General features: G+C 34.2%; 96 protein-coding genes, 2 tRNA genes and 1 riboswitch (1 of these 99 running past the window's edge). Of the genes, 63 read left to right on the top strand and 35 right to left on the bottom strand.

All coding sequences use genetic code 11. The features are described 5' to 3' along the window. Window positions 1-229 precede the first annotated feature (229 nt). Complete coding sequence (ahcY, locus tag LPB248_RS08215) at window positions 230-1,546, bottom strand: adenosylhomocysteinase (RefSeq protein ID WP_177211003.1); 1,317 nt, start codon at window positions 1,544-1,546, stop codon at window positions 230-232. A gap of 302 nt (window positions 1,547-1,848) precedes the next feature. On the opposite strand from ahcY, the gene LPB248_RS08210 reads away from it, so the two are divergent. Next, the gene (locus tag LPB248_RS08210; protein ID WP_177211002.1) at window positions 1,849-2,499 is read left to right on the top strand and encodes a 4'-phosphopantetheinyl transferase family protein; all 651 of its coding nucleotides are present in this window, start codon (window positions 1,849-1,851) and stop codon (window positions 2,497-2,499) included. A 33-nt stretch (window positions 2,500-2,532) separates the two neighbouring features. Here LPB248_RS08210 and LPB248_RS08205 read toward each other — a convergent pair whose 3' ends face one another. The 3 genes from LPB248_RS08205 to LPB248_RS08195 all read right to left on the bottom strand — a co-directional run bounded on the left by LPB248_RS08205 (window position 2,533) and on the right by LPB248_RS08195 (window position 3,894). Next, complete coding sequence (locus LPB248_RS08205) at window positions 2,533-2,931, bottom strand: group III truncated hemoglobin (RefSeq protein ID WP_177211001.1); 399 nt, start codon at window positions 2,929-2,931, stop codon at window positions 2,533-2,535. Then, window positions 2,928-3,215: a hypothetical protein gene (locus tag LPB248_RS08200; protein ID WP_177211000.1), complete on the bottom strand. Its 288-nt coding sequence runs from the start codon at window positions 3,213-3,215 to the stop codon at window positions 2,928-2,930. The genes LPB248_RS08205 and LPB248_RS08200 overlap by 4 nt, the downstream gene beginning before the upstream one ends. An 82-nt stretch (window positions 3,216-3,297) precedes the next feature. Next, complete coding sequence (locus LPB248_RS08195; protein ID WP_177210999.1) at window positions 3,298-3,894, bottom strand: Crp/Fnr family transcriptional regulator; 597 nt, start codon at window positions 3,892-3,894, stop codon at window positions 3,298-3,300. Between the two features lie 94 nt (window positions 3,895-3,988). Here LPB248_RS08195 and LPB248_RS08190 point away from each other — a divergent pair, with 94 nt between their 5' ends. From LPB248_RS08190 to LPB248_RS08170, 5 genes are all read left to right on the top strand, one after another. After that, entirely contained in the window at window positions 3,989-4,717 is a 729-nt protein-coding gene (locus tag LPB248_RS08190) for a geranylgeranylglyceryl/heptaprenylglyceryl phosphate synthase (RefSeq protein WP_177210998.1), read from the top strand. A gap of 20 nt (window positions 4,718-4,737) precedes the next feature. Next, window positions 4,738-5,361, top strand: a complete 624-nt coding sequence (gene pnuC, locus LPB248_RS08185) for a nicotinamide riboside transporter PnuC (protein WP_177210997.1) — start codon at window positions 4,738-4,740, stop codon at window positions 5,359-5,361. Beyond that, the gene (locus tag LPB248_RS08180; RefSeq protein ID WP_177210996.1) at window positions 5,322-7,436 is read left to right on the top strand and encodes a DUF4301 family protein; all 2,115 of its coding nucleotides are present in this window, start codon (window positions 5,322-5,324) and stop codon (window positions 7,434-7,436) included. The genes pnuC and LPB248_RS08180 overlap by 40 nt, the downstream gene beginning before the upstream one ends. Before the next feature lie 2 nt (window positions 7,437-7,438). Beyond that, window positions 7,439-7,843, top strand: a complete 405-nt coding sequence (gene arfB, locus LPB248_RS08175; protein ID WP_177210995.1) for an alternative ribosome rescue aminoacyl-tRNA hydrolase ArfB — start codon at window positions 7,439-7,441, stop codon at window positions 7,841-7,843. A gap of 297 nt (window positions 7,844-8,140) precedes the next feature. Then, a complete protein-coding gene (locus tag LPB248_RS08170; protein WP_177210994.1) occupies window positions 8,141-10,330 on the top strand; it encodes a TonB-dependent receptor in 2,190 nt (729 codons plus the stop codon). A 51-nt stretch (window positions 10,331-10,381) separates the two neighbouring features. On the opposite strand, the gene LPB248_RS08165 is transcribed toward LPB248_RS08170, so the two are convergent. Next, window positions 10,382-10,798: a hypothetical protein gene (locus tag LPB248_RS08165; protein ID WP_177210993.1), complete on the bottom strand. Its 417-nt coding sequence runs from the start codon at window positions 10,796-10,798 to the stop codon at window positions 10,382-10,384. Window positions 10,799-10,955: 157 nt separating this feature from the next. On the opposite strand from LPB248_RS08165, the gene greA reads away from it, so the two are divergent. Further along, on the top strand, window positions 10,956-11,432 hold the full coding sequence (greA, locus tag LPB248_RS08160) for a transcription elongation factor GreA (protein WP_111288069.1): 477 nt from the start codon (window positions 10,956-10,958) through the stop codon (window positions 11,430-11,432). 55 nt (window positions 11,433-11,487) lie between these two features. Next, complete coding sequence (locus tag LPB248_RS08155; protein WP_177210992.1) at window positions 11,488-11,877, top strand: HIT family protein; 390 nt, start codon at window positions 11,488-11,490, stop codon at window positions 11,875-11,877. Between the two features lie 56 nt (window positions 11,878-11,933). Here LPB248_RS08155 and LPB248_RS08150 read toward each other — a convergent pair whose 3' ends face one another. After that, complete coding sequence (locus tag LPB248_RS08150; protein WP_177210991.1) at window positions 11,934-13,085, bottom strand: sensor histidine kinase; 1,152 nt, start codon at window positions 13,083-13,085, stop codon at window positions 11,934-11,936. Between the two features lie 161 nt (window positions 13,086-13,246). Here LPB248_RS08150 and LPB248_RS08145 point away from each other — a divergent pair, with 161 nt between their 5' ends. From LPB248_RS08145 to LPB248_RS08130, 4 genes are all read left to right on the top strand, one after another. Next, the gene (locus LPB248_RS08145; RefSeq protein ID WP_177210990.1) at window positions 13,247-14,122 is read left to right on the top strand and encodes a flavin reductase family protein; all 876 of its coding nucleotides are present in this window, start codon (window positions 13,247-13,249) and stop codon (window positions 14,120-14,122) included. Between the two features lie 32 nt (window positions 14,123-14,154). Then, window positions 14,155-14,526, top strand: coding sequence for a DUF3127 domain-containing protein (locus tag LPB248_RS08140; RefSeq protein WP_111367968.1), 372 nt, complete (start codon window positions 14,155-14,157; stop codon window positions 14,524-14,526). A 241-nt stretch (window positions 14,527-14,767) separates the two neighbouring features. Beyond that, window positions 14,768-15,406 carry a leucyl/phenylalanyl-tRNA--protein transferase gene (gene aat, locus LPB248_RS08135; RefSeq protein WP_177210989.1) on the top strand — a complete coding sequence of 213 codons (639 nt, stop codon included), beginning with the start codon at window positions 14,768-14,770 and terminating at the stop codon, window positions 15,404-15,406. A gap of 3 nt (window positions 15,407-15,409) precedes the next feature. Beyond that, window positions 15,410-16,204, top strand: coding sequence for an MOSC domain-containing protein (locus LPB248_RS08130; RefSeq protein WP_177210988.1), 795 nt, complete (start codon window positions 15,410-15,412; stop codon window positions 16,202-16,204). On the opposite strand, the gene LPB248_RS08125 is transcribed toward LPB248_RS08130, so the two are convergent. The 13 genes from LPB248_RS08125 to LPB248_RS08065 form a co-directional block, all read right to left on the bottom strand. Further along, window positions 16,201-16,911 (bottom strand): HesA/MoeB/ThiF family protein, encoded by a 711-nt coding sequence (locus LPB248_RS08125; RefSeq protein WP_177210987.1) that lies wholly within the window; start codon window positions 16,909-16,911, stop codon window positions 16,201-16,203. The genes LPB248_RS08130 and LPB248_RS08125 overlap by 4 nt on opposite strands. Before the next feature lie 67 nt (window positions 16,912-16,978). Further along, window positions 16,979-18,106: a 2-iminoacetate synthase ThiH gene (gene thiH / locus LPB248_RS08120; RefSeq protein WP_177210986.1), complete on the bottom strand. Its 1,128-nt coding sequence runs from the start codon at window positions 18,104-18,106 to the stop codon at window positions 16,979-16,981. A 39-nt stretch (window positions 18,107-18,145) separates the two neighbouring features. Beyond that, on the bottom strand, window positions 18,146-18,523 hold the full coding sequence (locus LPB248_RS08115; RefSeq protein ID WP_177210985.1) for a GxxExxY protein: 378 nt from the start codon (window positions 18,521-18,523) through the stop codon (window positions 18,146-18,148). A 150-nt stretch (window positions 18,524-18,673) separates the two neighbouring features. After that, complete coding sequence (locus tag LPB248_RS08110; RefSeq protein ID WP_317168860.1) at window positions 18,674-19,450, bottom strand: thiazole synthase; 777 nt, start codon at window positions 19,448-19,450, stop codon at window positions 18,674-18,676. Beyond that, window positions 19,431-20,069, bottom strand: coding sequence for a thiamine phosphate synthase (locus LPB248_RS08105; RefSeq protein WP_177210984.1), 639 nt, complete (start codon window positions 20,067-20,069; stop codon window positions 19,431-19,433). Before LPB248_RS08105 ends, LPB248_RS08110 begins: the two co-directional genes overlap by 20 nt. Further along, window positions 20,062-20,814 carry a hydroxymethylpyrimidine/phosphomethylpyrimidine kinase gene (locus LPB248_RS08100; protein WP_177210983.1) on the bottom strand — a complete coding sequence of 251 codons (753 nt, stop codon included), beginning with the start codon at window positions 20,812-20,814 and terminating at the stop codon, window positions 20,062-20,064. The genes LPB248_RS08105 and LPB248_RS08100 overlap by 8 nt, the downstream gene beginning before the upstream one ends. After that, window positions 20,772-21,386: a thiamine phosphate synthase gene (locus tag LPB248_RS08095; protein WP_177210982.1), complete on the bottom strand. Its 615-nt coding sequence runs from the start codon at window positions 21,384-21,386 to the stop codon at window positions 20,772-20,774. The genes LPB248_RS08100 and LPB248_RS08095 overlap by 43 nt, the downstream gene beginning before the upstream one ends. 73 nt (window positions 21,387-21,459) lie before the next feature. Further along, entirely contained in the window at window positions 21,460-23,283 is a 1,824-nt protein-coding gene (gene thiC, locus LPB248_RS08090) for a phosphomethylpyrimidine synthase ThiC (RefSeq protein WP_177210981.1), read from the bottom strand. A gap of 92 nt (window positions 23,284-23,375) precedes the next feature. Further along, window positions 23,376-23,582: a sulfur carrier protein ThiS gene (thiS, locus tag LPB248_RS08085; RefSeq protein ID WP_111379268.1), complete on the bottom strand. Its 207-nt coding sequence runs from the start codon at window positions 23,580-23,582 to the stop codon at window positions 23,376-23,378. Between the two features lie 66 nt (window positions 23,583-23,648). After that, a riboswitch (TPP riboswitch) is annotated at window positions 23,649-23,745 on the bottom strand. Between the two features lie 98 nt (window positions 23,746-23,843). Next, entirely contained in the window at window positions 23,844-24,404 is a 561-nt protein-coding gene (locus tag LPB248_RS08080; RefSeq protein ID WP_177210980.1) for a DNA-3-methyladenine glycosylase I, read from the bottom strand. Window positions 24,405-24,474: 70 nt separating this feature from the next. Continuing rightward, window positions 24,475-24,906 carry a lipocalin family protein gene (locus tag LPB248_RS08075; RefSeq protein ID WP_177210979.1) on the bottom strand — a complete coding sequence of 144 codons (432 nt, stop codon included), beginning with the start codon at window positions 24,904-24,906 and terminating at the stop codon, window positions 24,475-24,477. Between the two features lie 163 nt (window positions 24,907-25,069). Beyond that, on the bottom strand, window positions 25,070-25,744 hold the full coding sequence (locus tag LPB248_RS08070; RefSeq protein WP_177210978.1) for a hypothetical protein: 675 nt from the start codon (window positions 25,742-25,744) through the stop codon (window positions 25,070-25,072). A gap of 23 nt (window positions 25,745-25,767) precedes the next feature. Further along, window positions 25,768-26,430 carry a queuosine precursor transporter gene (locus tag LPB248_RS08065; RefSeq protein ID WP_177210977.1) on the bottom strand — a complete coding sequence of 221 codons (663 nt, stop codon included), beginning with the start codon at window positions 26,428-26,430 and terminating at the stop codon, window positions 25,768-25,770. Window positions 26,431-26,602: 172 nt separating this feature from the next. Between LPB248_RS08065 and LPB248_RS08060 the strand changes: the two genes are divergently transcribed. Further along, on the top strand, window positions 26,603-28,666 hold the full coding sequence (locus tag LPB248_RS08060) for a M3 family metallopeptidase (RefSeq protein WP_177210976.1): 2,064 nt from the start codon (window positions 26,603-26,605) through the stop codon (window positions 28,664-28,666). A 57-nt stretch (window positions 28,667-28,723) separates the two neighbouring features. On the opposite strand, the gene tsf is transcribed toward LPB248_RS08060, so the two are convergent. The 6 genes from tsf to LPB248_RS08030 form a co-directional block, all read right to left on the bottom strand. Continuing rightward, entirely contained in the window at window positions 28,724-29,686 is a 963-nt protein-coding gene (gene tsf / locus LPB248_RS08055; protein ID WP_111426206.1) for a translation elongation factor Ts, read from the bottom strand. 142 nt (window positions 29,687-29,828) lie between these two features. Then, the gene (rpsB, locus tag LPB248_RS08050) at window positions 29,829-30,596 is read right to left on the bottom strand and encodes a 30S ribosomal protein S2 (RefSeq protein ID WP_177210975.1); all 768 of its coding nucleotides are present in this window, start codon (window positions 30,594-30,596) and stop codon (window positions 29,829-29,831) included. Window positions 30,597-30,772: 176 nt separating this feature from the next. Further along, a complete protein-coding gene (gene rpsI / locus LPB248_RS08045; RefSeq protein WP_035645327.1) occupies window positions 30,773-31,159 on the bottom strand; it encodes a 30S ribosomal protein S9 in 387 nt (128 codons plus the stop codon). After that, window positions 31,159-31,614 (bottom strand): 50S ribosomal protein L13, encoded by a 456-nt coding sequence (rplM, locus tag LPB248_RS08040; protein ID WP_111379262.1) that lies wholly within the window; start codon window positions 31,612-31,614, stop codon window positions 31,159-31,161. Before rplM ends, rpsI begins: the two co-directional genes overlap by 1 nt. A gap of 195 nt (window positions 31,615-31,809) precedes the next feature. Then, the gene (locus LPB248_RS08035; RefSeq protein ID WP_177210974.1) at window positions 31,810-32,622 is read right to left on the bottom strand and encodes a ferritin-like domain-containing protein; all 813 of its coding nucleotides are present in this window, start codon (window positions 32,620-32,622) and stop codon (window positions 31,810-31,812) included. A 25-nt stretch (window positions 32,623-32,647) separates the two neighbouring features. Then, entirely contained in the window at window positions 32,648-33,394 is a 747-nt protein-coding gene (locus LPB248_RS08030) for a ferritin-like domain-containing protein (protein ID WP_177210973.1), read from the bottom strand. Window positions 33,395-33,603: 209 nt separating this feature from the next. Between LPB248_RS08030 and LPB248_RS08025 the strand changes: the two genes are divergently transcribed. Further along, window positions 33,604-34,629, top strand: a complete 1,026-nt coding sequence (locus LPB248_RS08025) for a LacI family DNA-binding transcriptional regulator (RefSeq protein WP_177210972.1) — start codon at window positions 33,604-33,606, stop codon at window positions 34,627-34,629. A 36-nt stretch (window positions 34,630-34,665) separates the two neighbouring features. Here LPB248_RS08025 and LPB248_RS08020 read toward each other — a convergent pair whose 3' ends face one another. Then, window positions 34,666-35,781, bottom strand: coding sequence for a hypothetical protein (locus LPB248_RS08020; RefSeq protein WP_177210971.1), 1,116 nt, complete (start codon window positions 35,779-35,781; stop codon window positions 34,666-34,668). 136 nt (window positions 35,782-35,917) lie between these two features. Then, window positions 35,918-38,758 (bottom strand): DNA polymerase I, encoded by a 2,841-nt coding sequence (polA, locus tag LPB248_RS08015; protein ID WP_177210970.1) that lies wholly within the window; start codon window positions 38,756-38,758, stop codon window positions 35,918-35,920. 325 nt (window positions 38,759-39,083) lie between these two features. Here polA and LPB248_RS08010 point away from each other — a divergent pair, with 325 nt between their 5' ends. The 7 genes from LPB248_RS08010 (at window position 39,084) to LPB248_RS07980 (ending at window position 43,777) form a co-directional block, all read left to right on the top strand. Next, window positions 39,084-39,299: a hypothetical protein gene (locus tag LPB248_RS08010; RefSeq protein WP_177210969.1), complete on the top strand. Its 216-nt coding sequence runs from the start codon at window positions 39,084-39,086 to the stop codon at window positions 39,297-39,299. Between the two features lie 25 nt (window positions 39,300-39,324). Beyond that, on the top strand, window positions 39,325-39,507 hold the full coding sequence (locus tag LPB248_RS08005) for a hypothetical protein (RefSeq protein WP_177210968.1): 183 nt from the start codon (window positions 39,325-39,327) through the stop codon (window positions 39,505-39,507). Between the two features lie 189 nt (window positions 39,508-39,696). Further along, window positions 39,697-40,371: a response regulator transcription factor gene (locus LPB248_RS08000; RefSeq protein ID WP_177210967.1), complete on the top strand. Its 675-nt coding sequence runs from the start codon at window positions 39,697-39,699 to the stop codon at window positions 40,369-40,371. A 10-nt stretch (window positions 40,372-40,381) separates the two neighbouring features. Continuing rightward, entirely contained in the window at window positions 40,382-41,710 is a 1,329-nt protein-coding gene (locus tag LPB248_RS07995; protein WP_255463049.1) for a sensor histidine kinase, read from the top strand. Window positions 41,711-41,813: 103 nt separating this feature from the next. Continuing rightward, complete coding sequence (locus tag LPB248_RS07990) at window positions 41,814-42,002, top strand: hypothetical protein (protein WP_177210966.1); 189 nt, start codon at window positions 41,814-41,816, stop codon at window positions 42,000-42,002. Window positions 42,003-42,165: 163 nt separating this feature from the next. Next, entirely contained in the window at window positions 42,166-43,401 is a 1,236-nt protein-coding gene (locus LPB248_RS07985; RefSeq protein WP_177210965.1) for a metallophosphoesterase, read from the top strand. Window positions 43,402-43,474: 73 nt separating this feature from the next. Continuing rightward, window positions 43,475-43,777: a thioredoxin family protein gene (locus LPB248_RS07980; protein ID WP_008466807.1), complete on the top strand. Its 303-nt coding sequence runs from the start codon at window positions 43,475-43,477 to the stop codon at window positions 43,775-43,777. Between the two features lie 26 nt (window positions 43,778-43,803). Here the strand turns inward: LPB248_RS07980 and LPB248_RS07975 are convergent, their stop codons facing one another. Both LPB248_RS07975 and LPB248_RS07970 read right to left on the bottom strand, forming a co-directional pair. After that, complete coding sequence (locus tag LPB248_RS07975; RefSeq protein ID WP_111379249.1) at window positions 43,804-44,445, bottom strand: polysaccharide deacetylase family protein; 642 nt, start codon at window positions 44,443-44,445, stop codon at window positions 43,804-43,806. 101 nt (window positions 44,446-44,546) lie between these two features. Then, window positions 44,547-47,825, bottom strand: coding sequence for a DUF2723 domain-containing protein (locus LPB248_RS07970; RefSeq protein ID WP_177210964.1), 3,279 nt, complete (start codon window positions 47,823-47,825; stop codon window positions 44,547-44,549). 246 nt (window positions 47,826-48,071) lie between these two features. Here LPB248_RS07970 and LPB248_RS07965 point away from each other — a divergent pair. Further along, window positions 48,072-48,142, top strand: a tRNA-Gln gene (locus LPB248_RS07965). Between the two features lie 108 nt (window positions 48,143-48,250). After that, window positions 48,251-48,321 (top strand) — tRNA-Gln (locus LPB248_RS07960). A 99-nt stretch (window positions 48,322-48,420) separates the two neighbouring features. Here the strand turns inward: LPB248_RS07960 and LPB248_RS07955 are convergent. Further along, window positions 48,421-49,227: an AraC family transcriptional regulator gene (locus tag LPB248_RS07955; RefSeq protein ID WP_177210963.1), complete on the bottom strand. Its 807-nt coding sequence runs from the start codon at window positions 49,225-49,227 to the stop codon at window positions 48,421-48,423. A 60-nt stretch (window positions 49,228-49,287) separates the two neighbouring features. Next, on the bottom strand, window positions 49,288-50,709 hold the full coding sequence (locus LPB248_RS07950; RefSeq protein WP_177210962.1) for an aldehyde dehydrogenase family protein: 1,422 nt from the start codon (window positions 50,707-50,709) through the stop codon (window positions 49,288-49,290). A 314-nt stretch (window positions 50,710-51,023) separates the two neighbouring features. Here LPB248_RS07950 and LPB248_RS07945 point away from each other — a divergent pair, with 314 nt between their 5' ends. Further along, window positions 51,024-51,191, top strand: a complete 168-nt coding sequence (locus LPB248_RS07945; RefSeq protein WP_177210961.1) for a class IIb bacteriocin, lactobin A/cerein 7B family — start codon at window positions 51,024-51,026, stop codon at window positions 51,189-51,191. Between the two features lie 97 nt (window positions 51,192-51,288). Here the strand turns inward: LPB248_RS07945 and LPB248_RS07940 are convergent, their stop codons facing one another. Beyond that, on the bottom strand, window positions 51,289-52,113 hold the full coding sequence (locus LPB248_RS07940) for a universal stress protein (protein WP_177210960.1): 825 nt from the start codon (window positions 52,111-52,113) through the stop codon (window positions 51,289-51,291). 174 nt (window positions 52,114-52,287) lie between these two features. Here LPB248_RS07940 and rimP point away from each other — a divergent pair, with 174 nt between their 5' ends. From rimP to LPB248_RS07920, 4 genes are all read left to right on the top strand, one after another. Then, complete coding sequence (rimP, locus tag LPB248_RS07935) at window positions 52,288-52,752, top strand: ribosome assembly cofactor RimP (protein WP_162536295.1); 465 nt, start codon at window positions 52,288-52,290, stop codon at window positions 52,750-52,752. A 19-nt stretch (window positions 52,753-52,771) separates the two neighbouring features. Continuing rightward, complete coding sequence (gene nusA / locus LPB248_RS07930) at window positions 52,772-54,025, top strand: transcription termination factor NusA (protein ID WP_095927936.1); 1,254 nt, start codon at window positions 52,772-52,774, stop codon at window positions 54,023-54,025. A gap of 58 nt (window positions 54,026-54,083) precedes the next feature. Beyond that, window positions 54,084-56,957 (top strand): translation initiation factor IF-2, encoded by a 2,874-nt coding sequence (infB, locus tag LPB248_RS07925; protein ID WP_177210959.1) that lies wholly within the window; start codon window positions 54,084-54,086, stop codon window positions 56,955-56,957. A 362-nt stretch (window positions 56,958-57,319) separates the two neighbouring features. Further along, window positions 57,320-57,991 (top strand): acid phosphatase, encoded by a 672-nt coding sequence (locus LPB248_RS07920; protein WP_255463048.1) that lies wholly within the window; start codon window positions 57,320-57,322, stop codon window positions 57,989-57,991. A gap of 285 nt (window positions 57,992-58,276) precedes the next feature. Here the strand turns inward: LPB248_RS07920 and LPB248_RS07915 are convergent, their stop codons facing one another. Then, on the bottom strand, window positions 58,277-58,666 hold the full coding sequence (locus LPB248_RS07915) for an SPOR domain-containing protein (protein ID WP_111379241.1): 390 nt from the start codon (window positions 58,664-58,666) through the stop codon (window positions 58,277-58,279). A 220-nt stretch (window positions 58,667-58,886) separates the two neighbouring features. On the opposite strand from LPB248_RS07915, the gene LPB248_RS07910 reads away from it, so the two are divergent. The 14 genes from LPB248_RS07910 (at window position 58,887) to LPB248_RS07845 (ending at window position 87,603) form a co-directional block, all read left to right on the top strand. Beyond that, entirely contained in the window at window positions 58,887-60,221 is a 1,335-nt protein-coding gene (locus LPB248_RS07910) for a c-type cytochrome (RefSeq protein WP_177210957.1), read from the top strand. A gap of 32 nt (window positions 60,222-60,253) precedes the next feature. Beyond that, complete coding sequence (locus LPB248_RS07905; protein WP_177210956.1) at window positions 60,254-63,304, top strand: TAT-variant-translocated molybdopterin oxidoreductase; 3,051 nt, start codon at window positions 60,254-60,256, stop codon at window positions 63,302-63,304. A 34-nt stretch (window positions 63,305-63,338) separates the two neighbouring features. Then, a complete protein-coding gene (gene nrfD / locus LPB248_RS07900) occupies window positions 63,339-64,742 on the top strand; it encodes an NrfD/PsrC family molybdoenzyme membrane anchor subunit (protein ID WP_008466839.1) in 1,404 nt (467 codons plus the stop codon). Beyond that, complete coding sequence (locus tag LPB248_RS07895; RefSeq protein ID WP_073407899.1) at window positions 64,735-65,259, top strand: DUF3341 domain-containing protein; 525 nt, start codon at window positions 64,735-64,737, stop codon at window positions 65,257-65,259. Before nrfD ends, LPB248_RS07895 begins: the two co-directional genes overlap by 8 nt. Before the next feature lie 8 nt (window positions 65,260-65,267). After that, window positions 65,268-65,813 (top strand): c-type cytochrome, encoded by a 546-nt coding sequence (locus tag LPB248_RS07890; protein WP_177210955.1) that lies wholly within the window; start codon window positions 65,268-65,270, stop codon window positions 65,811-65,813. A gap of 27 nt (window positions 65,814-65,840) precedes the next feature. Continuing rightward, the gene (locus LPB248_RS07885) at window positions 65,841-67,235 is read left to right on the top strand and encodes a quinol:cytochrome C oxidoreductase (RefSeq protein WP_177210954.1); all 1,395 of its coding nucleotides are present in this window, start codon (window positions 65,841-65,843) and stop codon (window positions 67,233-67,235) included. Between the two features lie 19 nt (window positions 67,236-67,254). Further along, entirely contained in the window at window positions 67,255-68,445 is a 1,191-nt protein-coding gene (locus LPB248_RS07880; protein ID WP_177210953.1) for a cytochrome c oxidase subunit II, read from the top strand. 30 nt (window positions 68,446-68,475) lie between these two features. Then, complete coding sequence (locus tag LPB248_RS07875; RefSeq protein ID WP_177210952.1) at window positions 68,476-70,278, top strand: cbb3-type cytochrome c oxidase subunit I; 1,803 nt, start codon at window positions 68,476-68,478, stop codon at window positions 70,276-70,278. 107 nt (window positions 70,279-70,385) lie between these two features. Then, window positions 70,386-71,408, top strand: a complete 1,023-nt coding sequence (gene ruvB, locus LPB248_RS07870; RefSeq protein WP_177210951.1) for a Holliday junction branch migration DNA helicase RuvB — start codon at window positions 70,386-70,388, stop codon at window positions 71,406-71,408. 11 nt (window positions 71,409-71,419) lie between these two features. Next, window positions 71,420-72,769 (top strand): cytochrome P450, encoded by a 1,350-nt coding sequence (locus tag LPB248_RS07865; protein WP_177210950.1) that lies wholly within the window; start codon window positions 71,420-71,422, stop codon window positions 72,767-72,769. Further along, a complete protein-coding gene (gene queG, locus LPB248_RS07860; RefSeq protein ID WP_177210949.1) occupies window positions 72,766-73,689 on the top strand; it encodes a tRNA epoxyqueuosine(34) reductase QueG in 924 nt (307 codons plus the stop codon). The genes LPB248_RS07865 and queG overlap by 4 nt, the downstream gene beginning before the upstream one ends. A 518-nt stretch (window positions 73,690-74,207) precedes the next feature. Further along, entirely contained in the window at window positions 74,208-84,623 is a 10,416-nt protein-coding gene (locus LPB248_RS07855; protein ID WP_177210948.1) for a gliding motility-associated C-terminal domain-containing protein, read from the top strand. Between the two features lie 47 nt (window positions 84,624-84,670). Then, complete coding sequence (locus LPB248_RS07850; protein ID WP_177210947.1) at window positions 84,671-85,582, top strand: type IX secretion system membrane protein PorP/SprF; 912 nt, start codon at window positions 84,671-84,673, stop codon at window positions 85,580-85,582. Between the two features lie 8 nt (window positions 85,583-85,590). Beyond that, window positions 85,591-87,603, top strand: a complete 2,013-nt coding sequence (locus LPB248_RS07845) for an OmpA family protein (RefSeq protein WP_177210946.1) — start codon at window positions 85,591-85,593, stop codon at window positions 87,601-87,603. 321 nt (window positions 87,604-87,924) lie between these two features. Here LPB248_RS07845 and LPB248_RS07840 read toward each other — a convergent pair whose 3' ends face one another. Then, window positions 87,925-88,257: a hypothetical protein gene (locus tag LPB248_RS07840; protein WP_177210945.1), complete on the bottom strand. Its 333-nt coding sequence runs from the start codon at window positions 88,255-88,257 to the stop codon at window positions 87,925-87,927. Between the two features lie 734 nt (window positions 88,258-88,991). Between LPB248_RS07840 and LPB248_RS07835 the strand changes: the two genes are divergently transcribed. The 16 genes from LPB248_RS07835 (at window position 88,992) to LPB248_RS07760 (ending at window position 108,898) form a co-directional block, all read left to right on the top strand. Beyond that, the gene (locus LPB248_RS07835; RefSeq protein ID WP_177210944.1) at window positions 88,992-89,417 is read left to right on the top strand and encodes a CBS domain-containing protein; all 426 of its coding nucleotides are present in this window, start codon (window positions 88,992-88,994) and stop codon (window positions 89,415-89,417) included. A 154-nt stretch (window positions 89,418-89,571) separates the two neighbouring features. Beyond that, window positions 89,572-91,863, top strand: a complete 2,292-nt coding sequence (locus LPB248_RS07830) for an NADP-dependent malic enzyme (protein ID WP_177210943.1) — start codon at window positions 89,572-89,574, stop codon at window positions 91,861-91,863. A 78-nt stretch (window positions 91,864-91,941) separates the two neighbouring features. Further along, a complete protein-coding gene (gene ruvA, locus LPB248_RS07825) occupies window positions 91,942-92,523 on the top strand; it encodes a Holliday junction branch migration protein RuvA (protein ID WP_177210942.1) in 582 nt (193 codons plus the stop codon). Between the two features lie 25 nt (window positions 92,524-92,548). After that, a complete protein-coding gene (sprA, locus tag LPB248_RS07820; protein WP_177210941.1) occupies window positions 92,549-99,793 on the top strand; it encodes a cell surface protein SprA in 7,245 nt (2,414 codons plus the stop codon). Window positions 99,794-99,879: 86 nt separating this feature from the next. Further along, the gene (gcvH, locus tag LPB248_RS07815) at window positions 99,880-100,260 is read left to right on the top strand and encodes a glycine cleavage system protein GcvH (protein ID WP_177210940.1); all 381 of its coding nucleotides are present in this window, start codon (window positions 99,880-99,882) and stop codon (window positions 100,258-100,260) included. Then, the gene (locus LPB248_RS07810) at window positions 100,253-100,636 is read left to right on the top strand and encodes a VanZ family protein (RefSeq protein ID WP_177210939.1); all 384 of its coding nucleotides are present in this window, start codon (window positions 100,253-100,255) and stop codon (window positions 100,634-100,636) included. The genes gcvH and LPB248_RS07810 overlap by 8 nt, the downstream gene beginning before the upstream one ends. Before the next feature lie 114 nt (window positions 100,637-100,750). Then, window positions 100,751-101,494: a deoxyribose-phosphate aldolase gene (deoC, locus tag LPB248_RS07805; protein WP_177210938.1), complete on the top strand. Its 744-nt coding sequence runs from the start codon at window positions 100,751-100,753 to the stop codon at window positions 101,492-101,494. Between the two features lie 19 nt (window positions 101,495-101,513). After that, window positions 101,514-103,637, top strand: coding sequence for a gliding motility protein RemB (locus tag LPB248_RS07800; protein ID WP_177210937.1), 2,124 nt, complete (start codon window positions 101,514-101,516; stop codon window positions 103,635-103,637). Window positions 103,638-103,795: 158 nt separating this feature from the next. Then, window positions 103,796-104,698: a heme o synthase gene (gene cyoE, locus LPB248_RS07795; protein ID WP_177210936.1), complete on the top strand. Its 903-nt coding sequence runs from the start codon at window positions 103,796-103,798 to the stop codon at window positions 104,696-104,698. 2 nt (window positions 104,699-104,700) lie between these two features. Continuing rightward, window positions 104,701-105,288, top strand: coding sequence for a heme-copper oxidase subunit III (locus LPB248_RS07790; RefSeq protein WP_177210935.1), 588 nt, complete (start codon window positions 104,701-104,703; stop codon window positions 105,286-105,288). 42 nt (window positions 105,289-105,330) lie between these two features. Continuing rightward, complete coding sequence (locus tag LPB248_RS07785; RefSeq protein WP_177210934.1) at window positions 105,331-106,314, top strand: cytochrome c oxidase subunit 3; 984 nt, start codon at window positions 105,331-105,333, stop codon at window positions 106,312-106,314. A gap of 19 nt (window positions 106,315-106,333) precedes the next feature. Then, window positions 106,334-106,684, top strand: coding sequence for a cytochrome C oxidase subunit IV family protein (locus tag LPB248_RS07780; RefSeq protein ID WP_177210933.1), 351 nt, complete (start codon window positions 106,334-106,336; stop codon window positions 106,682-106,684). A gap of 79 nt (window positions 106,685-106,763) precedes the next feature. Beyond that, on the top strand, window positions 106,764-107,405 hold the full coding sequence (locus LPB248_RS07775) for a hypothetical protein (RefSeq protein WP_177210932.1): 642 nt from the start codon (window positions 106,764-106,766) through the stop codon (window positions 107,403-107,405). Window positions 107,406-107,416: 11 nt separating this feature from the next. Continuing rightward, window positions 107,417-108,103: an SCO family protein gene (locus LPB248_RS07770; RefSeq protein ID WP_177210931.1), complete on the top strand. Its 687-nt coding sequence runs from the start codon at window positions 107,417-107,419 to the stop codon at window positions 108,101-108,103. 2 nt (window positions 108,104-108,105) lie between these two features. After that, window positions 108,106-108,648, top strand: coding sequence for a DUF420 domain-containing protein (locus tag LPB248_RS07765; protein WP_177210930.1), 543 nt, complete (start codon window positions 108,106-108,108; stop codon window positions 108,646-108,648). A gap of 40 nt (window positions 108,649-108,688) precedes the next feature. Further along, a complete protein-coding gene (locus tag LPB248_RS07760; protein WP_255463047.1) occupies window positions 108,689-108,898 on the top strand; it encodes a hypothetical protein in 210 nt (69 codons plus the stop codon). Between the two features lie 23 nt (window positions 108,899-108,921). Here LPB248_RS07760 and LPB248_RS07755 read toward each other — a convergent pair whose 3' ends face one another. Further along, window positions 108,922-110,328 (bottom strand): DUF4403 family protein, encoded by a 1,407-nt coding sequence (locus LPB248_RS07755; protein ID WP_177210928.1) that lies wholly within the window; start codon window positions 110,326-110,328, stop codon window positions 108,922-108,924. A gap of 177 nt (window positions 110,329-110,505) precedes the next feature. Between LPB248_RS07755 and LPB248_RS07750 the strand changes: the two genes are divergently transcribed. The 5 genes from LPB248_RS07750 to LPB248_RS07730 form a co-directional block, all read left to right on the top strand. After that, the gene (locus LPB248_RS07750) at window positions 110,506-111,207 is read left to right on the top strand and encodes an ABC transporter ATP-binding protein (RefSeq protein WP_177210927.1); all 702 of its coding nucleotides are present in this window, start codon (window positions 110,506-110,508) and stop codon (window positions 111,205-111,207) included. Next, complete coding sequence (locus tag LPB248_RS07745; RefSeq protein WP_177210926.1) at window positions 111,200-112,444, top strand: ABC transporter permease; 1,245 nt, start codon at window positions 111,200-111,202, stop codon at window positions 112,442-112,444. The genes LPB248_RS07750 and LPB248_RS07745 overlap by 8 nt, the downstream gene beginning before the upstream one ends. Window positions 112,445-112,446: 2 nt before the next feature. Beyond that, the gene (locus LPB248_RS07740; protein WP_177210925.1) at window positions 112,447-113,712 is read left to right on the top strand and encodes an ABC transporter permease; all 1,266 of its coding nucleotides are present in this window, start codon (window positions 112,447-112,449) and stop codon (window positions 113,710-113,712) included. A gap of 37 nt (window positions 113,713-113,749) precedes the next feature. After that, window positions 113,750-114,871, top strand: a complete 1,122-nt coding sequence (locus LPB248_RS07735) for an efflux RND transporter periplasmic adaptor subunit (RefSeq protein WP_066032780.1) — start codon at window positions 113,750-113,752, stop codon at window positions 114,869-114,871. A gap of 84 nt (window positions 114,872-114,955) precedes the next feature. Further along, window positions 114,956-115,343, top strand: the beginning of a protein-coding gene (locus tag LPB248_RS07730; RefSeq protein ID WP_177210924.1) for a TolC family protein. The gene runs 995 nt beyond the window's last position; the window shows 388 of its 1,383 coding nt (coding positions 1-388); its start codon is at window positions 114,956-114,958; its stop codon lies off the right edge, out of view.

Below are 115,343 nucleotides of genomic sequence, written 5' to 3'. Positions count from 1 at the left end.
TAAGATGTTTTTTTCAATTTTTTTACTATTTAAGTATTTGATAAATAGATTCTTATTCTGGTTATTAAAAGTAAGCAGATATTTATAAAAGTACAATTTTTTGATAGAAATGTTTTACCTGAAACATAAAAACAGAAAACCCGACAGATTTTTAAAATCTGTCGGGTTTGAATATGTAATAAATCTAAGATCTACTCCCGATAACTATCGGGATTAAATCTAAAATAGATTAATATCTGTAGTACTCTGGTTTGAATGGACCTTGAACTTCAACACCAATGTAAGCAGCTTGATCTTCTCTTAGAACTTCAAGTTCAACGCCTAATTTAGCTAAGTGTAAAGCAGCAACTTTTTCATCTAAATGTTTTGGTAACATATAAACTTCATTTTTGTAAGCCGCGCTGTTGTTCCATAATTCGATTTGAGCTAAAGTTTGGTTTGTAAATGAGTTACTCATTACAAAACTTGGGTGACCTGTAGCACAACCAAGGTTTACTAAACGACCTTCAGCCAAGATAATGATATCTTTACCGTTGATGTTGTATTTGTCAACCTGAGGTTTGATTTCGATTTTAGATGCACCGTGGTTTTTGTTTAACCAAGCCATATCAATTTCGTTATCAAAGTGACCAATGTTACAAACAACAGTTTTGTCTTTCATTTGCTCAAAGTGCTCTCCAAGAACGATATCTTTATTTCCTGTAGTTGTAATGATGATGTCAGCATTAGCAATTACAGTGTTTAATTTTTTAACTTCATAACCGTCCATTGCAGCTTGTAAAGCACAAATTGGATCGATTTCAGTAACAGTTACAATAGAACCAGCACCTCTGAAAGAAGCTGCAGTTCCTTTTCCAACGTCACCGTATCCACAAACGATTACTCTTTTTCCAGCTAACATTAAGTCAGTTGCACGACGTACAGCATCTACAGCAGATTCTTTACATCCGTATTTGTTATCAAATTTAGATTTAGTAACAGAGTCGTTAATATTGATTGCAGGCATTGGAAGAGTTCCAGCTTTTACTCTTTCGTAAAGTCTGTGAACACCTGTTGTAGTTTCTTCAGAAAGACCTTTAATTCCAGGAACTAATTCTGGGTAACGATCGATAACCATGTTAGTTAAATCTCCACCGTCATCTAAGATCATGTTCAATGGTTTTCTGTCTTCACCAAAGAAAAGAGTTTGCTCAATACACCAGTCAAATGATTCTTCGTCAAGACCTTTCCAAGCGTAAACTGAAATTCCAGCAGCAGCAATAGCAGCAGCAGCCTGATCTTGAGTAGAGAAAATGTTACAAGAAGACCAAGTAACTTCTGCACCAAGAGCAATTAAAGTTTCGATTAAAACAGCAGTTTGAATCGTCATGTGTAAACATCCAGCAATACGAGCACCTTTTAATGGTTGTTCGTCTTTATATTCAGCGCGAAGTGCCATTAAACCTGGCATTTCAGCTTCAGCTAGTTCAATTTCTTTTCTTCCCCAAGCCGCTAGAGAAATGTCTTTTACTTTGAAAGCCACATAAGGCGTAGTCGATGTACTCATTTATAGTATATTTGTATAATTGTAAAATTTTTGCAAATTTAAGGAATAGCTTTTGAATTTTACCAATTTCTGCCAGATTTGTGAAATCTTTAATTTCTTAATCTTTAGAACATTAGTTTATAAAACGATTTAAACCATATAAGCGATATAAGTTCATTTAAAAAAGGATTCTTTGTAATACGCTTTGTTTTGAATTGCTTAAATTTACTTAATACATTTTTTTGAACCAGAAGTTATTTTTCTTACGTGCTTATATGGTTTAAAAACTCATAATTCACAATTCATAATTTATAATTAAAAAAATGCCTTTATTTCAGACCATACAATTCAATGAAACTACTAAAATTTTAATTTGGGAAATAACCGAATCTTTTGATGAATTGTATAGCAAGGTTACCTTGAAAGAAAAGACGCAAAAGAGACTTGACGGAATGAAATCACAAATGCATCAGCGTGCTTTTTTAAGTGTTCGAATGCTGATTCAGGAAATGGGTTTTACAGATAAAGATCTGCATTATGATGAATTTGGAAAACCATATTTTGATTGTCATAATCATATTTCAATAACACATTCGTACCATTTTGCGGCAATCATTATAAGCCATGAAACTGTAGGAATCGATATGGAATTGCAGCGTGAGAAAATTCAAAGAATAGCAGATAAATTTACCGATTATGAATGCAGGTATTTAGAACCAAATTCTACAGAAGAATACATAAAAAAACTTACCGTTATTTGGGGAGCCAAAGAGGCGATCTTTAAAATAAGAAATGAAAAAGGTATAAGTTTTAAAGATCATATTAATGTAAACAACTTCTCTTTAGGAGAAACCCAAACGCAGGCAAGTCTTCATTTTGATGATCTCATAAAAGATTTTGATGTGCACTACGAAGAAATCAAATCAGATAATTTTGAAGGAACTTTTACTTTGGTTTATGCTTTTGAGAAATAAAATTTCAATTTAAAAATTCCAAGATTAAGAGATTCAAACTTCGCTTTCTTTTTGTCTATGCTGAAATATGCTCATGTATAAAAAAGTGCTCATTTTTCGGGCGCGTCTTTTTAATGTTTCGGCGTTTTCGCCTTCAAAATGTTCGTCAATGGTTTGAGACCAATGATTGAGCCAGATTCCGAATTCGTTTATAGTGATTTTTTCATCAAAATGGGCATCAACTTCATTGTGTACAGCGTGAGGATTTCCTTTGTATTTGCGAACGCCAAATAGGTTTGTTTCCCAAAAATCAGTCAGCTTTTCAAGATGTGTATCCCAATCAGAAATCATTTCATTAAAATAAAAGCCGATTTCTTGATCGGCTCTTATTTTATCATAAAAATGATGTACTAAAAAAGATACATCAGCTCTATTTTCTATTTGTTTTTTCATAGAATAAAACTATTCAAGAATATAAAAAATACACTTAAAAGTGTGCTTAACATAATAAGGTTGAAAACTACTTTGTGTTTCATTTGTGCTAAGATAGAGGTATTTGCGAAAACACAGGCTAAAACAATAATTCCTAGCTGAATCATCTGAAGAATAGAAGTTCCGTTAGATAAAACGTACATAGCTGCAGCGCCTCCTAAACAGCTTTGTCCAATTACTGCCATTGCAGCAGAACCCATATAGTTTCTATTGAAAATGTCGAATGTTGTTTGATATAGTGTCATGATATTCAGTTTTTTATATCAACAAAATTACAGCGACAATAGTAATGCATTTTATGACTTTAATCATAAAACAGAAGTTTTTTTATCTGTATACTTTTCGGTTAATAATCTTCAGTTCGCCTTTTTTTTCCAATGCTTTTATGGTTCTAATAACGGTTTCAACCCGTAAACCAGTTAAATCTCCAATCTGCTGTCTGGTAAAATTAATGAGATAACCATTCTTATCTTTTTGAAAATTGAAGTAAGCAATTCCGTGATCAATCAGTTTTAAGACACGATGTTCAGGTTCGTGTGTCGATATTTCGGCAGCCATAACCGATTTGTAATACAATCTCTGCGCTAGATTTTCTATTATTTGAATACTCACTCTTGGATTTTCTTCTAAAAGCCTCATGAAGTTCTCTTTAGAAAGAATAAAAAGCGCTGTATTTTCTACAGCAATAGCATTTGCTGGATATTTTTGGTTTAAAAATAGTGGTGGTTCACCAAAAGATTGTCCGTTATAAAAAATACCCTGAATAAATTCTCGACCGTCATCATTATAATTGCTCATTTTTACTTCACCAGAAATAATCTGATAATAGTTTGACGGTAGGTTTCCTTCTTCGAAAATAACATCATTTTTATTAAATGATTTTTTTGCAACATCATACTTTTCTAGTAATTCGACTGTAATCATAATGTATTGTTTACGTTACCAAAAGACATTGAACAAATATAATTTATTCAAAATAGTTCTTCTACATTAAAAATCTTTTACTTTTACACCCCGTATGCAAGAACAAATACTAACTATTAGACAACAGATTTTAGAAGCTAAAAGCAATGGCCAAAAATTACTGGCAGTGCTTTTGGATCCTGATAAAATTGTATTGGAAAATGTCAATCATTTAATTGAAAAAATTAATGGTTCGCCTGCAACTCACATTTTTGTAGGAGGAAGTATTGTTCAGAATAACATTTTAGAAGAATTGATTTCGGAGTTAAAGCAAAAAACGAATTTACCTGTTATTTTGTTTCCTGGCGATCCTTCGCAGATTTCGCCAAAGGCAGATGGTATTTTGTTTCTGTCTTTATTGTCTGGTCGAAATCCAGATTATTTGATCGAGTATCAGGTTCAGGCTGCTCCAATTCTTAAGAAAACAAATTTAGAAGTTATTTCTACAGGATATATTTTAATTGAAAGTGGCAATGAAACAGCTGTTGCCCGTGTGAGTAAAACAAAACCTTTAAGTCGCGAAAATCTTGATTTGGTTTTGGCTACAGCGCAAGCGGGAGAAATGTTAGGAAACCAACTTATTTACTTAGAAGCAGGAAGTGGTGCAAAACAGCCTGTTCCTACAGAAATGATTGAACTGATTTCTCAAAATGTTGAAATTCCTGTAATTGTTGGCGGAGGAATTGTAGATTTGCACGGAATTCAAAAAGCATATAAAGCGGGCGCAGATTTGGTTGTTATTGGAACTGCCTTTGAAAATAACAGTCGTTTTTTTGAATTATAAATGTCAAATACCACATTTTCATGATAGATTTTTTTTTAGAAAGTTATAAAAATGCACCGCTTTGGCACATTGCTTTGGAATTTCTGGTATTTGTTTGCGGAATTTTAAGTGTGTGGTTTGCCAAAAAAGAAAACATCTGGGTATATCCAACAGGATTAATCGCTACTGCAATATCGGTTTATCTGCTTTATATTGCTGGTTATATGGGAGATATGATCATAAATGCTTATTTTTCAGTTATGAGTATTTATGGATGGTATGTCTGGGCAAAAGGAGGAACTGCAGAAGATAATCTGCCAATTACCCGTACAAGTTTTAATGAAAAAATAATCGGAATCTTACTGTTTATTGTGACTGTTTTTGTAGTTTTCGGCATTTATAAATATTTTGATTATGAAATTCATAAAGACAATTATGTTGATATGATTTCATCCGGAATATTTTTCGCAGGAATGTGGTATATGGCCAGAAAAAAAATAGAAAACTGGACACTTTGGATTATTGGTGATATTATTGTTGTGCCTCTCTATGCTTATCGTGGCTTAGGAATGTTGTCGCTTCAATACATAATTTTTACAATTTTGGCTATTTCAGCTTATTTAGAATGGAGAAAGATCTTAAACAGCAAAAAACAAATATCATAAAAATTGCTTTGTTTGGTCCTGAAAGTACAGGAAAAACAACCTTAGCAAAACAGCTTGCAGATTACTACGAAACCGAATGGGTTCCCGAATTTGCACGCGACTATTTGCAAGAAAAATGGGAAGAGAATAAGCATATTTGTGTAGCTGATGATATGATGCCAATTGCGTATGGCCAGACTGCATTGGAAAATGAAAAATTGGCTAGTGCAAATAAATACTTGTTTTGTGATACCAATTTGATGGTAACCAAAGTGTTTTCTGAAATGTATTACGGTTTTTGTGACCCGCTTTTAAACGAAGCGGCGCTAAAACATGAATACGATTTATTTTTCCTTACAGATATTGATGTTCCTTGGGAAAAAGACGATATTCGTGATACTCCCGAAGGAAGAGAAACGGTGTTTTCTGTTTTTAAACAGACATTAATAGATACAAAAAAGCCTTTTATAACATTATCAGGAGACAAAGAAACACGTTTGGCAAAAGCAATTGCTATTATCGATGATTTGACTTTGGCTAAAGAAAAAGGATTTACGTCATCAGATTTTGTTCAAATTTACGATAGAGGAATTCCTTTTGAAAAAATTCTAAAACAACTCGAAATTCTTGATAACGGAATTGCTAAAAGTAATTTAGTAAGTCCTGCAACAACTGATAATGGAATTTTAAGTTTATCTGAAAAAGATTTTGAAGATAAAGCGGTGTTTTTTGATAAACAAAAAGAAAATTTAAAAATTAAAAAGTTTGTTCCCGCTTCTGGTGCTGCGACCAGAATGTTTAAATTTCTAACTGCTTTTCTTAATGATTTTGATATTCAGAAAGAAACTATTAATGCTTATATAAATAGAAAAAAAGACAAAGAACTTGCCATTTTTATTATCGGAATGGATAAGTTTCCTTTCTTCAAATCTATAGATCAAAAGTTAAGAGAAATTTATTCTGATTTTGAAACTCTTGAAAGAGATTACAAGAATTATTATTTTATAAAATTATTGTTGTCTCCCGATTATTTTAATTTTGCGAATAAGCCAAAAGCAGTATTGCCATTTCATTTATACGAAACACATATTGCAACTCCAATTGAAGAGCATTTAAATGAATGTATACATTATGCTACTTCAAACAAGGTTTCCAATCTGCATTTTACTGTATCAGAAATTCATCAAAACTTATTTTACGATGGAGTTGATGAGGTTATAGGCAAAATTGAAGAGCCATCAGGAGTTAAAATTAATATTGGTTATTCGTATCAAAATAAAAGTACAGACTCCATCACTATTGATGGAGAAAACAAATTGGTAAAAGATAAGAATGATAATTTAGTTTTTAGACCTGGGGGACATGGCGCTTTGATTGAAAATTTAAATGATCTTGATGCAGATGTAATCTTTATTAAAAATATAGACAATGTGATTCAGAATCATATTGATAAAATTACATTATACAAAAAAGCATTAGCAGGTGTTTTAATTGAAATACAGCAAAAAGTTTTTTCTTATTTGAAGGCAATTGATCAAGATGACATCAAAGAAAATCATTTAGCAGATATTGTTTTGTTTTTAAAAGAAGAGCTAAATGTCGAGATGAGTAATGACTTCAGTAAATTTACTTTTGATAATAAAATTAGTAAAATCAAAGAACTATTAGATAGACCAATTCGTGTTTGCGGAATGGTTAAGAATGAAGGAGAACCGGGAGGGGGACCTTTTTGGGTTATGAATGATAAAGGAGCGAATTCTCTTCAAATTGTTGAAACTTCTCAGGTAGATTTGGCTAGCAAAAAACAACAAGCAATTTTAGCGGAAGCAACACATTTTAATCCGGTAGATTTGGTTTGTGGTATTAAAAATTATAAAAAGGAGAAATTTGATTTATTGCAGTTTGTAGATCAAAAAGCTGGTTTTATCGTGGAGAAAAGTGTTGAAGGGAAAACAGTGAGAAGTTACGAATTGCCAGGTTTATGGAACGGGTCAATGGCTAATTGGTTAACTGTTTTTGTTGCTGTGCCTTTGATTACTTTTAATCCTGTAAAAACGGTAAATGATTTGTTGAAAGCTGCACATCAGCCACAATAATTATGGATGCGGACAAAATCATATCAGAATTAAATTTTAAAGCTGTTCGAAGCAGTGGAGCAGGTGGGCAAAATGTGAATAAAGTTTCGTCTAAAGTAGTTTTGAGTTTTGATCTGAATGCCTCTCAAGCTTTATCTGAAGACGAGAAATTACTGTTGCAAGAAAATATAGTAGCAAGATTAACTTCTGAAAATATCTTGATTTTAAATTGCGATGAAGACCGCAGTCAGCTTAAAAACAAAGAAATTGTAACCAAACGATTTTTAGAAATTATTAAAAAAGGACTTTATGTCCCGAAAGTTAGAAAAGCTACAAAAGTTCCAAAAGCGGTAATTAAGAAAAGAATCAAGGATAAAAAGAATATTTCTGATCTTAAACAATCTAGAAGAAAACCGAATATAGAGTAAAATTCCAAATTCCAACAACTAAGGTTAATGTTGGAATGTGGAATTTTAGTTTCAATCTAGTTGAATTTTTGGAATTTGGAATTTTCAATATTGGAATTTAACTTTTTAACATTACATTTGCACTGTCTCAAAGGGGTGCTCTAAATAACGAGCTGAGATCATACCCAAAGAACCTGAGCGAGTAATGTTGCTAAGGGAAAACGACACTATCGAGCGTGCACACTTTATTTTGTCGTGAAACACATTTATTAATTTAACAAAAGAATAATTCCCCCTTTTATTCGTAATTCTTTACGAATGAAAACTATTTTTTTAGGTGCTTCTAAAGGTACAAAGGTACAAAGGCACAAAGGTTCAAAGTTGAACCTAAAATCTATTTTCTTTTCTCTTTTATCCATCTTCTTTACTGTTTTGTCTTTTGCACAACAGCAGGATTCTACCAAAGTGAATAAGCTTGATGATGTATTGGTTTCTGCGGTTCGCGTTACTACAAAAACTCCAGTAAGTTTCAGCAATATGGATAAAAAGGAAATTAAGTACAGAAATCTAGGTCAGGATATTCCTGTTCTGATGAATTACATGCCTTCAGTAGTAACAACTTCAGATGCAGGAAATGGTGTTGGTTACACAGGAATTCGAGTTCGTGGAAGCGACGCAACACGTGTTAACGTAACCATAAACGGGATTCCATACAATGATGCAGAAAGTCAAGGAACGTTTTGGGTAAATATGCCCGATTTTGCTTCTTCTGTAGAAAGTCTTCAATTGCAGCGTGGAGTTGGAACTTCTACAAATGGAGCAGGTGCCTTTGGTGCCAGTTTAAATTTATTGACCGATAGTTATGCTAGAAAAGCAACAGGTGAAATCTCAAGCTCTGCAGGATCATTCAATACAATTAAAAATACGGTAAAGTTTAGTACTGGTTTATTAAATGATCATTTTGAAATTGCTGGACGTTTGTCTACAATAAAAACACACGGATATATTGATCGCGGAAGTGCCGATTTAAAATCATATTTCTTGCAAGGGACTTATGTTGGTAAAACAACTTTGATTAAAGCATTGGTTTTTGGAGGAACTGAAAAAACGTATCAATCTTGGAACGGAATCGATGCAGAAACTCTTAATACAAATCGTACTTTTAATTCTGCAGGAATGTATACAGACGATGCTGGAAATGTGCATTTTTATGATAACGAAACCGATAACTATAATCAAGATCATTATCAATTGCACTGGAGTGAATCGATTTCTGATAAATGGAGTACAAACCTAGCATTTCATTATACAAAAGGAAAAGGCTATTATGAAAATTATAAAGAAGATGAACCTGTTGAAGGTTATGGGCCAATTAAGCCAACAAAAACAGTTGAAGATGACAAAGGGAATTTAATTCCAGTAACCGATTTGATTCGTCAAAAATGGTTGGATAATGATTTCTACGGAACGACTTTTTCTGCTAAATATGTAACAGAAAAACTAAATGTTATTTTAGGAGGAGGTTGGAATAAATATGAAGGAGACCATTTCGGAAAAGTAATCTGGTCCCAATATTCAGATCAATCAACATTAGGAGCCCATTATTACGATGATTATTCGTCAAAAACGGATGGTAATGTTTTCGCGAAAGCAAATTATCAATTCACAGAAAAGTTAAGTTTCTACGGAGATTTGCAATACAGAAATGTGAAATATAAAGCAAATAGTAAAGAAACTGGTTTGGTAGATGATAATTTTAATTTCTTTAATCCGAAAGCTGGTTTGAATTATGCTTTCAATGAAAAAAACACTTTGTATTTCTCTTACGCACGAGCGAATCGTGAACCAAACAGAACAGATTACGAAGGTGGAAATGTAAAACCGGAAAAACTAAATGATTTTGAGTTAGGATGGAGATTCAATTCAGAGAAATTTCAATTGAATTCGAATCTATATTATATGGGATATAGAGATCAATTGATTTTAACGGGAAGATTAGACGATGTTGGAAACCCGATTCGCGCTAATACAGAGAAAAGCTACCGTTTAGGATTTGAGTTTGATGCGACGATTGCACTTTCTGAGAAATTCACTCTAAGACCAAATTTTACTTTAAGCAGTAACAAAAACGTAGATTTAGCTGTTGATGGAGAATTTTACGGAACTACAAAAATTGCCTATTCTCCAGAAGTAATTGCAGGAAACGTTATTGTGTATAAACCTATGGAGAGATTGTATCTTTCATTATTGCAAAAATATGTTGGAGAACAATACATGAACAATATTGAACTTCCAGCAGCTAAATTGGCAGATTACTTTGTAAACGATTTTAATGCATCTTACGAAATAAAACCAAAAACGATTTTCCAATCGATAACAATTACTGCATTGGTAAATAATATTTTCGACAAGAAATATGTTTCAAACGGAGCAATGTGGGATGTTTACCCATACTATTATCCACAAGCCGGAACAAACTTCTTAATTGGTTTGAGTTTGAAATTCTAATGAAGTTAAGATACAAAAAAAGCCTGAAATTATTTTCAGGCTTTTTTGTTTTTAATTGTATACGTGAATTACAGTTCCAGAAGATTCAACACGATATTGTTTCATCGGATATTCTTTTCCGCCAAGTCCTGTAAATAAATTATATTGAGTTTTGTCGCAAGAACATACAGCATAAATTCCATCGATTGTCATTGGAGTACAAGAAGTCAAGGCTTGGTTTGGACAAGCTGCATCAAAAGCAGTATAAGTTCCTTCGCCGGTTTTCATTACAATAATCCCTTTTGCCCCATAATTGGCAACAAAAACCGGATTACTTGGATATAATAATTTGTTATAAGTTGGAAGATTAGTGTCAAGATAAGCGTTTATCGAATAGTTAGGAATGTACGGATTGTTATTACTTCTATTATTGTCACTGCAAGAAAATAAAACAGCTGTAAATGCGATAAAAAACCAGATTTTTTTCATTATTTGAATAAGAATTAGTTAAAACAAAAATAATTTATTTAGATTTGAAATCTATATGATTAACATATAATTATGTACTATTAAAAATTATAGTATATTTGTGGTAAGAAAATCCCGTCGCGATGGGATTTTTTGTATTTATATAAACGATGAAGTTATGAGTAAAGTATCTTATTATACAGCAGAAGGATTAAAAAAATTAAAAGATGAATTGGAGCATTTAAAAAGTGTAATGCGTCCAAAAGCATCTCAAGATATTGCAGATGCAAGAGATAAAGGTGACTTATCTGAAAATGCAGAATATGATGCAGCAAAAGAAGCGCAAGGTTTATTAGAAATGAGAATTTCTAAACTAGAAGAAGTATATGCAAATGCAAGATTAATAGACGAATCTCAATTAGATGTTTCTAAAGTTTTGGTTTTATCGAATGTGAAAATCAAAAACCAAAGTAACGGAATGGAGATGAAATATACTCTTGTTGCAGAAAGTGAAGCAGATTTAAAAACAGGAAAAATCTCTGTAACTTCTCCTATCGGAAAAGGATTGTTAGGGAAATCTGTTGGAGAAGTAGCTGAAATTACAGTTCCTAATGGAGTTTTGAAATTTGAAATTCTTGAAATCTCAAGAGACTAAATCTTAGTTTAACTGGTTAATCGTTTATTCGTTTAACCGATTACACAAATAAACAATGGCATCAATATTCACTAAAATAGTAAACGGAGAAATTCCAGCTTACAAAATTGCAGAAGACGAGAACTATTTAGCATTTTTAGATGTAAATCCGAATGCTAAAGGCCATACGCTTTGTATTCCGAAACAAGAAATCGATAAGATTTTTGATATGGATGAAGAACTGTATTTAGGTTTAATGAAATTTTCAAAAAAAGTCGCTGCAGCTTTAGAAAAAACAGTTCCATGCAAAAGAATCGGAATAGCAGTTGTTGGACTTGAAGTGCCACATACGCACGTACATTTGATTCCGTTAAACCATATGGACGAAATGCGTTTTATTGATAAAGTTTCACTTTCAAAAGAAGAATTTGAAGCTTTAGCAAAAGATATTCAATCAAATTTGTAAAAGACTTCGACTTTGATCAGTCTGGCAAAACAAATAACTAAAGTGCAGTAAAATTATTACTGCACTTTTTTATTTAAAGCAATCTGAAAAGTAGTTCCTTTTCCAATTTCAGAATTAAGCACTTTGATTTTTCCGTTGTGATACTCCTCGACAATTCTTTTTGTTAAAGAAAGTCCAAGTCCCCAACCACGTTTTTTAGTCGTAAAACCAGTTTCAAAAATGGTTTTAAATTGTTTTTTCGGAATTCCGGTTCCAGAATCTTTAATGTTAATCTTAACATGATTTGCATCCTGTTCGATATAAAGATCTAAGGTTCCTTTTCCTTTCATGGCATCAATGGCATTTTTAACTAAATTTTCGATAGTCCAACTGTGCAACGTTGGATTTATCATGGTCAAAATTGGTTCGTTTGGAGCTTGAAACGAAAACGCGACCTGTTTAGAAAAACGAGATTGCAAATACTCATAAGCCGTTTTGGTTTCTTCTACAATATCGTGAAGTTCTAAAACGGGTACCGAACCAATTTTAGAAAAACGATCAGTAATGGTTTGCAGACGTTCAATATCTTTTTCGATTTCAGTACTAATTGACGGATCAATATCTTCAGTTTTTAATATTTCGACCCAGCCAATTAATGAAGATAGCGGTGTCCCAATCTGATGTGCTGTTTCTTTTGCCATTCCTGCCCAAAGCTTGTTTTGGGTTGCCATTTTGGTACTTTTATAGAAGTTGTAAATTAAAGCAATGCATAAAAATATAATCAGAAGCAGCGCGATCGGATAGTATTTAAGTTTGTTTAGCAATGAAGAGTTACCGTAATATAAAGTCTGATATTTCCCTGGAGCATATTCAAAAGTAATAGGCTCGTTTTCATTTTTTAACTTATTCAAGAAAGCAGTTAGTTTTTTCTTATTATTAAGAATTTCATCAGGAACATTTACTGCACTTACTACTTTATCATACAACATTATTATACCCGGAATCGAAGTATTATTGTTGAAAATCTGAAGAGGAAGTTCGACATCAGTATTTTCATCTGCATTAACTATTGAAATTTGAGCCTTGACAAAAAGGTTCATTTTCAAGCGTTCTTCATTTTTAAAAATTTGGAAGAAAGTATAAGTGTTCCAAAGAATTAGAGAAATGATTATAAAACATACCGAAATAATAATCCAGCGGGTTGTATTTGTTCTTTCAGAAAAAGACATATCAGTTTTTTTGAGGTATAAATATAACGAAATATACACATTTTATATTTTGCCGATATAGAAAGATTTTTTCGTTTTTATCTGCAAAACTATTTCTTCGAATTAAACCATTTCAATACTTTTGTAGCTGCTAAAATGAGATTCTGTCTAAATTTTAAAGTATGATCAGCGTTAACCCAAAAGAGATTCCAACAGCCAAATTGCAAGGCTATCTGCAGAGTTCAATCGGACCTAGACCTATTGCTTTTGCAAGCACAATTAGCGAAACTGGAGTTCCAAATTTATCTCCATTTAGTTTCTTTAATGTGTTTAGTGCCAATCCGCCAATTTTGGTTTTTTCGCCATCAAGACGTGTTCGCGATAATACAATTAAACACACCTTGATTAATGCCGAAGCGACTCGTGAAGTGGTAATAAATGTTGTAAATTACGATATTGTACAGCAAACGTCTTTGGCAAGTACAGAATATGGAGACGGAGTAAACGAATTTATTAAAGCTGGATTAACCCAAATTCCTTCTGATTTAGTAAAACCATATCGCGTAAAAGAATCTCCAGTTCAGTTTGAATGCAAGATTACGCAGATTATTCCGTTAGGAACAGAAGGTGGAGCAGGAAATTTGATTTTATGTGAAGTAGTAAAAATTCATATTGACGAATCGATTTTAGATGAAAACGGAGCAATCGATCAGCATAAAATTGACTTGGTTTCAAGACTTGGAAATAATTGGTATTCAAGATCTAATCAAGGACTTTTTGAAGTAGCAAAACCCCTGACAACATTGGGAGTAGGCGTCGATGCGATACCCGATTTTGTAAAAGAAAGCCCTGTTTTTGATGGGAATGATTTAGGAAAATTAGGAAATGTTGAAACCTTGCCTACAAAAGAAGAAGTTAGTATATTTGTGAAAGCAAATTTTGCAGTCAAAGGAGTTTTAAGCTCAGACGACCAGAAAAAAGTACATTTAGAGGCCAAAAAATACTTGGATAATGGCGATGTAGAATCGGCTTGGAAAGTGCTTTTAGCTAAAAAATAAAAAAATAGAAACAATAATTAATATAGACGAAGATGGAAGTTACAGGAAAAGTAAAAGTGGTTAACCCAGAGCAGCAAGTTAGTGCCTCATTCAAAAAAAGAGAGTTAGTTGTTACTACTGAGGAGCAGTATCCACAACATATTTTAATCGAATTTACACAAGATAAATGCGATTTGTTGAGTAGCTATAAACAAGGAGATGCAGTAAAAGTTTCTATCAATTTAAGAGGAAGAGAATGGGTTAATCCACAAGGAGAAACTAGATATTTCAATAGTATTCAAGGTTGGAGAATCGAAAGATTAGCAGCAGAAGGACCTGCACAAGGAGCTCCAATGCCAGCAGCAGAAACTTTTGCTCCAGCAACAAACTTAAACGAAGACGAACCAGACGATTTACCGTTCTAAGAGTTTAAAATTCAATTTACTAAATTCCAAATTCCAATTCATTCTCGTGAATTTGGAATTTGGAATTTTATTTTTGATTAAAGAAGAAAAAAACTTACTCATAGTTTTGTCATTTCGACGAAGGAGAAATCTTAGCAAGTAACTCCACAAAGATTTGTTTTTCATACGGAAATAATAAGATTATGAAACATTGGTATTTGGAATTTTATTATTGGAATTCAAAAATTGACTATTTTTAAAAATGTACTATTTATTCAACGATTTATTTTTTCCGCCAGTTACAGAAGCAGATGAAGAAGGTGTTCTGGCAATTGGAGGCGATTTAAGTTCAGAACGTTTACTATTAGCTTACAAAAGCGGTATTTTTCCTTGGTTTAATGAGGGAGAACCGATTCTTTGGTGGGCACCAGATCCTAGAATGGTATTGTTTTTTGATGAATTGGTGATATCCAAAAGCATGAAAAAGATTCTCAACAAGAAAATGTTTAAGGTCACTTATAACAAAAATTTCAGAGAAGTAATTTCAAATTGCCAGCAGATAAAACGTGAAGGCCAAAACGGAACTTGGATTTCTGATGAAATGATAAACGCATACTGCAAATTGAATGAGGAAGGAGTTGCTAAATCTGTTGAGGTTTGGCAAGATGATGTTTTGGTTGGCGGTTTGTATGGAATTGATTTAGGAGATGTTTTTTGCGGAGAAAGTATGTTTTCTAAAGTTTCAAATGCTTCAAAAACAGCGTTCATTGCCTTAGCTTTATATTTGAAGAAAGAAAATTATAAATTATTGGATTGCCAGGTTTATAATCCGCATTTGGAGAGCTTAGGCTGCAGAGAAATTGATCGAGAAGAGTTTATGTCTATTTTAAAAAGTAAATAGAAAATGAGTGCAATTTACAGTGTAAAAGAAATTTATATTTATCCGATAAAAAGTTTGGCAGGAATTAGTCTTGAATCTGCAAAAGCCGAAGAAATGGGATTTGAAAACGATCGCCGTTGGATGCTCATTGATACAGAAAATCAAATGCTTACACAAAGAGAACATCGCATTATGAGTCAGTTTTATCCGCAAATTTCAAATGGAAAAATCAGCATTACTTTTCAAGATCAAAAGCATGAATTTTCTATTAACGAACATTTAGAAAATGTAATAGAAGTTAATGTTTGGGATGATAAAAGTGAAGTAGTTGAGGTAAATCTTGAAACTTCAAAATGGTTTAGTCAGCATTTAGGTTTTGATTGTAAATTGGTTAAAATACTTAAAAATGGAGCTCGTAAACATGAAAGTTCCAAATTAAAAGAAACATTTAATGTGAGCTTGGCAGATGGTTATCCGTACTTATTAATTGGATCTAAAAGCTTAGATTTTTTGAATGACAAATTGGATGAAAAAATTACCATAAAAAGATTTCGTCCAAACATTGTAGTAAGCACCGAAAATCCTCATGAAGAAGATGATTTCAAGTCTTTTACGATAGGAGAGGTTCAATTTAAAAATATAAAACCCTGCGGAAGATGTGTTATGGTAAACAATGATCCGGAGAATGGGCGTTTGAAAAAAGAACCTTTAAAAACTTTAAGCAAATATAGAAATGTAGATAATTCTGTTTTATTCGGAACCAATATTGTGAGTCTGAATTCTGGAATTATCAGAGTAGGCGACGAGGTTATTTTCTAGAAATTCAGTTTTATAAAATTCCAATTTAAAGTATTAAAAATTACCAATTCATTTTTTAAAGTTGGTAATTCTAAGATCAGTTTTAAGGTTTCGTGCGCCATCATGTTGCCTATAATTCCTGGCAGAGTTCCCAAAACACCATTTAAATTGCAATTCGGAACGTCTTTTGGATCGGGCATTTCAGGAAATAAATCCCTAAGATTTTTACTTCCGTTATGGTTAAAAACTGCAATCTGACCTTCAAATTTTAAAATGCTTCCGTAAACTAAAGGTTTATTAAGCTGAACACAAGTATCATTGACTAAATAACGAGTAGAAAAATTATCGGAACCATCGACAACAATATCATATTGCTGAATGATTTCCGATGCATTTTCAGCAGTTAATTTTTCATTAATCGCAACAGCTTCAATAAGCGGATTTAGTTTTGAAACCACATCTTTTGCGACAATTGATTTGTGCTGACCAATTTCATTTTCGGTATACAAAATCTGTCTGTGAAGATTGTGAATTTCAATAGTATCAAAATCCATGATTCCGATAAAACCAACTCCTGCAGTTGCAATATATTGTAAAATTGGACAGCCCAAACCACCCGCTCCAATTACTAAAACTCTAGCTTTTTTTAATTTTTCCTGTCCTTCATCGCCAATTTCAGGCAGAATAGTTTGTCTGTTGTAACGTAAAAATTCTTGTATAACACTCATTTTTTTAATTTTAGATTGTTGATTTTAGATTTTAGATTGATGAATAGTAGTGCGAAAAATCTGAAATCTAAACTTTAAAATCTGAAATAAAACTTTTGTCCCAGTCTTTCCAAACAGGTTCATAACCTGCATTTTTTATAATTTTTGAAATTTCTTCTGCAGAACGTTCATCACTTATTTCAAATTGCTCCAAAGATTGCGGATCAACAACATAACCACCTGGATTGGTTTTAGAACCAGCACTCATGCTCGTAACTCCAATAGGAATAATATGGTTTCTGAATTTTTCGTTTTCACGAGTAGAAATCGAAATTTCTAAATCTTCATTCCATAAACGATAAGCGCAGATTAATTGTGTCAAATCCTTATCATCCATAATAAAATTGGGTTCGATAATACCTTCGGCAGGGCGAAGACGCGGAAAGGAAACCGAATATTTGGTCTGCCAATATTTCTTTTGAAGATAGTCTAAATGCAATGCATTAAAAAAACTATCGGTTCGCCAGTCTTCCAAACCTAACAAAACACCTAACCCAATTTTATGAATTCCAGCAGTTCCAATTCTATCAGGAGTTTCTAATCGATAATCGAAGTTTGATTTTTTACCTTTGGTATGATACTTTTTGTAAACTTCCTGATGATATGTTTCCTGATAAACTAAAACCGAATAGACTCCCGCATCATGCAAACGCTGATAATCTTCTGTAGAAAGTGGCTGTACTTCGACAGAAATAATAGAAAAATCTTTTCTAATTAAATCAATTGCATTTAGAAAATAATTAATGTTTACCGTATAATTTGCTTCCCCTGTAACCAATAAAACATGATCAAAACCAGTTTTTTTTAAGGCTTCAACTTCTAGTTTTATTTCAGCATCAGAAAGGGTTTTTCTTTTGATTTTATTGTCTAAGCTAAATCCACAATAGGTGCAAATATTTTGGCATTCGTTGCTTAGATATAATGGAGCGTACATTTGGATGGTTTTCCCGAAACGTTTCTTGGTAATTTCATGGCATTTTTGCGCCATTTGCTCTAAATAATTTTGAGCAATAGGAGAAATCAGAATCAAAAAATCATCGAGGTTGTATTTGGTTTTAGTCAAAGTGCGCTCGACATCTTTTGATGTGGTCTTATATATTCTAGATTGGATTTCATCCCAATTGTATTGCTCAAAAATAGATTTGAATGTGTTCATTTTTTATTTGTTTCCCGCAGATTTTGCAGATCATGCAGATTAAATTTTATGTGCAACACGATGAATATTTTCAAGAATATTGGAGCAGTTGAAATTGACTAATAATCCAAGTTTTTTACTAGTCAATTTTAAATATGTATTTAATTGTTTAAAATGAATAGGTTTTATTTCGTCTACTGATTTTAATTCTATAATTACTTTATCTTCTACTAAAATATCTAATCTAAAAGTTATATCTAGATAAACATCATCATATTTTACAGGTAAATCAATTTGCTTAATTACTTGTAATCCGTCTTTCTTCAATTGATAATAAAGAGCACTTTCATATACAGATTCTAATAGCCCAGGACCAAGAGTGTTATATACTTTAAAAATTGCTCCTCTAATTTTATATGAAATTTCATTTTCTGACATATTTTTTTATTTGATTTTTCAATCAAAAATAATGAAATTTCTTACTTTTTGATAAAATTGTTCTCCAGCAAGTTCTATGGATTTATTTGACTTAATATTTGTGAAGCAATAATCTGCTAAATCTGCAGAATCTGCGGGAGAAAAATCAATTTATTCATAAAGAAAAGAAGTCAATGGGCTAGAAGCCGAAGCATAATTCTGCTGATTGGCAACTTTAGCTTCAAAAGCTTTTCTTCCTGCAATGACAGCTTCTCTAAAAGCCTCCGCCATTAATTTCGGATTTCCAGCAACAGCAATAGCAGTATTCACCAAAACAGCATCGGCACCAATTTCCATTGCTTTTGCGGCATCAGAAGGCGCTCCAATTCCTGCATCTACAATAACGGGAACAGTACTTTGTTCGATTATAATCTCTAAGAAATCGATCGTTTTAAGACCTTTATTGCTTCCAATTGGCGATCCTAAAGGCATAACCGCCGAAGTCCCTACGCTTTCTAAATGTTTGCACAAAACAGGATCGGCGTGAATGTAAGGAAGTACAATAAAACCGAGTTTAGCTAATTCTTCTGTTGCTTTTAAAGTCTCAATCGGATCTGGCATTAAATATTTCGGATCAGGATGAATTTCTAGTTTTACCCAATTGGTTTCTAGAGCTTCACGTGCCAATTGAGCCGCGAAAACAGCTTCTTTGGCATTTCTTGCTCCTGAAGTATTGGGTAATAAATTGATATTTGAATGATCTAAATGCGATAAAATAGCATCAGTATCAGTTTCAAGATCAATACGTTTTAATGCGACAGTAACCAATTCGCTTTCTGAAGCTAAAACGGCATCTTCCATTTCTTCATTAGAACCAAATTTCCCAGTTCCGAGGAACAAGCGGGATTTAAAGGTTTTATCTCCTATATTAAACAATGATGTCTGCATATAATTTTTCGTTTAATTGTTGAATTAATTTTTCCTTTTCATCACTTTCCGTAATGATTCCAGACACGGCAATTCCGAAAATTCCAGTCTCCATTAACGGACTTACATCGCGTAGTGTAATGCCTCCAATGGCATAAACAGGAATATCGATTTTATTTTTTTTTAGTTTTTGAAGAATCTCATAGTAACCCGATAAACCCAAAATCGGACTCAGTTTTTCTTTTGTTGCTGTAAATCTAAAAGGCCCCAAGCCAATATAATCACAACCGTTTTTTACATGATTTTCAATATCTTCAAAAGTATTGGCAGTTCCTCCAATTATTTTTGAAGTGCCTAAAAAAGCCCTTGCTTCGTCGATTTTTGTATCGGTTAATCCTAAGTGAACTCCGTTAGCTGCAATTTGTTTTGCGAGATGCAAATCGTCGTTTACAATAAAATTCGCAAGATATTCTTCGCACAAAGGTTTCACCGCTTCCGCTAAAGTGAAAACGTCTTTTTGGGTTTGGTTTTTAAATCGCATTTGTACCCATTTGCAACCAGTATCAAGTGCTTGCTTAATGTTGTACAATTGTTTTTCGACTGTTTCGCCTTGAGAGATATATTGTAATTTGTTATACATAATGATATCCAATTAAAGTTGTAGTTGAGCTTAGATAGTTTTCAATATAGATTTTAGCGTTTTTGCAGGCTTCAAATAAGGGTTGATTTAGAGCTAAATTTGATGTAATTGCAGATGAGAGAACACAGCCTGAACCATGTTTCTCGGAGCAATTTTTATTTGACGGAGTTAATTCTAAGATTTCATTTTCTAGAAATAAAAGATCAGTTCCCAAAGCTGTTTTGTTATGACCGCCTTTTAATAGAATACGAGTAGGCATTTGGTTTTCTTTCCAAAAGCTTTTCAAATCAGAATCTTGGAATAATATTGCCATTTCATCATAATTTGGGGTGATCAAATCGATTTTTGAAAGTATGGTGTGTAAATTCAAATGACTTTCGATATTGATAAATTCAAATTTAGTAGTCGATTTTAAAACTGGATCCCAAACGATTTTTGTTGAAGGAGAAAGCTTTTTTATAGTCGAAAGAATCTGATTTAAATCAAACAAAGAAGCAACAATTCCTATTTTTACCGCACTGATTTTATAGTTTGCAAATAGTGTTTCAATGGAACGAATTACAAAACTCAGATCAGTCCATTGAATTTCGTAAAACTGATTTTCGGTCTGAATTGTATTGGCTGTCGAAATAGCGAAACCAGTCACTTTATGCTGTTCAAATGTCTTGATATCAGCCAAAATTCCAGCACCTCCAGATGGATCTAAACCTGCGATTGTGAGTACGAAAGGGCGATCTGCTGACATAATTTAAATTGTTTTAACGGATTTTTGTTATTCCAAATGCTTCCCAAAAGCGCCACATTATCAAAACCATTTTCTAAGGTTTTTTGAATGTTTTCGGCATCAATTCCGCCTAAGGCGATGACTTTTGTATGTTGATTTGTTCTTGACTTTAATGCTTCAAAAAGATCCACTTCTGGATGATAATTTTCCTTCGATATACTTTTAAAAACAGGACTTAAGAAGGCATAATCAAATTCATTTTCTAACGAATTGAAATCTTCGATAGAATGTGTTGATGTTGAAATTGATTTTGATTTAAACCTACAAGGTTTTGGAAACCTTGCAGGAAATTTTTTTCTTTCTTTCTCAGAAAAATGAAATCGGTCAATACCAAGATCTTCGGCTAACTGGTGATGGCTGTGCAAAACCAGATTAGTGCGAAATTCTAATTTGATCTGATCAATAAATTGCGCCATTTCTACTTCTGAAAAATCAGGTTTCCGAATATGAAGCAAAGACAATCCTTCTTCCAATAAAGAATTCAGCATTTGAATTTCATCTTCAATAAAAAAAGGATTTGTAATCACAATCATATTTGTAAAAAGCTTTTTGTAAGATGTAAAATGTGAAAATCAAAACATTTCACATTTTACAAATCTCATCTCACTATATATAAATTTCTTTCCCCTGTTCAATAAACTCCTCCGATTTCTCCTGCATTCCTTTTTCCGCTGCAGCGACATCCCTAATTTCCTGAGATATTTTCATAGAACAGAATTTTGGCCCGCACATCGAACAAAAATGTGCAACTTTTGCTCCATCAGCAGGAAGCGTTTCATCATGGAATTCTCGCGCTGTATCTGGATCAAGAGCCAAATTAAACTGATCTTCCCAACGGAATTCAAAACGAGCTTTACTCAAAGCATTGTCTCTATATTGTGCTCCTGGATGGCCTTTTGCCAAATCGGCAGCATGAGCGGAAATTTTATAGGTGATCACACCATCTTTTACGTCTTTTTTATTCGGTAAGCCTAAATGCTCTTTTGGTGTTACATAACACAACATCGCACAGCCATACCAGCCAATCATAGCAGCTCCAATTGCCGATGTAATGTGGTCGTAACCTGGCGCAATATCAGTTGTTAAAGGGCCTAAAGTGTAAAATGGCGCTTCATGACAGTGCTCCAATTGTTTGTCCATGTTTTCTTTAATCATGTGCATTGGCACGTGTCCTGGCCCCTCAATAAAGACTTGAACATCATGTTTCCATGCAATTTTTGTCAATTCGCCTAAAGTTTCTAATTCGGCAAATTGAGCTGCGTCATTGGCATCTGCAATCGAGCCAGGACGTAAACCATCTCCGAGAGAAAAAGCAACATCATATTGTTTCATGATTTCGCAGATTTCTTCAAAATGGGTATATAAGAAGTTTTCTTTATGATGGAATAAACACCATTTTGCCATTATTGATCCACCTCGAGATACAATTCCTGTAACACGATTTGCTGTTAAATGGATGTAACGAAGCAAAACTCCAGCATGAATTGTAAAATATGAAACTCCTTGTTCTGCTTGCTCAATTAATGTATCGCGGAAAATTTCCCAAGTTAGATCTTCTGCAATTCCTTTTACTTTTTCTAATGCCTGATAAATCGGAACGGTACCAATTGGAACTGGCGAATTACGTATAATCCATTCTCTGGTTTCGTGAATGTTTTTTCCTGTGGACAAATCCATAATCGTATCAGCCCCCCAACGACAAGCCCAAACGGCTTTTTCAACTTCTTCTTCAATGCTCGAAGTCACAGCACTGTTTCCAATATTAGCATTGATTTTTACCAAGAAATTACGACCTACAATCATAGGTTCGCTTTCTGGATGATTGATATTGTTTGGAATAATAGCTCTACCGCAAGCAACTTCAGAACGGACAAATTCGGGTGTGATTTTGCTTTTTGGAGTATTAGCACCAAAACTATGACCACTGTGTTGGCATTGCATGGCTTTGGTTTGTTCGTTTAAAAGTTCTATACGCTGATTTTCACGAATAGCGATATATTCCATTTCTGGAGTAATAATGCCTTGTTTAGCATAATATAGCTGTGTTACATTTGCGCCTTTTTTAGCACGTTTTGGCTGATGTAAATATTCAAAACGAAGATGATTAAGGCTTTCATCTTTTAATCGGCTTAAGCCATAATCTGAAGTTATTTCATCTAAAACTTCGACATCATTTCGGTCAAGGATCCAACTTTCGCGTAAGCGTGGTAATCCTTTTCTAATATCAATTTCGATATTTGGATCTGTATAAGCTCCAGAAGTGTCATAAACCGTTACAGGAGGATTTTTTTCTATTCCGCCATTCGAAAGTTTAGTGTCGCTTAAAGTTATCTCGCGCATTGCTACTTTTATCGGATGAATTTCTCCATCGATATAAACTTTTTTAGAATTCGGAAATGGGGTTCTTGATATTTGTTCTTCGTTTGTCATAGCTTTTATATTGTAAAATGTAAGATGTAAGATGTGAATTGTAGAGCCCCACTGTAGTGCGTCTACGCCCGCTATATAATTGGAATTTTATTCTATCCTCCCTGCGTAGCAGAAATAATCAGAATTTCGTCAGTTTCTTGTACGAAGAATTCGTTCCATTTGAGTTTTGGAACAACGGTATTGTTAACAGCAACAGCAATTCCGTTTTGTTTGTGCGGAATTTCGAGATCGAGCAATGATTGAACGCTTAGCGATTCAGCATTGAATTGTTTGGTTTGTTGATTGATTTTTAGTTCCATTCCTTTTGAGTTTAGTGTATAGATACACCTTAGGAATGGCTACAATGACGCATAGAAATGCGTTCAAGAAGTCATCTTACTTTTCCCTACGCTAGTATGAACTAGATCAGGTTCAGAGGGTAAAATCTCAGCCTGCGTGATGCAGACACCCCTAAAGTGTGAAGCAAATATATGTAATTTTTTTAAGTTTTCGGTCTCAGTCTCAGTTTTCAGTTTTTATAACTGAGAAAAGTCACTGAAAACTGAGACTGTGACTGAAAGCTATTTAGTTCTAGTAAAGCAATCTTCTACGTGATCATTGACCATTCCGGTCGCCTGCATGTGAGCGTAAATGACGGTTGAACCGACAAATTTGAATCCGCGTTTTTTTAAATCTTTGCTGATTGCATCAGAAATTGGAGTGGTTGCCGGTACATCTTTCAACGTTTTTGGATTGTTATCAATTGGTTTGCCGTCAGTAAATTTCCAGATATAGTCAGAAAATGTTCCAAATTCTTCCTGGATTTTCATAAAAGCCTGAGCGTTTGTAACGGCAGATTTAATTTTGAGTTGATTACGAATGATTCCTGTATTCTGCATTAATTCTTCGATTTTATCTTCAGAATAATTAGCAATTTTTTTATAATCAAAATTGTCAAAAGCAGTTTTGAAGTTTTCCCTTTTATTTAAAATAGTAATCCAACTTAGTCCAGCCTGAAACGTTTCTAGAATTAAAAACTCAAAAATAGTTGGGTCGTCGTAAACAGGGGTTCCCCATTCTTCGTCATGATATTTTTTATATAAATCGCTGGCAGAACACCAGCCGCATCTTATTAGTTCCATTTTTTATTTTAAATGTATAAAAAAAGCTTCAAACTATGAAGTTTGAAGCCTTTGGAAAATTTATTTATTATTATTTCCTCTTGTATACAGAAACAGCACTTACTGATAAACCTCCCTCAGAATATGTCATTTTTACTTTTAGTGTGCTACTGCTTAATTCAGAGATTTCCCATTTAATCTCTTCATCACTATATTTTAGAGTTAATGTATTTCCATCTTTTTTCCAAGTACCATCTTCAGTATAGGTACTACATTTTGAGTCCCAATATTCAGACGTAGTATCGATAAATTTTCCATCATTAGAAAAAGTCATTGATGGAATTTCACAGCCTTCACTATTATAAGGCTGAATTACTTCTTGATTAGCAACAATTGCTCCTTGGTGAGTTATTTCCCATTTTCCTTCAATTGATCCGCTGTCCTTGTCATCATCACTACTACACGATACTGCTGTTAAACCTAATGTCAAGATTGACACGAAAAGAATGCTTAGTTTTTTCATTTTTGGTAGATTTTATTTGTTAAATGTTTGGCAAAAATAAAATCTTTTAAAAGAAAACCAAGAACAAATATTAAGTTTTTTCGTATTTTTTTATTGTTAATTTGTAATTGATTGATTGCTAAGTAGGTTAGGTTGCTTTTTGTTTAGTAAAATTTTTCTTTCACTATCTTCCTATCTGCCAGCTATATCCTTTTACACTCGGAATATAGGCCGAACGTCCAATTATAACTAGATTGTTGTAAACTTTTCTGTTGTATTTAATACCAATTGCATTTCCAGAAGTGTACATTTTATTGGCTTTAAAAACTACTTTCATTTTGCCATCTTCTAGTTCTGCGTCAGATACTTTTTCGACAAACCAAGTAGATTGCCATTTTACGGCCAGTTCATTTTCTGCCGTTCTGGTAACACTTTTTACCAGTTTAACAGCTTCTTTTGGTATTTCAAAATTTTCGGTTAATTGTTTTTGACTTAAAGTCTGTCCCATTTTACATTTGTCGAATATCTTGCGAAGGTTTACAAAATTGACCAGTTTATCATTTGCTTCTTTTTTTATGTCAACAGGCTTTTCTGTTTTGTTTAATGATTCTGGCGGCGCAGTTTTAAGTTCAATTTTGTTTTTGACAGCAAAAGTATTTTGTGAAGTATTTTTTTGAGATTCAATCTTTCTTGAGGCAGTAATGCTTTTAGATGAAATTTTTGGATTCTTTTTTATAGGTGCAGGTGTTAATTTATTAACAGATTGAATGGCTTTTTTAGGCTGTTTTTTTTCGTCATTGCCACAGCTTAAAAAGAAATAGGTAACAGAGAATAAAATAAGCAAGTAATTTTTTTTCATGACCTAAATATGTTTTTTGTTTTTTATCCTTTATGTGCAGGATCTTCGTCCAAATATTTCTTAATCAGATGATGCCCCAGATAAATTGCTGGAGTTAATAAAATAGCAATTGCTAACTTAAAAGTATATCCTATTATCCCTGAAGATATAAAAGTGTCAAAATCAATTTTTCCTGGAAGCCAAAAAGCAATTCCTAAAACAATAAACGAATCAAACAATTGCGAAATAACAGTAGAACCAGTAGTTCTTAACCATATTTTTTTCTCACCAGTTCTGTTCTTGAAGAACCAAAATATCCATACGTCAATAAGCTGTGATGCCATGAAAGCGATTAAGCTTCCAATAATGATCCACATACTCTGCCCAAAAACTGCTTGAAACTGACTGTCATTTACTGGACTAATTCCTTTTGCGGCGGGAATAACAATTGCCATAAAAAGTATCAGAAAAGCATAAGCAATCAAACAAGCTGTAATGAAAGAAAGTTTTTTTACACCTTTTTCGCCAAAATATTCGTTAATCAAATCGGTAGTTAGAAATACAACTGGCCAAGGCAAAATTCCGATACTCATTACAAAAGGACCAATTTGAATTAGCTTTCCTCCAATTAACTCAGCCACAACGGCATTAGTAATAAATATTCCTGCTAAAATTACAAAAACAATTTCTTTTCTGGTTTTAAACATGTTATTTTTAAATTGGTATTTCAAAAATAAACTATTTCTTTTTAAATCTTAGAAGCAGATTAATTTTTATAATCTATTGGCGTATGAAGTTTGCTTTCGATTGGTTAATTTTGAGATTCTGTTGCTCTTTTTCTGATTGAAATTTTGCACAGAATTAATTAATGTATTTGTTATGAAAACACCAATAGAGTTAGATAATTCATTGTTAAAAGATTGGTCTGGTCCTTATGGAGGCATTCCAGATTTTACGGCATATAAAATTTCAGATTTTAAGCCTACAATAGAATTTGCGATCAAAGAAAAATTAGAAGAGATTGATGCAATTGCGAATAATCCACAAAAGCCTACATTTGAAAATACCATTGAAGCTTTAGAGCTTTCGGGTACAAAATTAGATCGAATTCATGCGGTTTATGGCATTTATAGATCTAATCTAAGTACTCTAGAATTTAATGTAGTTGACACGGAAATGTCGCCAAAATTGGCAGAGATCAATGATAAATTGTATCAAAATAACAAACTGTTTTCTAGAATTGAAGTCTTGTATAAATCGAATGAAAAGAAGGATTTAACTAAGGAACAGCAACGTATTCTTTGGCTTTATTACACTGATTTTGTTAGAGAAGGAGCGGAGCTAGAAGAAAAGGATAAAGATAAAGTGGCTAAGATCAATCAGGAATTGGCAACGCTTTTTACTTCTTTTAGCCAAAAGTTATTGGCAGAAGAAAACGATCAGTATATAGAGTTAGAGACAGAAGCTGATTTTGACGGTTTGCCTGAGGAATTTAAGAATGCAGCAATTGCAGAAGCGAAAGAAAGAAATCTAAAAGCTTTAGGATGCATTGGAAACACAAGATCTTCAATTGAGCCGTTTTTAACTTTCTCAAACAGAAGAAATTTAAGGGAAAAAGCTTTTGATATTTTCGTAAAACGTGGCGATAATAAGAATGAAAATGACACAAATGAAACCCTTGTATCTATTTTGAGATTAAGGGCGGAAAAAGCGAATATTTTAGGTTTTGCAAATTTTGCCGAATGGAGTTTGTCAAACAAGATGGCTAAAGATCCTCAGAAAACATTAGATCTGATGAATTCGGTATGGAAACCTGCTATAGAAAAGGTGAAAAATGATGTTTCTGCTATGCAAGAAATGGTCGATAGAGAAGGTGGCAATTTTAATATTCAGCCTTGGGATTACCGCTATTATGCAGAAAAAGTACGCAAAGCAAAATACGATTTGGACCAAAATGAAATCAAGCAATATTTACAGCTGGAAAATTTACGCGAAGGAATGTTCTGGACAGCTGGTGAATTGTTCAATTTAGGCTTTAAACAGTTATTTGATGTTCCGGTTTATCATTCAGATGTTCGTGTTTGGGAAGTGAATAATAAAAATACAGGAGAGCCAATTGGCTTATGGTATTTTGATCCTTATGCTCGTACTGGAAAACGTTCAGGGGCATGGATGAATTCGCATAGAGACCAGCAGAAAATAAAAGGTAACGTGCTTCCTATTGTGTCAAACAATTGCAATTTTATTAAAGGAAACAGCGATGAACCTGTTTTAATCTCGTGGGATGACGCTACAACTTTATTTCATGAATTTGGACATGCTTTACACGGATTATGTTCGAATGTAACTTATCCGAGCCTTTCTGGGACTTCAGTTGCGAGAGATTATGTAGAATTTCCTTCGCAATTATTAGAACATTGGTTAGCGACCCCAGAAGTGTTGAATAAATTTGCGCTTCATTATAAAACTAAAGAACCTTTATCGCAATCATTGGTAGAAAGAATAGGAAAAGCAGCCAATTTTAACGAAGGTTTTGCAACAGTAGAAACGATTTCTAGTTCGTTTGTAGACATGGAACTGCATTTAACTACTGAAACAGTTGATCCGCATGCATTTGAGAAGAAAATCTTAAGTGAAATTAATATGCCGTCTGAAATCGTAATGCGACACAGGATTCCGCAGTTTGCACATATATTTTCAAGCGATGGATATGCGGCAGGATATTACAGTTACTTATGGGCAGATGTGATTAATGCAGATGCATATGAGGCATTTTTGGAAGGAAACGGTCCTTTTGATAAAGTGATTTCTAAACGTCTTTACGAAACCGTTTTAAGTGTTGGAAATACGATTGATAATGAAGAAATGTATGAGAATTTTAGAGGTCATGCGCCACAATCTGATGCCTTGATGAGAGCAAGAAATTTTCCAATTGAAAGCTAAAAATAAAAAAGCCCGAATAAATAAATATTCGGGCTTTTTAATATTGAAAATAATATATTAACCTAAAGTAACTCTTTTGAAACCTGTAATTTCAACATTGAATCCTTTTACGTAATCACCAACTTTTTTACTGTCATCTTTGATGAAGTTTTGATCTAAAAGAGCTTTCTCTTGATCTAAAGTAGTGTTGTCAGAGATAAAACGTTGAACTTTACCTGGAAGAATTTTATCCCAGATTTGCTCTGGTTTACCTTCAGCTTTTAATTCAGCTTTAGCATCTTCTTCAGCTTGTTTGATAACCTCAGGAGTTAATTGAGAGAAAGAGATGTATTTAGGAACATTTTTTAAAGTTTTTCCTAAACGTGCAGCTTCTTCATTGTCCTTTTCGATTACAGCAATACGAGCAGCAAGTTCAGATTCAACGAAAGCAGGATCAAAATCTTTGTAAGATAATGTATCAGCTCCCATAGAAGCAACTTGCATAGAAACGTCTTTTGTTAAAGCTTCAGCGTTAGCAACTGGAGCAGAAATTGCAGTTAAAGCAGCAATTTTATTAACGTGAACATAAGATCCAACGTAAGCACCTTCTAAAATTTCAAAACCACCGATTTCGATTTTCTCACCGATAACACCAGTTTGCTCGATTAATTTTTCAGCAACAGTGATTCCGTTGAAATCAGAAGCTAAAAATTCTTCTTTATTAGAGAAGTTGATAGCTCTTTCAACTAAATCTTTAGCTAAAGTTACGAAAGCTTCATTTTTACCTACGAAGTCAGTTTCGCAGTTTAAAGTGATGATAGCTCCTTTAGTGTGGTCAGCATTGATAAAAGAAACAGCAGCTCCTTCAGAAGACTCACGGTCAGAACGGTTAGCAGCAACTTTTTGTCCTTTTTCTCTAAGGATTTGGATAGCTTTATCGAAATCACCTTCAGCTTCAACTAAAGCCTTTTTACAGTCCATCATTCCGGCACCTGTAGATTGTCTTAATTTATTTACGTCTGCAGCAGTAATTGTTGCCATAATATTTTAAGTTTTAATATGTTTTTAAAAGTAAAAAATTCCAGCTTTTAAATCCCAAACTCCAATTTTAATAAATTATCAACATAACGTTTTTAATTCTGGTTGGATTTTGGAATTTAAAATTTGGAATTTAAATTTTGATTTATTCTTCAGTTGCAGGAGCAGCAGCTTCAGCCTCAACAGCAGGAGCTTCTTCAGCAGCTTCAACTTCTTTTTCAGCACCTCTGTCAGAAAGACCTTCGATTACTGCAGTAGTCACTAAAGATAAAATTTTGTCAATTGATTTAGAAGCATCATCATTTGCAGGAATCACGTAATCAACCTCTCTTGGGTCAGAATTCGTATCAACCATTGCGAAAACTGGAATGTTTAATTTTTGAGCTTCTTTTATTGCGATGTGTTCAGCTTTGATATCTACTACGAACAATGCTGCAGGTAATCTAGACATATCAGCAATTGAACCTAAGTTTTTCTCTAATTTAGCACGTAGACGATCAACTTGTAAACGCTCTTTTTTAGATAAAGTGTTGAAAGTACCATCTTTCTTCATTTTATCAATAGAAGACATTTTTTTAACTGCCTTTCTGATAGTTACGAAGTTAGTCAACATTCCACCTGGCCATCTTTCAGTGATGTAAGGCATGTTTGCAGCTTTTGCTTTATCAGCAACGATGTCTTTTGCTTGTTTTTTGGTAGCTACGAATAAAATTTTTCTACCTGATGCAGCGATTTTTTTCAAAGCTTCGTTAGCCTCTTCAATTTTAGCTGCAGTTTTATATAGATTGATAATGTGAATACCATTACGCTCCATATAAATGTAAGGAGCCATATTTGGATCCCATTTTCTAGTCATGTGTCCGAAGTGAACACCTGCTTCTAGTAATTCTTTTACTTCTATTTTGTTTGCCATTTTTGTACTAGTTTACGTTCTGTTGATTAGCAATGTATAAATGGCGATTTCTCTGGCTTTATACATTTAGATGCTAAACTATATCCTACCTCGATAGGAGAGCAACAATAACTGTGTTTTTTAATTTCAATAAATAATTGATAATGTCTTGTCCCATTTGAACAAGACAGGTAATATTAACGTTTAGAGAACTGGAATCTCTTACGAGCTTTCTTCTGACCGAATTTCTTACGTTCAACCATTCTTGGGTCTCTTGTTAATAAACCTTCTGGTTTAAGGATTCCTCTGTTTTCAGCGTTAACTTCGCACATTACGCGTGCTAATGCCATTCTTACAGCTTCTGCTTGACCAGTTGTACCACCTCCGTAAACGTTTACTTTTACATCAAAGTTACCAGCGTTTTCTGTCATAGAAAGCGGTTGTAAAACTTTGTATTGTAAAGTTGCAGTTGGAAAGTAAGTTGCGAATTCTTTTTTGTTTACAGTGATGTTTCCAGTTCCTTCAGAAACGTATACACGTGCAACAGCGGTTTTTCTTCTACCGATTTTGTGAATAACTCCCATTACTTAAGATCATTTAGGTTAACAGTTCTAGGTTTTTGAGCTCCATGTTTGTGCTCAGCTCCTACAACAACATTTAGATTTCTAAAAAGTTCTGCTCCTAATTTGTTTTTAGGTAACATACCTTTTACAGCTTTTTCTACTAATGCAGCTGGATTTTTAGCTTGCAATACTTTAGCAGTTAAAGTTCTTTGTCCTCCTGGGTAACCTGTATGACGCATGTAAATTTTGTCATTCATTTTTGTACCTGTAAGGTTAATTTTTTCTGAGTTGATAACAATTACGTTATCTCCACAGTCAACGTGCGGTGTGTAACTTGGCTTGTACTTACCTCTTAAAATCATTGCAACTTTAGAAGCAAGACGTCCTAAGTTATGACCTTCAGCGTCAACAACAATCCACTCTTTAGTTACAGTGGCTTTACTTGCTGAAACTGTTTTGTAGCTTAATGCGTCCATAATATTATTTTAATTAAACATTCCATCCCCAATAAAGGGGATGCAAAAGTACAATTAATTATTTTAAAACCAAATACCTGAAAAGAATATTTTATATCCTGAAAATCAGGGGTTCAGTTTTTTAATTAATTAATGAATAAAAAAACCGTCTCTACAATAATGTCAAGACGGTTAAATATTTAGAGAAAAAAGTAATTATACGATAAATATATTAGCGATGTCTACAACCTGCTGAGTTGTAAGTGGCTCATCATAAGCTTCTGAGCCTGCTGCAGGTCCAAAAGCAGTTGCTGTATTAAATCCTGCCTGCATGGTTACGCCTTCGCCATCATAAACTGCTTGTGTCGCTGCTGGCATGCCCGCACCTCGTTCGGCATTAGAGATCCATCCTTTTAAACCTCTTAATCGTCTGACTTCAGAAGCATGACGTGCTTCAACAGAATGAATCTGCAATGCAGCAGTCAATAAATCGGGTGTAGTAATTAAGTTAGCAGCTTGTCCTTTGTAGGCTCGAACTCCAGTATCTTCAAAAGCTTGGGCTAAAGCTAAAAATGTTGGGTAATCATGAAAAGGATCAAAAGCACCGCCAACCGTAAAGTCAAAAGTAGGTTTAGGAACGAAATTGGCACTTGCTGTACCGCCTAAACCAGCAATTAAAAATTTAACATGATCAGATTCGTGCGCCGCTATTTGCTGAAATACTTTTAAATCACGCCCGCCATTTTCAGAAGCCGGAATTACTCCAGAATCTAAAGCCATGGCGTAAAATTCGTTTTCAAGATATTCTAAGGTCAGAGCAAATTGTAAAGCTCCAATAGGTGTTGCCGGTGTTGCTGTAATGTCTTTTGCAAAAGCTTTATTGGTAAGAGCTGACAATCCGAATGGAATTGATGCTAAAGCTAAATTTTTTCCAATATTCCCAAACTGTGTAAAACTGTCTCTTCGAGAACCAGTGCTATTCATCAAATTATCATCAGTAAAGGATTCTATAAATTTTAAAATGTTCATAATTTCTAAGTTTTAGCGGTTAAGATTAAGGCAAGTATTTAGCTGTAAATTTTGTGGTAATAAAACCAGCAGCAATCGGTAGGATTTTAGATGGATCTTTTGCGTCATCTAAACCTGTTGACATATTTACAATATCGTCTCCGGCAAAATCTTTTGAATTCGGATTGATTAAGCTTCTTATTGCGGCAGCATGTCTGGCTTCAACCGAAACAATTTTTCCGGCCAATAATAAGTAGTCTGCTGTTTTAATTAATCTTCCTGCTCCGTTATAAGCAGCAACGCCAGTATCTTCTAGTGCTTTTGCAGTAGCTAGAACTTCGGTGCGGCTGTTGAAATTTAAAGAACCATAATTAAAGGCTAAAGAAGGAAGTAATTGTGAACTTGGATCGGGAAGTGCTCCATTTAATGCAGCTTTGAAGAAATCTCTGTGAACCACTTCGTGATGGTATAAATCAGTCAAAACTTCGCGTTCAAGACTACTGAAGACAGTGTTGAAACTGCTCGAATTTACTACTTTAGTATAAAAGTCGGCTTCTAATTGTTCTAGAGCATAAGCATAGGTTAATACTCCAAAATCTCCGGAGCCTAAATCAAAAACACCATTTCTTACTCCTGGCAAAGAAGTGTCTGGCATATCATTGTTGTTGTCATTATCGCTACAGCCAGCCAAAACTAGACCTGTGGTCATTAATGTTAATCCGCTGAGCTTAAGAAAGCTCCTTCTGCTATCCAGTGAAGGGTTAACTTCATGAATTTTAACTTCGTTTTTCATAATCAAGTTTTTTATTAGGTTAACAACATTGGTTTTTTAGTTAACTGGTATTTAGTTATTAACGAAATTTTAGTAAGAGCGGTTTTAAAATCTCTGTTTAATTAAATATTATTTCGAAATGACTTATATTTTTAAATACTAATAGCTTGTTTTTGTTTTATTTTAGGTAATTCTACTATATTTGTATTAATTACATAAAATTCAATTGGATGAAAGCTAAAGCAACTCTAAAACAAATTGCGAAAGAACTTGGTGTTTCTGTTTCGACTGTATCTAAAGCGTTGAATGACAGTCCAGAAATTAGTGAACAAACGAAGGTGAAGATTAAGGAGTATGCCAAACTCAAAAACTATAAGCCGAATGTCATTGGTTTGAATCTAAAGAATCGTAAAACAAAAACGATTGGAGTAATTATTCCGAATATTTTAAATTCTTTCTTTGCGAAAGTTTTTAGCGGTATTGAGAAAGTTGCCGATAAAAAAGGATATAATGTAATTACCTGTATCTCTAACGAATCTTTAGAAAAAGAAATTCACACGCTTGAAATGTTAAGCAACGGAACTATTGACGGATTTATTCTTTCAGTTTCTGAGGAAGCTCAAAAGCTTCAGGATTACAATCACTTTTCGGAAATTATTAATGATGGAACGCCAATTGTGATGTTTGACCGTATTGCTGATGAAGTAGACTGTGATAAGGTTGTTGTAGATGATTTTGATTCAGCATTAAATTCGACACAGCATTTAATTAATCTTGGATGTAAAAATATCGCTTTAATATCTTCTGTAGATAATTTGAGTGTTGGGAAATTAAGAGCCGATGGATATTTGAAAGCGTTAAAAGACAACAATATTCCGGTTAATGAAAAAATCATTCTTCGTACCGATTCTGAAGATGACATGAAAAGTAAAATTGATGCAATTTTTGACAATAAAATTGACGGAATTTTTGCCTTGGATGAAAATGATTCAGTTGCAGCTTTGCGAGTAAGTTTGAAAAAAGGATATAGAGTTCCAGAAGATATTTCGATTATTGGTTTTGCAGATGGTATTTTGGCTTCAAGACGTTTATCGCCAAGTTTGACTACGGTAAGTCAGCATGGTGTTGAAATTGGAGAAGTTGCTGCAAAAAGATTAATTGAAAGATTGGAAGAGCCGGAAGGAACAGTTTCTGAATATGAAACGATTGTCATCAAGACAAAATTGAAAGAAAGAGAATCTACAAGAAAAGTATAAAATAATAAAAGCCATCCGCAACGGATGGCTTTTTTATTATAATGAATAAGGAAATTTTGGGTTCTTATACTTTTTTAATTTCTCAAAGGGAACTAAAAAAGATTCTTCACAAGATCTTGCTGCTCTATAAAAAATAGGAGTAAATTCAATTCCTTTTTCTGTGTAATTCCAAGAAGGAAAATCCCAATATTCTTCGTTGGTATAATCGCAAGGATCGTCATCGTTTTTTGGTTTTTCAAAATGTTCCTGAGAGTTAAGTACAGCCAGTAATTTTGGTGCAAAATAAGTGCTTCTGTATTTTGAAAAAGCATCAAAATTATTCTCTTTGTCGCCAGTTACGCTTTTGTCAAAAGCTAGAATATCATCAATTCCATATTGTTTTCCGTTGTTTAAATCAATAAGATAACCGCTACTTCCAAAATCGGGATGAGCGCCTCCGCAGTCCCAAAACATCGAAACTTGAAAACCTAATAAATCATTATTCAGAAAGTTAATTGTTGTATTTCCTTCAATGCCTTTTCCTTGGCTGTATTCAAAACTAGAAGCGCAATTAAGCTGAGATAATGTATTTTCAATATGTATACTTTCTAAGATCGGATTAATCAAAGCCTTGTTTTTTGCTGTAAAATTGTTTCCTAATCTAAAAAAATCAGAATCGCAATGTTTCTCAGAATACCAAACAAATTCTTTATTGTTGTAAAGTGTGGTTTTCTGTTTTTTGAATTCAAGGAATTTGTATTTCACTAGATTAAGACGTTCTTCGTCAAACCTAATTTTGAGATTTGATTTGTAATTATCAAAATTTACTGGTTCAAGATGAACAGCCAATTGTTTTTCTTTAGCATCATACCAAAATCCATCAAAATTATTGCCCGATTTTTTCAGGTAGAATTTCTCAGTAATATTATCGCCAGGTTTAAAATAGAAAGTAAAATTATTGCCATCCTTTAATTTTCCTTCCAGCTTAATATCTTTTAATGAACTTTTATAGAAATATACGGCATTGAGATTATTCTCATTATCTGAGTTGTAGACTTGAACAGTCATGAAAATAGTGCTTTTGCCTAAAGTTCCTTCTAGATAATAAATTTTGCTCTGACAAATTGCAATTGTTGAATAAAGCAGAAATAGGTATAAGAAATATTTCTTCATTTTACTTTCTTTTAAATCTTTAAAGGTTGTTATAAAACTGTAAAAGTAGCAAAAGTAAGATTCTTACAATGTTGTTTTTAATGAATAAAAAAACCGTTCAAATTTGAACGGTCTTTAAGTGTGAAGAATAATTTTTTTAGTGAGCTTCTAGCCAATCTTTACCCATTCCAAGTTCAACTTCTAAAGGGACTGACAATTTGAAAGCATTTTCCATTTCGTGTTTAATCATAGGTTGGATTTTTTCGAGTTCGTCGTTGTGAACATCGAACACAAGCTCATCATGTACTTGTAGTAACATTTTTGATTTCCAGTTTTCGTCACGAAGTTTTTTATGAATATTGATCATTGCGATTTTAATGACATCGGCAGCGCTTCCTTGAATTGGTGCATTTACAGCATTTCGTTCTGCAGCGCTTCTTACAACGGCGTTGGCAGAATTAATATCTTTTAAATATCTGCGACGACCTAAAATAGTTTGTACGTAGCCTTTTTCTCGTGCAAATTCGACTTGTTCTGAAATATAAGATTTAAGACGAGGATATGTTTTATAATAAGCATCAATTAATGCAGCGCTTTCACTTCTAGAAAGTGAAGTTTGATTACTCAATCCAAAAGCAGAAACACCATAAATAATTCCGAAGTTTACTGTTTTAGCATTGCTTCTTTGTTCACGAGAAACTTCTTCTAAGGCAACATCAAAAACTTTTGCAGCGGTAGCTCTGTGAATGTCTTCTCCATTTTGGAAAGCTGCAATCATATTTTCTTCACCACTCAAAGCGGCAATAATTCTCAATTCGATTTGAGAGTAATCGGCAGAGATTAAAGTATGGTTTTCATCGCGAGCAACAAAAGCTTTACGAATCTGGCGTCCTCTTTCGGTACGAATCGGAATGTTCTGCAAGTTCGGATTGTTAGAACTTAAACGCCCAGTTGCGGCAACCGTCTGCATATAATCGGTATGAACGCGTAAAGTTTTTTTGTCTACCTGTTCTGGTAAAGCTAGAATGTACGTACTCTGTAATTTTACCATTTGACGCCAATCCAAAATTTGTTTTACAATTGGGTTGTCATTGGCCAAATAAGTCAAAACTTCTTCGCCAGTTGCATATTGTCCAGTTTTGGTTTTCTTTTGCTTAGCGCCGCCAATTTTTAGTTTTTCAAACAAAATATCTCCTAATTGTTTTGGAGAGGCCAAGTTGAATTTCTCGCCAGCGGTTTCATATATTTTTTCTTCTAAAGCTTTGATTTCAACTTCCATTTCAGAAGACATTGCTTTTAAGAAATCTACATCCAAACGAATTCCTTCCGTTTCCATATCGGCCAATACGCTTACTAATGGAATTTCGATTTCGTCAAATAACTTTTTAGTTTCTGTTTTATCTAATTCTGTTGTAAAGATTTCTTTTAATTGTAATGTAATATCGGCATCTTCTGCCGCATATTCTTTAATATCTTCCAAAGGAACATCGCGCATATTAAGCTGATTTTTCCCTTTTTTACCAATTAAAGATTCAATAGATTTTGGAGAATATTTCAAATACGTTTCTGCTAAAATATCCATATTATGACGCATATCTGGATTAATCAAATAATGCGCAATCATGGTATCAAAAAGTTTTCCTTTTACAGAAACACCATAATTAGATAGGATTTTTAAATCGTATTTTAAATTCTGTCCGATTTTCTCAATGTTTTCATTTTCAAAAAACGGGACAAATTTATCTACCAAAGCTTTTGCTTCTTCCTGACTTTCTGGAAATGGCACATAAAATGCTTTTCCTTTTTCGTAAGAGAAAGACATTCCAACCAATTCTGCATGTAAAGCATCGATTCCTGTAGTTTCAGTATCAAAACAAACTGAAGTCTGTTTTTGTAAATTCTGCAAAAGCATTTTAATGCCTAAATCGCCTTGAATGGTTTGGTAAAAATGCTCTGTGTTTTCTAAAGTATTATAAAACGAAGTTCTTTCGATTTCAGCATTTTCCCCATTAGTATTTCCACTTCCAAAAAGATCAAATTGGTCTTCGTTTTTAGGTTGTGCTTTTTTGTACAATTTGGCATCAGGAGCTGGAGCAGCAGTTTGAGCGCCATCAGTTTTAAACAAATTGTCAAATTGCTCTGCCATTCTTCTAAATTCCAATTCCTGAAAAATAGCATCTGTTTTTTCAATATCTGGACGAGAAAGTTCGTAATCTTCTTCATTAAAAGCCACATCACAATCCGTGATAATTGCGGCCAGTTTTTTAGAAAGAATGCCTTTGTCTTTATTCGCTTCAATATTTTCTTTCATTTTACCTTTTAGTAAATGTGTATTTTCTAAAAGGTTTTCCATAGTTCCAAATTCTTTAAGAAACTTTTTAGCAGTCACTTCTCCAACACCTGGTAATCCTGGAATATTATCAATTGCATCACCCATCATTCCAAGAAAATCGATTACCTGTTCAGGCCTTTCAATTTCAAATTTTGCCAAAACTTCAGGAACTCCCCAAATTTCGATTCCGTTACCCATACGGGCAGGTTTATACATAAAAATGTTTTCAGAAACTAACTGGGCAAAATCCTTATCTGGAGTCACCATGTAGACTTTGTAGTTTTGTTTTTCTGCCTGTTTCGCAATTGTTCCAATTAAATCATCGGCTTCACAACCTTCAAGTTCAATAATTGGAATGTGCATGGCTTTTAATAATTCCTGAATATATGGAACAGCAATTTTAATTGCTTCAGGTGTTGCATCTCTATTGGCTTTGTAATCAACAAACATTTCAGTTCTTACATGACTTCCGCCTTTATCAAAAGCAACAGCCAAGTGATCTGGTTTTTCTCTTTTAATAACATCCAAAAGTGAGTTCATAAAACCCATAATTGCAGATGTATCCATTCCTTTTGAGTTGATTCTCGGGTTTTTAATAAAAGCGTAATAACCACGAAAAATTAATGCATAAGCATCTAGAAGAAAAAGGCGTTTTTGAGTCGACATATTAAAAATATTAGTCTGTAAAAATAAACAATTGAGTTCTCAAAAATTGTCAAAAATGAAAATTTTTACCATATAAGTTATATAAATTCATTTTAGCAACATGCACACTGTAGAGATAAGCCACAGCGAATCTAATGATTATGATAAATAGTATTGCTGCAGAATTTTTAAATGAACTTATATAACTTATATGGTAGAAAAAAATGCAAAAGTTAATATCAAGTTAAAAAAAATTATTCAGTGATTTCTTCATTTTCTCTTCATGTTACGAAAGTAATTTTGATCTGTAAAATAAAAGGTTATTAATTCTTAAATCTTAGAAATCATGAGAAATTTATTAATGTTACTAGTAGCAGTTTTAGGAACAAGTGCAATGGTTCACGCATTTCCTGCAAAAGATGGAAAAGAAGCTCCGGCGAAAGAAGTAAAAGCAACAAAACATCCTAAAAAAAGCAAATCAGATCAAAAAACAAAATCAGTGAAAAGTGAAGTGCCAAAAACAGAGGCAGCTAAACCAGAAACTGCAAAAATGAAAAAATAACAAATAATCAAAAAAAATAGAAATCATGAAAAATTTATTTATTGTATTGGCAGCAGTTTTAGGAACAACTGTAATGGTAAGCGCTCAAACAACTCCAGCTCAAACAACACCGACAAAAGAAGTAAAAGCTACAAAACATCATCATAAAGGAGATAAAAAAGCAAAAGCTGATACTTCAAAAGAAGAAGTAGCACCTGTAAAAAAATAAGAATTGCTCTCGTTTTGTTTTCGAACCATTGTAATGAACGAAGGCAAAACAGGAATAATGATTATGAGAATGCGATTGAAGAAGCTGATGAAGAAATTTATCAGCTTTTTTCATTAGTTAATTTTTTAATAATGTGTAGCTGAACTTTTGAGAATTGATTAATTTTAGTAATGCTTAAATGCCATGTGTATGAATATTTTAATTGTTGAAGATAATAAAGAACTTGCTATAGAAGTTTACGATTTTTTGTGCAATGCAGGTTATATCTGTAAAATTGCAAATAACTGTGCTGAAGCTTTGGAAGAATTTGGAAGCAATGATTACGATGCCATGCTATTGGATTTGGGTTTGCCTGATGGAGACGGTTTTGAGGTTTTACAGACGATTCGAAAAACAAAATCAAAGATTGCTGTAATTGTACTTACAGCGCGCGGAGAATTGGATGACAGGATTAACGGACTTCATCTTGGAGCCGACGATTATTTGACAAAACCTTTTGCTTTGACAGAATTGGCAGCAAGGCTGTTTGCTGTAATTCGTAGGATTCATGGTTTTACTTTAAACAATTTAAGCATTCATGGTTTTCTGTTGCAGCTTCAGGATTATAAAGTGAGCTTTAATGAAACTCCGTTAAGTCTTACCAAAAAAGAATTTGATATTTTTCAGTATCTAGTTCTCAATAAAAATCGAGTGATTACAAGGTTACAATTGACCGAACATATTTGGGGCGATATTCTGGAAGTGAATTCAGATTCTAATTTTATAGATGTTCATGTTCGAAATCTCAGAAAGAAATTAGATAAACATACGACTATAGATTGGTTTGAAACTGTTCGTAATGTGGGTTATCGTATAAACGAATAAAATTATTCTTGTGAAAATAAAACATCAATTAGCCATTTTTAATGCCATGACCAGACTGCTGGTCATTTTGATTTTATGGCTAATGCTTCCTATTTTGGTAGAAAATGTGGTGTACCATCATATTAATAATAGTCTGCTGGAGAAAAAGAAAAAGTTTATTGAGCATCTTAATCAAGAAGAAATCAATGATTTTATAGAAAATCCAGATGATACTACAGAGACCTTTTCTGAATTTTCGACACTTCATAGCGAATTTCTAGTGCTTTCCAGAATGCCGATAAAACCGCATCAGAAAAAAACAACTTTTACAAACGAATATCGCAAGATTGAAAATGAAGAAAGCGAATACAGAATATTGCAGCATCATTTTACATACGAAGGGCAAGATTATCAGCTTGAAATTGGAAGTAGTTTAAGCGAGGTAAACGATTTGACTTTTGTAATAAAGCTTTTTATTATCATTGTTTTTGTTATCATTCTATTTATTACTTTTTTGGCTGATACTTTTTACATTGAATATCTTTTAAAACCATTTTATAAAATTATTGATACAAAGATCAGGCGGGTAAACGAACCTGAAATGTTTGATCATACTCCGATAAAAGCGGCTTCAAGAGATTTTAGGGAATTGGATTTTGTTTTGAATCAAATGATGGATCGTATTGCCGAAGTCTTTAAAAAAGAAAAGCAGTTTATTTCGAATGTTTCGCACGAGCTTTTAACTCCGATCGCATTGCTTAAAAATAAACTTGAAAACTTGCTACAGAACGAATCTTTAGATGATAATGCGTTTGATAAAATTGCAGGATCTCTAAAGACGCTGGATATGCTGAAAAAAATTATCAATAATTTATTACTGATTTCTAGAATAGATAATAATCAATATGAGTTGAATGAAGAGATTAATCTTCGCGAAATTGTTTCTGATTTACAGGAAGACCTTCAAGATCGTATAGATGATAAAGAAATTCAGTTTCAAAATAGAATGCAAAATGCCTTTGTTTTTATTGGAAACAAAACTTTAATTCATATTCTGATTTATAATTTAGTAACCAATGCCATAAAGTATAATAAACCACAAGGAAAGATTGTCATTGAAGACGGTTATGATGATAACCATTATTATATTTTGGTAAAAGATTCTGGCATTGGAATGGATGAATCGCAACTGGAAAAAATATTCAGCCGTTTTACCAGAATTAGTTATGATCAGGAAGGGCAGGGCTTAGGTCTTGCAATTGCTAAGAGTATTGCCTCTTTTCACCATATAGAAGTTACTGTAGAATCTCAATTAGGGCAAGGCACTTCTTTTAAATTATGGTTTCAAAATCACAATTAAAAGTTAAAATTCTCTGTAAGACTTTTTCTTCATTTTGTCTTCATTTTGTGATTATACCTTTGACTTATAAATAATGAAAATAACAATCAAAAAATTTAAAGTCATGAAAAAATTAGCAATTTTAGCAGTAGCAGTTTTAGGAACAGTTGCAATGGCAAGTGCACAAACAACTCCAGCACCAGCAAAAACAAAAGAGGTGAAAACTGAAAAACAAGATAAAAAAGCAAACAAAAAAGCTAAAGGAGAGAAAAAAGCAGAAGCTGCAAAAACAGAAACTCCAAAAGCAAAATAATATAAGATTCTTAAGTCTTAAGATTAAATAGTTTTAAAGGTTGGTAGGTTAAAGCTGGAAGAGACATCTTTCAGCTTTTTTATGTTTTACAGCGTTAAATTTTTTATAATAAAAAGAAATAGAATTTTCATTCTTTGTTACTTTGTTTAAAACTATATATTAAATGATCTTTCGTTTTATAATTCTATGCGCTCTTTTATTATTTATTGAGTTCTATTCATATCAGGCTTTTCGAACTTTAATCAAAACACGTTGGGTTTTGATTGGCTATCAAGTTATAAGTTTACTGGTCTTAGTCTTTATTATCTATTCTTTTTCACAAGTTGATCGCTCTGTTGGTCAGACTAGGCAATTTATGTTTACCACAGGTTTGATGCTGACGGTATATGTGCCTAAAATTGTGCTTACATTAATAATGTTTGGTGAGGATATTTTTAGGATAGGAGCAAGTATCTTAAACTATTTTGTTTATAATACTCCTCGGAAAGAAATGATGCCCGACAGGCGAAAGTTTGTTAGCCAGATCGCTTTAGGGTTGGCTGCAATTCCGTTCCTTTCTATTATTTACGGAATTTTTGAAGGGAAGTATAATTTCAAAGTAATCAAACAAACTGTATTTTTTCCTAATCTTCCAGATGCTTTTGACGGTTTTAAAATCACACAGATTTCTGATGTTCACAGCGGAAGTTTTGATAATCCAGAGAAAATAAATTATGCCATTGATTTGATCAATGCACAAGAAGCAGACTTGATTTTGTTTACTGGGGATATCGTCAATACGCATGCTAAAGAAATGCATCCTTGGCTGGAAGCTTTTAGCCGTATTAAAGATTATAAATATGGGAAGTTTGCAGTTTTAGGAAATCACGATTATGGTGAATATGTGACTTGGCCTTCTGAAAAAGAAAAAGACGAAAACTTTAAGGCAATTAAAAATTTGTATGGTCAAATTGGTTTTAAATTAATGCTGAACGAACATACTTATATTCAAAAAGGCGATGATAAAATCGCTTTGATTGGAGTAGAGAATTGGGGAGTGAATTTTAAGAAAGCAGGTGATTTAAATAAAGCTTCAAAAGATGTGCATCAGGACGATTTTAAAGTTTTAATGAGCCATGATCCAAGCCATTGGGATGCCGAAATTAAAGATCACCCAAAGAACTTTCATCTGACTTTCGCTGGCCACACGCACGGTATGCAATTTGGAATTGAGATTCCAGGCTATTTTAAATGGAGCCTAGCACAGTACATTTATAAACAATGGGCGGGATTGTACGAAAACGTCGGAAGATACGTTTATGTTAACCGTGGATTTGGTTTTCACGCCTATCCAGGACGAGTTGGAATTATGCCTGAAATAACAGTAATTGAACTAAAAAAAGGCCGTAATGTCGGTTAGTTCGTTAAAAATGCTACATTTGTATAATATTTATTTCTTTTAATAGATTTAAAAAACTTAATTTTTTGGTTTTATGTCAAAATTTGGAGAACTAATAAATGCTCAAGTTCCAGTGTTAATTGATTTTTACACAGATTGGAATGAATCTTCAGTTTCTATGCATCCTGTTATTAAGGATGTAGCTGCTGCGCTTGGCGATAAAGCCAAAGTAATCAAAATTGATGTAGATAAAAATCAGGAACTAGCAGAAGCGCTTCGTATTAAAGGGCTTCCAACTTTAATGATTTACAAAGAAGGGCAAATGATCTGGAGGCAATCTGGAGAACTTGATGCCAATACTATAATTGGAATTGTTCAGGAACAATTTAACGTCTAAATAACTTCTCTTTTTTTTGATGTTATTTAGTGAATAATGTCAAACTTATATCCATTTTCTTTTAAAAAATGCAGTGTTCGAGGCAAAGCAAATCTTAGATTTGGAGAAGCTTTAATACTGTCATGAAAAACAATTACACTGCCAGATTTTACATTTTTGGTTACATTTTCAAGGCATTTTTCTGGAGTGATGCTTTGATCAAAGTCTGCGCTTAAAACATCCCACATTACTATTTTGTAGCCTAAACTTCTTAGGATTTTTGATTGTGCTTTTTTGATCTTTCCATAAGGTGGACGGAACAATAAACGATGAGGAGCTTTCTCTTGCTCATCTAAAACAGCAGCGCAGTTTTTTACATTTTCAATATAATCATTCGTATGGATTTTCCATCCATTCACATGATTCATGGTGTGATTGCCAATTGAATGGCCGTCGGTAATTAACTTTTCAAATAAAGCCAGATTCGCTTTAATATTTTTTCCGATGCAGAAAAAAGTAGCTTTTGCATCAAATTTTTTTAATTCAGATAAAACCCAGTCGGTAATTTCTGGAGTTGGGCCATCATCAAAAGTGAGGTATATTTTCTTTTCGTTGTTAGGAATGTCCCAACAATATTTAGAAAACACCTTTTTTATAAATGCGTTAGTTTTTACCCAATAGAAGCTCATTTTGAATTAAAATTGTATTAGTATGTATAAAATTAAAAAATGCAGCGCTATTTATCAAACAGCGCTGCATTTTTTTAATAAGTAAGATTTTCGTATATTATTTATTCTTTTTCACGTCCAAAACGCTCAAAAACATTTACGTAAGTGTTAAATGTAGTTTTGTGTTGGTTGTAAAAAGCAGTGTCTTTATTATCATCCATTACATGTAGCAAGCTTCTGTAACGCTCAATATCTGTAATAATATCTACAGCTAAATCAGTTTGGTCAGAAGGAGTCAATGTACTGTAATAGTTTAGATTCTCTTTGTATTTCTGAACTAATTTATTTAAGAGATCTTGCGCTTTGGCTTTTTCTCCAACTTTGTAATAGCCATCAGCAAAAGCTTCAACTAATGAATAGTACCCGTATTTGTCCAAAGGCATTTTAGTCATCGCTAAATTGATTACATTTTTAGCCTTGTCAATTTTACCTTCTTTAATAAGCTGGTTCATTAATCTAGAAAGATTGGTACGGTAAGTAATACTGTTTCTTCTAGTTTCAGGATCATGATAAATGTTTCCATTGCTATTTCCCCAATCCCATTTCATTACAATGTCGTACATTTTATCTGCATCAATTTGTCCCATGTCTAATGGTCCGCCATCTTTAGAAGGAGTATTTTTTACCGGAACTAATTTATAAACCATTCCATCTAATTGCAGATAATCTTTTAACCATAAATAATCTTCATCATCAAAAGCACCACCGCTAAAGTAAATTGGTCTCTTCCAGTTGTTATTTGCTAAGATATCAAGCATCATTAAACGGTTTTTGTATAATGCGCTTCCTTTGATATCGATATCTAAGTAAGGAACAATAGAATCGTAATATTTAGGATTAACTACTTTATTCTGAATAATAGTGTTTTTATCCACATTTACTCTGATCTTGTTCGTTGGGTAGAAATGAATTGTTTGTCCATTTTGCAAACCAACAGTCGATTTAGGGTTTTTGATGAAATCGATAAAATCTTTAATGTTCCAACGTGTATCAATTTTCTGAATGTACGCCGTGTAATCTAAATTATCTCCAACATATTGACTATGTACGAAAGAAATTGGCAACGGATTTGATTCATAAGACTTCGCTTTCATTTGATCAATGTACCAGTCTGTCATAAATAAACTCGTATTTACAATCTTAACATCGGTTCTAAAATGCTCGATTTCTTGAGCATACCAAAGAGGGAAGGTGTCGTTATCTCCAATGGTAAATAAAATAGCATCTTTATCGCAAGAACTTAAATAAGCTTTTGCCATCGCAACTGCAGTATATCTTCCAGATCTATCGTGATCATCCCAGTTTTGAGAAGCCATTAAAATTGGTGCAGCCAATAAACTTCCGGCAATGACTACTGGTCCAGCAATTTTTGGGGCCAGATATTTGTATAGGCTTTCATAAAGCGAATAAACACCAAATCCGATCCAGATGGCAAAGACATAGAAGGAACCTACTAACGCATAATCTCTTTCACGAGGCTCAAAAGGTCTTTCATTTAAATATATTTTCAGTGCAATTCCTGTAAATAAAAATAAAGCCAAAAGGACATAGAAGCTCTTTAAGTCTTTGTTCGCATGGTACATGATACCAATTAAACCTAAGATAAACGGAAGGAAATAATAAGCATTTCTTCCTTTGTTGTTTAATACGTCTGATGGCAAATTGTCTTGTGATCCTAAATGTACAGAGTCTAAAGCTTTGATTCCGCTGATCCAGTTTCCATCCAAATTATCATATTTACCTTGAACATCATTTTGGCGTCCAACAAAATTCCACATTAAATATCTCCAGTACATGTATCCAAATTGATATTCAAACATAAAACTGAAGTTGTCTGCTGTAGATGGTTTTTCGATAAGTAGATATTCACCGTAACTTTTTAAGAATTTTATGTAGCCTTCGTTATCAATCTGTTTTTGAGCATAAGCTTTTCTAAACTCAGAAACTGTTTTTTCAACCTCGTTGCGCAATTGAGCTGTAGCTTTGTTGTATTCGTCTTCGCTTAATTGGCTAGCGTCAATTCCGTATTTTGCCAAATCTTCATCATAATTATAATTAGGATTGATTCGGAACTTTGGAGGATTTGTAAAGTTGATATAGTTTTGAATGTGACCTGTTTCGGTACTCCACATTCTAGGCAGAATTGCTTTCTGATTGTCGTCAGAATTTTGTTCAGCATTTTTATAATTATTGGTAATAATGTATTTGCCTGTTTTATAATCTCTTTCGTAGTTTGGTTTTTTGTCTAAATAAGGTGTTTTAGCATCAAGACCAGCGAAAAGTTCAGTGTATTGAGGTCCGTAAAACAATGGATTCACTCCATATTGCTCACGATTGTAATAAGCTAAAACCTCAGTAGCATCAGATGGTTTATTTTCGTTAATAACTGTGTTAGCATTTGCACGAACAGGCAGCATTAACCAAGTTGAGAAACCAATTAGGATGAATAAAATACACAATATAATAGTGTTGTAGAATATTAAACCTTTTTGTCTGGTGTATTTTAATCCAAAATAGAAGAAAGCTATAAATAATAATGCTACAAAGATAGTTCCTGAATTAAATGGAAGTCCCATGCTGTTTACCATGAAAATTTCGGTTTTTCCGAAAAATGCCATAGTCAATGGAAGCAATAACTTGAAAATGAATAATAAAATTCCAATAACAACTACATTGGCAATAAGGAAATTCTTAATCGTAACTTTTTCGTAGTGTTTGAAATAGTATAAGAATCCAATAGAAGGAATAGTCAAAAGAGCCATAAAGTGAACTCCAAACGAAAGACCAACAACCAACGAAATAATTAAAAGCCATTTGTTTCCTTTTGGTTTGTCCATGTCTTGCTCCCAGCGTAAACCAAGCCAGAAAAGCAATGCGATTAATAAAGAAGCCATTGCATAAACTTCGGCTTCTACAGCATTAAACCAAAAACTATCTGAAAATGTATATGCTAAGGCGCCTACAAAAGAACTTCCTAGAATAACAATCGAATTGTTTTGGTCAATCTCAGCAAAACGAGCTACAATCTTTTTTAAAATCATAGACGATGACCAGAACATAAATAATATGGTAAATGCGCTAGAGAAAACAGACATCATGTTGACCATTACAGCCACATGCTGAGCATCTATGGCAAACATTGCAAAAAATGCACCCATCATTTGGAAAAGTGGAGCTCCTGGTGGGTGTCCTACTTCAAGTTTAGCTGCGGTAGCAATATATTCTCCGCAATCCCAAAAGCTCATTGTAGGTTCTACTGTTAAGGTGTAAGTTATTAAAGCGATTGCAAATGCAAACCAACCAATAATTGTATTCCATTTATTGAAATTGAATTGTGCCATATTTAGGTGTTAAAAATTTGAATGTTTTTCTATCCTACAAAGAAAATGTTTTTTTACTTAAAGAAACGAGCATTAACAAAAAATTCTATAATTCTATAAGTGTAAAGTAATGTGTTGTCTGTGAGGTGTTTTTGAAGTTGAAGCGTTTTTTAATGTAAAAAAAATCAAAAAAAATGATTTTTTTTGTTCAAAAAGTTTGCACAAACTAAATAAAGACTTAAATTTGCACTCGCTTAACCGCACTGCTGGTCTATGGTGTAATGGTAACACTACGGTTTTTGGTGCCGTCTTTCTAGGTTCGAGTCCTAGTAGACCAACAGAAAAGCCTCTCAGAAATGAGAGGCTTTTTTTATTTAAAAAAGTTTGCTTTAAAATTTGCATAAATTAAATAAAGTTTTAATTTTGCATCCGCTTAACTGCACTGCTGGTCTATGGTGTAATGGTAACACTACGGTTTTTGGTGCCGTCTTTCTAGGTTCGAGTCCTAGTAGACCAACAGAAAAGCCTCTCAGAAATGAGAGGCTTTTTTTATGCTATAAATTTAAAATGAGTGACTGTTATGTTTAAATGTTGATTTTGAATTGCTTTGGTCTTTTTATTTATGATTTAAAGAAGAAGGAACGATTCCGAATTTCTTTTTAAATGAAAATGAAAAATGTGAAAGATCTTCAAAGCCAACGCCAATATAGACTTCAGATGGCGGATTTCCTTGGCTGATTAAATAATAAGCTTCTTGAAGTCTTTTGTTTAAAAGCCATTTTCCAGGCGTTTGCTGAAAAACTTTTTGAAAATCTCTTTTAAATGTGGCTAAACTTCTTCCTGTGAGATAGGCAAACCGCTGCATTTGAACATTAAAGTGGAAGTTTTTATTCATAAAGGCTTCTAGGTCAATTTTGCCGGGTTCGTTAAAATCAAATAATATGTCTTTTAATTCTGGATTTATCTTTAGTAAAAGATGAATCGCTTCTTTAATTTTTAAATTGAATAAAGCTTCGTTGTTTTCTTCCTCGACTTCTAAATAGGATATCAGTGATTCCATAAAAGATTTGTACAGAGGGTTAGGAGCTAATGAAAACATGGCATTTGTTTCTGCTTTTTTATCCGATTTTAAATTGTATTCTTTGCTAATCTCTCTTAAAATTTCTTGATCGAGAAAAAGGGAAATGGTTTTGAATTCTCCTCCTTCGGGCGGAATCTTAGTAAATTTAGCCAAGTGGTTTCGTCTGCTGAAGCGGAAGTCTCCTGGTTTTGAATGAAAAGTATTTTGATTGTCTGTAACAATCATTTCGCCAGAAATCTGATAGCTAAAAACATGTTCGGGTATAAAATGTTCGCCCTCTCGACTGCGTGAGTAATAGCAGGAGTAGAGTATTTTTGGCTTTGTATGCTGTTTTGTGCTCATATTGTAAAAATACTAAAATCTGGAAATCTTTAGACGTAAAGACTTCCAGATTGATGAAGATTATTTTGGCTGAATTAGCGCTCTTGGTTCTAAGTAGGCTTCTAGGCCAAGCGTTCCGAATTCACGTCCAATTCCAGATTGTTTAAATCCGCCAAAAGGAGCCATTGGATCGTGACCGATTCCGTTGATCTGAACACGTCCTGCATTAATTTGAGAAGCAACACGATGAGCTCTTTCGGTATTTGAAGAGTTTACGTAAGCTTGCAAGCCGTATGTTGTATCATTAGCAATTTCGACGGCTTCTTCTTCTGTTTTATAAGTGATGATAGATAAAACAGGGCCAAATATTTCTTCTCTTGCAATTCGCATTTGATTCGTTACGTTGATAAAGACTGTTGGTTTAACAAAATTTCCGTTTTCTAGTCCTTCTGGTTTTCCAAGTCCGCCAGTTAGTATTTCTGCGCCTTCATTAATTCCGATTTGAATATAATCCTGAACACGGTTATATTGTTTTGTGCTGACCATTGGTCCTACAGCGGTATTTGGATTTTTTGGATCATCAACAAGAAGGTTTGAAATTACTTCTTTAATAAGGGTTTTGGTTTCGTCTAATTTGTTTTCTGGAATCAGTAATCTCGTTCCGGCAATACACGCTTGTCCGCTATTCATGAACGCTGCTCCAAGTGCAAGTGGGATGGCTTTTGAGAAATCGGCGTCATCTAGAATGATATTTGGAGATTTTCCGCCAAGTTCTAGAGTTACTCTTTTCATGGTGTTGACGGCTTCCTTTGCTATTATTTTTCCAACATTGGTTGATCCTGTAAAAGATATTTTAGCAATATTTGGATTTCTGCTTATTTCGGCACCAACAACTTCGCCCAATCCATTTACGATATTAAATACGCCTTTTGGAAGATTTGCTTCATGAAGACATTCGGTGATTAATTGTGTTTGTTGGGTGCTCATTTCGCTTGGTTTGATTACGGTTGTACATCCCGCTGCAATTGCTGTAGATAATTTGCTGCTGATAAAGCCATTGCTTGAGTTCCATGGAATTATAATTCCCACAACGCCAATTGGTGCCATTTGAACCTCGGATTCTCCCATTGTTTTAATGAAATGGTATGAATTGAGAAGGTCGATTGCGGAATCAAAGCCTTTTATCATGTAATCGTAGCTTACGCTTGCGAATTGAAATGTACCACCGTATTCTTCTATCATTACATTGATAAAATCGTCTTTTCTTTTTTCAATAGAAGATTTAATGTTTTTAAGATATTGGATTCTTTCTGAAATTGTTGTTTGTGAAAAAGTTTTGAAGGCATTTTTGGCCGCTTCAATTGCTTTTTGAGTGTCTTCCGTGTTTCCTAAACGTACTTTTCCTAATTTTTCGTTTGTTGTTGGGCTAATAAGGTCAAAATATTCTGTTCCTTGTGGGGTAACAAATTCTCCGTTAATGTAAATTTTGTCTATTGTTTTCATTTTGTTGTTTTTTAGTGAATTTTTATTTGACAAAGTTCTGCATTAACTACGCGTATGGCTTTGTTGTAAGGTTCAAAGAAACTTTGTTGAAAAGCTCACTTTTTTTTGGGGGGATTATGAGCAGGGGAAAAATTTAGGAAGCAGAGTTCTTTGTGAAATAAATTTTAATGCAAATCAATTGTGAAATCTATTGCTTGGTAAGATTTTTTTATTTTAATCACTGATTATCAGTATTTTGTCTACATTTGGTGTGATGAAAAAATACTGCATATTTTTTTTGTTGTAACTGAATAATAATTTAATAAATTATGATTATGGATAATTTAAAGAATTTGAATTTTACAGAGTTGAATCCTTCAGAAATGAAGCAGGTTAGAGGAGGAGGGCTTATAGATGATATTTTGTCAATTTTGGATATTGAAGCTCTTGCAAAACAACTTGATATAACAATAGAAGAGGCGCGCAAAATACTTGGTTTGTAAAGTGTCAAAAAAAGAAGGTCTGATTTTTTGAGCCTGGTTGTTGTAAAAAAAAAGCTTCTCAATTGAGAAGCTTTTATATTTATAATGCTGTATGTTTTTAAATTTTAAAAGTAATAATAGGTCTTACGGCATGATTAACCAATCCTTCGCTTATGCTTCCATTGAAGAAATGTGCAAAACCAGTTCTGCCATGCGTGCACATTCCGATAACATCGGCATTTATTCTATTGGAGAAATTAATAATTCCTTTTTCAATATTGGTGTCGTTGTAAATTTGAGTGGTATAATTGGTAATGTTAAATTCGGTAACAAAATCACTCATTGCTTTTTCGCTTACATGAGTTGGCTTGAAGCTGTTGGGTGTGCAAATGGTAACTAAGTGTAATTTTGAATCAAATAGCTTGGTAAAATTTAAAAGTTTTTCAAATGGTTTTTTGGCTTCTTCAGAAAAATCGGAGGCAAAAACAATATTAGAAGCGTTAAAATTTGGAATATTTTTTTTGATGACTAAAACAGGAATTTCGGAATTTCTTACTACTTTTTCGGTATTAGAACCTATTAATAATTCTTCGACTCCAGAAGAGCCATGAGATCCCATGATAATTAGATCAATATCATAATCTTTGCTTATTTGTGTGATTCCATGTATCGGTTTGTCCATTTTTACAATCTCGATTACAGGGATTCCTTTTAGGTATTCTCTAGAGGCAACTTCATCGAGAGTTTCGTTTGCTTTCTTCATAAAAAGCATCGTTTCGGGAATGCTTGTTCCACCTACTATCGCATCGTTTGATTGCTGTGGCAATTCAAGCATGTGAAGGAGAATGATTTCGGAATTGTTCTTTTTTGCGATTTGAGAGGCAACTCGTAAAGCGTCTTCTGCGTGTTCGGAGAAGTCGGTAGGTACTAAAATTCGTTTCATGATTTTGAGGGTTAAAATAGGAATAATTCTGTGTTTTTAATACTCTTATAAAGATATGGAATTATTTTAGAGCAATCAATTTATTTGATTTATAAAAAAAACACTATATTTGCACTGTTATTTATTAAAATCTAAATAATGAGGGGACTAAGTGTCCCCTCTTTTTATAAAATTATGACATTTAAAGAAAAAGTAAACGGATTAATTACAGAAGCTCTTCTGGAAAAACCATCAGTCTTTTTGGTTGATTTGGCAGTTTCGGATTCTTTTAAAATTAGTGTTGGTTTAGACGGAGATAATGGAGTGGCGCTACAAGATTGTATTGACATTAGTCGTGCAATCGAGAATAATCTGGATCGTGAAGAACAGGATTTTTCGCTTGAAGTAGCATCGGTTGGAGTAGGAACTCCTTTGAAAATGATAAGACAATACAAAAAAAATGTTGGTAGAACGTTGATTGTTACCACAAATACAGAAAAAATTGAAGCAGAATTAGTAGAAGCTAATGATGTTTTTATAATTTTGTCTTGGAAAGCAAGAGAACCGAAAAAAGTAGGAAAAGGAAAAGAAACAGTTCAAAAAGAGCAACAAATACCTTATACAGAAATTAAAGAGGCAGTTGTTACGGTAACATTTTAATTTTAATTAAAAAATTCGCATGGAAAATTTAGCATTAATCGATTCATTCTCAGAGTTTAAAGATAATAAACTTATTGATCGTGTAACGCTTATGGCAATTTTAGAGGACGTATTTAGAAATGCATTAAAGAAAAAATACGGTTCAGATGAAAATTTCGATATCATTATTAATCCTGATAAAGGAGATATGGAAATTTGGAGAAGAAGAGTAATTGTTGCCGATGAGGATCTTGATTTTGAAAATGAGGAAATTACATTGACTGAAGCAAGAAAGATTGAAGCGGATTTTGAAATTGGTGAAGAGGTTTCTGAAGAAGTAAAGTTGATTGATTTAGGAAGAAGAGCTATCTTAGCGCTTCGTCAGAATCTTATATCTAAAATTCACGAACACGATAATACAAATTTATACAAACAGTTTAAAGATATTATCGGGGATATTTATACAGCAGAAGTACATCACGTACGTCCAAGAGTAGTTATTTTGGTTGATGATGAAGGAAATGAAATTGTACTTCCAAAAGAAAAACAAATTCCATCTGACTTTTTCCGTAAAGGAGATAATGTTCGTGGAATCATTGAAAGCGTTGAATTAAAAGGGAATAAACCTCAAATTATTATGTCTAGAACTTCAGAAAAGTTCTTGGAAAAATTATTTGAGCAAGAAATTCCAGAAGTTTTTGACGGATTAATTACTGTGAAAAACGTAGTTCGTATTCCGGGTGAAAAAGCAAAAGTAGCTGTTGATTCTTATGATGATAGAATTGATCCAGTTGGAGCTTGTGTGGGAATGAAAGGTTCTCGTATTCATGGAATTGTTCGCGAATTAGGAAATGAAAATATTGATGTAATCAATTATACAAACAATATTCAATTATTTATAACAAGAGCTTTGAGTCCTGCAAAAGTTTCTTCTATCAAAATTGATGAAGATAACAAAAGAGCTGAAGTGTTCTTGAAATTAGAAGAGGTTTCTAAAGCAATTGGTAGAGGTGGTCACAATATCAAATTAGCAGGTCAATTGACAGGTTACGAGCTAGATGTTATTCGTGAAGGTGATGTTGCCGGTACTGTTGCAGATGAAGACGATGTTGAATTAACAGAGTTCTCAGATGAGATCGAAGAGTGGGTAATTGAAGAGTTTGCAAAAATCGGTTTGGATACAGCAAAAAGTATCTTGAAACACGACGTAGAAGATTTAGTAAGAAGAACAGACTTAGAAGAGGAAACTATTCTAGATGTTATGAAGATACTAAAAGAAGAGTTTGATAATTAAGCAATAGCTTACATCTGCTCTAACAACACAACGAAAAAGGTAATAATAAAAAGGTTATATGTCTGAAGAGAGAGTAATAAGAATAAACAAGGTTTTAAGGGAATTAAATATTTCGTTAGAAAGAGCTGTAGATTATCTAAAAGATAAGGGAATTGCTATTGATGCAAATCCAAATGCAAAAATTTCTGACAGTGAATTTAATATCCTTCAAAGCCAATTTGCGGGCGATAAGGGGAACAAGGAGGCTTCTAAAGAGGTTGGAGAAGAAAAAAGAAAGGAAAAAGAAGCATTGCGTGTAGAACGTGAGAAAGAAATTGAAGACAAACGCAGACAAGAAGAAGAGCGTCAAAAACAGCAAGAAATAATTAAAGCAAGAGCAGTTGTTTCTGGCCCTGTACAAGTTGGTAAAATTGACTTGAATCCAAAAAAACCTGCGATTACTCCTTCTGAGGAAACAACTAAGGTTGAAGAGCCAAAAGTTGTTGCTGCGCCTGTGCGGCCAGAAAAACCTGTTCAAAATGAAACAGTGAAATCTGAACCAGTTGTTTCAACTCCTGTTTCTGAAACAAAAAAAGAAGAACCTATTATTACTGAGAAAAAAGAAGTTAAAGCAGAATCTAAAGTTGCACAGGAGCCAATTGTGTCTACTGATCCAACAACTTCAGAGGAGACTATTACAACTCAATATCAAAAGCTTACAGGAACAACTCTTACGGGGCAGACAATTGATTTGTCTCAATTTAATAAGCCTAAGAAAAAGAAAGAGGATCCTAAAGCGGCTCAGAATAAACCCGGAACTCCTGGAGTTGGTAATAATAACAACGCAAATAAAAATAAGCGTAAAAGAATTGGTCCAAAACCGGGTACACCTGGTGCGCCAAAGCCTGCTACAGGTAATGCGCCTGGTACTCCAAATCAAAATAAGCCGGGTCAAAATAACAATGGTGGAGGTTTTAATGCTAATAGAAGCCAAAGACCAGGTTTTGTAAAAGGAAACCGTCCTGCAATTGTGGCTAAAGTTGAGCCTACAGAAGAAGAGGTAAAAAACCAAATTAGAGAAACTCTTGAAAAACTTCAAGGTAAAGGAGGAAAATCTAAAGCGGCAAAATATAGAAGAGATAAAAGAGAGACGCACCGTCAGAAATCTGATGATGAGCAAAGAGCGCTTGACGAAGGAAGTAAAACAATTAAAGTTACTGAGTTTGTTACTGTCGGTGAAATTGCAATCATGATGGATGTGCCGATTACTAAAGTAATTGGAACTTGTATGTCTCTTGGAATCATGGTTACCATGAACCAGCGTCTAGATGCTGAAACATTAACTATTGTAGCAGATGAATTTGGTTACGATGTTGAGTTTATTACAGTTGATATTGAAGAAGCAATAGAAGTTGTAGAAGATAGAGAAGAAGATTTAGTAACAAGAGCGCCAATTGTGACAGTAATGGGTCACGTTGACCATGGTAAAACATCTTTACTGGATTATATTCGTAAAGAAAATGTTATCGCTGGTGAGTCAGGAGGTATTACACAGCACATTGGAGCGTATGGAGTTACTTTAGATAACGGTCAAAAAATCGCATTCTTAGATACTCCGGGTCACGAGGCGTTTACTGCAATGCGTGCACGTGGAGCTCAGGTTACCGATATAGCTATTATCGTAGTGGCGGCTGATGATGATATCATGCCACAAACAAAAGAGGCGATTTCTCACGCACAAGCTGCGGGAGTGCCAATTATATTTGCAATCAATAAAATTGATAAACCAAACGCGAATGTTGATAAAATTAAAGAGCGTTTGGCTGGTATGAATTTACTTGTTGAAGATTGGGGTGGAAAAATTCAGTCACATGATATTTCTGCAAAAGTTGGAACAGGAGTAAAAGAATTATTAGAGAAAGTTTTATTAGAAGCTGAAATTTTAGATTTAAAAGCGAATCCGAATAAAGCGGCTCAAGGAACTGTTGTTGAGGCTTATTTAGATAAAGGAAAAGGATATGTATCTACGATTTTAGTACAACAAGGTACTTTGAAAATTGGAGATTATATGCTTGCTGGTAAGCATCATGGTAAAGTTAAAGCAATGCATGATGAAAGAGGTCATACGGTATTAAGTGCTGGTCCTTCAACTCCGGTATCTGTTTTAGGTTTGGATGGAGCGGCAACTGCAGGTGATAAGTTCAATGTTTTTGAAGATGAAAAAGAAGCAAAACAAATTGCATCTAAGCGTTCTCAATTAATGCGTGAACAATCTGTACGTACTCAAAGACATATCACGCTTGATGAAATTGGACGTCGTATTGCTCTTGGTCAGTTTAAAGAATTGAATGTTATTCTTAAAGGAGACGTTGATGGATCTGTTGAAGCATTATCAGATTCGTTCTCTAAACTTTCGACAGAAGAAGTTCAAATCAATATTATTCATAAAGGTGTTGGAGCAATTACAGAAACCGATGTTAACTTGGCTTCTGCATCAGATGCAATCATTATCGGATTTAATGTTCGTCCTGCAGGAAATGCTAGACAGCTTGCTGATAAAGAAGAAATCGACATCCGTTACTATTCTATCATTTATGCTGCTATCGATGATTTGAAAGATGCGATGGAAGGTATGTTGGCGCCAGAAATGAAAGAAGAAGTTTTAGGAACAGCGGAAATTCGTGAGATTTTCAAAATTTCTAAAGTTGGATCAATTGCCGGCTGTATGGTAACTGATGGTAAAATCTTGAGAGCTGCTAAAATTAGAGTTATTAGAGATGGAGTTGTAGTTCATACAGGTGAATTGGTTGCTTTAAAACGTTTCAAAGACGATGTGAAAGAAGTAACTAAAGGTTATGATTGTGGTATCCAGATAAAAGGATTTAATGATATCGAAATTAATGATGTTATTGAGTCTTACCATGAAGTAGCAATCAAAAAGAAATTGAAATAAGATTCAATTGATATATTTAAAAAAGTCCCAATGTAAATTGGGACTTTTTTTGTTTAAAAGTTTTGATATCTAATGTTTATGGTGTGAAGAAAATAATTTTATAAATGTGTTTCATTTTATAATATGAAACCTAAATGAAATATTTTATAACAATTTGATTGTTAGATTGTTTGTTTCTTTGTGTAGTAATTTTCTTTTTTTTTAATGTGAATGCAAGTGAGAAAATAGTTTGTTGGATATAATTTTGTGCTGTTATGAAAATAAGGATAAATCATATTGTGAGTGCAATTTTTGGCAGGCGCTTTAAACGAGAAAATTCCGTTGTTAGTAATTTTACAAATGTTCAGCAGTTAAGGAAAATAATGCCAGCCTTACTGGGAGGGTATTTGTCTGAATCAGAACTACCAAATAGTCTTCTTTTGCTATCGCCGCCTCCAGAACATAACTCCGATCTTTTTGAATTGGATTTAGAGCATACAAGAAAAGCTTTGGAGTTTAAAGATAATGAGCGTTTTCTGCAAGCAACAAGAGACGCTGATTTGTCTTTTCCTTTTGCAGTTAAATCATTCGAATCAATTATAGGTATAGGAATTAGTGAGTCAAGAACTCCTAAGCTTTATGTGATGATGCGAAGGGTAATGACAGATGCGGGATTGTCTACTTATGCTGCTAAGAATCATTATAAACGTGAGCGTCCGTTTATGGTTAATAACCAAAAAACCTGTACTCCAGATCAGGAAAATATATTGTATAAAGTAGGTTCGTTTCCTTCAGGTCATGCTGCTGTTGGCTGGGCATGGTCTTTGGTTTTGGTTAAGCTTTTTCCGGAAAAGGAGAAGGAGATTTTGAAACGGGGACATGATTTTGGTGAAAGCCGCGTTATTTGTAATGCACATTGGGATAGTGATGTAAAGATGGGCAGGGTTATGGGGCAGGCAGCTGTTGATTGTCTGTGGACTAATTCAGATTTTTTGACTGATTGGAATAGTGTTGAAGTAGAAGTACAGCAAGTTTTAAATTCTAGTTCCAGATAAAACGAAGTAGGTGGGCGTTTTTCTTGTGAAAGTGAAAGATTGCCTTTTTTTTGTTACGGTATTGATAAGGAAAAAATGTGATTTTGAATAAAGTCAAAAAGTATTAGTTGAAGAGTTTGATTGCTGTGTATTAGATGCTAAAAAAAGCAACAGAAATAGGTATGTGTGTTTAGTTGGCAATCAAGATGAATGTGTTGAGGCTGGTAGGTTGTGATCTTTTTGATTTTTAAAGTTAACAAAAAAGCGAGATGAGAATCTCGCTTTTTTATTTGTTTTGATCGTTTGTTACTTTCCTGGTTTAAGTAGAAAAACGCTTTTGTATCTTTTTTTAATTTCTGCCAAATTTCTTTCGGCTTCAATTCTGGTTTTAAAATTTCCAACAATTACTTTGTAATTGGGTGTGCTGAAAATAATCGTTCCGTCAATATTTGAATTTTCTCTTTTAAAATCAGATAACGTTTTTTTTGCCTCGTCGCTTTTACCGCTAAATATTTGAATCCTATAAGTGTCGTTTGTATTTATTGACGTGTTAATTTTGCGTTTCTCGTTAAGTAACTGCTCAAATTTAGGGTCTTGGTTCAATGTTAAATTTTGGTCTTGAGCATTAATATTGTGCGCGAAAGCAATCGTTGTAATTGTTAATAAAAGGCTTTTTGAAGGACTTAAAATTCTCATAATGTGATGGTTTTTATGCAAAAATACTATTTAAAGTTTGAGTGTGAAATTTTAATATTATTTAGAATTGATATAAATTGATAATTAAGACTATTTTAAGGTTTTGAGAATAGTTCATAAGTCGTATTTTTGTGCAAGTTTTAAAAGAGGGTATACGTTTTTACTGGATTTAATACAGAAAAAATCATACCAAAAATTAGTAGACAATTATTTATACTATATGAAAAAGGTGGGTAACCATAATTCGATCTCAAGAAAATTGCTGTTTGGCTTATCGCTAACGTTAATTTTCTCCCTAACTTCATTTGCTCAAGATGCTGCTGCTCCGGCGGCGCCTGAGGCTGCTGCGGCTGCTCCAGCTGCAGGAGGCGGTGATCCAGTAAAAGGGAAGGAACTTTTTAATGCAAATTGCGCTGCATGTCACAAATTAGATGCTAAATCAACTGGTCCTGCTTTAAGGGGAGTTGCTGCTAAGCATGATATGGCTTGGATTTACAAGTGGGTGCATAACAGTTCTGACATGATTAAGTCAGGTGATGCTGTTGCTGTTAAACTTTTTGAGGAAAATAACAAAGCTGTTATGACTTCGTTTCCTCAATTGTCTGAAGGAGATATTGATAACATTATAGCTTACACTTCTGAGCCTAAGGCTGAACCAGCTGCGGCTGCGGGAGGTGCTGCAACTCCTCCTGGTACAAATGTTCAGGATGGTGCTATTTCAAATAACATTATTTTAGGAGCTCTTGCTCTTGTAATGGCTATTTTAGTTGTGATGTTGTTTATGGTAAACAAGGTTTTAACTAAAGTTGCAAATAAAAATGGTATTGAGGTTGCTCCAAAAGAAGCTAGACTTCCAATTTGGAAAGCTTTTGCTAAAAATCAATTCTTGGTTTTAGTGACTTCAATTTTTTTGCTTTTGGCTAGTGGTTATTTCGTTTATGGCTACTTAATGCAAGTAGGCGTGGATCAGAATTATGAGCCAATTCAGCCAATTCACTACTCTCACAAAATTCACGCTGGTGATAATGAAATCAATTGTAAGTATTGCCACTCTGCTGCTCGTGTAAGTAAAACAGCTGGTATTCCTTCATTAAATGTTTGTATGAACTGTCATAAAAACATTTCAGAGGTTGCAGAATCAACTGCTACTCCAGAGTATAGCAAAGCTTTCTACGATGCTCAGATTCAAAAATTATATGATGCTGTTGGATGGGATAAGACAAAACAAGCTTATACTGGAAAAACACAGCCTGTAAAATGGGTTCGTATTCACAACTTACCTGACTTTGTTTACTTCAACCACTCACAACACGTTTCTGTTGCAGGTATTGAATGTCAAACTTGTCACGGACCAGTGCAAGAATTTGAAATCATGAAGCAATATTCTAAATTAACAATGGGATGGTGTGTTGATTGCCATAGAAAAACTGATGTTAAGATGGAAGGTAACGCTTACTATGATAAAATTCATGCTGAACTTTCTAAAAAATACGGTGTAGAGAAATTAACTGCAGCGCAAATGGGAGGTTTAGAGTGTGGTAAATGCCACTATTAATCGATTTATTAAGATTTTAATATATATATACAATGTCATCAAACAAAAAATACTGGAAAAGTGTTGAAGAGCTAGAAAATAGCTCTATTGTTGAGGCGCTTAGAAATAACGAATTTGTTGAAGAGATTCCTACTGATGAGTTTTTAGGTAATGCAGAAGCTTTAGCTACATCAGGAACTTCACGTCGTGACTTTTTAAAGTACGTAGGGTTTAGTACAGCGGCTGTAACATTAGCTGCTTGCGAAGGTCCTGTTCACAAGTCTATCCCTTATGTATTACAGCCAGAACAAATCATTCCTGGTGTTGCAGATTATTATGCAACTACAGTTTTTGATGGATTTGATTTTGCTAATCTTTTGGTGAAAACTCGTGAGGGTCGTCCAATTAAAATTGAAAACAATACAATTGCAGGAGCTAAGTTTTCTGCAAATGCTAGAATTCATGCCTCTATTTTAGGTTTGTATGATAGTACTCGTTTAAAAGAACCAAAAGTAGATGGTAAAGATTCTTCTTGGTCAGCTGTTGATTTGAAAATCAAATCTAGTTTAGCAGATGCAAAAGCTAAAGGCGGACAAGTAGTATTATTAACTAATACTTTAGCAAGTCCATCTACAGAAAAATTAATTGCTGAATTTATTGCAAAAAATCCAAACGCTAAGCACGTTGTGTATGATGCAGTTTCATCATCTGAGGCTTTAGATGCTTTTGAATCTGTTTATGGTCAAAGAGCTTTAGTTGATTACGATTTTTCAAAAGCTTCTTTAATTGTATCTGTTGGAGCTGATTTCTTAGGAGATTGGCAAGGTGGAGGATATGATGCTGGATATGCACAAGGACGTATTCCTCAAAACGGAAAAATGTCTCGTCACTTTCAGTTTGAATCAAATATGACATTATCTGGAGCAGCTGCTGATAAGCGTGTTCCTATGACTGTAGCTGCTCAAAAGCAAGCTTTAGTTCAAATTTATAATATTGTTGTAGGTGCTTCTGTTCCTGTAGCTTTAGAAGGAAACTTTAAAGCTGAAGTAGTAAAAGCTGCACAACAGCTTAAAGCTGCTGGTTCAAAAGGAGTTTTAGTATCTGGAATTGAAGATAAAAATGCTCAATTATTAGTTTTAGCTATCAATCAAGTATTGGCTAGTGAAGCTTTTAGTACTGCTGGAGCTAGACAAATTAGAAAAGGTTCTAATGCTGTAGTTGCACAGTTAATTAAAGATTTGAATGCAGGTAGTGTTCATACTTTAATTATGAGTGGAGTTAATCCTGTTTACACTTTAGCTGATTCAGCTTCTTTTGTATCTGGATTGAAAAAAGTTAAAACGTCTGTTGCTTTTTCATTAAAAGAAGACGAAACTGCATCAATTGTTTCAATTGCTGCGCCAGCTCCTCACTACTTAGAATCTTGGGGAGATCTTGAACTTACAAGCGGAACATATAGCTTAACTCAGCCTACGATCCGTCCTATTTTCAACACAAAACAATTTCAAGATGTTTTATTGTCAGTAAACGGTGCTGCTGGTACTTATTATGACTACTTAAAAGCAAATTCTGGAGCTTATACTGCAGGTGCTTCTTGGAATAAAGTATTACATGATGGTGTAGCTGTTCTTGGTGCTACAGCATTATCTGGAGGTGCTATTGACGCTGCTACAGCTGCAAATGCTGTTGCAAAATCTAAATCTGCTGGTGAATTTGAATTAGTATTATATACTAAAACTGGCTTAGGAGATGGACAGCACGCTAACAATCCTTGGTTACAAGAGTTTCCAGATCCAATTACAAGAGTTTCTTGGGATAACTATGTTACAGTTTCTAATGCAGATGCTAAAAAACTTGGTTTATCAAACGAAATTGTTGCAAACGGAGGTTTAAACGGTAGTTATGCTACAATTACTGTTGATGGAGCTAAATTGGAGAATGTTCCAGTTATCGTTCAGCCAGGTCAAGCAGTTGGAACTATTGGTCTAGCTCTTGGTTATGGACGTAAAGCAGCTCTAAAAGAAGAAATGCAAGTAGGTTTAAATGCTTACGCTTTATATAAAGGTTTCAATAATGTTCAATCAGTATCTATTGCTAAAGCAGGTGGTGTACATGAGTTTGCTTGTGTTCAAGGTCAGAAAACTTTAATGGGTAGAGGAGATATTATTAAAGAAACTACTTTAGAAATATTCAATACTAAAGATGCTGAACATTGGAATGAAAAACCAATGGTATCTTTAGATCACCAAGAAGTTGAGGCTACTACTGTAGATCTTTGGGAATCATTCGATCGTACAACTGGGCACCACTTCAATCTTTCAATTGACTTAAATGCTTGTACTGGATGTGGGGCTTGTGTTATTGCTTGTCACGCAGAAAACAACGTTCCAGTTGTTGGTAAAGCAGAGGTAAGAAGAAGCCGCGATATGCACTGGTTGCGTATTGATAGATATTATTCTTCTGAAAGTACTTTTGAAGGTGATAACGAAAGAAAAGAAGGAATTGCAGGTTTATCTAGTTCATTATCTACATTTAATGAAATGGAAAAAGCAGGAGATAATCCACAAGTTGCATTCCAACCTGTAATGTGTCAACACTGTAACCACGCACCTTGCGAAACAGTTTGTCCTGTTGCAGCAACTTCTCACGGTCGTGAAGGTCAAAACCATATGGCTTACAACAGATGTGTTGGTACTCGTTACTGTGCAAACAACTGTCCATATAAAGTACGTCGTTTTAACTGGTTCTTATACAACAAAAACAGCGAGTTCGATTATCATATGAACGATGATTTAGGCCGTATGGTGTTAAATCCTGATGTTAACGTACGTTCTCGTGGTGTTATGGAGAAATGTTCTATGTGTATCCAAATGACACAAGCAACTAAATTGAAAGCTAAAAACGAAGGCCGTCCAGTTAGAGATGGTGAATTCCAAACAGCTTGTTCTAGTGCTTGTTCTTCAGGAGCGATGATATTTGGTGATGTAAATGATAAAGAAAGTAAAGTTGCTAAATTAGCGGCTGACGAAAGATCATACCACTTATTAGAGCATGTAGGTACAAAACCTAATGTGGTTTACCATGTTAAAGTTAGAAATACTTAGTAAAATTATTAATTAAGAAACAATATAAAGGATTATGTCGTCTCACTACGAAGCACCCATTAGAAAACCTTTAGTTATAGGTGATAAATCTTATCACGATGTAACTGTAGATGTAGCAGCACCTGTTGAGGGACCTGCAAACAAGCAATGGTGGATTGTATTTTCAATCGCATTAATAGCCTTCCTTTGGGGGTTAGGTTGTATAATTTACACCGTATCTACCGGTATCGGAACATGGGGATTAAATAAAACAGTTGGCTGGGCTTGGGATATTACTAACTTCGTTTGGTGGGTTGGTATTGGTCACGCCGGAACATTAATTTCTGCGGTATTATTACTTTTCCGTCAACGTTGGAGAATGGCCATCAACCGTTCTGCTGAAGCAATGACTATTTTCTCAGTAGTACAAGCGGGTCTTTTCCCAATCATTCACATGGGACGTCCATGGTTAGCATATTGGGTATTACCTATTCCAAACCAATTTGGATCTTTATGGGTAAACTTTAACTCACCTTTACTTTGGGACGTATTCGCGATTTCAACGTATCTTTCAGTATCATTAGTTTTCTGGTGGACTGGTTTGTTACCTGACTTTGCAATGCTTCGTGATAGAGCTATTACTCCTTTTAACAAAAGAGTTTATTCTATCTTAAGTTTTGGATGGAGCGGTAGAGCAAAAGACTGGCAACGTTTTGAAGAAGTATCTTTAGTATTAGCTGGTTTAGCTACTCCACTTGTACTTTCTGTACACACGATTGTATCTATGGACTTTGCTACTTCTGTAATTCCTGGATGGCATACAACAATTTTCCCTCCATACTTCGTTGCTGGAGCGGTTTTCTCTGGATTCGCGATGGTAAACACATTGTTGATTGTTATGAGAAAAGTATCTAACCTTGAGGCATACATCACATTACAGCATATCGAGTTAATGAACATCATTATCATGATTACTGGATCTATTGTAGGTGTAGCTTACATCACTGAGTTATTCGTAGCTTGGTATTCAGGTGTAGAATATGAGCAATATGCATTCTTAAACAGAGCTACTGGACCTTACTGGTGGGCATATTGGTCAATGATGACATGTAACGTGTTCTCTCCACAGTTCATGTGGTTCAAAAAATTAAGAACTAGCATCATGTTCTCATTCATTATTTCGATTGTAGTAAACATCGGTATGTGGTTTGAAAGATTTGTAATTATTGTTACTTCTTTGCATAGAGATTACCTTCCATCTTCTTGGACAATGTTCTCACCAACATTTGTTGATATTGGAATTTTCATTGGAACAATTGGTTTCTTCTTTGTATTGTTTTTATTATACTCTAGAACATTCCCTGTAATTGCTCAGGCAGAGGTTAAAACAATTTTGAAAGGAACAGGAGATAATTATATTAGAGAAAGAGCAAACAGTAAAGATTCACATCATGAGTAATAAAGTTATATACGCCATTTATAATGACGATGACGTTTTGATGAATGCAGTAAAGAAAACTAGAGCTGCTCATCATCATATTGAAGAGGTTTTTACTCCATTTCCGGTTCACGGATTGGATAAGGCCATGGGATTAGCACCAACAAGATTAGCAATATGTGCTTTTTTATATGGTTGTGTTGGTATTTCTGTTGCAACTACTATGATGAGTTATATCATGATTCATGATTGGCCACAGGATATTGGAGGTAAGCCAAGTTTTAGTTTCATCCAAAATATGCCTTCTTTCGTGCCAATTATGTTTGAAATGACTGTGTTTTTTGCAGCTCACTTAATGGTAATTACTTTTTACATGAGAAGTAGATTATGGCCATTTAAACAAGCTGAAAACCCAGATGTAAGAACAACTGATGACCACTTTTTAATGGAGGTTGCTGTAAATGATAACGAAGCTGAACTAGTTTCTTTCTTTGAAGGAACTGGAGCTGTTGAAGTTAAAGTAATAGAAAAGAATTAATTGTAGCTATGAAAAGGATATATAAAATAACACTTTTAGTTGGTATAACTATTTTAGTTTCTTCTTGCCACAATAATTCGGCACCGAACTATCAGTATTTCCCTAATATGTATGAATCTGTTGCTTACGAGCCATATTCAGAAGCAAAAATATTTAAGGGAGGAAAAGAAGGACAGCTTCCTGTTGCAGGAACTATCAATAGAGGTTTTGAACCTTATGAATATGAAAATTCAACTGCTGGTTATGAATTAGCAAAAGCTAATTTAAAATCACCTTTGACAGAAGAAGAGAGAAACTCTGGAAAAGGGAAAGAACTTTTCGAAATTTACTGTATTAGCTGCCATGGTGCTGCTGGTAACGGTAAAGGTAAATTGGTTGAAAGAGAGAAATTTCTTGGAGTACCTAGCTATAAAGACAGAGAGATCACTGAAGGAAGTATCTTTCATGTTGAGACTTATGGTTTAAATGCAATGGGTTCACATGCAAATCAATTAAGTGCTCACGAACGTTGGTTAGTTGCTGACTATGTTCTGAAACTAAAAAGCCAATTATAATTGTTGAACAAACTGATCGTAATAGATATGTATACATTTTCAAGTAAATTAAAAACTTTTTCTATCATCTTAATGGCTGTTGGTCTATTAGGAATTGGGTATGGTTTTTTAAGTGCACCAAAAGATATTCAAGAAGTTGAAAAAATACTTGCGGCAGATGAACATGGTTCTCATGGCGCTGCGCATGAAGAAAAAGCGGAGGCATCTCACAAGGAGGCAGGTCATCACGAGGCTGCTGAAGTTGCACATGACTCTCACAAAGGAGCTGAGCATGCAGAAGTTTCTGGTGCAAATGAGCACGAAAAACATTTAGAACACGTATTGCACCAATTGCAAAATAAGCCTTGGTCTGCTGTATATGTAGCTTGTATTTTCTTTTTACTGCTTTCAATGGGAGTTTTAGCTTTTTATGCTATTCAACAAGTTGCGCAAGCAGGTTGGTCTCCAGTTTTATTTAGAGTTATGCAAGGTATAACAGCTTATTTGCCAGCTGGTTCTATAATCTTCTTTATACTTTTAGTATTATGTGGATTACATTTTAATCACATCTTCGTATGGTTAGGAGAAGGCGTAACTGATCCTAAAAGCCCAAACTATGATGCTATCATTGCTGGAAAATCTGGATATTTAAACTTTCCTTTTTGGATTGCAAGAGCTTTTATCTTTTTATTAGGATGGAATATCTACCGTTATTTTTCTAGAAAAAACTGTTTAGCACAAGATGAGGCTAATGACGATCTTTACTACAAAAAGAACTTTAAAGCATCTGCAGGATTCTTAGTATTCTTTATCGTTTCTGAGTCTATTATGTCTTGGGATTGGATTATGTCTTTTGATCCACACTGGTTTAGTACTTTATTTGGATGGTATGTATTTGCTTCTTTCTTTGTAAGCGGTATTACATCTATTGCATTAGTAACAATTTATTTAAAATCAAAAGGATATTTGGAGTATGTAAATACAAGTCATATCCATGATTTAGCTAAGTTCATGTTTGGTATTAGTGTATTCTGGACTTATTTATGGTTCTCTCAATTTATGTTGATTTGGTACGCTAACATTCCAGAAGAGGTAACTTATTTTGTGACAAGAATTCAATTATATAACCTTCCTTTCTTTGGAGCGGTTGTTATGAACTTTGTTTTCCCATTATTAATATTAATCAATACTGATTTCAAACGTCTTAACTGGGTTGTTGTTATGGCTGGTATTGTAATATTATTAGGTCATTATGTTGATTTCTTTAATATGATTATGCCTGGTACTGTAGGAGACAAATGGTTTATTGGAGTTCCTGAAATTGCATCGATTCTTTTCTTCTTAGGTCTATTTATATTTGTTGTATTTACTGCATTAACTAAATCTCCTTTGCTTGCAAAAAGAAATCCTTTCATCGAAGAAAGTAAACATTTTCATTATTAATATTTAAAGAAGTAAACAGATGACAAGTTTGTTGGTAATTATAGTTTTAGTTTTATTAGCAGTTGCACTATGGCAATTGACGAAGATATTTGATCTTACTCAGGTGGGAACTTCTTCGGATGATTCACAAGTTGCATCTGATAATGATAATAATATTCAGGGATATATTATGTTTGGCTTTTTGGCTTTCATTTATATATTTACTATTTATGGTTTACTAAAATGGGGTAATTTGGCACTTCATACTCCTGCTTCTGAGCATGGACTTTTAGTAGATAATTTAATGAATATTACTTGGGTTTTAATCTTTACAGTTCAAGTTATTACGCAAGGTTTGCTTTACTGGTTTTCTTTTAAAAACAGAGGGAACAAAGATAGAAAAGCATTGTTTTTTGCTGATAGTAATAAATTAGAAGCAATCTGGAGTATCATTCCATCTGTTGTTTTAGCTTGTTTAATTCTTTACGGATTATATGCTTGGAATAACATTATGTTTGTTGACAAGGATGAAGATGTTATCGAAATTGAATTATATGCTCAACAGTTTAAATGGACAGCAAGATATGCTGGACAAGATAATGTGTTAGGAAAAGCTAACGTACGTTTAATTGAAGGAGTAAATACATTAGGAGTTGATATGTCAGATCCGAATGCTCAAGATGATATCGTAGTTTCAGAATTGCATATTCCTAAAGGAAAAAAAGTTCACTTTAAAATGCGTTCTCAGGATGTATTGCACTCTGCGTACTTCCCTCACTTTAGAGCACAAATGAACTGTGTTCCTGGTATGGTTACTGAATTTGCTTTCGTTCCAACGTATACAACTTCAGAGTACAGAGAGTTGCCATTTATGGTTGAGAAGGTAGCACACATCAATAAACTTAGAGCTGAAAAAAGTACTGAGTTAGTTGCAAAAGGAGGTACAGCTTTAGATCCTTATACATTTGATTATTTATTATTATGTAATAAAATCTGTGGAGCTTCACACTATAACATGCAAATGAAAGTTGTTGTTGATACTCCTGAAGATTTCAAAAAATGGTTAAGTGAAAAAACTACTTTAGCTCAGGATATTAAAGCTGCAAAAGCTGCTGAAAAACCAGCTGAAGGAGCTGCACCAACTACAGATACTGCTGCAAAAGTAATTGACACTGTTAAGACTGTTGTTGATACTGTTAAAGCTGCTGTAGCTAAAGTTGCGATGAAATAATATTATTAAGAAAATTTAAAGTACAAATATATGTCAGCAGAAGCGCACGGTCACGATCACGGACACGATCACGAGCACGAACATCATCATAAAGACACGTTCATTACTAAATATATTTTTAGTATTGATCACAAAATGATTGCTAAACAATACTTGATTACTGGTATTGTTATGGGAGTAATTGGGATTGCAATGTCCTTGCTTTTTAGAATGCAATTAGCGTGGCCAGAAGAGTCTTTCAAAATATTTAATGTTTTATTAGGAGATAAATTTGCACCTGATGGTGTAATGGCAAATGATATTTATCTGGCTTTAGTTACAATTCATGGTACCATCATGGTATTCTTTGTACTGACGGCAGGTTTAAGTGGAACGTTTAGTAACTTATTGATTCCGCTTCAAATTGGAGCACGAGATATGGCATCTGGATTTATGAATATGATTTCATACTGGCTGTTTTTCTTATCTGCAGTTGTAATGTTATGTTCTTTATTTGTTGAAGCTGGACCAGCATCTGCAGGATGGACAATTTACCCTCCTTTAAGTGCATTGCCACAAGCTATTCCAGGATCAGGAACAGGTATGACATTATGGTTAGTATCTATGGCTATTTTCATCGCATCTTCTTTGATGGGATCTTTAAATTACATTGTTACTGTACTTAACTTAAGAACTAAAGGAATGTCTATGACTAGACTTCCTCTTACAATCTGGACATTTTTCGTAACAGCTATCATTGGTGTTATTTCGTTCCCAGTATTATTATCTGCAGCTTTATTATTGATTTTTGATAGAAGTTTTGGTACTTCATTCTTCTTATCTGATATCTATATTGCAGGAGAGGTTTTACATTACCAAGGAGGTTCTCCAGTATTGTTTGAGCACTTATTCTGGTTCTTAGGTCACCCTGAGGTTTATATCGTAATCTTACCAGCAATGGGTCTTGTTTCTGAAATTATGGCTACAAACTCTCGTAAACCAATTTTCGGTTATAGAGCGATGATTATGTCAGTTCTTGCAATTGCATTCTTATCAACTATCGTTTGGGGTCACCACATGTTTATTTCAGGTATGAATCCTTTCTTAGGATCTGTGTTTACTTTTACTACTTTATTGATTGCAATTCCATCTGCTGTAAAAGCGTTTAACTGGATTACAACTTTATGGAAAGGTAACTTACAGTTTAACCCTGCAATGTTATTCTCTATCGGAATGGTTTCTACTTTCATCACTGGAGGTTTAACGGGGATCATTTTAGGAGATAGTACTCTAGATATTAACGTTCACGATACATACTTCGTAATTGCTCACTTTCACTTAGTAATGGGTATCTCTGCACTTTATGGAATGTTTGCTGGTATTTACCACTGGTTCCCTAAAATGTACGGAAGAATGTTAAATAAAAACTTAGGTTATATCCACTTCTGGGTAACTGCGGTTTGTGCTTATGGAGTTTTCTTCCCAATGCACTTTATTGGATTAGCTGGTTTACCAAGACGTTACTATACAAATACTAACTTCCCATTATTTGATGATTTACAAAACGTGAATGTTTTAATTACAACATTTGCTCTTGTAGGAGGTGCATTCCAATTAGTATTCTTATACAACTTCTTTAGCAGTATTTTCTACGGTAAAAAAGCAGTTCAGAACCCTTGGAAATCTACAACTTTAGAGTGGACAACTCCAGTTGAACATATCCACGGTAACTGGCCGGGAGAAATTCCTCACGTATATCGTTGGCCGTATGACTACAGTAACCCAAATCATGATGTAGATTTTGTTCCTCAAAATGTACCAATGAAAGAAGGTGAAGAAGTTTTACACCACTAAAAAATAAAAAAAGGCTGTCAGAAATGACAGCCTTTTTTGTATAGTTAAAGTTTTAATCGTTCGGTTTTGCTATTTTACAAACTGATTAGTTTATATATCTTTGTAGGATGAATGAAAATCTAGATCCTACTACTAAAGGATATAACTCAGAAGAGTTAGATCTTGAGAAAAGATTGCGTCCGCTGTCATTTGATGATTTTGCAGGGCAAGATCAAGTTTTGGAAAATTTAAAAGTCTTTGTTGCCGCAGCCAATCAGCGTGGTGAAGCGCTTGATCATGCACTTTTTCATGGTCCTCCTGGTCTAGGGAAAACTACTTTAGCAAATATCTTAGCAAATGAATTACAGGTTGGTATTAAAATTACTTCTGGTCCAGTATTGGACAAACCTGGTGATTTGGCTGGTCTGCTAACAAACTTAGATGAGAGAGATGTTTTGTTCATTGATGAGATTCATCGTTTGAGTCCAGTTGTCGAAGAGTACTTGTACTCTGCAATGGAAGATTTCAAGATTGATATTATGATTGAATCGGGGCCAAATGCCAGAACTGTTCAGATTAATTTGAATCCTTTTACTTTGATTGGAGCAACAACGCGATCAGGATTGCTGACTGCCCCGATGCGTGCCCGTTTCGGAATATCTTCACGTTTGCAATATTATACGACTGAACTTTTAACTACAATTGTTGAGAGAAGTGCTTCTATTTTAAAAACACCAATCGATCTGGAAGCAGCGATTGAAATTGCCGGCAGAAGCCGAGGGACTCCTCGTATTGCTAATGCATTATTAAGACGTGTTCGTGATTTTGCGCAAATTAAAGGTAATGGAAGAATTGATATAGAAATTTCAAAATATGCCTTAAAAGCACTTAACGTAGATGCTCATGGTTTGGATGAAATGGATAATAAAATATTACTAACCATTATCAATAAATTTAAGGGTGGTCCAGTTGGACTTTCAACTTTGGCGACAGCTGTAAGTGAAAGTAGTGAAACTATCGAAGAAGTATATGAACCATTTTTGATTCAGGAAGGATTTATAATGAGAACACCTCGAGGAAGAGAAGTTACCGATAAGGCTTATAAACATCTTGGCAAAGTAAACATAAATAATCAAGGAGAGTTGTTTTAATACTGATAGAAATGTCTATAAGTAAAAAATATAACTATCCGCCCAAACTCTCTATTTTTAGATTTTTTGTTGATGCCGAAGGTGTTCGTAGAAACCCGATTCCGTATCATAAAAAGTATTTTGAAAGTTTTGGAGATTCCTTTTCTATAAGAATTGGGAAAGCTAGACACATTATTTTATCTAGAGATAATGATGTTGCTCAATATATACTACAGAAAAACCATAAGAACTATCATAAATCAAAGTTTCAGTCTGTTTATTTATCTAAATATTTGGGCAAAGGCCTGCTAACTGTTGATGGCGAATTTTGGCTAAAACAAAGAAGACTTATTCAGCCCGCTTTTCATAAGCAAAAAATGAATCAGCTGGTTGAAAATATGAAGATTACGATTGTTTCTGAGCTGGAAGGAATAGTGCAGAATAAAAAAGTCGATCTTTTTCCAGTAATGAGTGAATTAGCTTTTAATGTTGTCGCGAAATCATTATTTCAATTTTCTATTGAAGAGGAAAAGTTAGATAGAATAAAATATATTATTGAAGCAGTTCAGAATTTTCTAATTAAGGAAATTAGGTTGCCACATAAAGGATGGTGGTTTTCTCTTAGTGGCCAAGTAAAAAAACATCTTCAATTGGCTGAAGAAAATAATAGAATCATTAGAGGAATTATTGAAGAAAGAGTTGCTTCGAAGAATGAAGTAAATGATTTACTTAACATGCTCTTAGAAACTCGTTACGAAGATACTGGCGAAGCAATGTCAATTGAGCAGTTGATCGACGAGATAAAAATTCTATTTATTGCGGGACATGAGACAACCGCCAATGCTCTGACATTTACATTACAATTATTAGGAGATCATGCCGATGTACAGCAAAAAGTTTTTGAAGAAATTCTTAAAGTGGAATCAGAAAGCGATGATGTCGTAGAACAGCTTCAGAAAATGACTTATATAAATGCGGTTTTGAATGAATCGATGCGTTTATATCCGCCGGCTTGGATTACAGATAGGCAAAATGTAGAAGATGATTCTTTAGGTAAGTTTAATATAAAAAAAGATACTTTAATTGGTGTTTCTTTTTATGAGTTGCATCGAAATCCAAAATATTGGGAAGAGCCAGATCAGTTCAATCCAGATCGTTTTTTAGGCGAACAAAAAAAGCATTCCATGCAATATTTTTACCCCTTTGGAGCAGGACCAAGAATGTGTATTGGTGCTGGTTTTGCCATATATGAAATGTGCTTAGCGATTTCTTATATTATTAAAAGATATAAAGTTGTTTCAGTAGGAAATTCGGTCAATTTTAATCCGTTAATTACCTTAAAACCTGTTGGTATTGAAGTTGTTTTTTCTGAAAGAGGATGATTAATGCTAAAGAAAAATATTCGAAATTTATAAAAGAGGAAGCCAAAAGACTTGGTTTTCTTTCTTGTGGTATTTCTAAAGCAGGTTTTTTAGAACAAGAAGCACCTCGTCTTGAAAATTGGTTAAAAAACAATCGTAATGGTCAGATGGCTTATATGGAAAACCATTTTGACAAACGATTAGATCCAACTTTGCTGGTTGATGATGGAAAAAGTGTTGTGTCACTTTTACTTAATTATTATCCTGATTCATCGCAAAACAGTGAAAGTTTTAAAATTTCTAAATACGCATATGGGCAAGATTATCATTTTGTAATTAAAGATAAATTAAAAGAGTTTCTCCATTCTATTCAAGAAAATATCGGTGAAGTTTCAGGGCGCGCTTTTGTCGATTCGGCACCTGTTTTAGATAAAGCTTGGGCAGCTAAAAGTGGATTGGGCTGGATTGGAAAAAACAGTAATTTAATTACTCAAAAAGTTGGCTCTTTTTACTTCATTGCCGAACTTATCATTGATTTAGAACTAGAATATGATCATGCTGTTACAGATCATTGTGGTTCTTGTACTGCTTGTATTGACGCCTGTCCCACACAGGCAATTGTAGCTCCCTACATTGTTGATGGAAGTAAATGCATTTCTTACTACACCATCGAACTAAAAGAAAATCTTCCAGAAGAAATGAAAGGAAAATTTGATGAATGGATGTTTGGCTGTGATACCTGCCAGGACGTTTGTCCATGGAATCGATTTTCTAAGCCACACTCAGAGCCTTTATTTAATCCTAATCCAGACTTACTTTCTTTTACTAAAAAAGATTGGATTGAGATAACAGAAGAAACTTTCCGAGCAGTTTTTAAAAATTCACCTATCAAAAGAACAAAATTTGATGGCTTAAAACGTAATATTAAGTTTTTACAATAATAAATAACACACTGGTTAATAGTGTAATTTATTAATTGTCATGTAGTTGCGTGTGCTTTTTGTTTCTTTTTGCATTTTTTATTTCCTACGTTTTATTACTTATTTATCAATAAATTCTGTAAGAATTCGGAATTATCTTAATTATTTAAGAAAATTTCATCACTTCATTGTCAAATGTTTATATTTTTTTGATTTTAAAGAGGTAAACATTTGTTAAAAATTGTTGTTTAACGACTTTATGTGCATTTTTTCGGCATAATGATGCTCGATTTCATTCCGCGATATACTTTCGCGCTTTCCAAATCTACTTAATTTAAAACCAATGAGACTTTTCTAGTCTTTATTTTACTATATGACAATGGTCTGCATAATGTCTTTTTTGTATGTAAGTCTTAAAAAAACTGTTCTAAGTTTTTTTAAATCCATTTTATATTTTTTCACGTATCTCATCAATATGCTAAAAACGATCATCCGTTTTTCAGCATTCAAAATTTCTGTTCCACAAACACAAGTCGTCTATGCGTAACTCTACTTTTTGTAAGTCTGGATTTTCCAGGCTAATTTTTCTTATTGTTTTTTTATTACTAACCGTACACAGCGCTTCTGCTCAATTTTATACTAAGCATTATATTGCGCCAGCACCTTGGCAGTATTTTAGTAAAGCAAATGAAATTGTAATTTCTACCAATTCGCTAACAAATGTTGATATTACAGTCGCAAAAAGTGATGGTACAACAGTGACAACTTTGAAAGCTAAAAAAGGAAGTCCAGCAGTGTATAGGTTTTCACTTTTAGCTAGAGACCTTCCAATGAATGCTTTGAATACTGTTCTTAACGGAGCAGGATTAATTGTAACAAGCACTGGACCCACTGCTGTAAACTTAAGGAATATTGCTTCAGATGATTATGACAAAGATGAAAACAGAGATGCTAATATAAAGGGAAATGCAGCTCTAACAAGCTTTGGGGATGCTGGGCTTGGAATAAGATTTAGAGTAGGTTATTATAGAGATGGAACATTGGGATCCTTCAGTACTTTTGGAGATCAAAGACCGATCTATAGTATTATGGCTACAGCCAATAACACTACTATAAAAATTAGCAATGAAGTTAAAGCTACATTAAATCAAGGACAGAGTTATTTGTTTAAAGCGCCGATTGGAACATTGGTAGAATCGTCTAATCCGATTGTTATGAATACCTCAGCAGCGATAGACATGCCTGGTGGTTGCGGAGATGGTGCTTACAATCAAATACCTCCCGAATCTGTTTTAGGAACTGAATATTTTCTTGAAAGAGGGACGGGTAATGACACTGCTGAACAAACTACGGTTGTGGCAACAAAAGATGATACTAATATTACAGTGGAGAGTTATTCGACTACTGGAGTTTTAGTAAATAGAACAACTATAAATTTAGCATCGGCAGGATCTTTTTACACTTTTATAAATGGTGTAAAAAATACAAGTTTTACTGCATCAAGAATTATTTCGGATAAAAGAGTGGCAGTTTATTCAGGTACAGCACAAACTTGTGAAGTTGATATTTCGACAATTGCACCAGTATCAGAATGTGGTGGTTCAGAGTTTGTAGAAACATCTAAATTTAAAAACTATAAATTCGAAAACTTAGATTATTTTGGATATATTTTGTTGAGAAGTTCTAATGAGGATGTTACCATTAATGGTGTGAAAACTACTAGTATAGCTGGAGTTAAAGCACGTTATCAGATAGGTTCGACTGGTTGGTATATAATAAACTTTAATAGTGAACAAATTGGGAGACCTGAAGTTCTTTCTATCGAAAGTAAAGCTAAACTTACGGTTTCTATTGTACAGCAATCAGGTGGTTTCTCGATGGCAGGATTTTTCTCGACTTTTGCAGCCTTGCCAGATGATCCTACCTTAACTTACATTGAAGGAGGTGGATGTACAAACAATACAGCTAAACTAACAACACAATCAGGCTATGATCCTTATCAGTGGTATTACAATGGAGTAGCAATTGATGGCGCTAATTCTTCGACATATATTGCAACAAAGACAGGTAATTATTCTGTGTCTTATACATTGGCATGTGGGGCTCAAACTCCTTCTAAAACAGCCTCAGTAACATTATGTACAGATTTAGGAATTACTAAAACAGTTGATAATGCTACACCTTGTATTGGATCTAATGTAGAATTTACGGTTAAAGTTAGTAATTTGGGAGGAAACAATGTCTCTGGAATTTCAGTTACTGATTTGCTTCCTTCTGGTTATACATATGTAAACTCAACACCATCAGTTGGGGTATACGATTCAGCAACTGGAGTTTGGACAATCGGCGATGTGGCGGCACAAACGTCAATGACATTAAAAATTGTTGCCACTGTAAATGCATCTGGAAATTATATCAATACAGCATCATTACCAAATGGAATAGATACGAATACAGCGAACAATTCGGCGAGTGCCGCGGTAAATCCAAAGTCTGCGAATTTAGTTCTAACAAATCCAGCTTCAGTTTGTGCACCTTCGACTGTAAATTTAACGGCTTCTGCTGTTACAGCAGGAAGCTCTTCAAATTTGACACTGTCTTATTGGACAAATTCTGGAGCAACTTCGGCATTATCTTCACCGAATGCTGTCACCGCATCAGGAACTTATTACATAAAAGCTGTTTCTGCTGATGGATGTACATTTATTAAACCAGTTGTGGTGACAGTGAATCCACAACCTGCTACGCCTACAATTACAAGAACTAATGGTGCTTCTATTGCTAATGGTTCAATTAGTTGTTTTGGAGCTACGAGTATCACATTAAGAGCAACTAGTAGCACGGGGTATTTATGGTCAACAGGTGAAACTACGCAGGACATTGTTGTTACTGCAGATGGAACCTATTCAGTAAAAGTATTAAATAGTTCAAATTGTATGAGCGAGAGTTCTTCTCCTGTTTCTGTTACACTTACACCGGTAGCACCAACAGCAGCAGCTAATCAATCATTTTGTGCTTCTGAGAATAAGAAAGTAGGTGATTTGGTAGCGACAGGATCAAATTTAAAATGGTACAGTGCTTCAACAAATGGAACGCAATATGCAGAAAATACTGCATTAACTGCTGGAAATTATTATGTTAGTCAAACTTCTGCAAATGGATGCGAAAGTTCAAGAACTCAAGTAAAAGTAACAATAAGCGCTTCATCTGCACCTGTTGCTTCAGCACAAACATTTTGCTTTGCAGAGAATAAAAAAATTAGTGATTTAAATTTAGTGGTTTCCGGTGATAATTTAAAATGGTACAACCAATCATCAGGAGGGACGCAATATACAGGAACAGAAACATTAGTTACAAGAAACTATTATGTAAGTCAAACAGCAGGCTCTTGTGCAGAAAGTGCTAGGACATTGGTTGCTGTAACAATAAATAATGTTCCCTCTGCACCAACAGCATCATCTCAGATTTTTTGTGCAACAGATTCAAAAACAGTAAATGATTTAAAAGTTACTTCAGGAAGTAATTTAAAATGGTATAATCAATTAACTGGGGGAACACTTTATAATGGAACTGAAACATTATCATCAGGAAATTATTATGTAAGTCAAACAAATGACTGTGGAGAGAGTACAAGAACTACAGTCTCTGTAACAGTAAATAATGTCCTTGCTCCTACAGCTTCAGCTCAAACTTTTTGTTCTGGAGAATTGAAAAAAGTAAGTAATTTATCTCCATCAGGAGCAGCATATAAATGGTATAGTGCTAACACAGGAGGGACTTTGTATACGGGAACTGAAACACTTGTAACAGGAACTTATTATGTAAGTCAGACAACAAATGGATGCGAAAGTTTAAGAACAGCTGTAAATGTAACTGTAAATCAAACTCCAGCAGCACCTTCAGCATCAGCGCAGACTTTCTGTTCATCAGAAAATAAAATAGTAAAAGATTTAGTTGCAACAGGATCTAATTTAAAATGGTATGATTCAAGTACAGGAGGAACACAGTATTCAGGAAATGAGGCTTTGACTTCAGGGAACTATTATGTAAGTCAAACTATTAATAGTTGTGAAAGTACAAGGCTTTTAGTGTCTGTCACTGTAAATCCTACACCGGCAGCACCTTCAATTTCAGCAGATGGAGCAACAACTTTCTGTCAAGGAGGTAGTGTAACTTTGACTTCTACAGGAGGAAGCAGTTATTTATGGTCAACAGGAGCAACAACACAATCAATTACTGTATCAGCTTCAGGAAATTATAGTGTTAAAGTATCTAATGCTTCAGGCTGTTATAGTGCATTTTCAACAGCAACAACTGTTACGGTAAATGCTTTACCATCAGCTCCGACAGCTTCGGCTCAAACATTCTGTTCATCGGACAATAAAAAAGTAGGCGATCTGTCTCCATCAGGAGCATCATATAAGTGGTACAGCGCCAGCACAGGCGGGACTCTATATGCAGGAACTGAAACACTTGCAACAGGAACGTATTACGTAAGCCAAACAACAAACGGATGCGAGAGTTCAAGAAGTTCGGTATCGGTTACAGTGAATACTACGCCATCAGCACCGACAGCTTCAGCTCAAACATTCTGTTCATCGGACAATAAAAAAGTAGGCGATCTGTCTCCATCAGGAGCATCATATAAATGGTACAGCGCCAGCACAGGCGGGACTCTGTATGCAGGAACTGAAACACTTGCTACGGGAACGTATTACGTAAGCCAAACAACAAACGGATGCGAGAGCTCAAGAACTTCTGTATCGGTTACGGTAAATGCTTTACCATCAGCACCGACAGCTTCAGCTCAAACATTCTGTTCATCGGACAATAAAAAAGTAGGCGATCTATCTCCATCAGGAGCATCATATAAGTGGTACAGCGCCAGCACAGGCGGGACTCTGTATGCAGGAACTGAAACACTTGCTACGGGAACGTATTACGTAAGCCAAACAACAAACGGATGCGAGAGTTCAAGAACTTCGGTATCGGTTACAGTGAATACTACGCCATCAGCACCGACAGCTTCAGCTCAAACATTCTGTTCGTCGGACAATAAAAAAGTAGGCGATCTGTCTCCATCAGGAGCATCATATAAGTGGTACAGCGCCAGCACAGGCGGGACTCTGTATGGAGGAACTGAAACACTTGCAACAGGAACGTATTACGTAAGCCAAACAACAAACGGATGCGAAAGCTCAAGAACTTCGGTAAGCGTAAAGGTAAATGCTACTCCGTCAGCGCCAGCAGCTTCGGCACAGTACTTCTGTTCGTCAGACAATAAAAAAGTAAGCGATCTGTCTCCGTCAGGCGCTTCGTACAAATGGTACAGTGCAAATACAGGCGGCACTCTGTATGCAGGAACTGAAACTCTAGCAACAGGGACGTATTATTTAAGCGAGACTTCTACAGACGGATGCGAAAGCTCAAGAACTTCGGTAAGCGTAAAAGTAAACGCTACTCCGTCAGCGCCAGCAGCTTCTGCACAGAACTTCTGCTCTGCGGACAATAAAAAAGTAAGCGATCTGTCTCCATCAGGCGCTTCGTACAAATGGTACAGCGCCAATACAGGCGGGACTCTGTACGCGGGAACTGAAACTCTTGCGACGGGAACGTATTATGTAAGCGAAACTTCTACAGACGGATGCGAAAGCTCAAGAACTTCGGTAAGCGTAAAAGTAAACGCTACTCCGTCAGCGCCAGCAGCTTCTGCACAGAACTTCTGCTCTGCGGACAATAAAAAAGTAGGCGATCTGTCACCGTCAGGCGCTTCGTACAAATGGTACAGTGCAAATACAGGGGGTACTCTGTATACAGGAACTGAAACTCTAGCAACAGGGACGTATTATGTAAGCGAGACTTCTACAGACGGATGCGAAAGCTCAAGAACTTCGGTAAGCGTAAAGGTAAATGCTACTCCGTCAGCGCCAGCAGCTTCTGCACAGAATTTCTGCTCTGCGGACAATAAAAAAGTAAGCGATCTGTCTCCGTCAGGCGCTTCGTACAAATGGTACAGTGCAAATACAGGGGGTACTCTGTATGCAGGAGCTGAAACGCTTGCAACAGGAACGTATTATGTAAGCGAGACTTCTACAGACGGATGCGAAAGCTCAAGAACTTCGGTAAGCGTAAAAGTAAACGCTACTCCGTCAGCGCCAGCAGCTTCTGCACAGAACTTCTGCTCTGCGGACAATAAAAAAGTAGGCGATCTTTCTCCATCAGGAGCTTCGTATAAATGGTACAGCGCGAATACAGGCGGGACTCTGTACGCGGGAACTGAAACTCTTGCAACAGGAACGTATTATGTAAGCGAGACTTCTACAGACGGATGCGAAAGTCCAAGAACTTCGGTAAGCATAAACGTTTATTCTACGCCTTCAGCACCAGCATTAAGTACGATTACACAACCAACGTGTTTAACTGCTACTGGAAGTTTTGTTATTAATAATTATAATTCAACTTATAATTATACAATAACTCCTTCAGCGGGAGTTGCTAATAACTCAGGTACAATTACAGCACCTGCAGGAAGTTATACTATTTCTGTATCGTCTAATGGATGTTCATCTGATGATGTAAGTTTTGTTATTAAATCAATCTTATGTGCTAATGATGATGATTTCGGAACAAAATCTTCAGGATCAACAACAGCAACTATTGGCAATGTTAAAACGAATGATACTTTAAATGGTGTTCCAGTTACTTCGAGTAATACAATTGTTACAGCAGATTCATCAGGACCATTAAGCGTTGATGCCAATGGAGATGTTACTCTTGCAGCAAACACGCCAAGCGGAACCTACAGCATTACTTATGAAATCTGTGAGAAAGATGCGGATCCATCAAACTGTAAAAAAGCTACAGCAGAAGTTAAAGTTGTAAATACAATAGACGCAGTACTAGATACTATTACTCCAATTAATGGAAATATTGGCGGAACAACAGTATCTCTAATAGAAAATGATATATTAAATGGTGATAAAGTAGTAATTGGAAGTAATTCAGGAGAAGTGACTATAAATATTGTTGGCACTTTACCATCTGGATTAACATTAAATGCAAATGGAACTATTACGGTAGCTCCAAATACTCCAAAAGGAAACTATAATGTAGAATATATAATATGTGAAGTAGGTGCAGTTCCTGCAAACTGCGATTCAGTTACTATAACCGTGCCAGTTACGGCAGGAAATCTTGTAGCAAACGAAGATGTTATCCCTTCGGTTTTAGGATCGAATGCTCCTCAGACATTGGGCAAAAACGTTTTTGACAATGACACAAAAAATTCTCAGCCATTAAATCCTTCAGATGTTACGCTTAAAACCACAGCGGCAGATCTAAAAGGGTATTTAAGTTTAGATGCAGACGGAAACATTGTATTAGGCGCTAATCCGCCAGCGGGAGATTACGAGCTGACTTATGAAATCTGCGAGAAATTAAACCCGGACAACTGCAGTTCAAATACCGTGAAAGTGACAGTTGGAACTCCAGTAATCGATGCGGTTGAAGATGTGATAGCTTCAATAAACGGAAATATCGGAGGAACAACAATTGCATTGACGGCAAATGATAAATTAAACGGAAGCCCAATCGTGGTTGGAACAGGAGCTGGAGAAGTTAAGTTTGAAATCGTGGGAACGCTTCCAACGGGGCTTACATTAAATTCAGACTATACGATTACAGTTGAGCCAAATACTCCAAAAGGAAACTATAATGTAGAATATAAAATCTGCGAAAACACGAATCCGACAAACTGCGACTCGGTGACTATAACCGTGCCGGTTACAGCAGGAAACCTTGTGGCAAACAAAGATGTTATCCCTTCAGTTTTAGGATCAAATGTTCCTCAGACATTAGGCAAAAATGTTTTTGACAATGATACTAAAAATGCTCAGCCGCTAAACCCGTCAGATGTTACGCTTAAAACTACAGCGGCAGATCTAAAAGGATATCTGACTGTGGATACGGACGGAAACATTGTTTTAGGCGCTAATCCGCCAGCGGGAGATTATGAGCTGACTTATGAAATCTGCGAGAAATTAAACCCGGACAACTGCAGTTCAAATACCGTAAAAGTAACAGTTGGAACTCCAGTAATCGATGCAGTTGAAGATGTAATAGCTTCAATAAACGGAAATATCGGAGGAACAACAATTGCATTGACGGCAAATGATAAATTAAACGGAAGCCCAATCGCAGTTGGAACAGCAGCAGGAGAAGTTAAGTTTGAAATCGTGGGAACACTTCCAGCAGGACTTACATTAAATTCAGACTATACGATTACAGTTGAGCCAAATACACCAAAAGGAAACTATAATGTAGAATATAAAATCTGCGAAAACACGAATCCGACAAACTGCGACTCGGTAACTATAACCGTACCGGTTACAGCAGGAAACCTTGTGGCAAACGAAGATGTTATCCCTTCAGTTTTAGGATCAAATGCTCCTCAGACATTAGGCAAAAACGTTTTTGACAATGACACAAAAAATTCGCAGCCGTTAAATCCTTCAGATGTTACGCTGAAAACTACAGCGGCAGATCCAAAAGGATATCTGACTGTAGATACAGACGGAAACATTGTATTAGGTGCTAATCCGCCAGCGGGAGATTATGAGCTGACTTATGAAATCTGCGAGAAATTAAACCCGGACAACTGCAGTTCAAATACCGTGAAAGTGACAGTTGGAACTCCAGTAATCGATGCGGTTGAAGATGTAATAGCTTCAATAAACGGAAATATCGGAGGAACAACAATTGCATTGACAGCAAATGACAAATTAAACGAAAGCCCAATCGTGGTTGGAACAGCAGCAGGAGAAGTTAAGTTTGAAATCGTGGGAACGCTTCCAGCAGGACTTACATTAAATTCAGACTATACGATTACAGTTGCACCAAACACGCCAGCAGCAGATTATAATGTAGAATATAAAATCTGTGAGAATACGAATCCAACAAATTGTGATTCGGTAATTACAGTGGTAAAAGTTACAGGAGGAAATCTTGTGGCAAACGAAGATCTTGTGCCATCTGCAGTTGGAGTAAATATTCCACAAACAGTAATCAATGTTTTTGAGAATGATACTAAAGATGGAAATAAATTAGTGCCATCAGATGTTGATCTGAAAGTAACTAAAGCAGATCCAAAAGGATATTTAACTGTAGATACAGACGGAAATGTTGTACTAGCACCTAATGCACCTGCAGGAGAATATGAATTGACATACACAATCTGCGAAAAGTTAAATCCAAATAACTGTGACTCAAATGTTGTAAAAGTTAGCGTAACTGAACCAAAAATGAATGTAACAGCAAACAGTTATTGTTCAAACAATGTTCCTTATGTTAATTATACAGTTGCACCAGAAAATTTCACAGCACATAATTCATTAACTGTTAGATGGATTGATAGCAACAATAATGTTGTCGCAACTCAGACCAATCTGCCATTGAGTGGAAATATTTTATGGCCAGGAGCAGAGATTGACAGTAACCAGAATGGAACAGATTGGCCAGGATGGATTTTAAATAACGGAATATGGGCAGAAGGAGCAGACGGATTTGAAGCTACCCGAAATGGAGTAAAAATGGAATTCTCATTAAATCCAACTGTTGTAGTTTCTGTTGCTTATCCGTTAGCTACGCCAGATTGTAATGCACGTCCAACATTTAGCATAAAAGCAAATAATGACGAGGCAGGACCAGTAAATGTAAAGAAAGGGGCAAATGCTAACATTAATATTTTTGAAAATGACTTATTAAACGGAGCAAAATTGAAGGCTTCAGATGTTATTTTATCAGTTCCAGTTGTGCATCCAAATATTACGTTGAATGCAGACGGTTCAATTAACATTGCCGCAAATACTGCAGATGGAGTTTACGAAGTGACTTATCAGATTTGTGAAGCTGCAAATGCATCAAATTGCAGTCAGGCAGTAATTAAGATTACAGTTGACAATGTTGTAGACCCGACTCCGCCAACAGAAAATAAAATTACTTTAAATAATGATAATGATGTTAGTGCTGATGGAATTAACGGTTCATTAGAATTTGTAAATGTTTTAGATAATGATTTGATAAACGGACAGCCAATAAATCCTGCAGATGTTATAATTAAGCCATTAACAGTTAGTCCATATTTTGAGTGGAATGCTGACGGAACGGTAAATGTTAAGCCAAATACACCAGGAGGAAATTATCCGTTGACTTATCAGGTTTGCGAAAAAGCTAATGATACAAATTGTTCTACAGCAGTGTTAAATGTTTTTGTTGAAGTTCCAGCTATTTCGGTTATCAAAACAGCAGTTTTCAATGACGAAAATAAGAGCGGTTTTGCAAATGCAGGAGAAACAATTACATACAAGTTTACTGTAACCAATACTGGAAATGTACCTCTTGTAGGAATCACAATAAACGATCCATTGCCAGGAGTAGTAGTTTCAGGACAAGCAATTAATTTGGGAGTGAACGAATCTAACGAAACGAATTTTACAGCGGTTTACAAAATCACTCAAGAAGATATTAATCGAGGCAGTGTGAGTAATCAGGCAACTGTAAAAGGAAGCAGTGTAAGAGGAGTTGTTGTTGAAGATCAGTCAGATGATTCAAGCAACAGTGGAGATAGCCCAACAGTTTTAGACTTAAACGGATGTTCTATTAAAGTAATGAATGCTTTCTCTCCAAATGGAGACAGCAAGAATGCAAGATTCTATATTAGAGGAATTGAATGTTATCCAGATAATACAGTTGAAATTTATAACCGTTGGGGAGTTTTGGTTTTCAGCATTGATCAGTATAACAATAATGATCGAGTTTTTGAAGGATATTCTAACGGACGTTCGACAATCAAACAAACAGATGGTCTTCCAGTTGGAACGTATTTCTATATCTTAAAATATAAAGATAGTGCGCAGAAGTCTCACCAAGAATCTGGTTACTTATACCTTAATAAATAAAATGGAATACGGCTTAGTTAACCCTAAGCCGTTCTAAAACTTCATAAATGAAAAAATTAATTTTAGTTTTTATGTTTTTTTCGATTGTGTCCTATGCGCAGCAAGATGCACAGTACACACAATATATGTACAACACAATCGAAGTCAATCCAGCGTATGCGGGTTCAAGAGGAGCTTTAAGCGTTTTTGGTTTATATCGTACACAATGGGTTGGATTAGATGGAGCACCAGAAACAAGTACGTTTTCGGTTAATACGCCTTTAAATAACAGTGATTTAGGACTTGGAGTTTCTTTGGTAAATGACAAAATCGGACCGACTGTAGAAAATACTTTATCGGCAGATTTGTCTTATACCATTCCAACATCAGAATCATGGAATTTATCTTTTGGTATAAAAGGAACAGCCAATCTTTTCAATATTGACATTAATAAGTTGAGTTATGAAGATCAGGATGATCCTCAGTTTCAGAATCTAAAAAATAAGTTTTCGCCAAACGTTGGAGCAGGAATTTATTATCATTCAGACAGAGCTTACATCGGATTATCTGTTCCTAATTTTATTGAAACAAATCGTTATGATTCAGACGATGTGGCTATTTTTAAAGATAAAATCAATTATTATTTAATAGCAGGTTATGTATTTAATCTAGATCGTTTAGAATATATAAAATTCAAACCAGCTTTAATGGCCAAAATGGTTGAAGGAGCACCGCTTCAGGTAGATGTTTCAGGAAATTTTATGTTTAATGATAAATTCGTTTTAGGTCTTGCTTATCGTTGGAGTGCATCAGTTAGTGCAATGGCAGGGTTTCAAGTAACAAAAGGAATGTACATAGGTTATGGTTACGATCATGAAACTACAAGATTAAGAAAATACAATTCTGGATCTCACGAGATTTTCTTAAGATTCGAATTCTTTAATAATTATAATAAAATGATATCCCCAAGATTCTTTTAATACAACCTATGAAAGCTATAAAATTAATTTTGATCTTTTTACTGTGTAGTTTTATTTCAACTGTGAAGGCACAAAACCCATTCACAACCATGAACATAAAATATGCAGATAAAAAATACGACGAGTACGCTTACGCAGATGCGATAAAAGTTTATGAGACTTTGGTAAGTGATCAGACTACCGACCAAGGAATAATTCAGCGTTTGGCAAATTCATATTATTTTAATGGAGAATTAAAAAGCGCATTAAAATGGTACGAGCAATTATTTGTAATAAACGAAAATCAAGAAGCTGAGTATTTGTATCGATATGCGCAATCTTTAAAATCAGCAGGAGATTATCGCAAGTCTGATGAGATTTTACAAAAATTCAATCAAAAGGCAACTGCAGAAAAAAGAGCAGATTTAATCAGAAGTGAGAAAAATTATTTAGAAGAAATAAAAGAAAACTCAGGCCGATTTCAAATAGGTGACGCTGGAGTTAACTCAAGATATTCAGATTACGGAAGCGTTGTTTACAATAACAAAATTATTTTTACTTCTGCACGCGATACAGGCGGAGTTGTTAAAGCTAATTTTCAATGGACAAATAGATCGTTTTCTAGACTTTACATAGCCGATTTAATGCCAGATGGAAGTGTTGGAAAGCCAGAACTTTTAGTAAAAAGAAAAAAAGACAATTTTAATGAATCAAGTCCGATTTTTACAAAAGACGGAAGAACCATGTATTTTACCCGAAATAATTTTACTGATGGTAAAAGAAGAAGTAACGACAAAAACGTAACACTTTTAAAACTATACAAAGCGGAACTTATCGATAATACATGGCAAAATGTAAAAGAGCTTCCGTTCAACAGCGATCAATATAGTACGGCACATCCCGCTTTAAGTGTAGACGAAAAAACATTGTACTTTGCATCAGATATGCCAGGAACGTTAGGTCAATCAGATATTTTTAAAGTTGCAATTAATGAAGACGGAACTTTTGGGACACCAGAAAATTTAGGCCCAGCAATTAATACTGAAGCAAGAGAAACATTTCCGTTCATTTCTGGAGATAACGAATTGTATTTTGCAACTGATGGCCGTCCAGGTTTAGGCGGATTAGATATTTTTGCTTCGAGAATAAAAACGAACGGAACTTTTGATGAAGTTTTAAATGTTGGCGAACCAGTAAATAGTAAGCAAGACGATTTTGCTTTTAGTATTGACAGCAAAACCAGAAGCGGTTACTTTTCTTCAAACAGAGAAAGCGGACTTGGTTTGGATGATATTTACAGATTTACAGAAACAAGAAGATTAATCTGCGAGCAAAATTTATCGGGAACAGTTACCGATGCAGAAACAAATGAGATATTAGCCAATACTTCTTTGACTTTGTTTAATGAAAAATTTGATCCAGTTGGAACAATCACTACAGACGAAAAAGGAAACTACATTTTTCCTGATTTAAGATGTGGCAAAAAATACACGATTAGAACTGCTAAAACAGATTACAATGCCAAAGAAGTTGCGGTAACAATCCTTAAAGAAAAAGGAGAAACGACTCAAATGATTGCATTAAACAAAGTTTTTAAACCTCTTGTTGCAAAAACTGTAGCCATTAAAAAAACGACAATCAGTCCAGTAAAAGTGGGTTCTATAAGAGTAGGAGTAGATATTGCAAAACTGTTAAATCTGCCTATGAATTTCTTTGATTTAGGTAAAGCAACAATCAAGAGAACATCAGAACCGCAATTAATGAAAGTGGTTAATCTTTTAAATGAATATCCAACAATGAAATTAGATATTCGTTCACATACCGATAGCCGTTCTTCTTCAGAAAGCAATCAGATTCTTTCAGAAAAAAGAGCACAATCAACCAAAAACTGGTTAGTTCAAAAAGGAATCAGCGAAGATCGATTAAGTGCCAAAGGTTATGGAGAAACGCAACTAGTAAACAAATGTGCTGACGGAGTAAAATGTACAGAAAAAGAACACATGAAAAATAGACGAAGCGAATTTATTATTGTGGCAATGTAAAATATCTTCTTTATAAATTATAAAATCCCTTTTCTAAATTTTAGAAAAGGGGTTTCTGTTTAGAAATAATCCCTACGGGATAATGGTTTGGGGTGTGATTATTTTTTTTCTACCGATCAGTCACTCCTAACGGAGTGTTTTTTCAATCATTATATAATTCGAGGCCCACTCCGCTAGGAGTGACTGATTGGTAGAACGCAAATGATTATCCGTGTTTATTTTATCCTGTAGGGACATTTGATTGGTTAATAAAAATCAATTGATGAATAATAAAATTTATATTTTATCATCTATGTATTAAATCAGAAAAAGGGTTTTTGTTTATTCTGTAGTTATATTAGCATTTCTATTAAGTAAATAGTCAATTTCACTTAAAAAATCAAATTCATCTTGAGGTATTAATTGAAGAACAGTTTCCAGAATTAAACCTATATTGATAGATTGACGTTTGTCAGTTTCAGGAATTTTATGGGTATCTTGCTCCAAAGCCAAAATACATAATTTCAGCATATCGGTAATTACGCAGCCGAGTTCTAAATAATTTTGAAACTTAATCTCAGCAACATTAGTTTTGTCATTTGTAGGTTTTAATGTTCGAAAATATAGAGAGGCTAATTTTCTAAGATCTAAATTTTTGATTTCGTTTGATTCCATATAATGAGGTGTTTATTTGAAAAAATAGATATTTTATTATTCTAAATTATTTCATGCAAGATGCTTTTTCTTTTTATTATTTCTAACATACGATCGTATGTTGTTTAAAATAAATCTTACAAATAAAATTGAAGGCAAATCTATTAAAATGAAAAAAAAGATAAAACGACATATATGTCGTGTTAATAACTTTCTGAAATTTTACAATCTCTACGGGGTAATGTGGGGGTATATTTCGCTCCTCTGGAGCTCTTTTCTTTTGGTATAATTTTTCAGCTATAAATATTATGCTCCGCTGGAGCATTGCTTTAATTATCATAAAAAGAAAACTCCTTTAGGAGTTGTTGCTTGGTAGTCCCGGCGGGACGAAATATTTATAGAAAAGATATTATATCCCATCCAAAAGCCCCAGCGGGGTGATATGTCGCTCCTCTGGAGCTTTTTTCATTTACAATTATTTTTTTGGCTATAAATATTATGCTCTTTTGGGGCATTCTTAATGGTTATAAAAAAATGAAAAAACTCCGATAGGAGTTTCTGGTCGGTAAACGTTAAAAAATCTAAATTTCTTCAAAAAACAATTCTAAACAAATTCATTCTTTACACTATAAATTTGAAAATCTTAATTTTTGTGTATTATATTTAAAATGAATTAGTTATGTTTTAAAAAATCGATTTCGCTGTAGATCGTGTTTGTTTTTGTTTTAACTTTATAATCCTAAAAATTTTTCATTATGACTGTAGATCAAATACTTAAAGCAAAAGGAAGAAATGTTTATTCTATTTTCTCTAATTTAACGGTTTATGATGCGTTAAAAGTGATGGGAGAAAAAAACATTGGAGCAATTTTAGTTATGGATGATAATATTCTAAAAGGAATATTATCGGAGAGGGATTACGCCCGAAAAATTGTACTGAAAGATAAATCTTCTAAAGAAACTTTTGTTCATGAGATTATGGAAAGTCATGTTTTTACAGTAAAACTTTCAGATAATCTTGAAGATTGTATGGAACTTATGAGCGAAAAAAGAATAAGACACCTGCCTGTTTTAGAAGATGGAACAGTGGTTGGAGTAATTTCAATCAGCGATGTAGTGAAGGCAATTATAGAAATTCAGAAAGATACAATCAACCATTTGAATTCTTATATTTCTCAATAAAGCACACCTAAAAACGATAAAAATTCAAACGAGTCCAATTTCTATTGGACTTTTTCTATTTATTCGAATAAATTTTAGGAAAAGAAAACGCTAAAAAGACGCCATTTTAAAACAAGACTTATATCTTTGTAAGCTAGAATAAAAGCTAAAAACAATGAACAAAGAGAGTAAAAGAAGAGAAGCGTTACTGTATCACGCAGAACCAACTCCAGGAAAAATTCAGGTAGTTCCAACAAAAAAATATGCAACCCAGAGAGATTTATCATTGGCCTATTCGCCAGGAGTTGCAGAACCATGTTTAGAAATCGCAGCAAACAAAGAAGACGTTTATAAATATACAGCAAAAGGAAATTTAGTAGCCGTAATTTCAAACGGTACAGCTGTTTTAGGACTTGGAAATATTGGTCCAGAGGCAGGAAAACCTGTAATGGAAGGAAAAGGTTTATTGTTTAAAATTTTCTCAGACATTGATGTTTTTGATATCGAAATTGATACCGAAAATGTTGAAGAATTTATTCAGACTGTAAAAAATATTGCTCCAACTTTTGGAGGTATTAATCTTGAAGATATCAAAGCTCCAGAATCTTTTGAAATCGAAAGAAGATTGATCGAAGAATTGGATATTCCTGTAATGCACGACGACCAGCACGGAACAGCAATTATCTCTTCTGCAGCTTTAATCAATGCACTTGAATTGGCAGGAAAAAAAGCAGAAGACGTAAAAGTAGTAGTATCTGGAGCAGGATCTGCAGCAATCGCGTGTACAGATTTATACGTTTTACTTGGAGTAAAAGTTGAAAATGTTTTAATGTACAACAGTAAAGGACTTTTAACTAAAGACAATCCTGCACTTTCAGATTTACAATTAAAATATGCTATTGACGGTGCTAAAATTCCTTTAGAAGAAGCAGTAAAAGGTGCTGACGTTTTCATCGGATTATCTTCTGGAGATATTCTTTCGCCAGAAATGTTATTAACAATGGCAAAAAATCCGATCGTTTTTGCAATGGCAAATCCGAACCCGGAAATCGATTATAATTTGGCTGTACAAACTCGTAAAGATGTTATTATGGCTACTGGACGTTCAGATTTTCCTAATCAGGTAAATAACGTATTAGGTTTCCCTTATATTTTTAGAGGAGCATTAGACGTTAGAGCGACAAAAATCAACGAAGAAATGAAAATGGCGGCTGTAAAAGCTTTAGCTATTTTGGCAAAAGAACCAGTTCCAGAGCAAGTAAACGTAGCTTACGGTGCAATGAAACTTGGATTTGGACAAGAATATATCATTCCTAAACCTTTCGATCCTAGATTGATTACTGTTGTAGCTCCTGCAGTTGCAAAAGCAGCAATGGAATCTGGAGTGGCAAAAAATCCTATTACAGACTGGGCAGCTTATGAAGATCACCTTCGTGAGCGTATGGGGAATGATAACAAAATGGTGCGTTTGATTACAAACCGTGCAAAATTAGATCCAAAGAAAATTGTTTTTGCTGAAGCAGATCAATTAAACGTTTTAAAAGCAGCTCAAATTGTTTATGAAGACGGAATTGGATTCCCAGTTTTATTAGGAAACAAAGAAGTGATTTTAGAATTAAAAGCAGAACTTGGTTTTGATGCTGATCTTGAAATCATTGATCCTAAAACAGATGAAGAAACTAAAAGACGTAACAGATTTGCTAAATCATTTTGGGAAGCAAGAGGAAGAAGAGGCGTTTCTAAACTGGATGCAGAAAAATTCATGCGCGAAAGAAACTATTTTGCTGCAATGATGGTTAATGAAGGTGAGGCTGATGCAGTGGTTACAGGACATTCTAGAAGTTATCCTTCTGTTGTAAAACCAATGATGCAGTTAATTCCAAAAGCGCAAAATGCTTCGCTTATTGCAACTGCAAACATGATGCTTACATCTCGCGGACCAATGTTTTTATCAGATACTGCAATAAACATTAATCCATCTGCTCAAGATTTGATTAATATTGCGATTATGACTTCTAAAACAGCTAAAATGTTCGGAATTGAGCCAGTTATTGCAATGGTTTCGTTCTCAAACTTTGGTTCTTCAACTAGCGAGAGTGCTTCAAAAGTTAGAGAAGCTGTAGCTTATCTGCATAAAAATCACCCAGAATTAATTGTTGATGGAGAAATTCAAGCAGATTTTGCTTTAAATCCAGAAATGCTTCAAGAAAAATTCCCTTTCTCTAAATTGGCCGGAAAGAAAGTAAATACCTTGATTTTCCCTAATTTAGAATCGGCAAATATCACTTATAAATTGTTAAAAGAATTGTATAAAGTGAATTCTATTGGACCAATTATGATGGGTATGGGTAAACCAGTTCACATTTTCCAATTAGGTGCAAGCGTAGAAGAAATGGTAAACATGGCTGCTATCGCTGTTATTGATGCACAAGAAAAAGAAAGTAAAAAGAATAAAATAGCACAATAAATCTTCTAAGAGGGATTCAACAAATTTGTCGTAGTTTTATGGCATTTTTGTTATATTTGATACTAAGAAATTATATTTATGATAGCACATTTGCAAGGTAGATTAGTAGAAAAGAATCCTACAGAGGTTGTAATTGATTGTGGCGGAGTAGGTTATCAGGTAAACATATCGTTGCATACCTTCTCTTTAATTCCAAATTCTGAAAATATAAAATTGTATACGCATCTTCAAATTAAAGAAGATGCGCATACTTTATATGGTTTTGCTGAAAAATCGGAAAGAGAAATTTTTAGAATGTTGCTTTCTGTTTCAGGAATTGGAGCAGGAATTGCGAGAACAATGCTTTCGTCAATAGAACCAAAGCAAATTATAAACGCCATTGCATCTGGAGATGTAGGTGTAATCCAGTCTATAAAAGGGATTGGAAACAAAACGGCACAAAGAGTTATACTTGATTTAAAGGAAAAAGTTGTTAAATTGTACGATATTGACGAAGTTTTTGCTGTTCAAAACAATAGAAATCGAGATGAAGCGTTATCTGCTCTAGAAGTTCTTGGCTTTGTGCGAAAAGCTTCCGAAAAAGTGGTAGAAAAGATTGTAAAAGAAGATCCTGAAGCTACTGCAGAAACAATTATCAAAAAGGCTTTAAAAAGTTTATAAATTTCATTTTATATAAAAGAATTCTATGCGTAAAATTTGTATTTTGTTGCTGGTATTACTCTGCGGTAATGTTTTGCGTGCACAGGTTACACCGGTAGCTCAAGATACAACAAAAACTCAATTTTCAGTTGGTAAGATAGATATCGAAGACCCTCCAAGTGTACTTTCTGCATATAGATACGATCCTATTACAGATCGATATATTTACACCACTTCAGTAGATGGTTTCTCTATTAATTACCCTTTAATTTTAACTCCAAAAGAATACGAAGATTTAGTTTTAAAAGAATCGAGGCGAAATTATTTTAGAAAAAAATCAGACGCCATTGACGGTAAAAAAGCTGGAGCCGAAGCAGCAAAAAAAGATTTATTACCAAGATATTATATCAACTCGAGTTTATTCGAAAGCATCTTTGGAAGTAATACCATAGATGTAAAGCCCACAGGATCAGTAGAAATGGACTTGGGTATGCGTTACACAAAACAAGATAATCCTTCATTTTCGCCAAGAAACAGATCTTCCCTAACTTTTGATTTTGACCAAAGAATCAGTATGAGTTTAATGGGGAAAATTGGAACCCGTCTTGAAGTAAATGCCAACTACGATACTCAATCAACATTTGCTTTTCAGAACTTATTTAAACTAGCTTATACACCTTCAGAAGATGATATTGTTCAGAAAGTTGAGGTGGGTAATGTGAGCATGCCTCTTAATAGTACGCTTATTCGAGGTGCTCAAAGTTTATTTGGGGTCAAAGCGCAACTGCAATTTGGTAAAACAACTGTTACAGGAGTTTTCTCAGAACAGAAGTCACAAACCAAAAGTATAGTCGCAGAGGGTGGCGGAACCGTACAAAACTTTGATTTATTTGCATTAGATTATGATAATGACCGACATTTCTTCTTATCACAATATTTTAGAAATAAATACGATGCTTCATTAAAGAATTATCCATTAATTGATAGCCGTGTTCAAGTTACAAGAATAGAAGTTTGGGTAACCAATAAACAAAACAGGGTAACAACAGGAAATAATAACCTAAGAAATATTATTGCACTTCAGGATTTAGGAGAAGGCCAGGTTACAGGTGTACCAGATGATGAAGTTGTAGTAATTACAAATCCAACAGGTTTCTTTAATAATCCTATAGATTCTCCAACAGATAATACAAATAATAAATACGATCCTGGAGCAATCGGAAAAGCCGGAAGTTATTTAAATTCTAATATTAGAGAAATTGTCACAGCAAAATCAGGATTTAATAATACTAATGTAAATGAAGGTACAGATTACTCTGTTCTTGAAAATGCTAGAAAATTAACAACACAAGAATATACTTTTAATGCACAGTTAGGTTATATCTCATTACAACAGCGTTTGGCCAATGACGAAATTTTGGCAGTTGCATTTGAATATACTGTTGGAGGAAAAGTGTACCAAGTTGGGGAATTTGGAAGTGATGGTGTAGATGCAACTGTGGTTACAGGAAACAACAATGCCAATCAGGCAATTGTTACACAAAGTTTAGTTTTGAAAATGCTGAAAAGCAGTTTGACAAACGTACAGAATCCAGTTTGGAACTTGATGATGAAAAACGTGTATCAAATTCCACAGGCATACCAAATCAAACAAGAAGATTTTAGGCTTAACATTCTTTACACAGATCCTTCGCCAATCAATTATATTACACCGGTTCAAGGAAGCACTTTTCCATCAAATCCTGCGCCAGATGATAAATTAGATCAAACGCCATTATTGAATGTCTTTAATCTTGACCGTTTAAATTACAACAACGATCCGCAGACAGGAGGAGACGGATTCTTCGATTATGTTCCTGGAGTAACGGTTGATGTACAGAATGCACGAATTATTTTCACGACTAAAGAACCTTTTGGAGAGCTTTTGTTTAGAAAATTAAATACCGGCACTGGAGAAAGTTATAACGATCCATCTACATATAATCCAAATCAGAGAAAATATGTATTTAGAAACATGTATAAGAACACTCAGGCAGGTGCTTTGCAGGATAGTGACAAAAACAAATTCTTATTAAGAGGAAAATACAAATCTTCAGGTAGTAACGGTATTCCTATTGGTGCTTTCAACGTGCCGCAGGGATCTGTAGTGGTAACAGCTGCCGGAAGAGTTTTAGTAGAAGGTATTGATTATAGTGTAGATTATCAATTAGGAAGAGTACAGATATTAGACCCATCACTTCAGGCTTCTAATACTCCGATTGAAGTTTCGTTAGAAAACAATTCAATCTTTGGACAGCAGACCAGAAGATTTATGGGATTCAATATTGAACATAAAATTTCTGAAAAATTTGTTGTTGGAGGAACGTTCTTAAAAATGACAGAACGTCCTTTCACGCAAAAATCAAGTTATGGGCAAGAATCTGTAAATAACACTATTTTTGGTTTCAACGGAAATTACGCAACAGAAGTTCCATTTTTAACAAGATTGGCTAACAAACTGCCAAATATAGATACAGATGTTCCTTCTAATCTTTCAATTCGCGGAGAAATAGCATTTTTGAAACCAGATGCTCCAAAAGCAAGTGATTTTGAAGGCGAAGCAACTATTTATATCGATGATTTTGAAGGTACTCAAACTACAATCGATATGAGATCTGCGTATGCTTGGAGTTTGGCTTCAACACCATTTATTACTTCAGCGACAGATAATACTTTCAATGCCAGCTCAAGCACATTAGAGTATGGCTATAAACGTGCTAAGCTGTCTTGGTATACTATTGATCCGATTTTCTATACTTCAAAACCTTCAGGAGTTTCAAATGACGATTTGTCTTTAAACTCAACTAGAAGAATTTACAGTAAAGAACTTTATCCAAATACAGATATTGCACAAGGACAAATTCAGGTAGTTAATACGCTCGATTTAACGTATTATCCTTCAGATAGAGGGCCATATAATAATAACCCAAATTTTGCTTCAAGCAATCCAGCTGGCAATTTTGGAGGAATTATGCGCGCATTGAACTCTACTAACTTTGAGCAAGGAAATGTAGAATACATTCAGTTTTGGGTATTGGATCCTTATGTTGGTACAGGACAAGCTCAGTCAACGAACAACGGAAAAATCTATTTCAATTTAGGTGAAGTTTCTGAAGACGTTCTAAAAGACGGAAGAAAACAGTATGAGAATGGTTTGGGACCAGATCAGATTATGGTAAACCCGCAACCGATTTGGGGAGACGTTCCAGCGTCTCAATCATTGATTTACGCATTTGATACTAATCCAGACAATCGTAAAAATCAGGATGTTGGTTTAGATGGTCTGCCAGATGCAAAAGAAGGATCAATTTATACTAATTATGCGGGAGAAGAAGACCCTGCAGCAGATAACTATAAATACTTTTTAAATACAGATGGAGGCGTTTTACAGCGTTATAAAAGATACAACGGAACAGAAGGAAATTCTGCTGTAAGCGTTGATGATCCAAACCGTGGTTCTACAACTCTTCCAGATGTTGAAGATATCAATCGTGATAATACCATGAGTACAATCAATGCTTATTATGAGTATAGTATTGATGTAAAGCCAGGCATGCAGGTTGGTGAAAATTATATCACAGATATTAGAGAGGTTCAAAACGTAGAACTTCCAAATGGAGGTTCAACCAATGCAAGATGGATTCAATTTAAAATTCCTGTTTCAAAACCTCAAAATACTATTGGAAATATTACCGACTTTAGATCGATTCGTTTCATGCGTATGTTTATGACTGGATTTAATGATCAAATGACAGTTCGTTTTGGAGCTTTGGATTTAGTTCGTGGAGAATGGAGAAAGTACACAGGAACACTAGATGCAAATGATACAAATCCTGATGATGATGGAACCCAGTTTGATGTTGCGGCAGTAAACATTCAAGAAAACGGTACCAAATGTCCAGTTAACTATGTTATTCCGCCAGGAGTTCAAAGAGAACAATTGTATAATAATAATACGATTATCAACCAGAATGAACAGTCTTTAGCAGTTCGAATAGGGGGTACAGGATTAGAATATCAAGATTCTAGAGCAGTTTTCAAAAATGTAAGCGTTGACATGCGTCAGTACAAAAAATTGAAAATGTTCCTTCATGCTGAATCGCTTCCAAATGAAAATCAGCTTTTAGATGATGAGATGATCGGATTTATCCGTTTTGGTAACGATTTTACACAGAACTTTTACCAAGTTGAGATTCCATTAAAAGTAACAAGAACCGGAGGATCTTGTACTATTAGTCCAGATCAGGTTTGGCTTGAAGAGAATAATATTGATTTAGTTTTATCATTGTTGACAAGAATGAAAATTTTGGCAATGAGTATCGATATTAACTCACCAAAAAGAGATATTAATGGTATTTATTATCCAGACCGAGATCCTGATGTAGCTGGCGGTGACCAAGACGGTAAATTAACTTTAGGTATTAAAGGAAATCCGAATTTTGGTTTAGTTCGAAATTTAATGGTCGGAGTAAAAAGTGCTGCAAACCATAAAGATATTATGGGAGAAGTTTGGTTTAATGAACTTCGTATGTCCGATTTAGAAAATAAAGGCGGTATGGCTGCATTGTTAAATGTTGATACGAATATGGCCGATTTGATGACGTTATCTGCTTCTGGTAAAAAGAGCACAATTGGTTTTGGTTCTCTTGAACAGGGAGCTAACGAAAGAGACCGTGAAGATATTCAACAGTATAACATCGTAACCAATATAAATTTAGGAAAATTATTGCCTCCAAAATGGGGTATTAATCTTCCGTTTAATTATGCTATCGGGGAAGAAGTTATTACGCCAGAATATGATCCGTTTAACCAGGACATTAAGTTAGATCAATTGATCGCGGAAACTACAGATCCAGCAGAAAAGGAAAATATTAGAACACGTGCAGTTGATTATACTAAGCGTAAAAGCATCAATTTTATTGGAGTAAGAAAAGACAGAGCACCAGAACAGAAACCACATGTTTATGATGTAGAAAACTTTACTTTTTCTCAATCGTACAATCAGGTAGAAAGACACGATTATGAAGTTGAAAATTATAATGACGAACAATCGAATACTGCAGTAAATTATGCTTATACGTTCCAGCCAAAAGAGGTGGTTCCGTTTAAGCAAACCCAATTCATGAAAAAAAGTGATTATTGGAAAATGCTGAGCGATTTTAATTTTAATTATCTTCCTTCAAATATTTCGTTTAATACTAATATCTTAAGACAAAGCAACCGTCAGCAGTATAGACAAGTTGAAGATGTTCAAGGTATTGGACTCGATCCTCTTTATAGAAGAAATTTTGCTTTTAATTATCAATATGGTTTCGGATTTAATTTGACAAAATCATTAAAATTAAACTATACAGCAGCGTCTAATAATATTGTTAGAAACTTCTTGAATGACGATAATACACCAAAAGAAGATTTTAATATCTGGGATGATTATTTTGATATTGGTATACCAAATCAGCATTTGCAGCAATTGGTTCTGAATTATGATATTCCAATTAATAAAATTCCAATATTTAGTTTTGTAAAAGCGACTTACTCTTATACTGCCGATTATAACTGGCAGCGTTCTTCGACAGCAATGTCTCAGTACGTTGATGACAGTGGAGTATCTTGGGATTTAGGAAATACGGTTCAAAATGCCAATTCTAATACTTTTTCGACGACATTAAATATGAATACATTGTATAAGTATTTAGGTCTAACACCAGGTGCAAAACCTGCAAAAACAGCAAAACCTGCTGCACCGCCAAAACCAGGAGAGAAAATTGTGAATACTGCTAAACCTGTTACAAGCAGTAATCCTTTTTATGATGGTTTAATTGGAGTTTTGACTAGTGTTAAAAACGTTCAAATTAATTATACAAAAAATAGCGGAACAGTTTTACCAGGTTATATTCCAGGCGTAGGTTTCTTTGGTAGTTCTAAGCCTTCTTTAGGTTTCGTATTTGGTAGTCAGGATGATGTCCGTTATGAAGCGGCTAAAAATGGTTGGCTGACAAGTTATCAGAATTTCAATCAGAACTTCACGCAGGTAAGCAACAAACTGTTGAAAGTAACAGCAAACATAGATTTATTGCCAGATTTGAAAATTGATTTAGCAATGGATCGCGCTTATTCTGAGAATTCATCAGAACAATATTCAGTTAGAGATTCTATTGGAGGATTATATTATAAGCCATTATCACCATATACTTATGGAATGTTTTCTATTTCCACGGTATTAATTAAAACGGCTTTCTCTACAAGTACAGAAACTGTGTCTTCTGCATTTGATGATTTTAGAAGCAATCGTTTAATTATAGCAAATCGCTTAGCAGAAGATCACTATGGGCCAGGGACAGTGATTCCTAGATATGATGCTAGTGCGCTTCCGCCAGAAAATCCAAATGCCCCTTTAGAGGATCTTTCAAATCCAAATAATAGTGAACGAAAAATAATTCAGTCAAATGATGGTTACCCAGTCGGTTATAGTAAAAGTAATCAAGCAGTTTTGCTTCCTTCATTTATGGCTGCCTATACAGGAGCAGATGCTTCGAAGAGTTCGACAGGTATTTTTAGAAGTTTTCCTATTCCAAACTGGAGTATTAAATATAATGGTTTAATGCGTTATAAGTATTTCAAAGATCATTTTAGACGTTTTTCATTACAGCATAATTATAGAGCATCGTATACTATTAGCCAGTTTAGATCTAACTTTGATTATTTAGAAAATCCAACAGGACAGGATGTAAATACAAACTTCTTTAATAAAACGATTATGTCTAATGTTAACTTAGTAGAGCAGTTTAGTCCGTTGATGAGAATTGATTTTGAATTGAAAAATTCATTCCGTTTATTAACGGAAGTTAAAAAAGATCGTGCTTTGTCTATGAGTTTTGATAATAATTTATTGACAGAGGTTAGAGGAGTTGAGTACGTAGTAGGAGTAGGATATCGTTTTAAAGATGTAATTATTTCGTCTAGATTAGCAGATAATCCGACAGGAATTATTAAAAGTGATATCAATATAAAAGCCGATTTCTCATATCGAAATAACGAAACATTAGTTCGCTATTTAGATTACGATAATAATCAGCTGGCAGCAGGACAGAATATCTGGACGTTGAAATTGACAGCAGATTATGCTTTCAGTAAAAACTTAACAGCAATATTCTATTATGACCATTCGTTCTCGAAAGCAGTTATTTCAACTTCTTTTCCTTTAACGAATATCAGATCAGGTTTCACACTTCGTTATAATTTCGGAAATTAAATTTGAGTTTCTAAACTAGATTTTATTAGAAGATTATTACATTTGTGGCTTAAATTTTAAACAATCAATTTTCAAACACAACTATTATGAGCATACCAGCAAATTTAAAGTACACAAAAGATCACGAATGGGTTAGCATTGAAGGAGATGTTGCAACAGTAGGAATTACTCATTTTGCACAAAAGGAGTTAGGAGATATCGTGTATGTTGAAGTAGAAACTTTAGACCAGACACTAGATAAAGATGAGGTTTTTGGAACAGTTGAAGCTGTAAAAACAGTTTCTGATTTATTCTTACCATTAACAGGTGAAATCATTGCTTTTAATGAAGAATTAGAAAGTGCTCCTGAAACAGTTAATTCAGATCCTTATGGAGCTGGATGGATGATTAAAATAAAAATTGCTGATGCATCAGAAATTGATTCTCTATTATCTGATCAAGCTTATAAAGATTTAATCGGTGCCTAAACAACTCTTATTAATTTGGGCAATTATCTGCTCAGGAATTATTACTTATTTTTGTTTGACAGATTCAAGTAATATACCAGCGGTTAATTTTCCGAGTATTGATAAAATTGTTCATTTCTGTTTTCATTTTGGATTTACGATTTCGTGGATTTTATTTTTCAAAAAAGAATTAAAAGGAAAAGATGCAAACGACTATAAAGCGTATTTGATTTCTTTTATATTTTCTGTCTTTTTTGGAATTACAATCGAAATTCTCCAAAGTGCTCTTACAGTAACAAGAGCCGCAGATGTTACAGATGTTTTAGCAAATGCGCTAGGAGCGGTTGTGGCAGTTTTTTCAGCAATAGCTTTTAAAAGGCAAATCGATAAAATATAATTTTTAAAACCCACTTCGGTGGGTTTTTTATTACAAGAAAATCAAGCACTTAAAAGCTATGTTTTTTCAATATAAAATGTACTTTTGTGCTGGTTTTGTGCAACTTCTATCAAAATGAATGTAAAGCAATATTTAGACTCTACGTATTTAAAAACTGCATCGCAAGCTGGTCTTTCGGAAGCAGAAAATGCTATTGTGGTCAAAAATGCAATTGCGGAAGCAATTCATGAAGGTTTCAAACTAATTATGATTCGTCCAGAATATGTTGCTCTGGCGAAAAAAATGATTAGCGAAGCCAATTCTGTTCTATTAGTCGGAACTGTAATTGATTTTCCAGAAGGGAAATCAAGTCTTGAAGACAAAATTAAAGAAGCTAATGAAGCTATTGCTAACGGAGCAGATGATTTAGATTTTGTCTGCAACTACGAAGCATTTAAAAATGGTGATCTCGATTTAGTGAAAAAAGAAATCTTAATCGGAACACAGATAGGTTTAGCAAACGATAAAACCGTAAAGTGGATTATTGAAGTTGCTGCCTTAACAGATAAAGAAATTATTCAGCTATCGTCCTTAATAAAACATGTTGTAGTATCTAATTTTAAAGAAGACGATTTTGAATCTGTTTTTGTAAAATCTTCTACTGGTTTTTACAAAACAGACGATGGTGTTCCAAATGGAGCGACAGTCCCAACTATAATTATGATGCTTGAAAATGCTTCGCCACTTTCCATAAAAGCAGCAGGCGGAGTCCGTTCATTTGAAGAAGCGGCAGAAATGATTCGTTTAGGAGTAAAACGAATCGGAACTTCGGCTGCAAAAGCAATTGCTAATGGAGAAATTTCCCCAAATCAATATTAAATAAATACCCCAATTTTAAGTGAATAAGTTTTTTTTGTCCCTTGTTTTAATTTCTTCTTTTTTTATTGTTTCCGCTCAGCAAAATGGTAATTCTTCAATTCAGGCAGGTTTTACAGCAGAAATGTTTCCAGTTTTTCCTAACTGCAAAAATTTGGAAGCCAAAAAACTAGAAAACTGTTTTTATAAAGAAGTTCAGGATTTTGTGTTTAACAATTTTCAAGTTCCTCAGAAATTAAAACAGAACAATTATAAAGGAGCAGTAAAATTGCTTTTTGAAGTAAATGCAGAAGGAGAATTTAAAGTGATTTATGTTTCTGCAGAAACTGAAGAATTGTCTGAAGAGGCAAAGAGAGTTTTTGGTACATTTCCAAAAATAAAACCTTCGACTTATAACGCAAAGCCAACGTATTCTAAATATACGATTTCTATTGATATACCACTAAAAAGTGCAGCACAGCTTGCAGCAGAAGCTCTAGCGGCGGCAGAAATTTTAAAACCGGCAGAAAAACCAATGACAGAGTTGGATAGTATTGTCTATAAAAAATACAATAATCCAGAATTCGATAGCCATTTAAATATTCCTTTTTCGCACAGCTATTATGCGCAGTTTGATGCTGCAATGAACGAGGTTGGAAGTAATAATCACACAGCTTCTAAGCCTTATACTTATGCTGAGGTTTCAAAATATTATAATTTAAGAGCCGTAAATGAATCGTTACAGAAAAAAACATCAACTTGGCTGGGAAGAAAATGGTGGAATGAAAATTTAGTGCAGATTCAGGGAGAAGATTATTGGTTTGCCTTAAATCCAATTGTGGATTTACAAATGGGTAAAGCTTCAGATCTTGATGCTTCTTACACTTACGTGAATACGAGAGCATTAAACTTTAGAGGAGGTTTAGGAAAACAAATCAACTTTACAACTACATTTTTTGAGAGCCAGGGAAGATTTGCAGGGTATTTTAATGATTATGCAGAATCTATAAAGCCTTCAGGAGGAAACCCAGCAATAATTCCTGGAGTTGGAATTGCAAAAAGATTCAAAACAGATGCTTACGATTTTCCTTTGGCGGAAGCGAATATTACCTTTGCACCAGGAAAAATATTTGATTTTCAGTTAGGTTACGGTCGCAATTTTATAGGAGACGGTTACCGTTCTTTATTGGAAAGCGATGGAGCAAGTCCGTATCCATATTTTAAACTGAATACCAAATTCTGGAAAATTAAATATACCAATACATATATGTGGATGAAAGACGTTCGTCCAGAAGTAACGGCTGAAAAAACGTATGCGACTAAATTTATGGCAAATCACTATTTGAGTTGGAATGTTTCTAATAGAGTCAATTTAGGTTTTTTTGAATCTGTAGTTTGGACGAATTCTAACAACAGAGGTTTTGATGCTAATTTTGTTAACCCGATTATTTTTTACCGTGCAGTAGAATTTGGTTCTTCATCTAAAAGCGGAAATGCGCTTTTAGGAATTACAGGAAAATACAAATGGAATAATAGTATAAATCTGTATTCGCAATTTTTGATTGACGAGTTTTCTGTTTCTGATGTTGGAGCAGGAAATCAAAGTTGGAAAAACAAATTTGGGTTTCAGTTTGGAGCAAAATATTTCAATGCGTTTAATGTAAAAGATTTACTAGTGCAGGTAGAATTTAATAGAGTACGTCCTTATGTTTACTCGCACAGCGCTGTTATTACAAATTATGGGCACAATAATCAGAGTGTTGGGCACCAATGGGGAGGAAATTTTAAAGAACTTATTGCAATTGCAAGATATCATAAAGGTCGTTGGCTTGCTGATGCAAAATTAACAGTTGGAACAAGAGGTTTGGATTTTGATACTGCAGAAGACTCTTATAACTATGGAGGAAATATTTATAAAAGTTATGATGTGAAACGTCCGTATGATACAGGCGTAAAAATAGGACAGGGAAATAAAACGAATGTTTTTATTGCAGATATTCAAGGTGGTTATTTGATTAATCCGATGACAAATTTGAAGCTGTTTGGAAGTTTGATCTATAGAAATTTTGATCCAACTCAAGAAACGGCGACAACTTTTAAACAAAGTACCACTTGGTTTAGCGTTGGTTTACGTTCAGATATTTTTAATTGGTATTTTGATTACTAGTATTTTTAATAAGATTTTTCGAAATAATAGTGTTAAAGAATGCTGAGATCTTAATTTGCAAAGGGTTTATTGAAAAAAATCTATTTTTATAGGCTTAAATTCTACAATCTAATTTGTACATTTGCACCACTCAAAAAAAATACACAAAAACAACGGTATTGAACGCTGCAAAAAATACATTATCAATCAAATCAATATTTCTAGATTTTAAAGAGATTACTAAAGCTGGTTTAGCTATTAGTGTATTATTCTCTTCTATCGCTGGATATTTATTAGGAGTAGATTCTGAGCACCCTTTCAAATGGAGTGTTTTGGCTGTTTTGGCAGTTGGAGGTTACTGTATGGTAGGAGCTTCAAACGCTTTTAATCAAGTAATCGAAAAAGATATCGATTCTTTGATGGATCGTACTAAAAATCGTCCAGTTCCATCAGGGCGCATGTCTCCAAAAGTGGCTTTACTGGTAGCAAGTCTTCTGACAATTTTAGGAATCGCACTTCTTTATACGATAAACGCAAAGTCGGCAATGTTTGCTGCAATTTCTATATTTCTTTATACAAGTGTTTATACACCATTAAAAACAGTAACTTCGTTGTCTGTTTTTGTTGGAGCATTTCCTGGAGCAATTCCGTTTATGCTGGGTTGGGTAGCAGCAACAGGCGAATTTGGTATCGAAGCAGGAACTTTATTTTTAATTCAATTTTTTTGGCAGTTTCCTCATTTTTGGTCTATCGGGTGGTTTTTGTATGAAGACTATGAGAAAGCGGGAATTTTTATGCTTCCGACAGGTAAAAAGGATAAAGGAACTGCGTTACAAATAATATTGTATACAATTTGGCTTATAATAGCATCGTTATTACCTGTGTTAGGTTTTACAGGGCAATTGTTTATTTCGCCAATTGCAGCGGTTTTAGTCTTTCTATTAGGGATTTGGATGCTTTTCTATGCAGTTCGTTTGTATAAATTAAGAACTGCAAAAGCAGCGAGAACATTAATGTTGGTAAGTGTTTCTTATATTTCGCTGTTGCAAATTGTATTTATAATAGATAAATTTTTAAGATAGTTATGGAAATGACATTAAAAACAAATGAAGAACAAGTAAGGAAATCGAAATCAGCAAAACTGATTCTGCTTTTCGCAATGGTTAGTATGACCATGATGTTTGCTGGTCTGACAAGTGCATTTGTAGTAAGTAAATCAAGAGCAGATTGGTTGAAGAATTTTGAACTTCCTTCAGCGTTCTATTGGAGTACAGCAGTAATTATTGCATGTAGTGTTACTTTTCACTTGGCAAAAAAAGCCATTCAAAAAGACAATAGAAGTGCAGTTACAGGATTGCTTCTTGGAACTTTGGCTTTAGGGATTTTATTTGTGGTATTACAATTCAAAGGATTTGGACAAATCGTTGCAGAAGGGTATTACTTTACTGGAGAAGGTAGTTCAATTACTACAACTTTTCTTTATGTGGTAACAGTTACACACCTGTTGCACTTAGCTGGCGGATTAATTTCACTTTTAATTATAATTTATAATCATTTTAAACAAAAATACAATTCGACTCAAACTCTTGGGATAGAGCTAGGTGCGATGTATTGGCACTTTTTGGATTTATTATGGGTATATTTATTTTTATTTTTATATTTCTTTAAATAAGAAAAAAACGTAAATTTGGGAACTTTTTAACGAATATCTTTTATGGGAGCGACAGTTACTACTGCAAACAACGACGAAAAAACTTGGGGAGGCGGTCACAATGAGCCTTTAGGAGCAAGTTATGGTAAAATGATGATGTGGTTTTTTATCGTATCAGATGCCTTAACATTCTCTGGATTTCTAGGAGCTTATGGTTTTTCTAGATTTAAATTTATTGAAACTTGGCCTTTGGCTGATGAAGTGTTTACTCACTTCCCATTTATGCATGGTGTTGCGGCTCCAATGTATTATGTAGCATTAATGACTTTTATTTTGATCTTTTCTTCTGTAACAATGGTATTAGCTGTTGATGCAGGACACCAATTGAAAAAGACAAAAGTTGCAATCTATATGTTCTTAACTATTATTGGAGGTTTGATTTTCGTTGGTTCTCAAGCTTGGGAATGGAAAAACTTCATTAAAGGGGAATATGGAGCAGTTGAAACAGTTGGAGGAAGTTTACTTCAATTTGTGGATAAAGATGGTAAAAGAGTAGCTTTAGCTGATTTTGCTGTTAAATTGCCAGAACAAAGAGAAGCTTTAACAAGAAGCCACTCAACTTGGTTTATGGAAGACGCTCAGTCTCTTCCAACTTATACAGTTGCTGAAGTGCAAGCTGGATTTAAAGCACATCCAGAAATCTTAATCAGAACAGAAAAACTTACAGATAAGAAGCAAAAGACAGTTTTGTCAAGAGAAGAATCTGAAAAACATTTGGCTAGTGCTAAATATGTGGTAGAAGGTGCTAACTTGATCAGAAACGAGTACGGTAATAAATTATTTGCTGATTTCTTCTTCTTCATTACAGGTTTCCACGGATTCCACGTATTCTCTGGAGTTATCATCAACATCATTATTTTCTTTAATGTATTGTTAGGTACTTACGAGAAAAGAAGAAGCTACGAAATGGTAGAGAAAGTTGGTTTATACTGGCACTTCGTAGATTTAGTTTGGGTATTTGTATTTACAGTTTTCTACCTAGTTTAATTTTTAGAATTTAATTATTATGTCACACGAGCACGTATCAAATACAAAAAGAATCTGGTTTGTTTTCGGATTACTTTCAGTAGTAACTACAGTAGAGGTTATTTTAGGTATCTACAAACCTGGAGTATTGGAATTTAATCATTTTGTTGGATTGAATCTATTAAACTGGATTTTCTATATCTTAACAATTTTCAAAGCATATTATATTGTATGGGCATTTATGCACATGGAAGGTGAAAAAAGCAACCTTAGATGGTCTGTTGTTTCTCCTGTTATCTTCCTAGTTTTATATTTATTGTTTATTCTGTTAACAGAAGGACATTATATTTATGGGGTTTTTAAAGATTCTACTATTAAATGGAATTTTTAACATGATATTAATTCGAAAAGAAGCTCCGATTTACGGAGCTTTTTTTATTTTTGTACCTCAATAATTCCCCGTTAATACAATGAAAAAAAATATAGTTCTCTTTGTACTTTTTGTATTGCCAATTGTAGCGTATTTATTTTTCGCTTCTGGTGTAAATAGTTTTACAACACTTCCTGTAATAACACCAAAAGTGGCCGACTTTGGAAACTGGAATTCATTAAACGGAAAAAAAATCTCCCTTGATAAGAAGATTACTGTACTAGGCTTTTCGGGTACAAATATTTTAGAAAATAGAGGTAATTATTTTAATCTGAATGAAAAGATCTATAAACGTTATAACGGTTTTGAAGATCTTCAGTTTGTAGTGTTGTGCCCAACAGGAACTGAAAAGGAAGCTCAAAAAATTGTTGATGCTTTGTCTCCTTTTACAGATGTTAAAAACTGGAATTTTGTTTTTGCTTCAAAAGAAGAAATCCAGAAGTTTTATGACGGATTGCATTTAAAAGAAAAGCTGAATGAAAACCTTGGAACTTCTAATGTTTATATTATCGATAAAGAACGTAATCTAAGAGGTAGAAAAGATAAAGAGGAATATAAAGAGGGGTATGATACTTTTCATCCATCTGAATTAAGCAATGAGATGCTTGATGATTTCAAGATTATTCTTTACGAATACCGCGCAGCTTTAAAGAAAAATCATAACGCTACAAAGCAACTTTAAAATCATTTATAATGTTTAAGAACAAATCATATATCGGAATCTCTTTTGTCATTTTGATTTTTGGGATTTACGCCATTCCTAAAATTGTTGATCGAGTTAAAAACGGTGACGTTGTAAAAGGAAATCGTTTGGATAATGTTGGAGTAAAATCTTCAAAGGAAGCTAAACTTTTGACAATTGGCCCAGCTCCAAAATTCGAATTGACGAATCAGGACAATATTAAAGTTTCTAATGAAACGTATAAAGGAAAAGTATATGTTTTGGAATTCTTCTTTACAACTTGTCCGTCTATTTGTCCAAAGATGAATATGAGTATGCTAGAGATAGAAAAGACCTTTTTCGGAAATCCGAACTTTGGAATTGTTTCTATAACAATAGACCCTAAACATGATACGCCACAGGTTTTAAAAGATCACGCTAAATTGTTAGGGGTAAAATCTTCAAACTGGAATTTCTTAACAGGAGACAGAAACGTAATCATGGATTTGTCTAATAAAGGGTTTAATCTTTATGCTGGAGAAAATGATAAAGTAAGCGGTGGATTTGAGCATTCTGGTTTGTTTGCTTTAATAGACAAAGATGGAAACATTCGTTGCAGAAAAGATGAATACGGAAACCCAAATATTTATTACGACGGTTTAGATAAAAAAGGAGTAAGAGATATTCAAGAAGATATTAAAATTTTATTAGCAGAATAAAAATGGAAGATAATACTTTAGAGAAAAAATATAGCAAGTTCATTATTGCAGTTTCAATTGTAATCCCAGTTGTTGTAGCAATTTTGTTCGGAGTTAAATTGAAAGATTTTGGTTTTAATGTAGAACCTTTATCGTTCTTGCCTCCAATTTATGCAACTACAAATGGTATTACAGCAATTGTTTTGGTTTGGGCTGTTTTGGCAATTAAAAAAGGAAACCAAAAACTACACGAAAGATTAATGACTTTTGCTATTGCATTGTCAGTTGCTTTTTTGGTTATGTATGTAGCATATCATATGACTTCAGATTCTACAAAATATGGAGGAGATGGAGCATTACGTTATGTTTATTTCTTTATTCTTGTAACGCATATTTTATTATCAATTGCAATTATTCCACTTGTTTTAATCACCTATGTTAGAGCGCTTGCAAAACGTTTTGATAGACATAGAAAAATTGCTAAAATCACATTTCCTCTTTGGTTGTATGTTGCGGTAACTGGAGTGGTAGTTTATTTAATGATTTCGCCATATTATGTACACTAAAAATAAAATCCAAAAATCAAGTTCCAAATTACAAAGTTTCATGTTTGGGATTTGTATTTTTTTAATTGGAATTTCAGCAAATGCTCAATGCGCCATGTGCCGCGCGGCATTATCTGGAGATTCCAATACTAAAAAAGCTGAAGCAGTAAATGATGGAATTGTTTATTTAATGGTTATTCCGTATTTACTAGTATTAATAATAGGATATTTGATTTATCGAATGTATTCTAAAAAGAAAAAAGCAGTGTAATTATTACACTGCTTTTTTTTTTATTATTTAAGTCCGTTAACCGAGACATTTACCGTACCGTTTATTTTTATGAATGCTATAATGGCCTGATTGGTTAACTGTATTTTGTCAAACTGAATATCTTCCATTTTCCCATTAACGAATACACCCGGCATTGGTGAGTAATTCTTTAGATATCCTGCCATGCTCTTTTTACCTTCTTCCAGATTGGGCTGAATTGAATAGCGACAGCTTTCTTCCATCTTTCTAAGAATATATCCTTGCGCTAGCCAGTTAGCTGTTCGCATCAATTTACTTTTGGTGTCTAAAACGTAATCTAGTTTTTCAAAGTAAATTTCTTTTGTCTGTGCATTGTATGACGGAAAACCATTTAAATAAAGTGTTCCGTTTATATATCCTAGAACATCTAATGCAATAATCATTTTGCCATCTTTATGCCAGATTGATACATTTTTTACAGTTACTTTTTTACTGCCCGAACCAAATTCCTGACCGGCAAAATTCTTGGTCATAATTTTTGAGGCATCTACATAGCTTGAAATGGCTGCAATATTAGCAGAAATCTGATTTGGGATTTTAGCAACTGGTTTTAGCGCGATTTTGTTTGCATTGTATTTTGAGTCTGGCTGTTTGCCAACAATTGTTTCCATATTGCATTTCATGCCCATGTCAAGCAAAAATGAATCGTTTTTAAGTTTAGCATTTGTAGAATAAATTTCGATAGGAACAATTCGGAGCCAGCTTTCATAAGTATCACTCATTTGAAAGGGAGTGCAGATTTTTTCGACAGCTTGGAGGACATTCGGTTTAAAATCCATTGATTTTTCAATTGCTCCATCAATTTCCTTTTCCAGTTTGCTTTTGAAAATAGAAATAGCAGGATTTATTAAATAAGTAATTGGCATGTTTTTGCCAAATATTGACATGGTTGGACTTTCGTTCCAATTTAGAGATTTAAATTCTGTTTTTGTGGAAAGCTTCCAATTGGTTAGGGCAGTTTCGCTTGAAAGTGTTATAACTCCGTTTAAGTTAAATTCTCTTACATCATACAATTCAACTCCAAGCTTTTTTGTTCCAATTCGATATTTGATTGTCGCTTTAAGCGGTAAAATTGTTCTAATTCTTTTATCAAGATTCGATGGATCATTTTGAATTTTAATTGGAGCTTGTTTCCAAATTTTCATTTCAATATCATCATCTTCGATATTGTTATCTTCATAAATTAAACCATTAAGCAAAGAGTTAGTCTGATTTTCAATATCGCTTAATTTGATAGTAATAGGAAGATTTATAAAGGAGGGACTGCTGTCATAAATCAGCGGACTAGCATCGTCTGGTTCGGGTTTTAATGTTTCTAATTTTTGAGCCGATGAACAGCTTGATAGCACCGCAAGCGCTGTAAACATTGAAATAATAGAACTAAGCTTCATTTAAGATGATTTTTATTACGAAGTAAAATTACGAAAACAATCATATTTTATTAAAAAAGTGTAACAATAACTAAATTATGCAGTCTTATACAAAATAGGTAACAAAATTATTAACTTTTTATTATCATAAATTACTTAATAAAAACGTTATTATTGTCTAAAAAAATTAACAATACCATGATTGAAATTAAAGATTTACATAAATCCTATAAGATGGGAAGTTCAGAATTACATGTATTAAAAGGTATTAATTTTAATATTGAAGAAGGTGAATTAGTTGCAATCATGGGATCATCTGGGTCAGGTAAATCTACACTTCTTAACATTTTGGGAATTCTGGATGAAGCTGATTCTGGAAGTTATATTTTAGATAAAACGCCTATAAAAAAATTAAACGAAACAATTGCCTCAAAATACCGTAATAAGTTTTTAGGTTTTGTTTTTCAATCTTTTAACTTAATCAATTACAAAACGGCATTAGACAATGTTGCGATGCCTTTGTATTATCAAGGCGTTAAAAGAAAGGAACGTTACGATATAGCAATGAAGTATTTGGAAAAAGTAGGTTTAGGTTCTCACGTTCACCACTTGCCAAATGAACTTTCTGGAGGTCAGAAACAACGTGTGGCTATTGCACGAGCATTGGCTTCAAATCCGAAGGTTTTGCTTGCCGATGAGCCGACAGGAGCTTTGGATACTAAAACTTCTTATGAAGTGATGGAACTTATTCAGGGGATTAACGACGAAGGAAAAACGATTTTGATTGTTACACACGAACCTGATATTGCTGCAATGTGCAAAAGAAATGTTGTCCTGAAAGATGGATTAATTATCGATGATAAAAAAGTAGAACAAGTTAGAGCTTCGTCTTATGTTTAATATTGAACGCTGGCAGGAAATATTTGAAGCCATTTCGAAAAACCGCTTAAGAACATTTTTAACAGGGGTTTCTGTGGCTTCTGGAATTTTTATTTTGGTGATCCTACTAGGTGCAGGTAAAGGTTTACAGAATGGAATTGAAAAACAATTCGAACGTGATGCGGCTGGAATTATAGAGGTTTGGTCTGGAACAACTACCAAAGAATACAAAGGATTAAATCCAGGAAGACAGATTCAATTTCGCAATAGCGATTATAATCAATCGGTACAGAAATTTGAAGATAAATTAGACTTGAGAGCTTCAACAAATAATTACTGGGGACAGGCTTTTGCTTATGGTAAAGAATCGGGAAGTTATCAGTTTAGAGGTGTAAATCCAGATTATGGAGGAATAGAAAATTTAACCATCGTTCAAGGTCGTTATATCAATGCTAAGGATTTAGAAAGTAATGCAAAAGTGGCTGTTATCGGAATGAAACTAAAAACTGATTTGCTTAAAGATAAAGAGGCAATCGGGGAAGAAATCCTAATTAACAACATTAACTTCAAAGTGGTTGGAGTTTTTACAGACCCAGGAGGGGAGAGAGAGGAAACTCGTGCTTATTTACCTTTGACTACAGTTCAGAAGACATTTGGCGGTGGCGATAAAATTAGCAACTTGTTTTTTACCCTTAAAAAGACAAGCGATTATGATGAAGCATTGGCTCAATCCGAAAAATTTACACAAGATTTAAAAGATTTATTAAAGAGCAAAAATGTCGTAGCACCTGAGGATGACGGTGGTGTCGGAGTTTATAATTCGGTTAAAGATGCTAAACAATTTTACGATTTAAACTTATATATCAGACTCTTTTTCTGGTGGGTTGGTATCTGTACGATTATCGCTGGTGTAGTTGGAGTAAGTAATATCATGCTTATCATTGTAAAAGAACGTACAAAAGAAATCGGAATTAGAAAAGCGCTAGGAGCATCGCCTTTTTCTATTATAACGATGATTCTTCATGAATCAATTTTCATTACGACGATTGCAGGTTTTGTTGGATTATTGGCTAGTCTTGCACTATTAGAATTTGTAGGACCGATGGTTCAGAGCGAATATTTTAGAAATCCTGAAGTAGATTTTAGTGTTGCTTTAACTACTTTGGTATTACTTGTTTTTGCAGGGGCAATGGCAGGATTTTTCCCAGCCTACAGAGCAGCCAAAATTAAACCTATTGTAGCACTTAGAGACGAATAATTATGTTTAAAAAAGATAATTGGGACGAGATTTTACAGGCCTTAACCGCCAATCCTTTCAGGACTATCCTGACAGCTTTTGGTGTCTTTTGGGGAATTTTTATCTTGGTAATTTTACTTGCAGCGGGTAATGGTTTGGAGAATGGTATCAAAAAAGGTTTTGATGGAATCGCGACAAATACCATGTTTATGTGGAGTCAAACCACCTCCAAGGCTTATAAAGGTTTGCCAAAAACAAGACGTTATGATTTTAGAAATAGCGATGTAACTGCTTTAAAAGCGGCGCTGCCAGATTTATTATATGTTTCACCAAGAAATCAGTTAGGTGATTTTAATGGAACAAATAACGTAGTAAGAGGTACAAAAACTTCTGCATTTACAATTTACGGAGATTATCCAGAGCTTATTAAACAGCAGCCAATGGATATCATTAAAGGAAGATTTGTAAACCAGCAGGATATTGAACAAAGAAGAAAAGTCTGTGTAATTGGTAAAGGTGTTATCAGCGAACTTTATGGTAAAGAAGAAGAGGCTGTTGGAACCTATATCAAAATTAATAGCATCAATTTCATGGTTGTTGGAGTTTATAAATCAAAACAACAGGGAGGAAATGCAGAACAAGAACAGAAGAATATTTTCATTCCTTTTACAACTTTTCAGCAGGCCTTTAATTATGGGGATAAAGTGGGATGGATGGCGCTTACAGCAAAAGACGAAACTTCTATAACCGATTTAAAGCCTAAAATTTTAGAGATTATAAAAGCATTGCATTCTATAAACCCGACAGATGAGAGAGCGGTTGGAAATTTTGATTTGTATGAGCAATTTAATAAAGTGCAAAGCTTATTTAATATTTTAAAAGTAATTGCGTATTTCGTAGGAACGTTAGTTTTGATTTCGGGTGTAATCGGAATTTCGAATATCATGCTGATCGTGGTTAAAGAACGTACAAAAGAAATTGGAATTAGAAGAGCTTTAGGAGCGACTCCTGGAGCAATTAGAGGGCAGATATTATCTGAGTCAATATTTTTAACGATTATTTCAGGTATGCTTGGAATTGCTGTTGCAACAGGAGTTATAGCACTTTTAAATATGGTATTAGATTCGATGCCTCCTGATCAAAATACTATGTTTGCCAATCCAACTGTAGATTTAGGAGTTGTATTTGTAGCATTAATTATATTAGTTGGATCTGGTTTGCTTGCTGGATTTATCCCAGCACAAACCGCAATCAATGTGAAACCTGTAGATGCATTAAGAACAGAATAAATTATCAATCAAAATAAATCGATTAAACCAAAAACAAATGAAAAAAGGAGTAACGGTAACCATTTTAATATTTATTGCAATTGTTTTTTTTGGCGCACTTTACTATTTGTATGCTAAAAACCAAGAATCGCCGATTGTATTTAAAACGGAAAAAGCAGAAATAAAAACCATCGTAAAAAATACTATTGCGACAGGTAATATTCAGCCTGATGAAGAGGTTCTAATCAAACCAAATATTTCGGGTATCATTGAAGAAGTGTACATCAAAGCTGGTGAAAAAATCAAAGCTGGTGATATGATTGCTAAGATTAGAGTTGTAGCGAATGTTTCGAACGTAAGCAATTCTCAGAATCAAGTGCAGACGGCTAAAATAGCATTAGATAATCAGGAAAAAATTTACAAAAGACAGAAAACATTATTCGAAAAAGATGTTATTTCTGCAAATGATTATGATGCAGCTTTACTTGCTTATAATCAAGCAAAACAAAACTATTTAGCGGCAAAACAAGGTTTGGATATCGTTAAAACAGGGACAACTTCTTCTTTAGGTAGCTATGCCAATACCTTAATTCGCTCTACGGTGAACGGAATGGTGTTAGATGTTCCAGTAAAAGTAGGTAACCAAGTTATCGAAAGTAATAACTTCAATGAAGGAACTACAATTGCAAGTGTTGCCGATGTGGGAAGAATGATTTTTATTGGAAAAATCGATGAATCTGAGGTTGGAAAAATTAAAGAAAAAATGCCAATTGAGATTACAATTGGTGCTATCGAAAATAAAAAGTTTGATGCAGTTTTAAATTATATTGCTCCAAAAGGAGTTACAGAAAATGGAGCAATCCAATTTGAGATTAAAGCACAAATGGTTAACAGAGACGATACTTTTATTAGAGCTGGTTTAAGTGCAAACGCTTCTATTATTTTAGAAAAAGCAGAGAAAGTTCTAGCAATAAAAGAATCTTTGGTTCAATTTGACAAAAAAACACAAAAGCCTTATGTAGAAGTTGAAACGGCTCCACAGAAATTTCAAAGAAGAGATTTGGTTCTTGGAGTTAGTGACGGAATCTATGTTCAAGTTAAAAGTGGTGTAAATGATACAGATAAAATTAAAATCTGGAACCAGGGCTTGATTAACGAAGGAGACAAAGAAAAAAAATAAGCTAATTTGAAAGGTTAAGGATCTTTTGGTTTTAAAAATGTTAAATTTGCGTAGTTCGGTTTACTGCGCCTTCATTAAAAGTATATGAAAATAAATAAATATAATAGTCTGGTTTTTGCAGTATTATTCGGATTCGGATTAACTGGACAGGCGCAAACTAAGAAATGGACTTTGGAAGAGTGTGTGAGATATGCACTCGAAAACAATATCACGGTAAAATTATCTGAATTAGATGTTAAAAATGCTGAGATCGATAAAAGAGGAGCTTTAGGCAATTATCTTCCTTCCGTAAATGGAAGCGCTTCTCACTCATGGAATATTGGTTTGAATCAGGACGTTACAACGGGTATTTTACGTAATCAGACTACACAATATTCTTCTGTTGGTCTAAATGCTGGCGTAAATATCTACAAAGGTCTGCAGAATCAAAACACTATGAGAAAGGCAAAATTAAGTATCATTGCCTCGCATT

It is taken from the genome of Flavobacterium sp. LPB0248 (genome assembly GCF_013388355.1).
Lineage (GTDB): Bacteria > Bacteroidota > Bacteroidia > Flavobacteriales > Flavobacteriaceae > Flavobacterium.
This window is presented reverse-complemented; position numbering and strand designations above follow the sequence as displayed.

What these genes read in the sequence shown, in the direction of transcription:
- ahcY (WP_177211003.1), bottom strand. Translation starts at nt 1,546, where the DNA reads ATGAGTACATCGACTACGCCTTATGTGGCTTTCAAAGTAAAAGACATT.
- LPB248_RS08210 (WP_177211002.1), top strand. Translation starts at nt 1,849, where the DNA reads ATGCCTTTATTTCAGACCATACAATTCAATGAAACTACTAAAATTTTA.
- LPB248_RS08205 (WP_177211001.1), bottom strand. Translation starts at nt 2,931, where the DNA reads ATGAAAAAACAAATAGAAAATAGAGCTGATGTATCTTTTTTAGTACAT.
- LPB248_RS08200 (WP_177211000.1), bottom strand. Translation starts at nt 3,215, where the DNA reads ATGACACTATATCAAACAACATTCGACATTTTCAATAGAAACTATATG.
- LPB248_RS08195 (WP_177210999.1), bottom strand. Translation starts at nt 3,894, where the DNA reads ATGATTACAGTCGAATTACTAGAAAAGTATGATGTTGCAAAAAAATCA.
- LPB248_RS08190 (WP_177210998.1), top strand. Translation starts at nt 3,989, where the DNA reads ATGCAAGAACAAATACTAACTATTAGACAACAGATTTTAGAAGCTAAA.
- pnuC (WP_177210997.1), top strand. Translation starts at nt 4,738, where the DNA reads ATGATAGATTTTTTTTTAGAAAGTTATAAAAATGCACCGCTTTGGCAC.
- LPB248_RS08180 (WP_177210996.1), top strand. Translation starts at nt 5,322, where the DNA reads ATGGAGAAAGATCTTAAACAGCAAAAAACAAATATCATAAAAATTGCT.
- arfB (WP_177210995.1), top strand. Translation starts at nt 7,439, where the DNA reads ATGGATGCGGACAAAATCATATCAGAATTAAATTTTAAAGCTGTTCGA.
- LPB248_RS08170 (WP_177210994.1), top strand. Translation starts at nt 8,141, where the DNA reads ATGAAAACTATTTTTTTAGGTGCTTCTAAAGGTACAAAGGTACAAAGG.
- LPB248_RS08165 (WP_177210993.1), bottom strand. Translation starts at nt 10,798, where the DNA reads ATGAAAAAAATCTGGTTTTTTATCGCATTTACAGCTGTTTTATTTTCT.
- greA (WP_111288069.1), top strand. Translation starts at nt 10,956, where the DNA reads ATGAGTAAAGTATCTTATTATACAGCAGAAGGATTAAAAAAATTAAAA.
- LPB248_RS08155 (WP_177210992.1), top strand. Translation starts at nt 11,488, where the DNA reads ATGGCATCAATATTCACTAAAATAGTAAACGGAGAAATTCCAGCTTAC.
- LPB248_RS08150 (WP_177210991.1), bottom strand. Translation starts at nt 13,085, where the DNA reads ATGTCTTTTTCTGAAAGAACAAATACAACCCGCTGGATTATTATTTCG.
- LPB248_RS08145 (WP_177210990.1), top strand. Translation starts at nt 13,247, where the DNA reads ATGATCAGCGTTAACCCAAAAGAGATTCCAACAGCCAAATTGCAAGGC.
- LPB248_RS08140 (WP_111367968.1), top strand. Translation starts at nt 14,155, where the DNA reads ATGGAAGTTACAGGAAAAGTAAAAGTGGTTAACCCAGAGCAGCAAGTT.
- aat (WP_177210989.1), top strand. Translation starts at nt 14,768, where the DNA reads ATGTACTATTTATTCAACGATTTATTTTTTCCGCCAGTTACAGAAGCA.
- LPB248_RS08130 (WP_177210988.1), top strand. Translation starts at nt 15,410, where the DNA reads ATGAGTGCAATTTACAGTGTAAAAGAAATTTATATTTATCCGATAAAA.
- LPB248_RS08125 (WP_177210987.1), bottom strand. Translation starts at nt 16,911, where the DNA reads ATGAGTGTTATACAAGAATTTTTACGTTACAACAGACAAACTATTCTG.
- thiH (WP_177210986.1), bottom strand. Translation starts at nt 18,106, where the DNA reads ATGAACACATTCAAATCTATTTTTGAGCAATACAATTGGGATGAAATC.
- LPB248_RS08115 (WP_177210985.1), bottom strand. Translation starts at nt 18,523, where the DNA reads ATGTCAGAAAATGAAATTTCATATAAAATTAGAGGAGCAATTTTTAAA.
- LPB248_RS08110 (WP_317168860.1), bottom strand. Translation starts at nt 19,450, where the DNA reads ATGCAGACATCATTGTTTAATATAGGAGATAAAACCTTTAAATCCCGC.
- LPB248_RS08105 (WP_177210984.1), bottom strand. Translation starts at nt 20,069, where the DNA reads ATGTATAACAAATTACAATATATCTCTCAAGGCGAAACAGTCGAAAAA.
- LPB248_RS08100 (WP_177210983.1), bottom strand. Translation starts at nt 20,814, where the DNA reads ATGTCAGCAGATCGCCCTTTCGTACTCACAATCGCAGGTTTAGATCCA.
- LPB248_RS08095 (WP_177210982.1), bottom strand. Translation starts at nt 21,386, where the DNA reads ATGATTGTGATTACAAATCCTTTTTTTATTGAAGATGAAATTCAAATG.
- thiC (WP_177210981.1), bottom strand. Translation starts at nt 23,283, where the DNA reads ATGACAAACGAAGAACAAATATCAAGAACCCCATTTCCGAATTCTAAA.
- thiS (WP_111379268.1), bottom strand. Translation starts at nt 23,582, where the DNA reads ATGGAACTAAAAATCAATCAACAAACCAAACAATTCAATGCTGAATCG.
- LPB248_RS08080 (WP_177210980.1), bottom strand. Translation starts at nt 24,404, where the DNA reads ATGGAACTAATAAGATGCGGCTGGTGTTCTGCCAGCGATTTATATAAA.
- LPB248_RS08075 (WP_177210979.1), bottom strand. Translation starts at nt 24,906, where the DNA reads ATGAAAAAACTAAGCATTCTTTTCGTGTCAATCTTGACATTAGGTTTA.
- LPB248_RS08070 (WP_177210978.1), bottom strand. Translation starts at nt 25,744, where the DNA reads ATGAAAAAAAATTACTTGCTTATTTTATTCTCTGTTACCTATTTCTTT.
- LPB248_RS08065 (WP_177210977.1), bottom strand. Translation starts at nt 26,430, where the DNA reads ATGTTTAAAACCAGAAAAGAAATTGTTTTTGTAATTTTAGCAGGAATA.
- LPB248_RS08060 (WP_177210976.1), top strand. Translation starts at nt 26,603, where the DNA reads ATGAAAACACCAATAGAGTTAGATAATTCATTGTTAAAAGATTGGTCT.
- tsf (WP_111426206.1), bottom strand. Translation starts at nt 29,686, where the DNA reads ATGGCAACAATTACTGCTGCAGACGTAAATAAATTAAGACAATCTACA.
- rpsB (WP_177210975.1), bottom strand. Translation starts at nt 30,596, where the DNA reads ATGGCAAACAAAATAGAAGTAAAAGAATTACTAGAAGCAGGTGTTCAC.
- rpsI (WP_035645327.1), bottom strand. Translation starts at nt 31,159, where the DNA reads ATGGGAGTTATTCACAAAATCGGTAGAAGAAAAACCGCTGTTGCACGT.
- rplM (WP_111379262.1), bottom strand. Translation starts at nt 31,614, where the DNA reads ATGGACGCATTAAGCTACAAAACAGTTTCAGCAAGTAAAGCCACTGTA.
- LPB248_RS08035 (WP_177210974.1), bottom strand. Translation starts at nt 32,622, where the DNA reads ATGAACATTTTAAAATTTATAGAATCCTTTACTGATGATAATTTGATG.
- LPB248_RS08030 (WP_177210973.1), bottom strand. Translation starts at nt 33,394, where the DNA reads ATGAAAAACGAAGTTAAAATTCATGAAGTTAACCCTTCACTGGATAGC.
- LPB248_RS08025 (WP_177210972.1), top strand. Translation starts at nt 33,604, where the DNA reads ATGAAAGCTAAAGCAACTCTAAAACAAATTGCGAAAGAACTTGGTGTT.
- LPB248_RS08020 (WP_177210971.1), bottom strand. Translation starts at nt 35,781, where the DNA reads ATGAAGAAATATTTCTTATACCTATTTCTGCTTTATTCAACAATTGCA.
- polA (WP_177210970.1), bottom strand. Translation starts at nt 38,758, where the DNA reads ATGTCGACTCAAAAACGCCTTTTTCTTCTAGATGCTTATGCATTAATT.
- LPB248_RS08010 (WP_177210969.1), top strand. Translation starts at nt 39,084, where the DNA reads ATGAGAAATTTATTAATGTTACTAGTAGCAGTTTTAGGAACAAGTGCA.
- LPB248_RS08005 (WP_177210968.1), top strand. Translation starts at nt 39,325, where the DNA reads ATGAAAAATTTATTTATTGTATTGGCAGCAGTTTTAGGAACAACTGTA.
- LPB248_RS08000 (WP_177210967.1), top strand. Translation starts at nt 39,697, where the DNA reads ATGAATATTTTAATTGTTGAAGATAATAAAGAACTTGCTATAGAAGTT.
- LPB248_RS07990 (WP_177210966.1), top strand. Translation starts at nt 41,814, where the DNA reads ATGAAAAAATTAGCAATTTTAGCAGTAGCAGTTTTAGGAACAGTTGCA.
- LPB248_RS07985 (WP_177210965.1), top strand. Translation starts at nt 42,166, where the DNA reads ATGATCTTTCGTTTTATAATTCTATGCGCTCTTTTATTATTTATTGAG.
- LPB248_RS07980 (WP_008466807.1), top strand. Translation starts at nt 43,475, where the DNA reads ATGTCAAAATTTGGAGAACTAATAAATGCTCAAGTTCCAGTGTTAATT.
- LPB248_RS07975 (WP_111379249.1), bottom strand. Translation starts at nt 44,445, where the DNA reads ATGAGCTTCTATTGGGTAAAAACTAACGCATTTATAAAAAAGGTGTTT.
- LPB248_RS07970 (WP_177210964.1), bottom strand. Translation starts at nt 47,825, where the DNA reads ATGGCACAATTCAATTTCAATAAATGGAATACAATTATTGGTTGGTTT.
- LPB248_RS07955 (WP_177210963.1), bottom strand. Translation starts at nt 49,227, where the DNA reads ATGAGCACAAAACAGCATACAAAGCCAAAAATACTCTACTCCTGCTAT.
- LPB248_RS07950 (WP_177210962.1), bottom strand. Translation starts at nt 50,709, where the DNA reads ATGAAAACAATAGACAAAATTTACATTAACGGAGAATTTGTTACCCCA.
- LPB248_RS07945 (WP_177210961.1), top strand. Translation starts at nt 51,024, where the DNA reads ATGGATAATTTAAAGAATTTGAATTTTACAGAGTTGAATCCTTCAGAA.
- LPB248_RS07940 (WP_177210960.1), bottom strand. Translation starts at nt 52,113, where the DNA reads ATGAAACGAATTTTAGTACCTACCGACTTCTCCGAACACGCAGAAGAC.
- rimP (WP_162536295.1), top strand. Translation starts at nt 52,288, where the DNA reads ATGACATTTAAAGAAAAAGTAAACGGATTAATTACAGAAGCTCTTCTG.
- nusA (WP_095927936.1), top strand. Translation starts at nt 52,772, where the DNA reads ATGGAAAATTTAGCATTAATCGATTCATTCTCAGAGTTTAAAGATAAT.
- infB (WP_177210959.1), top strand. Translation starts at nt 54,084, where the DNA reads ATGTCTGAAGAGAGAGTAATAAGAATAAACAAGGTTTTAAGGGAATTA.
- LPB248_RS07920 (WP_255463048.1), top strand. Translation starts at nt 57,320, where the DNA reads ATGCCAGCCTTACTGGGAGGGTATTTGTCTGAATCAGAACTACCAAAT.
- LPB248_RS07915 (WP_111379241.1), bottom strand. Translation starts at nt 58,666, where the DNA reads ATGAGAATTTTAAGTCCTTCAAAAAGCCTTTTATTAACAATTACAACG.
- LPB248_RS07910 (WP_177210957.1), top strand. Translation starts at nt 58,887, where the DNA reads ATGAAAAAGGTGGGTAACCATAATTCGATCTCAAGAAAATTGCTGTTT.
- LPB248_RS07905 (WP_177210956.1), top strand. Translation starts at nt 60,254, where the DNA reads ATGTCATCAAACAAAAAATACTGGAAAAGTGTTGAAGAGCTAGAAAAT.
- nrfD (WP_008466839.1), top strand. Translation starts at nt 63,339, where the DNA reads ATGTCGTCTCACTACGAAGCACCCATTAGAAAACCTTTAGTTATAGGT.
- LPB248_RS07895 (WP_073407899.1), top strand. Translation starts at nt 64,735, where the DNA reads ATGAGTAATAAAGTTATATACGCCATTTATAATGACGATGACGTTTTG.
- LPB248_RS07890 (WP_177210955.1), top strand. Translation starts at nt 65,268, where the DNA reads ATGAAAAGGATATATAAAATAACACTTTTAGTTGGTATAACTATTTTA.
- LPB248_RS07885 (WP_177210954.1), top strand. Translation starts at nt 65,841, where the DNA reads ATGTATACATTTTCAAGTAAATTAAAAACTTTTTCTATCATCTTAATG.
- LPB248_RS07880 (WP_177210953.1), top strand. Translation starts at nt 67,255, where the DNA reads ATGACAAGTTTGTTGGTAATTATAGTTTTAGTTTTATTAGCAGTTGCA.
- LPB248_RS07875 (WP_177210952.1), top strand. Translation starts at nt 68,476, where the DNA reads ATGTCAGCAGAAGCGCACGGTCACGATCACGGACACGATCACGAGCAC.
- ruvB (WP_177210951.1), top strand. Translation starts at nt 70,386, where the DNA reads ATGAATGAAAATCTAGATCCTACTACTAAAGGATATAACTCAGAAGAG.
- LPB248_RS07865 (WP_177210950.1), top strand. Translation starts at nt 71,420, where the DNA reads ATGTCTATAAGTAAAAAATATAACTATCCGCCCAAACTCTCTATTTTT.
- queG (WP_177210949.1), top strand. Translation starts at nt 72,766, where the DNA reads ATGATTAATGCTAAAGAAAAATATTCGAAATTTATAAAAGAGGAAGCC.
- LPB248_RS07855 (WP_177210948.1), top strand. Translation starts at nt 74,208, where the DNA reads ATGCGTAACTCTACTTTTTGTAAGTCTGGATTTTCCAGGCTAATTTTT.
- LPB248_RS07850 (WP_177210947.1), top strand. Translation starts at nt 84,671, where the DNA reads ATGAAAAAATTAATTTTAGTTTTTATGTTTTTTTCGATTGTGTCCTAT.
- LPB248_RS07845 (WP_177210946.1), top strand. Translation starts at nt 85,591, where the DNA reads ATGAAAGCTATAAAATTAATTTTGATCTTTTTACTGTGTAGTTTTATT.
- LPB248_RS07840 (WP_177210945.1), bottom strand. Translation starts at nt 88,257, where the DNA reads ATGGAATCAAACGAAATCAAAAATTTAGATCTTAGAAAATTAGCCTCT.
- LPB248_RS07835 (WP_177210944.1), top strand. Translation starts at nt 88,992, where the DNA reads ATGACTGTAGATCAAATACTTAAAGCAAAAGGAAGAAATGTTTATTCT.
- LPB248_RS07830 (WP_177210943.1), top strand. Translation starts at nt 89,572, where the DNA reads ATGAACAAAGAGAGTAAAAGAAGAGAAGCGTTACTGTATCACGCAGAA.
- ruvA (WP_177210942.1), top strand. Translation starts at nt 91,942, where the DNA reads ATGATAGCACATTTGCAAGGTAGATTAGTAGAAAAGAATCCTACAGAG.
- sprA (WP_177210941.1), top strand. Translation starts at nt 92,549, where the DNA reads ATGCGTAAAATTTGTATTTTGTTGCTGGTATTACTCTGCGGTAATGTT.
- gcvH (WP_177210940.1), top strand. Translation starts at nt 99,880, where the DNA reads ATGAGCATACCAGCAAATTTAAAGTACACAAAAGATCACGAATGGGTT.
- deoC (WP_177210938.1), top strand. Translation starts at nt 100,751, where the DNA reads ATGAATGTAAAGCAATATTTAGACTCTACGTATTTAAAAACTGCATCG.
- LPB248_RS07790 (WP_177210935.1), top strand. Translation starts at nt 104,701, where the DNA reads ATGGAAATGACATTAAAAACAAATGAAGAACAAGTAAGGAAATCGAAA.
- LPB248_RS07785 (WP_177210934.1), top strand. Translation starts at nt 105,331, where the DNA reads ATGGGAGCGACAGTTACTACTGCAAACAACGACGAAAAAACTTGGGGA.
- LPB248_RS07780 (WP_177210933.1), top strand. Translation starts at nt 106,334, where the DNA reads ATGTCACACGAGCACGTATCAAATACAAAAAGAATCTGGTTTGTTTTC.
- LPB248_RS07775 (WP_177210932.1), top strand. Translation starts at nt 106,764, where the DNA reads ATGAAAAAAAATATAGTTCTCTTTGTACTTTTTGTATTGCCAATTGTA.
- LPB248_RS07770 (WP_177210931.1), top strand. Translation starts at nt 107,417, where the DNA reads ATGTTTAAGAACAAATCATATATCGGAATCTCTTTTGTCATTTTGATT.
- LPB248_RS07765 (WP_177210930.1), top strand. Translation starts at nt 108,106, where the DNA reads ATGGAAGATAATACTTTAGAGAAAAAATATAGCAAGTTCATTATTGCA.
- LPB248_RS07760 (WP_255463047.1), top strand. Translation starts at nt 108,689, where the DNA reads ATGTTTGGGATTTGTATTTTTTTAATTGGAATTTCAGCAAATGCTCAA.
- LPB248_RS07755 (WP_177210928.1), bottom strand. Translation starts at nt 110,328, where the DNA reads ATGAAGCTTAGTTCTATTATTTCAATGTTTACAGCGCTTGCGGTGCTA.
- LPB248_RS07750 (WP_177210927.1), top strand. Translation starts at nt 110,506, where the DNA reads ATGATTGAAATTAAAGATTTACATAAATCCTATAAGATGGGAAGTTCA.
- LPB248_RS07745 (WP_177210926.1), top strand. Translation starts at nt 111,200, where the DNA reads ATGTTTAATATTGAACGCTGGCAGGAAATATTTGAAGCCATTTCGAAA.
- LPB248_RS07740 (WP_177210925.1), top strand. Translation starts at nt 112,447, where the DNA reads ATGTTTAAAAAAGATAATTGGGACGAGATTTTACAGGCCTTAACCGCC.
- LPB248_RS07735 (WP_066032780.1), top strand. Translation starts at nt 113,750, where the DNA reads ATGAAAAAAGGAGTAACGGTAACCATTTTAATATTTATTGCAATTGTT.